Annotated in this window: 94 protein-coding genes, 2 pseudogenes and 1 riboswitch (1 of these 97 cut by a window edge); of the genes and pseudogenes, 60 read left to right on the top strand and 36 right to left on the bottom strand. The window is 56.7% G+C overall.

Annotated elements, in window-relative coordinates; translation table 11 throughout:
* Both mug and NR114_RS12315 read left to right on the top strand, forming a co-directional pair.
* Positions 1-311: the 3' portion of a G/U mismatch-specific DNA glycosylase gene (gene mug / locus NR114_RS12320; RefSeq protein ID WP_116691708.1), read on the top strand. The gene continues 178 nt to the left of window position 1, outside the view; 311 of the gene's 489 nt are visible here — the last part of the coding sequence; its start codon lies off the left edge, out of view; its stop codon occupies positions 309-311.
* 40 nt (positions 312-351) lie between these two features.
* Positions 352-795: an ester cyclase gene (locus NR114_RS12315; protein ID WP_176984468.1), complete on the top strand. Its 444-nt coding sequence runs from the start codon at positions 352-354 to the stop codon at positions 793-795.
* Between the two features lie 49 nt (positions 796-844).
* Here the strand turns inward: NR114_RS12315 and rpoD are convergent, their stop codons facing one another.
* From rpoD to rpsU, 3 genes are all read right to left on the bottom strand, one after another.
* The gene (rpoD, locus tag NR114_RS12310) at positions 845-2,680 is read right to left on the bottom strand and encodes an RNA polymerase sigma factor RpoD (protein WP_020831770.1); all 1,836 of its coding nucleotides are present in this window, start codon (positions 2,678-2,680) and stop codon (positions 845-847) included.
* A 157-nt stretch (positions 2,681-2,837) separates the two neighbouring features.
* Positions 2,838-4,586 (bottom strand): DNA primase, encoded by a 1,749-nt coding sequence (dnaG, locus tag NR114_RS12305; protein WP_256814113.1) that lies wholly within the window; start codon positions 4,584-4,586, stop codon positions 2,838-2,840.
* Between the two features lie 136 nt (positions 4,587-4,722).
* Entirely contained in the window at positions 4,723-4,938 is a 216-nt protein-coding gene (gene rpsU / locus NR114_RS12300; RefSeq protein WP_001144069.1) for a 30S ribosomal protein S21, read from the bottom strand.
* A gap of 327 nt (positions 4,939-5,265) precedes the next feature.
* On the opposite strand from rpsU, the gene tsaD reads away from it, so the two are divergent.
* Entirely contained in the window at positions 5,266-6,279 is a 1,014-nt protein-coding gene (tsaD, locus tag NR114_RS12295) for a tRNA (adenosine(37)-N6)-threonylcarbamoyltransferase complex transferase subunit TsaD (RefSeq protein ID WP_020828723.1), read from the top strand.
* Positions 6,280-6,341: 62 nt separating this feature from the next.
* On the opposite strand, the gene NR114_RS12290 is transcribed toward tsaD, so the two are convergent.
* From NR114_RS12290 to plsY, 4 genes are all read right to left on the bottom strand, one after another.
* Positions 6,342-8,084 (bottom strand): ABC transporter ATP-binding protein, encoded by a 1,743-nt coding sequence (locus NR114_RS12290; protein ID WP_234529769.1) that lies wholly within the window; start codon positions 8,082-8,084, stop codon positions 6,342-6,344.
* A complete protein-coding gene (locus NR114_RS12285; protein ID WP_234529767.1) occupies positions 8,078-9,874 on the bottom strand; it encodes an ABC transporter ATP-binding protein in 1,797 nt (598 codons plus the stop codon). Before NR114_RS12285 ends, NR114_RS12290 begins: the two co-directional genes overlap by 7 nt.
* A gap of 141 nt (positions 9,875-10,015) precedes the next feature.
* A complete protein-coding gene (fhuA, locus tag NR114_RS12280) occupies positions 10,016-12,211 on the bottom strand; it encodes a ferrichrome porin FhuA (RefSeq protein WP_256814111.1) in 2,196 nt (731 codons plus the stop codon).
* 251 nt (positions 12,212-12,462) lie between these two features.
* A complete protein-coding gene (gene plsY / locus NR114_RS12275; RefSeq protein ID WP_234529762.1) occupies positions 12,463-13,101 on the bottom strand; it encodes a glycerol-3-phosphate 1-O-acyltransferase PlsY in 639 nt (212 codons plus the stop codon).
* A 107-nt stretch (positions 13,102-13,208) separates the two neighbouring features.
* Here plsY and folB point away from each other — a divergent pair, with 107 nt between their 5' ends.
* Together folB and bacA are read left to right on the top strand one after the other, a co-directional pair.
* Positions 13,209-13,568: a bifunctional dihydroneopterin aldolase/7,8-dihydroneopterin epimerase gene (gene folB / locus NR114_RS12270; RefSeq protein WP_020828718.1), complete on the top strand. Its 360-nt coding sequence runs from the start codon at positions 13,209-13,211 to the stop codon at positions 13,566-13,568.
* Between the two features lie 131 nt (positions 13,569-13,699).
* Positions 13,700-14,524 (top strand): undecaprenyl-diphosphate phosphatase, encoded by an 825-nt coding sequence (bacA, locus tag NR114_RS12265; RefSeq protein ID WP_020828717.1) that lies wholly within the window; start codon positions 13,700-13,702, stop codon positions 14,522-14,524.
* Between the two features lie 39 nt (positions 14,525-14,563).
* Here bacA and NR114_RS12260 read toward each other — a convergent pair whose 3' ends face one another.
* Both NR114_RS12260 and NR114_RS12255 read right to left on the bottom strand, forming a co-directional pair.
* Entirely contained in the window at positions 14,564-15,808 is a 1,245-nt protein-coding gene (locus NR114_RS12260) for a multifunctional CCA addition/repair protein (RefSeq protein ID WP_256814110.1), read from the bottom strand.
* A gap of 123 nt (positions 15,809-15,931) precedes the next feature.
* Positions 15,932-16,552, bottom strand: coding sequence for a TIGR04211 family SH3 domain-containing protein (locus NR114_RS12255; protein WP_020828715.1), 621 nt, complete (start codon positions 16,550-16,552; stop codon positions 15,932-15,934).
* A gap of 280 nt (positions 16,553-16,832) precedes the next feature.
* Between NR114_RS12255 and NR114_RS12250 the strand changes: the two genes are divergently transcribed.
* The 4 genes from NR114_RS12250 to yjeH all read left to right on the top strand — a co-directional run bounded on the left by NR114_RS12250 (position 16,833) and on the right by yjeH (position 23,912).
* On the top strand, positions 16,833-18,140 hold the full coding sequence (locus tag NR114_RS12250; protein WP_048759828.1) for an inorganic triphosphatase: 1,308 nt from the start codon (positions 16,833-16,835) through the stop codon (positions 18,138-18,140).
* A 45-nt stretch (positions 18,141-18,185) separates the two neighbouring features.
* Positions 18,186-21,023, top strand: coding sequence for a bifunctional [glutamate--ammonia ligase]-adenylyl-L-tyrosine phosphorylase/[glutamate--ammonia-ligase] adenylyltransferase (gene glnE / locus NR114_RS12245; RefSeq protein WP_234529760.1), 2,838 nt, complete (start codon positions 18,186-18,188; stop codon positions 21,021-21,023).
* Positions 21,024-21,116: 93 nt separating this feature from the next.
* Positions 21,117-22,547 (top strand): bifunctional D-glycero-beta-D-manno-heptose-7-phosphate kinase/D-glycero-beta-D-manno-heptose 1-phosphate adenylyltransferase HldE, encoded by a 1,431-nt coding sequence (gene hldE, locus NR114_RS12240; protein ID WP_020828712.1) that lies wholly within the window; start codon positions 21,117-21,119, stop codon positions 22,545-22,547.
* Positions 22,548-22,658: 111 nt separating this feature from the next.
* Positions 22,659-23,912 carry an L-methionine/branched-chain amino acid transporter gene (gene yjeH, locus NR114_RS12235; RefSeq protein ID WP_048759993.1) on the top strand — a complete coding sequence of 418 codons (1,254 nt, stop codon included), beginning with the start codon at positions 22,659-22,661 and terminating at the stop codon, positions 23,910-23,912.
* Positions 23,913-23,940: 28 nt separating this feature from the next.
* On the opposite strand, the gene ubiK is transcribed toward yjeH, so the two are convergent.
* On the bottom strand, positions 23,941-24,222 hold the full coding sequence (gene ubiK / locus NR114_RS12230) for a ubiquinone biosynthesis accessory factor UbiK (protein ID WP_048759826.1): 282 nt from the start codon (positions 24,220-24,222) through the stop codon (positions 23,941-23,943).
* Positions 24,223-24,367: 145 nt separating this feature from the next.
* Positions 24,368-24,529, top strand: a riboswitch (FMN riboswitch).
* Between the two features lie 110 nt (positions 24,530-24,639).
* On the opposite strand from ubiK, the gene ribB reads away from it, so the two are divergent.
* Positions 24,640-25,293 (top strand): 3,4-dihydroxy-2-butanone-4-phosphate synthase, encoded by a 654-nt coding sequence (gene ribB, locus NR114_RS12225; protein ID WP_020828709.1) that lies wholly within the window; start codon positions 24,640-24,642, stop codon positions 25,291-25,293.
* A 66-nt stretch (positions 25,294-25,359) separates the two neighbouring features.
* Here ribB and zupT read toward each other — a convergent pair whose 3' ends face one another.
* On the bottom strand, positions 25,360-26,127 hold the full coding sequence (zupT, locus tag NR114_RS12220) for a zinc transporter ZupT (RefSeq protein WP_046372592.1): 768 nt from the start codon (positions 26,125-26,127) through the stop codon (positions 25,360-25,362).
* 206 nt (positions 26,128-26,333) lie between these two features.
* On the opposite strand from zupT, the gene ygiD reads away from it, so the two are divergent.
* The gene (gene ygiD, locus NR114_RS12215) at positions 26,334-27,116 is read left to right on the top strand and encodes a 4,5-DOPA dioxygenase extradiol (protein ID WP_020828707.1); all 783 of its coding nucleotides are present in this window, start codon (positions 26,334-26,336) and stop codon (positions 27,114-27,116) included.
* 16 nt (positions 27,117-27,132) lie between these two features.
* Here ygiD and NR114_RS12210 read toward each other — a convergent pair whose 3' ends face one another.
* On the bottom strand, positions 27,133-28,158 hold the full coding sequence (locus NR114_RS12210) for a LacI family DNA-binding transcriptional regulator (protein ID WP_234529757.1): 1,026 nt from the start codon (positions 28,156-28,158) through the stop codon (positions 27,133-27,135).
* Between the two features lie 215 nt (positions 28,159-28,373).
* Here NR114_RS12210 and NR114_RS12205 point away from each other — a divergent pair, with 215 nt between their 5' ends.
* Genes NR114_RS12205 through NR114_RS12185 form a run of 5 tightly spaced genes read left to right on the top strand, consistent with a single transcriptional unit; the run spans position 28,374 to position 32,725 of the window.
* Positions 28,374-30,143, top strand: coding sequence for a class I mannose-6-phosphate isomerase (locus NR114_RS12205; protein WP_234529756.1), 1,770 nt, complete (start codon positions 28,374-28,376; stop codon positions 30,141-30,143).
* Between the two features lie 5 nt (positions 30,144-30,148).
* Entirely contained in the window at positions 30,149-30,577 is a 429-nt protein-coding gene (locus NR114_RS12200) for a PTS sugar transporter subunit IIA (RefSeq protein WP_129941651.1), read from the top strand.
* A 9-nt stretch (positions 30,578-30,586) separates the two neighbouring features.
* Positions 30,587-31,081, top strand: coding sequence for a PTS sugar transporter subunit IIB (locus NR114_RS12195; RefSeq protein ID WP_020828703.1), 495 nt, complete (start codon positions 30,587-30,589; stop codon positions 31,079-31,081).
* 22 nt (positions 31,082-31,103) lie between these two features.
* The gene (locus tag NR114_RS12190) at positions 31,104-31,904 is read left to right on the top strand and encodes a PTS sugar transporter subunit IIC (RefSeq protein WP_020828702.1); all 801 of its coding nucleotides are present in this window, start codon (positions 31,104-31,106) and stop codon (positions 31,902-31,904) included.
* Entirely contained in the window at positions 31,904-32,725 is an 822-nt protein-coding gene (locus NR114_RS12185) for a PTS system mannose/fructose/sorbose family transporter subunit IID (protein WP_020828701.1), read from the top strand. The genes NR114_RS12190 and NR114_RS12185 overlap by 1 nt, the downstream gene beginning before the upstream one ends.
* Positions 32,726-32,819: 94 nt before the next feature.
* Here the strand turns inward: NR114_RS12185 and NR114_RS12180 are convergent, their stop codons facing one another.
* The 4 genes from NR114_RS12180 to NR114_RS12165 form a co-directional block, all read right to left on the bottom strand.
* A complete protein-coding gene (locus tag NR114_RS12180; protein ID WP_048759819.1) occupies positions 32,820-33,602 on the bottom strand; it encodes a glucose-6-phosphate isomerase family protein in 783 nt (260 codons plus the stop codon).
* Positions 33,595-34,158: a glucose-6-phosphate isomerase family protein gene (locus NR114_RS12175; RefSeq protein WP_234529754.1), complete on the bottom strand. Its 564-nt coding sequence runs from the start codon at positions 34,156-34,158 to the stop codon at positions 33,595-33,597. Before NR114_RS12175 ends, NR114_RS12180 begins: the two co-directional genes overlap by 8 nt.
* A 123-nt stretch (positions 34,159-34,281) precedes the next feature.
* A complete protein-coding gene (locus NR114_RS12170) occupies positions 34,282-35,442 on the bottom strand; it encodes a glutathionylspermidine synthase family protein (RefSeq protein ID WP_129983995.1) in 1,161 nt (386 codons plus the stop codon).
* Positions 35,443-35,445: 3 nt separating this feature from the next.
* Positions 35,446-36,114, bottom strand: a complete 669-nt coding sequence (locus tag NR114_RS12165; protein ID WP_020828697.1) for a DUF1190 family protein — start codon at positions 36,112-36,114, stop codon at positions 35,446-35,448.
* A 352-nt stretch (positions 36,115-36,466) separates the two neighbouring features.
* Here NR114_RS12165 and NR114_RS12160 point away from each other — a divergent pair, with 352 nt between their 5' ends.
* From NR114_RS12160 to dhaM, 4 genes are read left to right on the top strand one after another with little or no spacing between them, the layout of a single operon-like run.
* Positions 36,467-37,573, top strand: coding sequence for a glycerol dehydrogenase (locus NR114_RS12160; protein WP_234529752.1), 1,107 nt, complete (start codon positions 36,467-36,469; stop codon positions 37,571-37,573).
* A gap of 52 nt (positions 37,574-37,625) precedes the next feature.
* Positions 37,626-38,696, top strand: coding sequence for a dihydroxyacetone kinase subunit DhaK (dhaK, locus tag NR114_RS12155; protein ID WP_041415710.1), 1,071 nt, complete (start codon positions 37,626-37,628; stop codon positions 38,694-38,696).
* A gap of 9 nt (positions 38,697-38,705) precedes the next feature.
* Complete coding sequence (dhaL, locus tag NR114_RS12150) at positions 38,706-39,338, top strand: dihydroxyacetone kinase subunit DhaL (protein ID WP_020828694.1); 633 nt, start codon at positions 38,706-38,708, stop codon at positions 39,336-39,338.
* A gap of 11 nt (positions 39,339-39,349) precedes the next feature.
* Positions 39,350-40,783, top strand: a complete 1,434-nt coding sequence (gene dhaM / locus NR114_RS12145; RefSeq protein WP_116691719.1) for a dihydroxyacetone kinase phosphoryl donor subunit DhaM — start codon at positions 39,350-39,352, stop codon at positions 40,781-40,783.
* Between the two features lie 8 nt (positions 40,784-40,791).
* Here dhaM and dhaR read toward each other — a convergent pair whose 3' ends face one another.
* Positions 40,792-42,738, bottom strand: a complete 1,947-nt coding sequence (dhaR, locus tag NR114_RS12140) for a dihydroxyacetone kinase operon transcriptional regulator DhaR (protein WP_020828692.1) — start codon at positions 42,736-42,738, stop codon at positions 40,792-40,794.
* A gap of 234 nt (positions 42,739-42,972) precedes the next feature.
* On the opposite strand from dhaR, the gene NR114_RS12135 reads away from it, so the two are divergent.
* A complete protein-coding gene (locus NR114_RS12135) occupies positions 42,973-44,034 on the top strand; it encodes a mannonate dehydratase (RefSeq protein WP_234529793.1) in 1,062 nt (353 codons plus the stop codon).
* A gap of 147 nt (positions 44,035-44,181) precedes the next feature.
* Here the strand turns inward: NR114_RS12135 and tolC are convergent, their stop codons facing one another.
* Positions 44,182-45,684, bottom strand: a complete 1,503-nt coding sequence (gene tolC, locus NR114_RS12130; protein WP_046372603.1) for an outer membrane channel protein TolC — start codon at positions 45,682-45,684, stop codon at positions 44,182-44,184.
* Positions 45,685-45,970: 286 nt separating this feature from the next.
* On the opposite strand from tolC, the gene nudF reads away from it, so the two are divergent.
* The 6 genes from nudF to NR114_RS12100 all read left to right on the top strand — a co-directional run bounded on the left by nudF (position 45,971) and on the right by NR114_RS12100 (position 51,387).
* A complete protein-coding gene (nudF, locus tag NR114_RS12125) occupies positions 45,971-46,603 on the top strand; it encodes an ADP-ribose diphosphatase (protein WP_046372604.1) in 633 nt (210 codons plus the stop codon).
* Positions 46,603-47,028 (top strand): DUF1249 family protein, encoded by a 426-nt coding sequence (locus NR114_RS12120; protein ID WP_044553527.1) that lies wholly within the window; start codon positions 46,603-46,605, stop codon positions 47,026-47,028. Before nudF ends, NR114_RS12120 begins: the two co-directional genes overlap by 1 nt.
* 27 nt (positions 47,029-47,055) lie before the next feature.
* Positions 47,056-47,883 carry a 3',5'-cyclic-AMP phosphodiesterase gene (cpdA, locus tag NR114_RS12115; RefSeq protein ID WP_116691721.1) on the top strand — a complete coding sequence of 276 codons (828 nt, stop codon included), beginning with the start codon at positions 47,056-47,058 and terminating at the stop codon, positions 47,881-47,883.
* Positions 47,883-48,467, top strand: a complete 585-nt coding sequence (gene yqiA, locus NR114_RS12110) for an esterase YqiA (protein ID WP_020828686.1) — start codon at positions 47,883-47,885, stop codon at positions 48,465-48,467. Before cpdA ends, yqiA begins: the two co-directional genes overlap by 1 nt.
* A 47-nt stretch (positions 48,468-48,514) precedes the next feature.
* A complete protein-coding gene (gene parE, locus NR114_RS12105; RefSeq protein WP_020828685.1) occupies positions 48,515-50,410 on the top strand; it encodes a DNA topoisomerase IV subunit B in 1,896 nt (631 codons plus the stop codon).
* Between the two features lie 80 nt (positions 50,411-50,490).
* A complete protein-coding gene (locus NR114_RS12100) occupies positions 50,491-51,387 on the top strand; it encodes a LysR substrate-binding domain-containing protein (protein WP_128864549.1) in 897 nt (298 codons plus the stop codon).
* A gap of 27 nt (positions 51,388-51,414) precedes the next feature.
* Here NR114_RS12100 and NR114_RS12095 read toward each other — a convergent pair whose 3' ends face one another.
* Together NR114_RS12095 and NR114_RS12090 are read right to left on the bottom strand one after the other, a co-directional pair.
* Entirely contained in the window at positions 51,415-51,723 is a 309-nt protein-coding gene (locus NR114_RS12095) for a putative quinol monooxygenase (protein ID WP_020828683.1), read from the bottom strand.
* Between the two features lie 159 nt (positions 51,724-51,882).
* Entirely contained in the window at positions 51,883-52,464 is a 582-nt protein-coding gene (locus tag NR114_RS12090) for an NAD(P)H-dependent oxidoreductase (RefSeq protein WP_020828682.1), read from the bottom strand.
* 315 nt (positions 52,465-52,779) lie between these two features.
* Here NR114_RS12090 and parC point away from each other — a divergent pair, with 315 nt between their 5' ends.
* From parC to ftsP, 3 genes are all read left to right on the top strand, one after another.
* On the top strand, positions 52,780-55,053 hold the full coding sequence (gene parC / locus NR114_RS12085) for a DNA topoisomerase IV subunit A (RefSeq protein WP_020828681.1): 2,274 nt from the start codon (positions 52,780-52,782) through the stop codon (positions 55,051-55,053).
* Positions 55,054-55,411: 358 nt separating this feature from the next.
* Entirely contained in the window at positions 55,412-56,146 is a 735-nt protein-coding gene (locus NR114_RS12080) for a 1-acylglycerol-3-phosphate O-acyltransferase (RefSeq protein WP_020828680.1), read from the top strand.
* Positions 56,147-56,278: 132 nt separating this feature from the next.
* Positions 56,279-57,694: a cell division protein FtsP gene (ftsP, locus tag NR114_RS12075; protein WP_234529750.1), complete on the top strand. Its 1,416-nt coding sequence runs from the start codon at positions 56,279-56,281 to the stop codon at positions 57,692-57,694.
* Between the two features lie 17 nt (positions 57,695-57,711).
* Here the strand turns inward: ftsP and NR114_RS12070 are convergent, their stop codons facing one another.
* Positions 57,712-58,608, bottom strand: a complete 897-nt coding sequence (locus NR114_RS12070) for a LysR family transcriptional regulator (protein WP_174574841.1) — start codon at positions 58,606-58,608, stop codon at positions 57,712-57,714.
* 151 nt (positions 58,609-58,759) lie between these two features.
* Between NR114_RS12070 and xapA the strand changes: the two genes are divergently transcribed.
* The gene (gene xapA / locus NR114_RS12065) at positions 58,760-59,581 is read left to right on the top strand and encodes a xanthosine phosphorylase (RefSeq protein ID WP_046372607.1); all 822 of its coding nucleotides are present in this window, start codon (positions 58,760-58,762) and stop codon (positions 59,579-59,581) included.
* Between the two features lie 81 nt (positions 59,582-59,662).
* Positions 59,663-60,922, top strand: coding sequence for a nucleoside permease (locus NR114_RS12060; protein ID WP_256814109.1), 1,260 nt, complete (start codon positions 59,663-59,665; stop codon positions 60,920-60,922).
* 38 nt (positions 60,923-60,960) lie between these two features.
* Here the strand turns inward: NR114_RS12060 and NR114_RS12055 are convergent, their stop codons facing one another.
* A complete protein-coding gene (locus tag NR114_RS12055) occupies positions 60,961-61,848 on the bottom strand; it encodes a PfkB family carbohydrate kinase (protein ID WP_234529746.1) in 888 nt (295 codons plus the stop codon).
* Positions 61,849-62,030: 182 nt separating this feature from the next.
* Here NR114_RS12055 and NR114_RS12050 point away from each other — a divergent pair, with 182 nt between their 5' ends.
* Positions 62,031-64,196: a YgiQ family radical SAM protein gene (locus tag NR114_RS12050; RefSeq protein WP_020828674.1), complete on the top strand. Its 2,166-nt coding sequence runs from the start codon at positions 62,031-62,033 to the stop codon at positions 64,194-64,196.
* A gap of 63 nt (positions 64,197-64,259) precedes the next feature.
* On the opposite strand, the gene NR114_RS12045 is transcribed toward NR114_RS12050, so the two are convergent.
* Together NR114_RS12045 and NR114_RS12040 are read right to left on the bottom strand one after the other, a co-directional pair.
* Entirely contained in the window at positions 64,260-64,865 is a 606-nt protein-coding gene (locus tag NR114_RS12045; protein WP_041414972.1) for a transglycosylase SLT domain-containing protein, read from the bottom strand.
* Positions 64,866-64,903: 38 nt separating this feature from the next.
* Positions 64,904-66,106, bottom strand: a complete 1,203-nt coding sequence (locus tag NR114_RS12040; protein ID WP_020828672.1) for an ROK family protein — start codon at positions 66,104-66,106, stop codon at positions 64,904-64,906.
* Positions 66,107-66,213: 107 nt separating this feature from the next.
* Between NR114_RS12040 and NR114_RS12035 the strand changes: the two genes are divergently transcribed.
* From NR114_RS12035 to NR114_RS11975, 13 genes are all read left to right on the top strand, one after another.
* A complete protein-coding gene (locus NR114_RS12035) occupies positions 66,214-69,504 on the top strand; it encodes a DUF5107 domain-containing protein (protein WP_256814108.1) in 3,291 nt (1,096 codons plus the stop codon).
* Positions 69,505-69,523: 19 nt separating this feature from the next.
* Positions 69,524-70,945, top strand: a complete 1,422-nt coding sequence (locus NR114_RS12030; RefSeq protein WP_256814107.1) for a sugar porter family MFS transporter — start codon at positions 69,524-69,526, stop codon at positions 70,943-70,945.
* A 163-nt stretch (positions 70,946-71,108) separates the two neighbouring features.
* A complete protein-coding gene (locus tag NR114_RS12025) occupies positions 71,109-72,092 on the top strand; it encodes a substrate-binding domain-containing protein (protein WP_174574796.1) in 984 nt (327 codons plus the stop codon).
* Between the two features lie 161 nt (positions 72,093-72,253).
* Entirely contained in the window at positions 72,254-73,777 is a 1,524-nt protein-coding gene (locus NR114_RS12020) for a sugar ABC transporter ATP-binding protein (RefSeq protein ID WP_234529743.1), read from the top strand.
* 35 nt (positions 73,778-73,812) lie between these two features.
* Positions 73,813-74,793 carry an ABC transporter permease gene (locus NR114_RS12015; RefSeq protein WP_048759801.1) on the top strand — a complete coding sequence of 327 codons (981 nt, stop codon included), beginning with the start codon at positions 73,813-73,815 and terminating at the stop codon, positions 74,791-74,793.
* A 48-nt stretch (positions 74,794-74,841) separates the two neighbouring features.
* Positions 74,842-75,900 (top strand): zinc-binding dehydrogenase, encoded by a 1,059-nt coding sequence (locus NR114_RS12010; RefSeq protein ID WP_234529741.1) that lies wholly within the window; start codon positions 74,842-74,844, stop codon positions 75,898-75,900.
* Positions 75,901-75,914: 14 nt separating this feature from the next.
* Positions 75,915-76,802 carry an aldose 1-epimerase gene (locus NR114_RS12005; protein WP_234529739.1) on the top strand — a complete coding sequence of 296 codons (888 nt, stop codon included), beginning with the start codon at positions 75,915-75,917 and terminating at the stop codon, positions 76,800-76,802.
* Positions 76,803-76,947: 145 nt separating this feature from the next.
* Positions 76,948-77,259 (top strand): PTS sugar transporter subunit IIB, encoded by a 312-nt coding sequence (locus NR114_RS12000; RefSeq protein WP_020828663.1) that lies wholly within the window; start codon positions 76,948-76,950, stop codon positions 77,257-77,259.
* An 85-nt stretch (positions 77,260-77,344) separates the two neighbouring features.
* Positions 77,345-78,664, top strand: a complete 1,320-nt coding sequence (locus tag NR114_RS11995) for a PTS sugar transporter subunit IIC (protein WP_020828662.1) — start codon at positions 77,345-77,347, stop codon at positions 78,662-78,664.
* Positions 78,661-78,990 (top strand): PTS lactose/cellobiose transporter subunit IIA, encoded by a 330-nt coding sequence (locus NR114_RS11990; RefSeq protein ID WP_012146921.1) that lies wholly within the window; start codon positions 78,661-78,663, stop codon positions 78,988-78,990. Before NR114_RS11995 ends, NR114_RS11990 begins: the two co-directional genes overlap by 4 nt.
* Positions 78,987-80,390 carry a GH1 family beta-glucosidase gene (locus tag NR114_RS11985; RefSeq protein ID WP_234529738.1) on the top strand — a complete coding sequence of 468 codons (1,404 nt, stop codon included), beginning with the start codon at positions 78,987-78,989 and terminating at the stop codon, positions 80,388-80,390. Before NR114_RS11990 ends, NR114_RS11985 begins: the two co-directional genes overlap by 4 nt.
* A 384-nt stretch (positions 80,391-80,774) precedes the next feature.
* Positions 80,775-81,572 (top strand): alpha/beta fold hydrolase, encoded by a 798-nt coding sequence (locus tag NR114_RS11980; RefSeq protein WP_187961934.1) that lies wholly within the window; start codon positions 80,775-80,777, stop codon positions 81,570-81,572.
* Positions 81,573-81,723: 151 nt separating this feature from the next.
* Positions 81,724-83,172 (top strand): amidohydrolase family protein, encoded by a 1,449-nt coding sequence (locus NR114_RS11975; protein WP_129941663.1) that lies wholly within the window; start codon positions 81,724-81,726, stop codon positions 83,170-83,172.
* 48 nt (positions 83,173-83,220) lie between these two features.
* Here NR114_RS11975 and dkgA read toward each other — a convergent pair whose 3' ends face one another.
* Both dkgA and yqhD read right to left on the bottom strand, forming a co-directional pair.
* On the bottom strand, positions 83,221-84,045 hold the full coding sequence (dkgA, locus tag NR114_RS11970; RefSeq protein WP_020828657.1) for a 2,5-didehydrogluconate reductase DkgA: 825 nt from the start codon (positions 84,043-84,045) through the stop codon (positions 83,221-83,223).
* Between the two features lie 268 nt (positions 84,046-84,313).
* Entirely contained in the window at positions 84,314-85,477 is a 1,164-nt protein-coding gene (yqhD, locus tag NR114_RS11965; protein WP_020828656.1) for an alcohol dehydrogenase, read from the bottom strand.
* Between the two features lie 222 nt (positions 85,478-85,699).
* Here yqhD and NR114_RS11960 point away from each other — a divergent pair, with 222 nt between their 5' ends.
* Complete coding sequence (locus tag NR114_RS11960) at positions 85,700-86,587, top strand: AraC family transcriptional regulator (protein WP_218167687.1); 888 nt, start codon at positions 85,700-85,702, stop codon at positions 86,585-86,587.
* A 20-nt stretch (positions 86,588-86,607) separates the two neighbouring features.
* Here the strand turns inward: NR114_RS11960 and NR114_RS11955 are convergent, their stop codons facing one another.
* Positions 86,608-87,636, bottom strand: a complete 1,029-nt coding sequence (locus tag NR114_RS11955; protein ID WP_020828654.1) for an NAD(P)-dependent alcohol dehydrogenase — start codon at positions 87,634-87,636, stop codon at positions 86,608-86,610.
* Positions 87,637-87,744: 108 nt separating this feature from the next.
* Here NR114_RS11955 and NR114_RS11950 point away from each other — a divergent pair, with 108 nt between their 5' ends.
* Positions 87,745-88,665 carry a LysR family transcriptional regulator gene (locus NR114_RS11950; RefSeq protein WP_256814105.1) on the top strand — a complete coding sequence of 307 codons (921 nt, stop codon included), beginning with the start codon at positions 87,745-87,747 and terminating at the stop codon, positions 88,663-88,665.
* Positions 88,666-88,692: 27 nt separating this feature from the next.
* Here the strand turns inward: NR114_RS11950 and NR114_RS11945 are convergent, their stop codons facing one another.
* Both NR114_RS11945 and metC read right to left on the bottom strand, forming a co-directional pair.
* Positions 88,693-89,355 carry a DedA family protein gene (locus tag NR114_RS11945; RefSeq protein WP_046372619.1) on the bottom strand — a complete coding sequence of 221 codons (663 nt, stop codon included), beginning with the start codon at positions 89,353-89,355 and terminating at the stop codon, positions 88,693-88,695.
* Between the two features lie 154 nt (positions 89,356-89,509).
* Positions 89,510-90,706, bottom strand: coding sequence for a cystathionine beta-lyase (gene metC, locus NR114_RS11940; RefSeq protein ID WP_256814104.1), 1,197 nt, complete (start codon positions 90,704-90,706; stop codon positions 89,510-89,512).
* A gap of 458 nt (positions 90,707-91,164) precedes the next feature.
* On the opposite strand from metC, the gene exbB reads away from it, so the two are divergent.
* The 4 genes and pseudogenes from exbB (at position 91,165) to NR114_RS11920 (ending at position 93,257) form a co-directional block, all read left to right on the top strand.
* The gene (gene exbB / locus NR114_RS11935; protein ID WP_122080240.1) at positions 91,165-92,139 is read left to right on the top strand and encodes a tol-pal system-associated acyl-CoA thioesterase; all 975 of its coding nucleotides are present in this window, start codon (positions 91,165-91,167) and stop codon (positions 92,137-92,139) included.
* A gap of 3 nt (positions 92,140-92,142) precedes the next feature.
* On the top strand, positions 92,143-92,565 hold the full coding sequence (gene exbD, locus NR114_RS11930; RefSeq protein ID WP_020828649.1) for a TonB system transport protein ExbD: 423 nt from the start codon (positions 92,143-92,145) through the stop codon (positions 92,563-92,565).
* 138 nt (positions 92,566-92,703) lie between these two features.
* Positions 92,704-92,964, top strand: a complete 261-nt coding sequence (locus NR114_RS11925; RefSeq protein WP_046372621.1) for a type II toxin-antitoxin system ParD family antitoxin — start codon at positions 92,704-92,706, stop codon at positions 92,962-92,964.
* Positions 92,964-93,257, top strand: a pseudogene (locus tag NR114_RS11920) (type II toxin-antitoxin system RelE/ParE family toxin). Before NR114_RS11925 ends, NR114_RS11920 begins: the two are co-directional and overlap by 1 nt.
* 50 nt (positions 93,258-93,307) lie before the next feature.
* Here NR114_RS11920 and NR114_RS11915 read toward each other — a convergent pair.
* From NR114_RS11915 to NR114_RS11890, 6 genes are all read right to left on the bottom strand, one after another.
* Positions 93,308-94,126, bottom strand: a complete 819-nt coding sequence (locus NR114_RS11915; protein WP_122080238.1) for a shikimate 5-dehydrogenase — start codon at positions 94,124-94,126, stop codon at positions 93,308-93,310.
* Positions 94,127-94,162: 36 nt separating this feature from the next.
* Positions 94,163-95,206 (bottom strand): substrate-binding domain-containing protein, encoded by a 1,044-nt coding sequence (locus tag NR114_RS11910; RefSeq protein WP_046372623.1) that lies wholly within the window; start codon positions 95,204-95,206, stop codon positions 94,163-94,165.
* A gap of 21 nt (positions 95,207-95,227) precedes the next feature.
* Positions 95,228-96,637, bottom strand: a complete 1,410-nt coding sequence (locus NR114_RS11905) for a sucrose-6-phosphate hydrolase (RefSeq protein ID WP_234530838.1) — start codon at positions 96,635-96,637, stop codon at positions 95,228-95,230.
* The gene (locus tag NR114_RS11900; RefSeq protein ID WP_020828643.1) at positions 96,637-98,007 is read right to left on the bottom strand and encodes a sucrose-specific PTS transporter subunit IIBC; all 1,371 of its coding nucleotides are present in this window, start codon (positions 98,005-98,007) and stop codon (positions 96,637-96,639) included. Before NR114_RS11900 ends, NR114_RS11905 begins: the two co-directional genes overlap by 1 nt.
* Positions 98,008-98,072: 65 nt before the next feature.
* A complete protein-coding gene (locus tag NR114_RS11895) occupies positions 98,073-99,482 on the bottom strand; it encodes a carbohydrate porin (RefSeq protein ID WP_129941666.1) in 1,410 nt (469 codons plus the stop codon).
* A gap of 230 nt (positions 99,483-99,712) precedes the next feature.
* Entirely contained in the window at positions 99,713-100,642 is a 930-nt protein-coding gene (locus NR114_RS11890) for an aminoimidazole riboside kinase (protein ID WP_048759785.1), read from the bottom strand.
* A 580-nt stretch (positions 100,643-101,222) separates the two neighbouring features.
* Here NR114_RS11890 and NR114_RS11885 point away from each other — a divergent pair.
* From NR114_RS11885 to NR114_RS11855, 7 genes are all read left to right on the top strand, one after another.
* On the top strand, positions 101,223-102,938 hold the full coding sequence (locus NR114_RS11885; protein WP_116691736.1) for a ShlB/FhaC/HecB family hemolysin secretion/activation protein: 1,716 nt from the start codon (positions 101,223-101,225) through the stop codon (positions 102,936-102,938).
* Between the two features lie 10 nt (positions 102,939-102,948).
* Positions 102,949-103,479 (top strand): toxin-activating lysine-acyltransferase, encoded by a 531-nt coding sequence (locus NR114_RS11880; RefSeq protein WP_020828639.1) that lies wholly within the window; start codon positions 102,949-102,951, stop codon positions 103,477-103,479.
* Positions 103,480-103,489: 10 nt separating this feature from the next.
* The gene (locus NR114_RS11875) at positions 103,490-113,227 is read left to right on the top strand and encodes a hemagglutinin repeat-containing protein (RefSeq protein WP_256824835.1); all 9,738 of its coding nucleotides are present in this window, start codon (positions 103,490-103,492) and stop codon (positions 113,225-113,227) included.
* A gap of 5 nt (positions 113,228-113,232) precedes the next feature.
* Positions 113,233-113,697 (top strand): SMI1/KNR4 family protein, encoded by a 465-nt coding sequence (locus tag NR114_RS11870; protein WP_020828634.1) that lies wholly within the window; start codon positions 113,233-113,235, stop codon positions 113,695-113,697.
* Between the two features lie 141 nt (positions 113,698-113,838).
* Entirely contained in the window at positions 113,839-114,366 is a 528-nt protein-coding gene (locus NR114_RS11865; protein ID WP_125470335.1) for a hypothetical protein, read from the top strand.
* A gap of 17 nt (positions 114,367-114,383) precedes the next feature.
* A complete protein-coding gene (locus NR114_RS11860) occupies positions 114,384-114,680 on the top strand; it encodes a hypothetical protein (protein ID WP_128865732.1) in 297 nt (98 codons plus the stop codon).
* Positions 114,677-115,039, top strand: a complete 363-nt coding sequence (locus tag NR114_RS11855; protein ID WP_128865731.1) for a DUF596 domain-containing protein — start codon at positions 114,677-114,679, stop codon at positions 115,037-115,039. The genes NR114_RS11860 and NR114_RS11855 overlap by 4 nt, the downstream gene beginning before the upstream one ends.
* Before the next feature lie 40 nt (positions 115,040-115,079).
* On the opposite strand, the gene NR114_RS11850 is transcribed toward NR114_RS11855, so the two are convergent.
* Positions 115,080-115,280, bottom strand: a complete 201-nt coding sequence (locus tag NR114_RS11850) for a hypothetical protein (protein ID WP_020828631.1) — start codon at positions 115,278-115,280, stop codon at positions 115,080-115,082.
* Between NR114_RS11850 and NR114_RS24280 the strand changes: the two are divergent.
* Positions 115,237-115,343: pseudogene (locus NR114_RS24280) on the top strand (hemagglutinin); the annotation flags it as partial. The gene NR114_RS11850 and the pseudogene NR114_RS24280 sit on opposite strands and share 44 nt — an antisense overlap.

Genomic DNA, 115,343 nt, shown 5'->3' with positions numbered 1-115,343 from the left:
CCGGCTGCGGCATCACCGCGCTGGTGGCACGGCCAACGGTCGCGGCCAGCGAAGTGACGCGTGACGAATTGCTCAGCGGCGGCGAGGCGCTAAAAGAAAAAATCTTGCGCTACCAGCCGCGCGCATTGGCTGTTTTGGGCAAGCAGGCGTTCAGCAGCGCCTTTGGGGTAAAAAATGTAGCTTGGGGCCGTCAGGAGATGACGATCGGCAAAACTGAGGTTTGGGTATTGCCGAACCCCAGCGGATTGAATCGTGCCACGCTGGAGCAGCTTACAGAGAGTTATCGCGAGCTGTTTCTGGCATTGAAATAATCTGAGAGGGAGTTGCGGGATGAAAGCGATGATTAAAGCGATGATTAAAGCGGCATTAGTCGCTCTGCTGTTGGCGACCGGTGCTGCCCATGCGGGCAGCAGCGTGCAGGAACTGAAGAACAAAAATAACGTGCTGGAGTTTTATCAGCAGGGGCTAAATAACAAGGATTTTGCCGCGGCACGGCCCTTTCTGGGTGATGAGTACAAACAGCACAATCCCAATGCGCAGGATGGGGTGGAAGGGTTCCGCAAGTTTGTCGAGCTGCTCAAAGCGCGTTACCCCGATTCTCACAGCGAAATCAAACAGGCATTTGTCGACGGCAACTATGTGATTTTGCACGTAGAGACTAGCGGACGAGAAAAGGGCAAGACGGCCGCGATTATCGATATTTTCCGGCTTGATAACGAAGGCAAAATCGTGGAGCACTGGGACGTGACCCAACCGGTGCCGGAGAAAACCGCCAGCGGCAACAGCATGTTTTAGGCAATAAAAAACCCCGGCGAGCCGGGGTTTTTTTGCTAACAGCTGAACCTTAGTCGTCCAGGAAGCTGCGCAGCACTTCGGAACGGCTTGGGTGGCGCAGTTTACGCAGTGCTTTGGCTTCGATCTGACGAATACGCTCACGGGTAACGTCGAACTGTTTGCCCACTTCTTCCAGCGTATGGTCAGTGTTCATATCGATGCCGAAACGCATACGCAGCACTTTCGCTTCACGGGCGGTGAGGCCGGCCAATACGTCGTGCGTTGCGGAGCGCAGGCTTTCCGAGGTGGCAGAATCCAGCGGCAGCTCGAGGGTGGTATCCTCGATGAAATCGCCCAGATGTGAATCTTCATCATCACCGATCGGCGTTTCCATGGAGATCGGCTCTTTGGCGATCTTCAGCACTTTGCGGATTTTGTCTTCCGGCATCAGCATGCGTTCAGCCAGCTCTTCCGGCGTCGGTTCGCGGCCCATCTCTTGCAGCATCTGGCGCGAAATACGGTTGAGCTTGTTGATGGTCTCAATCATATGCACCGGAATACGGATGGTACGCGCCTGGTCGGCGATAGAACGGGTGATAGCCTGACGGATCCACCAGGTGGCGTAAGTCGAGAACTTATAACCACGACGGTATTCAAACTTGTCTACCGCTTTCATCAGACCGATGTTGCCTTCCTGGATCAGATCCAGGAACTGCAGGCCGCGGTTGGTGTATTTCTTGGCGATAGAAATAACCAGACGCAAGTTCGCTTCAACCATCTCTTTCTTCGCACGGCGGGCTTTCGCTTCACCGATAGACATGCGGCGGTTGATGTCCTTCACCTGCTCGATGGTCAAGCCGGTCTCTTCTTCGATCTGACGCAGTTTCTGCAGGCTGCGTTGCACGTCTTCGGCGACGTCTTTCAGCTTCTCTGACCATGGCTTGGCCATTGCCAGCGCCGCTTCGAACCAGGTGGTGCTGGTTTCGTTGCCCGCGAACAGAGTGACGAAGTTTTTCTTCGGCATTTTGCACTGTTCAACGCACAGTTTCATGATGATACGTTCTTGAGTACGAACGCGGTCCATCATGGTACGCATGCTGTTGACCAGGAAGTCGAACTGTTTTGGCACCAGGCGGAACTGCTTGAACACTTCAGACAGCTTCAGAATTTCTTCTGCTGCGCTGGCGTGGCTGCGGCCGTTCTTTTTGATGACGACACGAGTCGCTTCGTATTGATCGCGCAGGTCGGCGAATTTCTGACGGGCCAGCTCAGGGTCGATGCTGTTGTCGTCTTCTTCTTCGTCTTCATCTTCTTCTTCATCGTCGTCGTTCTGCTCTTCGGTAGACAGCTCAGAACCCACGTGGGTAGCGGTAGGGGCGATGTCCTCTTCCGCATTAGGATCGACGAAGCCGGTGATCAGATCGGACAGGCGAGCTTCGCCCGCTTCGACGCGATCGTACTGTTCCAGCAAATAGGTAATGGCTTCCGGGTACTCGGCAACCGAGCACTGCACCTGGTTGATGCCGTCTTCAATGCGCTTGGCGATGTCGATTTCGCCTTCGCGCGTCAGCAGTTCAACGGTCCCCATTTCGCGCATGTACATGCGCACCGGGTCGGTGGTACGGCCGATTTCAGACTCAACGCTGGACAACACCTGAGCGGCAGCTTCTTCCGCATCTTCGTCCGTGCTGTTTGAGTTTTCAGCAAGCAATAGGTCGTCGGCGTCCGGTGCTTCTTCCAGAACCTGGATGCCCATGTCGTTAATCATCTGGATGATGTCTTCGATCTGGTCGGAGTCGACGATATCTTCCGGCAGATGGTCATTGACCTCAGCATAGGTCAGATAGCCTTGCTCCTTACCACGGGTGACAAGTAGCTTTAGCTGTGACTGCGGGTTTTGCTCCATAAGACGGTATCCACACTTCAGAGTATTTGGGTTGGTGTCGGTCGGCGAAACCGCCAACAATAGCATTTGGGGCGTTTTTGTTGTTGCCGCGGCCCACTGTGGCGGCATATTGCAGGGCTCTGCCCTCGCATTTATCGGCACTTAAGCCGTTTGGTATTCAGTTTTTCTTCGCCAGCACCTGATTCAAAGAACGGACTTCTTCACGTTCTTCCGGGCTGAGGCCATGGGTTCTGGCCTGTGCGATCAATGTCTCCAGCCGCTGTTCCAGTACCGAGTCGTACAGGCTGGCTAAAGTATCCAAAAAAGTCTGTTCAACCATATCCTCAACGATCATATGGTTCCATGTTGCCAAGGTTTCAAGCTGTTGGCTCAATTTGTTGTCGCGATACTGCTCCAACAGTTGGCCGGTTGTCAGCCCTGGCTGAGCCAGACAGGTCTGCACCAGCTCGACAAACAGCGGCAAACCCGCCTGTTTGGTCTGCTCCAATCCCTCAAGCGAAGGGATAAGTGTAGCCAGTTGCGGATTTTGTACCAGTAACCCTATCAGTATACGCATGGTTGTGCGTTTTAGCTGGGGCGCCTGATAAGTATTCGCATTTTCGGCTTGCTTGGGCATCAGCTTGTCCAACTGGCTGTCGTCCAGCAAACCCAGCTTGCTGCCGAGCTGTTGGCGCAGGTACAAGCGCAACGTTTCGCCCGGCACCTGAGTAATCAGCGGCAGTGCCAGCGTGCTCAGCTTGGCGCGGCCGTCCGGGCTGCTCAGGTCTACCTGCGGCATCAGGGTTTCGAACAGGAAAGTGGAAAGCGGCTGCGCCTGCTCCATTCGCTGTTCGAAGGCCTCTTTGCCTTCTTTGCGTACCAATGTGTCCGGGTCTTCGCCGTCGGGCAAAAACATAAACCGCAGTTGACGCCCGTCATTGAGATAGGGCAACGCGGTTTCCAGTGCACGCCATGCCGCTACGCGACCGGCTCTGTCACCGTCATAGCAACAGACAACGTTGTCGGTGGCGCGGAACAGCAGCTGAATATGTTCGGCCGTTGTCGAGGTGCCAAGCGAGGCGACGGCATAATCGATGCCGCATTGCGCCAGCGCCACCACGTCCATATAGCCTTCCACTACCAGCAATCGCTGCGGGGTAGGGTGGCTCTGTTGCGCTTCATACAGGCCGTACAGCTGACGACCTTTGTGGAAAACTTCGGTTTCCGGTGAGTTCAGGTATTTCGGCATGCCGTCACCCAATACGCGTCCGCCAAAGGCGATCACTCGCCCGCGTTTGTCGCGGATAGGGAACATTACGCGCTCACGGAAACGATCGTACGAGCGTCCTTGATCGTTAGTCACCAGCATGCCTGCATCGTTCAATGCCAGGCGTGACTCGGCGTCACGACCAAAACGCTTTAATGCGTTATCCCAACCGGCAGGTGCAAAACCGATGGCGAAATGACGGATAACGTCGTCACTCAGCCCGCGCTGTTGCAGATAATTGCGCGCCGGCGTGCCGGAGGACTGATGCAGTGACTGTTGATAGAACGCGCTGAGTTGTTCCATCAGTTGATACAGGCTTTGACGCTGATGGCGTTCGATTTGCGTCGGTCCGGAACCCGCCTCGTAAGGCACTTCCAGTCCGTGCATGGTGGCCAGCTCTTCGATGGTTTCGACAAACTCGAGCCTGTCGTAATTCATCAGAAAGTCGACGGCGTTACCGTGCGCACCACAACCAAAGCAGTGGTAAAACTGCTTTTCGCCATTAACCGTAAATGAAGGCGTTTTTTCGTGGTGGAACGGACAGCACGCGTGATAGTTCTTGCCCTGCTTCTTGAGCTTTACCCGGGCATCGATCAGATCGACGATGTCGGTGCGAGCCAGCAAGTCATTGATAAATACGCGCGGAATTCGTCCAGCCATAAGCCCTTACTTTACTAGCCTATAAACGAGAACAAGCCGCGCATTCCTTTCGGAAAGCACGGCCTTCGTATGCAACTACTCGGTCTGCGCGATTTTTAAAATCAGAAATTCACGCGGCGGGGTTGCCCCCGAAGAATTAATACAGACGAGTGCGGCGTGCGTTTTCGCGAGCCAGTTTCTTCGCGTGACGTTTCACAGCAGAAGCTTTAGCGCGCTTACGTTCGGTAGTCGGTTTTTCATAGAACTCACGACGACGAACTTCAGCCAGAACGCCCGCTTTTTCGCAAGAGCGTTTGAAACGACGCAGAGCAACGTCAAATGGCTCGTTTTCACGTACTTTAATTACAGGCATGTGCCTCTCACCTCAATAAAATTCGGTTTGCTGCTGGCCAAGCGCCAGCAATTTCAAAATGGTGCGGAATTTTACTTCAACGGATGCTGCTTTGTAAAGCACCACAGCAAATTGAAACCTGCGGCCACCCTGGTAAAACATGCGCAATTTTGCATCGGGCGCTGATTATAGACTAATCAGAAAAAAATGCTCGTTTTTAATCAAATCGGCATTTGTGGCTGTAATCATCAACATAGCCCAATAATGGTGACAAGCGTGCGCCACGCTGGCGGTAAACAGGCTCGATTGTGCTAAACTGGCGACCGCACGTGAATGATGGGAAATGTAATGCGAGTACTGGGCATAGAAACCTCCTGCGATGAAACCGGAATTGCAGTGTATGACGATCAGGCCGGTTTATTAGCCAACCAATTGTACAGCCAGGTGAAACTGCATGCCGACTACGGCGGCGTGGTGCCGGAGCTGGCCTCCCGCGATCACGTGCGCAAAACCGTGCCGTTGATTCAGGCGGCATTGAAGGAAGCGAACCTGACCGCGGCGGATATCGACGGCGTTGCCTACACCGCCGGGCCGGGCCTGGTGGGGGCGCTGCTGGTCGGAGCCACCATTGGCCGCGCACTGGCGTTTGCCTGGAATGTGCCGGCGGTGCCTGTGCATCATATGGAAGGCCACCTGCTGGCGCCGATGCTGGAAGATAACCCGCCGGCGTTTCCGTTTGTCGCGCTGCTGGTGTCTGGCGGGCATACGCAGCTGATCAGCGTGACCGGTATCGGCGAATATGAACTGCTGGGCGAATCGGTCGACGATGCGGCCGGGGAAGCTTTCGACAAAACCGCCAAGCTGCTTGGGCTGGACTACCCTGGCGGGCCGATGCTGTCGAAGATGGCGCAACAGGGCACGGCGGGGCGTTTCACCTTCCCACGCCCGATGACCGACCGGCCAGGGCTGGATTTCAGCTTCTCCGGGCTGAAGACCTTTGCCGCCAATACCATTCGCTCCAACGGCAATGACGATCAGACGCGTGCTGACATAGCCCGGGCGTTTGAAGATGCAGTGGTGGATACGCTGGCGATCAAATGCAAACGCGCGCTGGAACAAACCGGCTTTAAGCGCCTGGTGATGGCCGGTGGCGTCAGCGCCAACCGTACGCTGCGAACCAAGCTGGCAGAAATGATGCATAAGCGCGGCGGTGAAGTGTTTTACGCCCGACCGGAGTTCTGCACCGATAACGGCGCGATGATCGCTTACGCAGGCATGGTGCGGCTGAAAAGCGGCGCTAATCCGGAGCTGAGCGTTTCGGTACGGCCGCGCTGGCCATTGGCTGAGCTGCCTGCCGTCTAATTGGCCTGGACATTGCCATAGCCAAACAAAAGGCTCCCAGTGGGAGCCTTTTCAGTTTTCAGTCAGGCAATACGCCAACCTTTGGTTCTGTGCCGCTGAGTCAGGAAATGCGCGTAGCGTCCCCCCAGGGCTTCAAGCTGGGCATGGGTGCCGCGTTCAGCAATTTCGCCGTCTTGCAGTACCAGAATTTGATCGGCCATCGCTACCGTCGACAGCTGGTGCGCAATGACAATCAACGTCTTCTTGCCGCGCAGCCGTGCCAGGGTGTCGGCAATGATCGCTTGATTCTCGGGATCCAGTGCCGCAGTCGCTTCATCAACCAGCAGAACAGGGGCGTCTTTAATCAGCGCGCGGGCGATAGAAATACGCTGGCGCTCGCCGCCGGAAAGCCGTGCGCCGCCTTCCCCTACCGGGGTGTCCAGCCCCTGGGGCAGCCGTTCGATGATTTCCGCTGCCCCGGCTTGTTCGATGGCCATCAACACTTCCTCATCGCTGGCCGTCGGCTTACCCAGACGGATGTTTTCGCCAATGCTGCCTTGGAACAGGTAGGTATTTTGGAAAATCTGGCTGATCTGATCCGTCAATTGTTCGTTAGGGATCTGGCGTACGTCGGCTCCGCCAATCATCACTGCCCCGCCGGTGACGTCAAAGAAACGCGCAATCAAACGAACCAGGCTGGTTTTACCCGAGCCGGATGCGCCAACGAGTGCGGTCATGGTGCCGGGTTCAACCTTAAAGCTGACCCCGCGCAGTACGGCAGCCTGTTCTGAAGAATAGCTGAACGAAACATCGCGCAGCTCCAGCGAGCCGTCATGTGGCCGTTGTGCCTGTTGAGGTTCGGGCAAGGGGGTAATGGCTAAAATTTCGCTGACGGCATTTAACTGGCCGCGGGCGTTTCGCAGGGCTTCGCCATAACTGGCAACGTCCAGCAACGGGTCGATAAAGCGGCTAACCAGCATCAGGGCGATCACCGTCCCCACGGCGCTACCGATAGCCGGCAGGTTCCCCTGAGAATGGCTCAGCAGCGTGGCTCCGGTGACCAAGAGGGTGGCAAACACCAGTTGCACTACCCAGGAGTTGAGCACCACAGAGGCCGTGGAGATATAAATAAGCCGTTTGCCTGACTGATACTGCCGATCGATGGCCTGCTCAAGGAAGCGGGTCCCGCCGCCTTCGCCATTGAAGGCGCGCAGTACGGACTGTGCCTGAGCAAACTCCACCATACGTTGGCTGGTGTGGGCGGATGCCTGATGGAAGGCTTCGTCAGCCTGGGTACCGAGCCGCGCTGAGAGCAGGAAAATACCGGCAATCAGGGGGAGGGCCGCCAGCGCCAGCAGCCCCATTTGCCACTGCAGGGTGCAGAGCGCTATCACCAGCACCAGCGGCGTGACGACACCGCTGACGATCGGTGTAAAAAGGTGCGCCGGGAGTTGCGCCACATCCATCATCCCCTGAGAAACCACATGACTGAGTCGCGCCGTATTATCAGGAGTGAACCAGCCGATAGGCAAGGTAGCCACATGGTCGCCAATGCGTTGACGGGCGGTCAGTAACAGCGATGAACCTACGTTCATGCCGGCGAAATCGACGCGCCTGCGCAGCAGCCAGCTCAAAAGTACGCCGGCGAAAAGCGCTATCAGCCAACCGGCCGCCGTGTAGACTTCACCTTGCAGCAGATAGCCGACTATAGGCACCAAGGTGGTGACCGTCAGGCCGCAACACACACTGTAAAGCGCGGCCATGCCGATATAACGACGGAATATGGGAGCATCGTTGCCGAGCAACTGCATAAATGTTTTTAACATGGTTGATCCGCCTGTTTCGTCATGTTTTCGTAACCCCCCGCAGCCCAGAGGCGAGCATAGCGGCCTTGGCCAGCCAACAACTCAGCATGGTTGCCTTGTTCGCGGATCGTGCCGTCCTCAAGCACAACGATATGATCGGCGTGCATGATGGTATCTAACCGATGGGCAATCACCAGTAACGTGCGATTTTTGGCAAAGTTGGAAAGGGCTTCCTGAATCAGGTATTCGTTCTCCGCATCAGCGGCGGCGGTGGCTTCATCCAGTACCAAAATCGGTGGGTTCAACAGCACGGCGCGCGCAATGCTTACGCGCTGCTGTTCACCCCCGGAGAGTTTTGCATCCTCCCCGACTACCGAGTCGTAGCCCCGTGGCAAGCTCAGGATATGATCGTGAATATTGGCTGCCATGGCGGCGGCTTCGATTTCTTGCATGCTGGCATTGGGGCGACCCAACGCAATGTTTTCTCGCAGGCTGGCGTGGATCAGCTTCACTTCCTGCAACACGAAACCAATGTGTTGATAAAGCTGGGTCGAGCTCATTTCGCGCAGATCGACGCCGCCAAGCGTGATGCGCCCCTGCGTCGGATCGAAGAAGCGCAACAGCAAGCGCGCCAGGGTGGATTTGCCCGCGCCTGATGGGCCGACGATGGCGGTTACGCTGCCGGGTTTCAGGCTGAGGTTGATGTCTGCCAGCACGTGACTGTCACTATTGTAGGAATAACCGGTTTGTTCGAAACGGATCTCCGCGTCTTTCAGCATTGGCTGCACTTCCGGCTGCGTGAGGATCGGCGTGTCCAGCAGCGATTGTATGCGTTCCGCCGCCCCTGTGGCATTACGCAGGCCGTGGGTAATAAAGCCCATTAGCAGCAGCGGGGCGGAAATACCCGGTGCGACCAGGGCGAACGGCAAGACGTTAAGCGGTTCAAGCCAGCCCAGTGCCACAAACAAGGTACCGAAAACCAACACCACCCCCAATACGGTCACCGGAGCAACGATGGCATTCGCCAGCGCGATGGTCTTGATCACCGGGCTCATGGTACGGGTGAATACCTGGGTAAAGGAGGCGATCGCTTTACGGTAGCTGCTGTGCGCTTTGCCGCCGCCGCTGAAGGTCTTGATCACCGGGATGCCGTTAACGAATTCGGCTACGGCATTATTGATACGGCCTAACCCCTTAACAAACTCGCCCATATGGGGCGCTCCGGCTTTCTGAGCCCTGCCGAAAATGAAGAAGAACAGGAAGAAAGGAATGATCGAGACGATCGCCATCCGCCAGTCCATGACGAACATGTAGATAACCGAGATCAGCATCGCGCCGATTGTGCGTCCCAGCGTGGTGAAAAAGTGGGCGGTGAGATCGTGCAGAGTGCCAATATCGTCCTGCATCGCCTGTTTCACTTCGCCTGAGGCACGGTCGCTAAACCACCCCAAGGGCACCTGTGCCAGACGCCGGGCCGCCGTAATGCGCAGGCCATGGGTAATGCGGTTATCGGCCAGGTGTGCGAGCACTTCGGCTAGGGTGACAATGATTAAGCCGACAAACAGGCTGACCAGGCAGACGACGACGCTGTCGCCAATCCCACCCGCCGCCAGCAACGGAGTAGCGGCTCCTGTTTGTTCCTGATGACCCAAAACAATGACGGCAATATGGGCAATGCCCGCCAACGGCACCAGCGTGAATATTGTGCCGATAGCTGCCAGTACCCCGGCGACAATAAGGCTCCCACGTATAGGCCGCAGCAGTCGCCCGATAGGACCAGGCTTACCGGCCCCCGTTTGATGACTACTCATAATAACTCCCCTGAGGAATATCAATAAGGATTCTTGGCCAAGATTGGCCAAGAAATAGAGTGGCGAAAATCAAACGCCATAATTAAAGCACGACATGTAACTCAATATAATTTCGAAAGAATAGGGCTGTAATATTTGCTATTACCAATGCAAGGTTAATGTGGTGAGGATTTGCCGTTCCGCACCCCATGAACAGGTATTGTTGGTAAAGCAAGAGGAAACATAGTGCTTATCAAAAAGATTATTTACGTTTAAAGCAATTTCTGCGTTTTCCAGTCCGGGGATATCATCTAGTTGATATTTTATGGCGGTATCAAAAACCGTATAGCTCGGGACTTTGAAATTATTCCCATCGTCACCCGGGGTGCTTGACACATAACGTGCACCACCGCCGAGGCTCAGCCCATTTAGCCAGCCTTGATTAAAGGTGTAATCGGTCCACAAATTAGCCATATGTTTAGGCACCATGGCTGGAGTATGACCATTATTACCGGAGTTATCGCGGAACTCAGCATGGGTATAGGTATAGCTTGCGATTAAATTAAGGTTATAGGTGAGTGCGGCCTTACCTTCAATTTCAATCCCGCGAGAGCGGATTTTGCCTTCCTGCACATTGTAATAAGGGTTAAGGGCATCACGGCGTAAATTATTGTCTTTGGTCAGTTGGAATGCGGCGATAGAGGCAGAAACCGGTGCGTTATCAGGGATGAATTTAATCCCTGCTTCATATTGCTTTCCTCGGGAAGGTTTGAAAGCCTGGCCTGATAAACTGTTGCCGCTATTGGGTTCAAATGACTCGCTATAGCTCACGTAAGGTGCGATGCCGTTATTGAAAATATAGTTAACGCCGCCACGCCAGGTGAATTCATTATCCGTGATGCTGGATGAAGATTCCGCGCCCGTCATATTACTGCTTTCATGGGTTTTTACGACGCTGTGGTCAAAGCGGCCGCCCAGCGTGAATACCCAGTTCTGCCATTCGGCCTGATCCTGCAGATAAGTGCCTAACTGGTGGTTTTTGTTAATCGTATGGGTGTCGCCAAAATAAAGCACATCATGGTTGCCATACTGCGGGTTCACCAGATTGAGCGGCGCGGCAGAGCCCATCTTGTTTTGCAGATCGTTGCGCAGCTGCGAATAGTCGATCCCCATCAACAGGGTGTGGCGCCAACTGCCGGCGTTCAATTTCCCTTCCAGCCGGGTATCCGTGGTTAACCCATTCAATCTCTCGTCGCTGACCATGGTTGCGCGGGACAAGGTGGTGCCGTATTGCTGGGGTGCCACTCCCATGCAGGTCATTGGGTTGCACAGGCCGTTGCCATAGATGCTGCGCCAGTTGACCTTGGTATGCTGATAGCGGACGGCCTGATGGAAGGACCAGGTATCGTTGAAGGCATGATCAAGCTGATAGCCCACCGTGCGCTGCTGGCGTTCGAAACGGTTATAGCTGGGCTCGCCCTCGTTAAACGAAGGAGACAATTTGCCGAATTCGCCGGAAGTCAAAGTTCCTTCGCTCGGCAGCCAGCCGTAATAACCGGTGCGTGGTTCGTTTTGCAAAGACAGCTGAAACAACAGCGAGGTTTTATCCGACGGCTGCCAAAGCAAAGAAGGCGCAATGGCATAGCGTTTTTCGCGCTCCCCTTTTTGCTGGCTGTGCGCTTCGTAATAATTACCGGTTAAGCGGTAAGCCAATGCTTCTTCATCATCAAGAGCGTCGCTGAAATCGAATTGGGTTTTCCATTCGTGATGGTTGCCGGCCTGCAGCTGTAATTCATGCAATGGCTGCTTTTGTGGACGCTTGCTGACGCTCGAAATAACGCCGCCGGGGTTACTTTTGCCATACAGCACCGAGGCAGGACCGCGCAAAACTTCTACCCGGTGTAAAAAATACGGATCCACTTTGCTGTCGGCATACATATCCCCTTGTAATTTCAAACCGTCCAAATAGATATTCTGGCTGACGTTATTGAATCCCCGGATCATGACGCTATCAAATATGCTCGAACTGCCGCTGTTGCCTGTCATTACACCCGGCGTATAGTTGAGCGCATTTTTTATGGTGGCGGGGCGTTTGGTTTGTAATTCTTCTTGCGTAATAACGGAAATAGACTGGGGAGTTTTGATTAATGGGGTGCTGGTTTTTGTTGCCGTAACGCTTTGTTTGGCGGCATAGGTTCCATTGGATCCTATGGCTTTTTCTGCCGTATTTCCCTCGCCGTAAACGGTAATGACACTTTCGTTTTCCCCTGCGGCATAAGCCAATGAACTGGTACATATTCCTGCCAGCAGCATAAAAAGGTTAGGCTGTTTTATTATCAGGCGCCGAATAGTCTTCATAGGCATTTTATTGATGATCCATCTTTAGGGAATGACAATATTTAATTGTCGCTAATGATAATCATTAGCGATGGGGCCATTTGGCAATTCATGCGATTTTGAAAGCGGGATATTATTACTGCAGAGGCGTTACTCTGGCGGGAAAACGCAATATATTCACGACGATAGAGTGATAACTCAAAAAACCGGGCACCGTGGGGAACAGAAACCGGGTTAATTCGGGGCAGGCTGACCTGCCCTGGCGTTATGAGTTACTCTTCTTTTTTGGGTTCCTGCTCAACCGCTTCAGGCTTTTTCTTGCGGAATTTGCCCCAAATTTTTCCCTCCTGCCCACGCCAAAGACGCTGAATGTTGTCGTGGTGCCGCATCAGGATCAGGCATGACAGCATGGCTACTGGGAAGGTGAACTGCGGTTTGAACCACCAAACGTAGAAGGGGGCAATAAGCGCGCTGACAATCGCGCCCAGCGAAGAGTAACCGCTGAGCAACACGGTCAGCAACCAGGTACCGGTCATCAGACCGGTCAGATCCCAGCCTATCGGTGCTATGGCACCAAATGCCGTTGCCACGCCCTTGCCGCCACGGAAATGGAAGAACACCGGATAGATGTGCCCAACGCAGGCGGCAATTGCCGTCAGCCCCAGGTACAGCGGCGGGACATTAAGCTTGTATGCCAGCCAGACGGGCAGCATTCCTTTGAGAATATCGAAAACCAGCACCGCCGCCGCCGCCAGGCGACCGCCGATGCGCAGGACGTTGGTAGCCCCTGGATTCCCTGAGCCATGTTCACGCGGATCGGGCAGCCTGGCGATCCGACAAACCAGGATCGCACTGGAAATTGAGCCACACAGATACGCGAAGATAATCATGCCAAGCGCGGTAGCACTCATAACGCGGTTCCGTTTAATAAGGGTCGTTTTACTCGCAACATAAAGGGATAATACGCATATTCCGCTGGAAGTGGTATCCGGCAAGGCCAAAAACAGAGAATGACGTGATGGATATCGTATTTATAGAAGAACTTACCGTAATCACCACCATTGGCGTTTATGATTGGGAACAAAACATTCGCCAGAAGCTGGTGTTCGATATCGAAATGGGTTGGGACAACCGCCAGGCGGCCGCCAGCGACGACGTGAACGACTGTCTGAGCTATGCCGATATCAGTGAAGCCATCATCCAGCACGTGGAGCCAAATCGCTTTGCGTTGGTAGAGCGTGTGGCAGAGGAAATATCTGAAATATTGCTCCAGCGCTTCAAATCCCCCTGGGTCCGTATTAAGGTCAGCAAACCGGGGGCCGTTGCACATGCCAGCCGGGTTGGGGTGATTATTGAGCGTGGTACCCGTCCGGTGTGATGTTCTGTCATACAGGTGCAACTAAAGACCGTTAGTCTGGTCTGAACCTGAGAATTGTTTTAGCGGCAATGTATTGAGCACTGCCGCTTTTTTATGTTTATAGCCGTAAATTTATGGGGTGATCGAAGCACATGGCGGACATGCATTCACTGTTTATTGCGTTTGTTCTTGGGGTGGTTGAAGGGTTAACTGAATTTTTGCCGGTATCTTCTACCGGGCACATGATCATCGTTGGCGAGTGGCTGGGTTTTACCGGCGATAAGGCCAAAACCTTTGAAGTGATCATTCAGTTGGGGTCGATTCTGGCGGTGGTGGTGATGTTCTGGCGCCGTCTGTTCGGGCTGATCGGCATTCATTTCGGCGGTAAGCCGGTTGAGCACGAAGGCAAAACGGCGGGCCGGTTGAAACTGGGCCATATCCTGCTGGCGATGATCCCCGCGGTGGTGCTGGGGCTGTTGTTCCATGATTTCATCAAATCGCTGTTCGCGCCGAAAAACGTGATGTATGCGTTGGTGGTCGGCGGTTTCCTGTTGCTGGCGGCGGAATGGCTGAAGCCGAAAAAACCGAGCGCTGAAGGGCTGGATGACATCACCTATCGCCAGGCGTTTATGATTGGTTGCTTCCAGTGTCTGGCGCTGTGGCCGGGCTTTTCCCGTTCAGGTTCGACCATTGCCGGCGGTATGCTGGTGGGCGTTAACCGTTATGCGGCCTCCGAGTTCTCCTTCATTCTGGCGGTGCCGATGATGATCGGTGCCAGCGGGCTGGACTTGTACAAGAGCCTGCACTTCCTGACGATGGGCGATTTACCGATGTTCGCCGTCGGTTTTGCTACCGCTTTCGTCGTAGCGCTGATCGCGATAAAAACCTTCCTGTCGCTGATCAAACGCATTTCGTTTGTGCCGTTCGCCATCTATCGTTTTATCGTTGCCGCCGTGGTTTACATGGTCTTCATGTAAGCGACACGTCAATAAAAAACCCCGCGCTGCGGGGTTTTTTTATGCCTGGTCTTTCAGGATATCCTGGGTTTGTTTCCAGTCGGCCAACGCCTGTTGACGACGCCGTTTGAGCTCATCGCGGATCGCCAGCCCTTGCAGGCCGCTGGCCACCACTTCTTTTACCGAGACGGCATTCGCCACCTGAAACGCCTGGCGCAGATAGTCACCCTGCGGGTAGGGATTGTTTTCAAATCCTGTACGTCCGCGAGCATCGGCTTCGCTGGTGAGGATCATCTGCTCCAACCGCTGAGGCTTGCGCCAGACATCGACCGCATCAAACAGTTTCAACAGGGTCTCCGGGCGCAGTTTGTTAACGATGTGGATCAGGTCGTGATACTCGGCCACCAGTTTGGCCAGGTCGCGTACCGGGTTGGGCACGCGCAACCGCTGACACAAGGCGTCTACCAGCACGACACCGGCAGGCCCATGGCCGTGGTGGTGAGGCCAAAGCTCTTTTGGCGTCTGCCCTTTACCCAAATCATGGCACAGCGCCGAAAAGCGTACGTCGACCTCGGGGCTGAGTTGGGCGGCGATAGCCAGCGTCATCAGCGTGTGAATGCCGGTATCGATCTCCGGGTGCCATTTGGCGGGGGCCGGTACGCCGAATAAAGCATCGATCTCCGGGAACAGTACGCTGAGCGCCTCGCAGTCGCGCAGCACCTGGAAATAGACCTGCGGGCTTTGGCTCTGCAGCGCCTTCTCGGTTTCTTTCCAGACCCGTTCCGGGGTCAGCGCCGCCAGTTCGCCGCTGTTCGCCATCTGACGCATCAACTCCGCGGTTTCCGGGGCGACGGTAAAACCCAGATGAGCGAAGCGGGCGGCAAAGCGCGCCACGCGCAGCACGCGCAACGGATCTTCACCAAAAGCTTCAGATACATGGCGTAACACTCGCGCTTGCAGGTCGGCCACGCCGTTGAAAGGGTCGATTAACTCCCCGTCGGCGCTGCGGGCGATGGCGTTGATGGTCAGATCCCGGCGCTGCAGATCCTGCTCCAACGTCACGTCCGGCGCGGCGTAACAGGTAAAACCGGTATAGCCCTGGCCGGATTTCCGCTCGGTGCGCGCCAGCGCATATTCTTCATGGGTCTTGGGATTTAGAAACACCGGGAAGTCTTTACCGACCTGTTGATATCCCAGCGCGATCAGCTCTGACGGTGCGGCGCCCACCACCACCCAGTCGCGGTCGAATACCGGTATCTCAAGCAGGCTGTCGCGGACGGCGCCGCCGACCAGGTAAGTCTTCACTGTTAACTCCTGAATTTATCTTAAGGCTCTGCTGACCAGATTACCTCAATTAGCCGGGCGGTGCCGCAGCCAATAAAAAGGGCGCCCCGCAGGCGCCCGATCTCAAACAGAAGGAGACTGAAATCAGTTCATCCAACGGTTGTTGCTTTTGCGCCGCGGGATCAGGTGTGGCAGCAACAAGCCAAGCAGCAGGCCTACGCCGGCTACGCCACCGCCGTACATGAACCACTGCAGGATAATGGTACGCTGTTTGTCGTCGAGCTGCAGATTAACCGCGTTAACCTTTTTCTGTGCGACCACCAGCTGATTTTTCAGATCCTGGTTTTCCTGCTGCAGACCGCTGATGGTGCTGTCGCTGCCGGCCACTTTCTGCTGCATTTCTGCCGTGCGCTGGTTCCAGCTGTTGTCGATGTTGGCCAGCTTGTCGGTCAGGGTTTTTACCTGTTGCTCGAGCGCCGGCACTTGGGTGCGCAGGCTTGGCGTCTGGCTCAGCTGATTGAGTGGGATCCAGGTCGTGCGGCCTTTCGCATCGCGGATCTGGCCATAGTTGGTGCTGTCATTTACGCTCAACAGGGTGACTTCTTCACCGGCGTTCAGGGTACCGACGATACGGTACTGATTACCCGGGCCGCTATGGACGTAAGTATTCAATTCATCGGAGATATAGCGTTTATCTTCGGCATGGGCGCCCCAAGTGATGCTGAAGCTCAGCACGGCAAGGCAAATTAGGCGTAATTTCTGCATTAGTTCATCGTTTCTGTGTGAATTTATGGGAACGATAGTAGAGCGTTCAGTCTGACGACGCAACGCAAAAACCGGAATGAGAACTATCTTACTGTGGCAGATTCTGTGAGTTGCGCAGTGTTTTATAACGTAACAGGTTTTTTCTGCAGTTAGCAGGGTTAAGGTGCAGGGAATCGCGGTAAGATAACGGCAACTGTGCGTCATCGGGCAGAGCGCGGCAGGCGAGGCCCGCCGCCGTGAAGGCTGACGCGAATGCGTAACTTATTGGTGTAAAAGACTTATGACCGTTGAAATAGAACTGAAATTTATTGCTACCCCGGATGCGGTTGCCGCTTTGCCGCAGCAGTTGGCTGCCTGGCCTCATCAGCATTCCGCGCCGCAAAAACTGACCAATATCTACTTCGAAACCGCCGATAATTTCCTGCGCAGTCAGGATATGGGGCTGCGTATCCGCGGCTTCGACGACAGTTATGAAATGACCATCAAAACCGCCGGTAAGGTGGTGGCGGGTTTGCATCAGCGCCCGGAATATAATGTGGCTATCACTACGCCGGAGCTGGCGTTGGAACGGTTCCCGGCGGATATCTGGCCGCAAGGCTGTGATGTCGACGCGCTGCAGCAGGCGTTGCAGCCCCTGTTCCGCACCGACTTCGTGCGTGAGAAGTGGGTGGTCACTTACGGTAAGAGCGAGATTGAGGTTGGGCTTGACCAGGGCGAGGTCAGCGCTGGTGAGCTGAGTGAAGCGCTGTGCGAGATTGAGCTGGAGCTTAAAACGGGTAATACCGACGATCTGCTGGCGCTGGCCAACGAATTGGCGATGCACGGTGGCCTGCGTCAGGGCAACCTGAGCAAAGCGGCGCGCGGCTATCATCTGGCGCAGGGCAATGCTCCGCGTGAGCGCCGCCCGCTGGCGGTATTGAAGCCTGCGGCCAAATCCAGCGTAGAGCAGGGTATGGTTGCCAGCTTCGAACTGGGCCTGAGCCACTGGCAGTATCACGAAGAGCTGTGGCTGCGCGGTGATACCCAGGCCCGTCGCTCGGTTATGGAGGCGATTGCGCTGATCCGTCAGGCACTGGTGATCTTCGGTGGTCTGGTACCACGCAAAGCCAGCGCCGATCTGCGCGCCCGCCTGACCGCACTGGAGCCGCTGTTGATTGATAAGAGCACTCAACCGCAGGTGTTGTGTTACAGCGCAGAATACCTGCAGTGTAAGTTAGCGCTCACATCATGGTTGGTGACCGGCGCCTGGAAACCCTTTATCGACGCCAAGGCGCAAACCAAGCTCGACGGTTCATTCAAACGTTTCAGTGACATTATGCTGGGGCGCAGCGCGGCCGAGTTGAAAGAGGCCTTCACGCGCACGTTGAACGAGGATGAATACGAGGAACAGTTGCCGCGCCTGACCCGTCAGGTGTCGGCATTTATCCTGCTGTCCGGTGCTTATCCCGATGACGAAACCGGTCCTTATATCGAAAGCTGGCGCGAACTGCAGCAGGCGCTGGCCGAACGTCGTCAAGGCTGGTACGAATCCAGCCGCAAGCAGGCCTTATCGCATGCGCCATTCTGGTTAAACGGCGCGCTCCGCTAATAAAGCTGGCCTGCGAGGCGCAGGCCGCAGAACGGATCCTTCACTATGTTGCCACTCTCGAGCAGGTTACAGGTTCAGGCACAGAGCATCGTGCAGCGTTTTCAGGAAACTCAGGGCGCGGACTGCGTGCTCAGCAGCCAGGAACAGCGGGTTTTGGCGTCGAGCGATTTTGTCTGCGACATGTTGCTCAGTCAGCCGCAATGGCTGGAGACGTTGCGCAAACAGCCACCGGTCGCGGACGAGTGGCAACATTACGCCGCCTGGTTGCAAGACACGCTGGAAGATGTGCGCGACGAAGCGCAACTGATGCGCGCGTTACGTCTGTTCCGCCGCGAGACGCTGGTGAGGATCGCCTGGGCGCAGGCGCAGAATCTGTGCAGCACGCAAGAGACGCTGTTGCAGCTGAGCGGGCTGGCGGAAACGCTGATCGTCAGCGCTCGCGACTGGCTGTATCAAACCTGCTGCCGTGAGTGGGGCACCCCGTGCAACGCCCAGGGCGTACCCCAGCCGTTGCTGATCCTCGGCATGGGGAAACTGGGCGGCGGCGAGCTGAACTTCTCGTCCGATATAGACCTGATTTTTGCCTACCCGGAAAACGGTCAGACCCAGGGAGGACGGCGCGAGTTGGATAACGCGCAGTTCTTTACCCGTCTGGGGCAGCGGCTGATCAAGGCGCTGGATCAGCAAACCATCGACGGCTTTGTTTATCGTGTGGATATGCGGCTGCGGCCCTTCGGCGACAGTGGTCCGCTGGTCATGAGCTTCGCCGCCCTGGAGGACTATTACCAGGAGCAGGGGCGCGACTGGGAACGTTACGCGATGGTGAAAGCGCGGCTGATGGGCGGTTCGGAAGACGCCTACAGTGAAGAGTTGCGCAAAACCCTGCGGCCGTTCGTTTTCCGTCGCTATATCGATTTCAGCGTGATCCAGTCGCTGCGCAATATGAAAGGCATGATTGCCCGCGAAGTGCGGCGGCGTGGGCTGAAAGACAACATCAAGCTGGGTGCCGGCGGCATCCGCGAAATTGAATTTATCACTCAGGTATTCCAATTGATCCGCGGCGGGCGAGAGCCGGCTCTGCAGGGGCGATCGCTGCTGCCCACGCTGCAGGCGGTGGGGGAACTGGGGTTGCTGGAGCCGCAGCAGGTACAGGTGATGAGCGCCAGCTACTTGTTCCTGCGCCGGCTGGAAAACCTGCTGCAGGCCATTGCCGACCAACAAACGCAGACGCTGCCACAAGATGAGCTCGATCAGGCCCGTTTGGCCTGGGGCATGGGGTTCGACGACTGGTCGACGCTGCTCGCGGCGCTGGACGAGCATATGCAGGCGGTCAGAGCGGTATTTAACGACCTGATTGGCGACGATAGCCCCGATGTGGGCGAAGATCCCGATTATCAGCACTACCACAGCCTGTGGCAGGATGCACTGGAAGAACACGAACTGGCGCCGTTGACGCCACATCTGGATGAAGAAGCGCGCAGGCAGATGTTGCGTACCATCGCCGAGTTTCGTCACGACGTCGACAAACGCACTATCGGCCCGCGCGGTCGCGATGTGCTTGATCAATTGATGCCGCGTTTGCTGGCGGAAGTGTGTCCGCGTCAGGATGCGCCGACGGCGCTGCTGCGGTTGACCCAGCTGCTGTTGAGCATCGTAACGCGTACCACCTACCTTGAGCTGCTGGTGGAATACCACGCGGCGCTCAGCCATCTGATTCGCCTGTGCGCCGCTTCGCCGATGGTCGCCAACCAACTGTCGCGCTATCCGCTGTTGCTGGACGAACTGCTGGATCCGGCGACGTTGTATCAGCCGGTAGCCCCGGACGCTTACCGCAGCGAACTGCGCCAGTACCTGTTGCGGGTACCGGAAGATGACGAAGAGCAGAAACTTGAGGCATTGCGTCAATTCAAACAGGCGCAGCAGTTACGCATCGCAGCCGGGGATATTTCCGGCGCGCTGCCGGTGATGAAAGTGAGCGATCACCTCACCTACCTGGCCGAGGCCATTATCGATACGGTGGTGCAGCAAGCATGGAACGACATGGTTGCTCGCTATGGTCAACCGACCCATTTGCAGGAACGGGAAGGGCGCGGTTTTGCCGTGATTGGCTACGGAAAACTGGGCGGTTGGGAGCTAGGCTACAGTTCCGATCTTGATCTGGTGTTTATTCTGGATTGTCCACCGGACGTGATGACCGACGGCGATCGCTGCATCGACGGCCGTCAGTTTTATCTGCGTTTGGCGCAGCGCGTCATGCACCTGTTCAGTACCCGCACCTCCTCCGGCATTTTGTACGAGGTGGACGCTCGCCTGCGGCCTTCGGGCGCAGCAGGCATGTTGGTCAGCACGGTTGAAGCCTTTGCCGATTATCAGCAGAACGAGGCCTGGACCTGGGAGCACCAGGCACTGGTGCGGGCGCGTATCGTCCATGGCGATCCGGCGCTGCATCAGCAGTTTGACGCGATCCGCCGTGAGATCTTGTGCAAACCACGCGACGGCGAAACGCTGCGGCTGGAGGTACGCGAGATGCGCGAGAAAATGCGCAATCACCTCGGTAACAAGCAGCGTGAACTCTTTGATATCAAAGCCGACGAGGGCGGTATCACCGATATCGAATTTATTGCCCAGTATCTGGTCTTAAGCTATGCAAGCACCGAGCCCCGTCTGACGCGTTGGTCTGATAACGTACGCATTTTCGAGTTGATGGCCAATTACGGCATCATGCCGGAAGAAGAGGCGCAGGCGCTCACTCAGGCCTACGTCACCATGCGCGATGAAATTCACCACCTGGCGTTGCAGGAGCATTCCGGCAAGGTCGCCAAGGGGCAATTTGCCGCCGAGCGAGAACAGGTTCGCACCAGTTGGGCGAAGTGGCTGGGTTAGGCATGCCGGTTGCGCAATACGTTTTGCAGCTATTACAGACGTCTGTGGTAATATCTGCGCCACTAAAATTTTGTACTTTTTTGGAGTTATCGGATGAAAGTTACACTGCCTGATTTTCGCCGCGCCGGGGTATTGGTGGTGGGTGACGTCATGTTGGATCGCTATTGGTATGGGCCGACCAGCCGTATTTCACCGGAAGCGCCGGTGCCGGTGGTCAAGGTTGAAACCATTGAAGAGCGTCCCGGCGGTGCAGCAAACGTGGCGATGAATATCGCTTCGCTGGGTGCCAACTCACGCCTGGTGGGCTTGACCGGTATTGATGACGCGGCGCGTGCACTGAGCGCCAAGCTGAACGAAGTGAACGTGCGCTGTGATTTCGTTTCGGTACCGACGCATCCGACCATCACCAAGCTGCGCGTGCTGTCACGCAACCAGCAACTGATCCGTCTCGACTTCGAAGAAGGGTTCTCCAACGTCGATTCGCAACCCATGCTGGAACGCATCCAGCAGGCGCTGCCGCAAATTGGTGCGCTGGTGCTGTCTGACTACGCCAAAGGCGCGCTGAGCCAGGTACAGAGCATGATCCAACTGGCGCGGGCCGCCAAGGTGCCGGTGCTGATCGATCCAAAGGGTTCCGATTTTGAGCGTTATCGCGGCGCGACGCTGCTGACGCCAAACCTGTCTGAATTCGAAGCGGTCGTAGGGCACTGCAAAGACGAAGCCGAGCTGGTCGAACGCGGCATGAAGCTGGTGGCGGACTTTGAGCTCTCCGCGCTGCTGGTCACCCGTTCCGAACACGGCATGACGTTGCTGCAATTGGGCGTTCCGCCACTGCACCTGCCAACCCAGGCGCAGGAAGTGTTTGACGTTACCGGCGCCGGCGATACCGTGATTGGCGTGCTGGCCGCCGCGTTGGCTGCCGGTAACACCTTGGAAGAGTCCTGTTTCCTGGCCAATGCCGCTGCCGGCGTGGTGGTGGGCAAACTGGGGACCTCTACCGTTTCCCCGATCGAGCTGGAAAACGCGGTGCGTGGCCGTGCCGAAACCGGCTTTGGCGTCATGACCGAAGCCCAGCTGAAAACCGCCGTGGCGCAAGCACGTCAGCGCGGTGAAAAAGTGGTGATGACCAACGGCATTTTCGACATTCTGCATGCCGGTCACGTTTCCTATCTGGCGAATGCCCGCAAACTGGGCGACCGCCTGATTGTGGCGGTCAACAGCGACGCTTCCACCAAGCGCCTGAAAGGCGAGACCCGTCCGGTCAACGCGCTGGAAAACCGCATGATCGTATTGGGTGCCTTGGAAGCGGTGGATTGGGTTGTGGCATTCGAAGAAGACACGCCGCAACGCCTGATCGCCGATATCCTGCCGGATCTGCTGGTGAAAGGCGGCGACTACAAACCTGAAGATATTGCCGGCAGCGCCGAGGTTTGGGCCAACGGCGGCGACGTCAAGGTGCTGAACTTTGAAGACGGCCTGTCGACCACCAATATTATCAAGGCAATCAAAGACGGGCGTGGCTAACAGACTCTTTTTAGCCTAAATAATTCGAGTGGTATCAAGGCGGTAATCGGGTGAGTAAAAGCAGCCGACGCGGATACAACTTGAAGTATGGCGGATAAAACGGCGGTGGCAGTGAGTGGACTGAAGCAGGAATTGAGTTTGGCGCAGGGCGTTGGGCTATTGTCCACTTCATTGCTGGGAACGGGGGTGTTCGCCGTTCCTGCGCTGGCGGCTCAGGTGGCGCAGGGCGATAGCCTTTGGGCCTGGCCGGTATTGATTGCGCTGGTGTTCCCGATTGCCATCGCTTTTGCTGCTCTGGGCCGGCATTTCCCCAGCGCCGGTGGTGCTGCGCATTTTGTTGGTCTGGCTTTTGGCCCGCGTATGGCAAAAGTGACCGGCTGGCTGTTTTTGTCGGTGATCCCGGTGGGCCTGCCTGCGGCATTACAGATAGCCGCCGGTTTTTGGCAGGCCGCGTTCGGCTGGAACGCCAATGGCCTGCTGCTGGTGCAAATAGCCACGCTGATGGTGATTTGGCTGCTGGGCACGCGCAGCGCCGGTTCCAGCGCCAATATTCAAACGCTGATCGCCATGCTGGTGGTGGCGCTGGTCGCCGCAATTTGGTGGCGTGGCGGCATCTCTCCTGCTCAAATCCCCTGGCCAGCACTCGACGAAATATCTCCCCCTAATTTGTTCCACGCGTTGGCGGTGATGTTCTGGTGCTTTGTCGGTTTGGAAGCCTTTGCGCATCTGGCAACCGAGTTCCGCAACCCTGAGCGCGATTTCCCGCGTGCCCTGCTGTTTGGCCTGCTGATCGCCGGGGCGGTGTACTGGGGTTGTACCGTGGCGGTGTTGCACTTTCACGCATACAGTGAACATCAGGCGGCGGCCGCGTCGTTGCCGGGTATCGTGGTGCAACTGTTTGGGCAACATGCGTTGTGGGTAGCCTGCGTCATAGGTTATCTGGCTTGCTTTGCCAGCGTGAATATCTATACCCAAAGCTTCGCCCGGCTGGTGTGGTCGCAGGCGCAGGATCGGCCAGCCAGCGCGTTGGCTAAACTGTCCGCCGGACAGGCACCGGTCAATGCATTAAGCGCGGTGGTGGGCTGTTGCCTGCTGTTTACCCTGCTGATTTATACGCTGAAACTGCCGTTGGATATGCTGTTGGTGTATGCCAATGGCATCTTTGTGCTGATCTACCTGCTGTGTATGCTGGCGGGCTGTCGAATTTTGCACGGACGTTCGCGGTTAATGGCGGCGGTAGGGCTGGGGCTGTGTTTGCTGCTGATGGTCATTATCGGCTGGAAAAGCCTGTATGCGCTGGGGATGTTCGCGTTGATTTGGCTGGTGTTGCCACGCAGGCCGAAGGCTGCGCTAAAACGGCAGTAAGGGCGCGATGCCGCGCCCTTAGCGGTAACTATTCTGCGTCTGGCTGTTGTGCGGCGGCTGGTGCTGCGTTCAGCTTGCTTTCCAACTCGTTCATGCGCTGTTCCAGCAACGCCAGCTTTTCACGGGTGCGCAGTAGCACCTGTGTCTGTACGTCGAACTCTTCGCGGTTGACCAAATCCAGACGGGTAAGCTGCGACTGCAGCACCTGACGGATTTTCTTCTCAACGTCTTCCCCGAATTCACGTACGCCTTTAGGCATGGATTCATGCACCTGGCGTGCGATCTGTTCAATTTTTTTCGGGTCAATCATGGCGTATCCCTTTCAGAGTTTAATAGCTGTCGTCTAGTGTAATGCGAGTTGCCCGCCGGATAAACTAATAACCGCATTCCCTGTGATTGGCCGAATTGTGCTTTTGCCAATTGCCCTGATTAATCATTAGCGTTATAGTCGAGAAGCTTATTCTCAGGGCGGGGTGCAAGTCCCCACCGGCGGTAAATCACCTTCTACGGTGAAAGCCCGCGAGCGCTCAGCCAGTCTCTTGCAGTTTGGTTAGAGGTCAGCAGATCCGGTGTAATTCCGGGGCCGACGGTTATAGTCCGGATGGGAGAGAGTAACGGTATCTGCCGGGCTTGCGCCCGCTTGCGTTATTTTTTTAGCTATTGCTAGCTACTCCTCAAGATCGCCCTGGTTCTGGTAATCCATAATTTTTTAATGAGGTTTTTTACCATGAATCAGACCCTACTTTCAGATTTCGGCACGCCGGTAGAACGCGTAGAGCGAGCTATTGAAGCATTGCGCAATGGCCGCGGTGTAATGGTGCTCGATGATGAAAATCGTGAAAACGAAGGTGATATGATCTTCGCCGCAGAAACCATGACCGTTGAGCAGATGGCACTGACCATTCGCCACGGCAGCGGTATTGTGTGTCTGTGTCTCACCGAAGAACGTCGTCAGCAGCTCGAACTGCCGATGATGGTGACCAACAACTCCAGCCAGTTCCAGACGGCCTTCACCGTGACTATCGAAGCGGCGCAGGGCGTGACCACCGGCGTGTCTGCATCCGATCGCCTGACCACTATCCGTGCGGCCGTGGCCGATAACGCCAAGCCAAGCGATCTAAATCGTCCTGGGCACGTTTTCCCGCTGCGCGCGCAGCCAGGTGGTGTGCTGAGCCGTCGTGGTCACACTGAAGCGACTATCGATCTGGTCTCTATGGCCGGTTTCAAACCTGCCGGTGTGCTGTGTGAACTGACTAACGACGATGGCAGCATGGCGCATGCGCCGGAAGTGATCGTGTTTGCCAAACAGCATGATATGACCGTATTGACCATCGAAGATCTGGTGGCTTACCGTCAGGCTCACGAAAAGAAAGCCAGCTGATAACGAACTGACCTTCTGACGATGAAAAAAGCCGCGTAATGCGGCTTTTTTTGTGGCTGAAAACCGTTAACCTATGCCGCCGCTTTGCAACAGCGTCAGGCTGAATCCCATCACCGCCATCCCACACAGCACGCCGTAGCTCGGGTTATTGTGCGGATCGATTTCTTTCGCCAACGGCATCAGTTCATCAACCGACAGCGCCACCATGATGCCGGCAACCGCCGCCATAATCGACGCCATTACCACCGGCGAAATCATCGGGCCAAGCAGCAGGAACGCCAATACGCCGCCGAGAATCTCCGCCATGCCGGAAATACCGGACCACAGCAGGGCTTTGGTCTTGGAGCCGGTTGCGGCATACACCGGGCCGGCCACCGCCAGACCTTCAGGTATATTGTGGATAGCCACGGCCAACGCAATGCCCATGCCCAGTTCCAGGTCGGCGCTGGCGGTGACGAAGGTAGCGATGCCTTCCGGAAAGTTGTGCAGGCTGATGCCCAGCGTCAACAGCACCGCGGTGCGCTTCAGGTTGTGCGGTTTCAGCGGTTGCTGCATCAGGTCCTGCGGGTGCTGGTGCGGCAGTATGCGGTCCAGCGCGAAATACCCCAGCAGCCCAAGCATGAACATGCCGTAACCCATCATCGGCGACATGCCGACGGTGTGCAGCGCCGCGGGCAGCATTTCCATCAGCGATATCAGCAGCATAATCCCGGCGGCAAATCCAAGAGCAAAAGCCAGCATTCGGTTGGAAGGCTTCTGGCCAATAATGCCGAACAGGGCGCCGACAAAGGTGGCGCCGCCGGCCAGCAAGGTCAGGAGCAGCGGTACGGACATGGTCGTCTCCTTATATGCTGAAATTATCGTTTATTTTCTGATACTAACAGAGTAAAGGCATAAATCGAGTGGATTTGGCTGATTGTTTCTATCGTTTTAACCGTTCAAATTTATTGAAGATCATCATCACGGTTATCCGGCTGTGTCGCCGTGGCAAACGGCGTAGTCTAGTCCCCATCATGTTTGCGACTGACCAAGGATCTTGTATGAACAGCTCTCGTATGCCTGCACTTTTTCTCGGCCACGGTAGCCCGATGAACGCGCTGGAAGAAAATCGCTATACCCAGGCCTGGCGTCATCTGGGTGAAACGCTGCCGCGTCCGAAGGCCATCATTGCCGTTTCTGCTCACTGGTACACCCGTGGCACCGCGGTGACCGCGATGGAAAAACCAAGAACCATCCATGACTTTGGCGGTTTCCCGCAGGCGTTGTTCGATACCCGGTATCCGGCGCCAGGATCCCCTGAGCTGGCGGCGCAGATCCAGCAAGTGTTGGCGCCGATTACTGTCACGGCAGACGACAGCGAATGGGGCCTGGACCACGGCACCTGGGGCGTGTTGATCAAAATGTATCCCGAGGCGGATATTCCGATCGTGCAGCTCAGCATCGACGGCACCAAACCGGCGGAATACCATTATGAACTGGGCCGTAAACTGGCGGTGTTGCGTGACCAGGGGGTGATGATTGTCGCCAGCGGCAACGTGGTGCATAACCTGCGGATGGTAAAATGGCAGGGGGACGCCACGCCTTATCCGTGGGCCACTTCGTTTGACCGGTTTGTGCGTGATAACCTGAATTATCAGGGGGATAACCACCCGCTGGTCAATTTTATGCAGCACGAAGGCGCGGCGCTGTCTAACCCGACGCCGGAACACTATCTCCCACTGTTATACGTACTGGGCAGTTGGGACGGCAAAGAGGCGATAACCCTTCCGGTGGAGGGCATCGAGATGAGCGCACTGAGTATGCTGTCGGTGCAGGTTGGCTAAAGGCTCTACGCCGGCCTCAGGCCGGCGTAGATTGATCGGCAAAGCCGCAGGATTGGCGGATCACCAGCGAAGGCGGCAGGATGATGCGTTTTGGTGGCTCATCATTGCCTTGAATGCGGCTATACAGCAGTTCCCCCGCCTTGCGGCCGATCTCGCGGGAGGCCACCGATACGGTGGTCAAACCCGGCTGTACCAGCGACGCTTCGGTAATATCATCAAACCCTATCAGCGCGAAATCACGGCCAATCTGGCGGTCGAGTTTGCGTAATGTCTGCATCACGCCCAACGCGACAATGTCCTGATAGCATAACGCCGCCGTGATTTCCGGATGGGCCATCAACAACTGCTCTGCAGCTTTGGCGCCGGAGCTTTGGCTGGCCTCGCTGTCGACGATCCATTCGCCCTTGACCACAATCCCCCGTTCCAGCAGCTTGCTGGTGTAACCCCCCAACCGCTGCGCGCGGGTGGTGGAGTTGATGGATCCTCCGATGAAAGCGATATTGCGATGGCCAAGATCCAACAGATGCTGGGTTGCCAACTGTGTGCCAAGGAAGTTATCTGTGCCGACAAAGTCAAAGTGCGCATCAGCCACCGGCCTGACCACCATGATGGCCGGGATCTTGCGGCGTTTCAGCGTTTCAAAAAACAGGCTCGGCGTTTGTCGGGCGGCACACAACACCATGCCGCTGGCGCTGTTTTCCAGCAGCGAGTCGACAAATTTTTGTTGCCTGTCGGCCGATTCTTCGCTGTTGGCCAGAAACAGCATCAGTTGATGGCGTTCCATTTCCTGGCTCAGTCCGGCGGTCATCTCGGCGTAAAAAGGGTTGGTGATGTCGTGCAACAGCAGGCCGACCTGATTGCTGCTGCGATTGCGCAGGTTTGCCGCGGTCTGATTGTAAACGTAGCCCAGATGATCGATGGCGCTCAGCACACGCTTGCGTGTTTCATCCGATATGCGGCCACGGTTGCGCAATACCATCGAAACCGTAGCGGTGGAGACTTTTGCGTATGCGGCGACATCCGCCAAGGTTATGGTGCTCATTTCATCTCCTGTCGATACTGGCTTTTACATCAAGGTATATCGATTAACCTTTTTCTGTGTAATTCCGTTAAATAGAGTGTGACGAAGATCGCGATTTATAAGCTTTTTAGCGGGTTATTATCCGTTATATGAGGTTAATCTCGTTAATCAGCCTGTTTGTTATGAGGTTAATCGATTAATCTTTTTCTATCTATTCAGTGCATAGGCAGAAGGATATGACAGAGCAACAGCGCAACGCAACAAGCTATGACAAACACCCGGAAGTGGCGGTTCAGGGCTTTGATCATGCCGCCTGGCAAGGTTGGCCGGCGGTGGTCGAGGCAGTCAGCCGCAAGGTTACCACCCTCGGGTTACGCAAAACCCTGTTGGTGGTGGATTGCTACCCTGGGGTGAATTTGGCAGAACTGAGCGAGAATCTTATCCATCCGCTGAAGCCAGCCAACAGTATCAACGCCGAATTGGCCAAATATGATGAATCGCATATTCACGCGATGATTGAACGCAACTTAACCGATGACCGCGTTTTTGGCGTGCTGTCATGCCATCAACTACCTGAATTTTTTGATGATGAGCGCGTGCAGCAGCTACGCGATCAAATTGCGAGCGTCGAAAGTGGCCTGGTAGTGATTTATGGACCGGGCGCGGCGTTGATCGCCGAGGGCGATGTGCTGGTGTATGCCGACATGGCTCGCTGGGAAATCCAGCAGCGTTTTCGCCGTGGTGAACTGGGCAACTGGGGCGTAACCAATGTGGACGAAGACGTGTTGCGTCGTTACAAGCGGGCCTTTTTTGTGGAATGGCGGGTGTTCGATCGCCATAAAACCCCGTTGTTGCAGCGTGCTGACCTGGTGTTGGACACCAACCAGGCAGGTAAGCCCAAGGCCGTGAGTGGCGAGGCATTCCACGCTGGATTGCAGCAGGTCACCCAACGTCCATTCCGCGTCGTGCCCTTTTTTGACCCCGGTATTTGGGGCGGTCAATGGATGAAACAACAGTTCGATCTCGACCCGATGGCAGCCAACTACGCGTGGTGTTTTGACTGCGTGCCCGAGGAAAACAGCCTGCTAATGCGTTTTGGTGACGTTCGGGTCGAGATCCCCTCACAGGATTTGGTGCTGTTATACCCGAGGCCCCTGCTGGGCGAGCGCGTACACGCCCGTTTCGGCGCCGAATTCCCGATCCGTTTTGACCTGCTGGATACCGTCGGCGGGCAAAACCTCAGCTTCCAGGTGCACCCGCTGACGGAATACATCCAACAGCATTTCGGCATGCATTACACCCAGGATGAAAGTTATTACATTCTGGCGGCAGAGCAAGACGCCGAAGTGTATCTGGGGATGAAAAACGGTACCGATCCGCAGGCGATGATGGCCGATCTGGCGGCCGCCCAAAGAGGTGAAAAGGCGTTCGACGATCGCCGTTTTGTGAACCGCTTCCCGGCGCGTAAACACGATCACTTCCTGATCCCGGCTGGGACGGTGCACTGCTCAGGTGCGGGTACCATGGTGCTGGAGATCAGCGCTACGCCGTACATTTTCACCTTCAAACTGTGGGACTGGGGCCGTGTGGGATTAGATGGCCTGCCGCGTCCGGTGCATTTGCAGCACGGTGAGCAGGTGATCAACTGGCAATGCGACACCAGTTGGGCAACGGAGCATCTGGTCAACCACGTTGAACCGGTTGCTGAAGGGCAAGGCTGGCAGGAAGAGCGAACCGGCCTGCACGAGCGCGAATTTATCGAAACCCGCCGTCACTGGTTCAGTGAACCGGTATTACACCATACCGAAGGGCGAGTGAACGTGCTGAACCTGGTGGAAGGGGAAGAGGCAGTGGTTGAAAGCCCTGAGGGCCATTTTGCTCCCTTTGTGGTGCATTACGCGGAAACCTTCATCGTCCCGGCTGCGGTCGGGGCGTATCGCATCAGCCCACATGGTCGCAGCCTGGGTAAAACCCTGGGCACCATCAAAGCCTGGGTAAGGGGATAAACATTATGTTGAGAGTGATTGTGACTTCTCATGGGCCGCTGGCCGAGGCGTTACTGAGCAGCGCGCGCATGGTTTACGGCGAGTTGCCGGGGACCAGCCATGTCGGTCTGAGTGAAGGCGCCGGCATCGAGGCTTTTAAGCGGGACTTTGCCGACGAACTGCGTCGGGTGAGCGCAGGGGCTGACGGTGTGTTGATACTGTGCGACATGTTGTGCGGTACGCCGTACAACGTGGCCTGTCGTCACGCCTTTGATCCCAATGCGCCAGTGCCGATGGCGGTAGTGACCGGCGTGAATTTCCCGATGTTGCTGATGAGTGCCGAATTGCTGGAAGGAAAGGATGTTCAACTGGCGGCACAGGAGCTGGTGGCGCAGGGCGGTGAGGCGATTGCGCTTGCCCGTCCGGCGGTGACGGCGCAAATGGACGATTTCTGAGGAGAGAGTATGGCTATTTCATTCGTACGTATCGACGACCGGGTCATTCACGGTCAACTGGTAACCCGCTGGGCGAAAGAGCTGCCCTGCGACGGCATCGTGGCGATTGATGATGAGGTCGCGGCAGATCCGCTGTTGTCATCGGTGATGAAAGGGGCAGTGCAGGACACCAAGGTATGGCTGTTCACCGTACAGCAGGCGATAGAAAAACTGCCGAAGGTGATTGCCAGCGACAAGCAGTACTTCGTGATTGGCAAATCGCCGGTCACACTGCGACGGCTGATGGAAGCAGGAATCGACCTCAGCAATCGCAACAAGAAAATCAACGTCGGCCCGATGTCTGCCCGCAAAGACACGGTGACTATCGGCCCGAATCAATCCGTGACGGTAACAGAGTCGGAAGCCTTCGATTTCCTGACCGAACACGGCCATGCCATCGAATTCCGTTTAGTCCCGGATGCCAGCCATTTCAGCTGGCTGGATGCAAAAAAGAAACTCAAATAAGCCTGAACGGCGGGAGTGAACTATGTGGTTTGAAGCGACGCTTATCGGGATACTTTGCTATCTCGGCGCGCTGAGCAGCCCCTGGCTGCTGGGACTGACCGGAGGCTGGTATATTCTCAGCCGTCCGCTGGTCTCCGGCATGCTGGTGGGGGCTATCCTCGGCGATGTACAGACCGGCATCATCATTGGTGTGGCGGTACAGGCGGTTTATATCGCCATGGTTACACCGGGCGGATCGATGCCGGCCGACCTCAATTTTGTAGCATTCCCGGCGATTGCGCTGGGCATTCTTTCCGGTAAAGGGCCCGAGGTGGCCGTCGCCCTGGCAGCGACTATCGGCATCATGGGCACCGTGCTGTTCAATGCCATGATGGTACTCAATTCCTACTGGAACCACCGCGCGGATCTGGCGGTGGAGCGTGGGGACGAACAGGGCATTTACCTCAACAGCGCCATCTGGCCGCAGGTCACCAACTTCCTGCTGCGCTTTGTACCGACGTTTATCGCCGTCTTTTTCGGGGCGCGCTATATCAACGCCTTTATGGACAGCTTGCCGACGCTGGTGCTGACTACCATGAACGTGGTCGGCGGCATTCTGCCTGCGGTCGGTATCGCCATTCTTCTTAAGCAGATTATTAAAAGCTACAGCATGCTGATTTACTTCCTGGTGGGGTTCATCTGCATTGTTTTCCTCAAGCTGAATATGGTGGCGCTGGTGATTGTCGGCGCGCTGCTGGCATTGATTCACTACAACTATAAGCCAGAGCCGCAGGCGGCTGCCGCACAGGCCGCGCCTCAGGCTGACGATGAGGATGAATTCTGATGGATACGCCAACACCAAAATTGAATAAGCAGGACCTGCGTCGTTGCTGGCGCAGTTGGATGATGTACAACCTGTCGTCGATGAGCTTTGAACGTCTGGAATCTTACGGTTTCTGCCTGAGCATGATGCCGGCGCTGAAAAAACTGTATCCGGAAAAACAACAGCGCATTGAGGCCATTCGCCGCCATACTTCGTTCTATAACACCGAGCCGCAGCTGGGCGCGATTGTTAACGGCATGGTGATAGGGCTGGAGGAAAAACGTGCCAACGGTGAGCCGATCGACGGTGAAACCATCAATACGCTCAAGGTCGGCCTGATGGGGCCGGTGGCCGGTATCGGCGACTCCATGGTGCCGGGCATGTTGCTGCCCATTTTGTTGAGCATCGGTATGGCGCTGGCTGCCGGCGGCAGCGTGATTGGCCCGTTATTCTACATTATGGCGTTCAGCCTGATCGTCATTCCCGGGTCTTACTGGCTGTTTATGAAGGGCTACCATATGGGCTCCGGCTCGGTGGAAATGCTGGTCAGCAGCAAGTCCTCACGCCTGCGAGAAGCGCTTTCCCTGCTGGGAGTGTTCGTTATGGGCGGCGTAGCCGCGAGCTACGTCAAACTGGGTACCGGCCTGGAGTTCATCACCAAAGACGGGGTGAATATTCACCTGCAGCAAATGTTGGACGGCATTTTCCCTAACCTGATGCCGCTGATCGTGGTGCTGATGACCTGGTATCTGATGGCCAAGCGGGGATTGTCACCGGTGAAAGCGATGTTGGGGCTGTTGGCCCTGGCAGCGGCAGGGGTGGCCTGCGGCTTGTTCTCCTGATACCCGTCGCCCTTCAAGCTGCAGCCAGGCGCCTAGGCTGCAGCTTGAAACTCATAGGGTAGAAATTTCCTATTATTGAATTAGACAGTAGTCTTTAGGGCTCAAACCGCTGCCATTTTTCCGCTACGCTGCCCGGTTTGGAAATGAACTGGAAGCGCGCCGGATCGGTCTCAAACTGCGAGTAGAGCGGGGCATCACTCAGACCGAATTCATGGTATTGGCGTGGGCCGATGGCGTGCAGCCGGCCGGACTGATAACGTGGGTTCTGTTGCCAGATTATATTGTCGCCCTGCAATAGCGGGTACCACGCCAGTCCTTTGTATTCACGCACGGCATCGTATTCAAAGCCATATTCACGATCGCACCAGGCAGCGAAGGTCAGCGGCTGGTGAGGATCGGCAGAAATCGTGGCGTGAGCCCAACCCGGTGGCACCAGCACCTTCTCGCCGGGTCCGGCGTGGACGGCGAAGCAGCGGCCCGGTTCATATTCCACCCGTTCCTGCATGTAAATGATCGCCTTTCCCTGCCAGATTTCATACAGCTCCGGTGGTGACCAACCGCTGTGCGCGCTGATACGGTGTACGTGTCCCTGGCTACGTATCGGCTCCTGGCCCAATTGCCCTTGAGCATAGGTGACAATGCCGAACAACAGCATGCGTTTCTTCAATTCGGCCAAATGTTGCTGTTTTGCGACGTCCATCGCGATGGCATAAACCTGCTCAGGTCCCTGGCTGTCAGGATCGCGCAGGGAACGGCGGATTTGCTCCAGCGTGCGTATCTCCGGCAAGGGGCCAATCACGTCATTGCCATAGCCAAATCCCATCGGACAGTCGCTAATACGGACATCAAGCCCAAATCGCAGCATTGAGTCACTCATATTGCGCCTCCGCCTTCCAGTCATCGCCATCGGCAAAGACCCGCAGCTTGAAACCCTGAGGCTGCAACGCATCGTAGTTGTGGCCGGCGACCGTTGGCCACACCGCCAGCGCAGAAAGCACGTCATTACCGGTATTGATCAAACGGTGGGCAGTAAAGGAGGGGATATGATGAACGCTACCGGGGGAAACCTGTTCCAGCGTACAAGTGCCGTCCTGGTGTTGCAGCAACAGCAAACCTTGGCCCCGTAGGCCAAAATAGAACTCGGCCTGTTCTGGCCGCTGGTGAAAATGCCCACGGGTCATAAAGAATTCGTCGCCCACCCGGCCAGGTTGCAGATGAGTGGTGCCGACAAACAGCTCGCCTTCCTGCTGCACGGAAGGCAACATTTCAACCTGATAGACGGCAAGCTCCGCCGGTAAGCTTTGCCAAGCCACGGCATCGGCAAAGATCCCCGCCAGGCTGCCCAGCGTCGTGGATTTGCGTTGAACATCAGGTGCGGTAAAGCATCCGTTCGCCAGGTTGACCTGCGGTGGGATCATGGATGTCAGTTTCATATCTGGTTGCTCCGCCCGAGGAGAACAGACGCTTCGAGTATAGAAGGTTAATCGATTAATCACCAGGCGAAATGCATAAAAAAAGCGCGATAAGATCGCGCTTTTTACCCAAGAACTGAGCCGTTAGCCGAGAATGATATGCGGATAGAAACGCGACAGATCCTGGGTGATCAGTTCACGATCTTCGCGCAGGCCGATCCCGCAGGGTTGATCGTCCACCAGCCAACTGCCGATCAGCGTATAGCTGCCTTCGAACTGGGGCAGCGGGTGGAACTGCTGCACGATCATGCCTTCTTCGCCGTAAGGGCCATCGACGCTCGCGACCTGCTGGCCGTTCTGCACGATCTGGATATTGGCGCCTTCGCGTGAGAACAGCGGCTTGGTGACGTAGTGGTCAAGCTGCGGGTGCTCGTCTTCTGCAAAGTAGGCCGCCAACAGATTTGGATGATCCGGGAACATTTCCCACAGCATCGGCAGCAGTGCCTTGTTGGAAATGATGCTTTTCCATGCCGGCTCCAGCCAGCGTACGCCGGCGTCTTCCAGCTTGGTGGAAAACATCTCGCGCAGCATGAACTCCCACGGATAAAGCTTGAACAGGTTACCGATGACCTGGTTCTGCAGGTCGGTAAACTGGCCTTTTTCACCCAGGCCAATCTCTTCCATAAACAGGAATTCGGTCGGCACGCCGGCTTCCAGCGCGCAATCTTGCAGATACTGCACTGTCCCGCGATCTTCTTCGCTGTCCTGGCAACAGGCCATATGCAGCAGGCCAAAACCGTGGTGCGCTTTCAGATCGGCGAAACGCGCGATCAGCTTTTCCTGCAGGCTGTTGTACTGATCGGATTCCGGGCTAAGGTTGCCCGCATTGATCTGATCTTCCAGCCACAGCCATTGGAAAAAGGCTGCTTCATACAGCGAAGTTGGCGTATCGGCGTTGTTCTCCAGCAGCTTGGGCGGGTTAACGCCGTCGTAGGCCAGATCGAGACGCGAATACAGCGAAGGCTGGTTGGTGCGCCATGAGCTGCGCACGAATTCCCAGGTGTGTTTCGGTATGCGGAACTTGGTCATCAGCGCATCGCTGCTGACCACTTTCTCTACCACCTGCAGGCACATCTGGTGCAATTCAGCGGTGGCGTTTTCAATTTCTTCAATCTGCGCCAGCGTGAATTGGTAATAGGCATCCTCACACCAGTAGGGTTCGCCGTACATGGTGTGGAAGCGGAAGCCAAATTCGGTGGCTTTTTCGCGCCAGTCCGGACGCTCGGTAATCGCAACGCGTTTCATGCATTAACCGCCCATGCTGCGTGAGCCGGAATTGGACGTTGCGCTGCTGCGCTGCATGCTGGTTTGCTTGGCCACGGATTCACCGAAGCCACCGCGGGTGACGGTATTGGTCACTGCCGGTTTTGGCGCCATCGCGGTTTTCGGCACCGTCATGGTGCGGCCGCCGGCTGTGGCTGGGCCGTAGCTCTTGCCACTGGCGTCAACAAACTTGCCGTTTGCCGGGCTGGCTGCATTTTTGGAGGTGAACAGCGGTTGCTGAGCAAAACCGGAGCCGCCCATCATGCGGCCCATCATGTAACCGGCCATCAGCGGCATCCAGAAGCTGCCGCTGCTCTGCGACTCTGCGGCCATGCCGGCCTGGGCCGGAGCAGGTGCCTGAGTACATTGAGCTTCGCCGAACTCGGCGACGCAGTCTTCGCGGGTTGCGTATTTCGGCGCCGTTTTCTCGGCTTCTTTCAGGGCGTTGTTATAAGCGGTGGTGCACTGCTCGCTCATGGAAGGGTTGTTGCGCGAACAGTCGTCGGCATTCTGATACATGGAGACAGTTTCATCGCTCTTCTCGCAGCCGGCCAGCATAAAGACTGCGCTGATCGCCAAAGCCACGGGGGCAACACGGTAGTTGCGCCAGGATTTGCGGAACGTCTCTTGGTTGATGTTTTTTGTCCGTTTCATCGTTAGTAATCCCATCAGTCGGGCTGTTTTCGCCCTTTCCCAGTAGTGGCCGTAAGAATAGGGGAAAGATGGTCAAAATTAAAGCTGAAACGCCCACAGAATCCACTCTTTACGCAGTTATACGTTGGGCTGTGCGCCAGCTCGCTTTACTGACTAAAAAAGCGGCGTCAGGGTTTCATTATGGAACGTACAGGGGAAAGTAATGTTCCATAATGAAACGAAAAATCCCGAGATCGCAAAGCAAGCGGCAAGCCCTATAGTCAGTCCATAACAACGCGGCGGCACAAGACCGACGCAGCATCACCTGATATCTGAACGTTACCATCGCCAATTTCCCTACAAGGATCCGGTTATGTTGAGAATCATCCAGTCTCCAGGCAAGTACATTCAGGGCGCCAACGCATTGGCCGCCGTGGGCGAATACGCCAAAAACCTTGCTGACCATTATTTCGTGATTGCCGACGACTTCGTGATGAAGCTGGCGGGCGATACCCTGATGGGCAGCCTGCAGCAGCACGCGGTGAAGCACCATGCCTGCGTGTTCAAAGGCGAATGCTGCCATAAGGAAATCGACCGGCTTGGCCGGGAGCTCAAGGCTCACGGCTGTCGCGGTGTGATTGGCATCGGCGGCGGCAAAACGCTGGATACCGCCAAAGCGATTGCGTATTACCAGCATTTGCCGGTGGTGCTGATCCCGACCATCGCCTCTACCGATGCGCCGACCAGCGCGTTATCGGTGATTTATACCGAACAGGGCGAATTTGCCGAATACCTGATTTACCCACGCAATCCCGACATGGTGGTGATGGACAGTGCAATTATCGCCAAGGCCCCGGTGCGGCTGCTGGTGGCGGGTATGGGCGATGCGCTGTCGACTTATTTTGAGGCGCAGGCGTGTTTCGATGCGCAAGCCACCAGTATGGCGGGTGGCAAATCGACGCTGGCAGCCCTCAGTCTGGCGCGCTTGTGTTATGAGACGCTGTTGGCGGAGGGCGTCAAAGCCAAGCTGGCGGTCGAGGCCGGAGTGGTGACGGAGGCGGTTGAACGCATTATCGAGGCCAATACCTACCTGAGCGGCATCGGCTTTGAAAGCAGCGGGTTGGCGGGAGCGCATGCCATCCACAACGGCTTTACCGTGCTCGAAGAGTGCCATCATCTGTACCACGGCGAGAAAGTGGCTTTTGGCACGCTGTCGCAGCTGGTGCTGCAAAACAGCAGCATGGAGCAGATCGAAACGGTGCTGGATTTCTGTCAGCAGCTCGGTTTGCCGATCACGCTGGCGCAAATGGGGATTAGCGGCGATGCGGCAGAGAAAATCATGGCGGTTGCCGAAGCCAGCTGCGCTGCCGGCGAAACTATCCACAACATGCCGTTCAAGGTCACGCCGGCCAGCGTTCAGGCGGCCATTCTGACGGCAGATCGGCTGGGCAATGCCTGGCTGCAACGACACTCAAGCTGATGCCGCAGGGGCGCAGCAGGCTGCGTCCCGTGGGCCAAACGAGGAAATAACCGTGAAGAAACTGATTAATAAGGTGGAATCGGTACTGGAAGAGCAACTGCTGGGGCTGGCAGAGGCGCACCCGGAGCTGTTGGTGCATCAGGAGCCGGTGTTCGTCACTCGCGCCGACGCGCCGGTCGCGGGCAAAGTGGCGATCCTGTCCGGCGGTGGCAGCGGCCATGAGCCGATGCACTGCGGTTTTGTCGGCGAAGGCATGCTCGACGGCGCCTGCCCGGGCGAAATTTTCACCTCGCCAACGCCGGACAAAATGTACGAGTGCGGCCAGGCGATCGACGGTGGTGCCGGGGTGTTGTTGCTAATAAAAAACTATACCGGCGACGTGCTGAACTTTGAAACCGCTACCGAGCTGCTGCATGACAGCGGCGTCCAGGTGGCGACGGTGCTGGTGGACGATGACGTGGCGGTCAAAGACAGCCTGTTCACCGCCGGACGTCGCGGGGTGGCCAATACCGTGCTGATGGAAAAATTGCTCGGTGCGGCAGCGGCGCGCGGTGACGATCTGGATAGCCTGGTGACGCTGGGCCACAGCATCAACAATCACGGGCATTCGATCGGTATTGCGTTGGGGGCCTGTACCGTACCGGCCGCCGGCAAGCCCTCGTTCGTGCTGGCGGAAAACGAGATGGAGTTTGGCGTCGGCATTCACGGCGAGCCGGGCATTGCGCGACGTCCGTTTACCACCCTCAATGCGGCGGTGGACGACATGTTTCATACCCTGATAGACCATGGCCATTACCAGCGCACCCTCCGCGTTTGGGATCGTCAGCAGGGGGAATGGCGTGATGAAGCGCAAACCAAGCAGCCGCTGACGCGCGGCGATCGCGTGATTGCATTGGTGAATAACCTGGGTGCGACACCTTTGTCCGAGCTGTATGGCGTCTATCACCGTCTGGCGGAGCGTTGTGCCGAAGCAGGCCTGATCGTCGAACGCAGCCTGATCGGTTCTTACTGCACGTCGCTGGACATGCAAGGGGTTTCAATCACGCTGCTGAAGGTGGATGACGAGTTGTTGTCGCTGTGGGATGCGCCGGTGAAAACGCCTGCGCTGCGTTGGGGTTGCTGAGGAGGAATTATGGCGTTAACCAAACAACAAGTGGTCGATTGGCTGATGCGTTGCGGCGAAGTATTTACTCAGCAGCGCGATTTCTTGACCCGGCTGGATACCGAGATCGGCGACGCCGACCACGGGCTTAATATGAACCGCGGCTTCAACAAGGTGGTGGAGAAACTGCCTTCGGTGGCGGACAAAGACATTGGTTTTATCCTGAAAAACACCGGCATGACGCTGCTGTCCAGCGTGGGCGGCGCCAGCGGTCCGCTGTTTGGCACCTTCTTCATTCGTGCGGCGCAGGCGGCGAATGCCAAGCAGAGCCTGGATCTGGCGGAGCTGCATCAACTGATGCAGGAAGGCGTTGACGGCGTAGTGATGCGCGGCAAGGCGGAACCGGGTGATAAAACCATGTGCGATGCCTGGTGGGCGGTGGTGGACAGCCTTGGTCAGTCGGTTGAGCAGCAGCTTGGCGTCGCGGAAGCCCTGCAGCGCGCCAGTGAGCGGGCAGAGCAGGCGGTCGAAAGCACTATCACCATGCAGGCGCGCAAAGGGCGAGCCAGCTATCTGGGTGAGCGCAGCATCGGTCATCAGGACCCGGGCGCGACTTCGGTGATGCTGATGATGAAAACGCTGGCAGAGGTCGCCGGCCAATAGCAGGAGGCGAGATGATCAATATCGTTGTTGTTTCACACAGTGCGCAGTTGGCTCGCGGCGTTGAGGAACTGGCATTGCAGATGATGCGTGGCGACGGCTGCAAACTGGCGCTGGCAGCGGGTGTCGATGATGCGGAGCACCCGATAGGCACCGATGCGATCAAGGTGATGGAGGCGATAGAGTCGGTGGCTGAGGGCGCGGGCATTGTGGTGCTGATGGACCTGGGCAGCGCGCTGTTGAGCGCTGAAACCGCCATCGATCTGCTGGATCCGGCGCTGGCCGCCAAAGTCAGGCTGTGTTCGGCGCCGTTGGTTGAAGGGACGCTGGCCGCCGTGGTTGCCGCAAATGCCGGCGCGGGGTTGGAGCAGGTGCTGGCCGAGGCGCAGGGCGCGCTGCAGGCCAAGCAGGCGCAACTGGGCGAGGGTACTGCGCCCGTGGTCAAAAAGGTTGAATTACCGCTGACGCAGGGGAAAAGCGTCAGTTGGACGGTACAGAACCCACATGGGCTGCACGCCCGCCCGGCGGCCCGGCTGGCGGAAGCGCTGGCGCCGTTCGATGCCGAACTGGTGCTGGAAAAGCAGGGGCAGTGCGCCAATCCTCGCAGCCTTAACCAACTGGCATTGTTGCAGGTGCGTCATGGCGACACCATCCGGCTGATTGCCGACGGTGCGCAGGCCGACCAGGCGCTGGCGGCCTTTAGCGCATTGGCGGAGCAGCACTTTGGTGAAACCGTCTCTGAGCAAAGTTTACCTTCGCTGCACGGTATACCGGTGGCGGAAAGCGTCACCAGCGGCCCGGTTTGGCAGGCGTACAGCTTCTGCCCGGCGATCACAGAACGCCAGATTGGCGCCGATGACGTACTCAACGAACAGCAGCGTCTGCGTGAAGCGCTGCAACAGACGCTAAGCGATTTGAACCGCCTGGCGGAGCGCACAGGCTCGTTGATTGGCAAGCCGCAGGCGGCGATTTTCGGCGCGCACAGCATGTTGCTTGACGATCCGGACCTGCAACAGGCGGCCTATACTCGCATTGCCCGCCAGCAATGCAGTGCCGAGCAGGCCTGGCAGCAGGAGATGGAAGCTATAGCCGAGGAGTATCGCGCGCTGGACGACGAATATATGCGGGCGCGTGAGCTGGATGTGCGCGACATGCTGCGCCGCACCTTGAGCCATTTGCAGCAGCAGCCGTTGCCGTTAATCACGCTGACCACACCGTCGATTCTGGTGATGGACGAACTGATGCCGTCTGACGTGGTGATGTTAGATCGCCGGCTGGTGCTGGGCATCTGTCTGAGCGGTGGCAATGCGCTCTCGCACAGCGCGATCCTCGCTAAGGCGATGGGGATCCCGATGGTGATTGGCATGCACGACTGCATGAGCAAAACCCGCAACGGCCAAAAAGCGATGCTGGATGCGGCACGCGGGGTATTGCAGCTCAGCCACTGACGGCCGCTTCAGGCGCGCAGCTTAAACTGGCGGATATCAATCTGATACTGTTTGATTTTCCGCCACAGCGTAGTGCGGCCAATCCCCAGCAACTGCGCCATTTCATTCAACTGCCCGCGGCTGACGTTGGCCGCGCGAATGATCGCCTGGCGCTCCATTTCCGCCAGTGTTAACAGCGGCATACCTGGCTGCGGATCGCTTTCCAGTAAGGGCTGTTGACCGAGCAGGTGCTCGGGCAGATCGGCCAGCTGCAGGTGGTGGCCGTGGCACATCATCGCCGTGCGCTCCACCACGCCTTTCAGCTCCAGATCGTTGCCGGGCCACAGATAGAGCCCAAGTTGGGTCATCACCTCGTCGTCTACCCGGAAGCGGCACTGGAAATGCTGTTCCAGCGTACGCAGATGATGCTTCACCAACAGTGGAATATCGCTCAGGCGCTGGCGTAACGCCGGGATCTGGATCTCGAACGCCTGCAGGCTGTAAAACAGCTGACGGCGAAAGCGATTTTGCTGCACCAGCAATGGCAGATCGGCGGCGCTGCTGGCGATCACCCGCACGTCGACGGGGATCACCCGGTTAGAGTTGAGCCGCATTACCACGCCGGTTTTCAGCACCTGTAACAGTGCCGACTGCATTTCCATCGGCAAATACTCAATCTGCTCCAGGTACAGCGTCCCGCCGTTGGCCAGTTCAAACTTGCTGAGCTGGCCCGCTTCCTCTTCGTTGGCGTCGCTGCCCAGCAGCTCGCGCAGCCCCTGGGCCTCCGGCAATAGCTGACAGTTGAGGGCGATATAGGGCCCGGCGGCGCGATCGCTGGCATTGTGGATCGCCTGACTGAGTTGTTCCTTGCCGACGCCTTCTTCGCCACACAGCAAAATGGGATGCTGCCCCTTCGCCGCCTGTTGGCCATAGCGGATCAAGCGACGCATCTCCAGCGAGGCGGACGGCATCTGTTCAAAGCTGTGGCTGACGCGCCCCAATTGGCTGCTGACATACTGGCGCAGCCTTTCCAGCGGGTGCAGCAGGGCGATAAAGCTGCAGCGCTCGCCGTCGAAGATCGGCTTCAGGGTTAATAGCGTTGCGATAAACTGCCGCTGGCTCTCAAAGGTGACTTCAACGTGCTGCAGCGCCTGACGCTGGGCGATAGCTCGGTTGAGCAACGCGGGCAGCGTCAGCAGCTGTGTCAGCGGTTTGCCCTGGCTTTGCTGCTCATCCAGTTTCAACAGGGTGGCGGCACGCTGGTTGATGTACTGCAGATAGCCGCGATGGTCCCAGGCCATAACGCCGTCATCCACGCCGTCGAGCAGGCCGTAAAGCTGGTTCAGGTGGCGGTTGGACTCGGCAAGGAGGCCATCGGCATTCAGCGAATTACCGATTTCGCGTGCCAGCGCCAGCGTCAGGGACAGATCGCCGGCGGCGCAGTCGGCCAGCAGACAGCCCAGCGCAATTGATCCGCGTTGACGGCCGCTGTTGTCATAGACCGGGGTGGCGCAGAATGACCAGTCGTGCAGCGCCTGACGCACGTGCTCGCTGCCGCGTACCTGTATCGGATGCCCCTCCGACGCCGCCAGCGACGGTGCATTGGTGCCGATATCACCTTCCGCCCAATAGGCGCCGGGGGTAAACCCCAACAGCTGCAGACGTTCGCGAGTCAGGACATCGCCGCACAGCCACAGCATGCAGCCGCTTTCGTCGAGGATAGCCAACAGGCAGCGGCGCTGTTCCATGTATTCGCAGGCGTCCTCCAACGCTGCCTGGCCGAGCGTCAGCAGATCGTTCTTACGCTGGCAGATTGACGTAAAAGTCGCGCCCAGCGCGCAGTGGGGGGCTTTCCACACCGCAGGCTGCATCAGGCTGCGACAACGTAGCCAGGAAGCATAAATTGCCGGAGCAGGGCGCTGGGCCGGCGGCAGTTCGCCTTCGATCAGGCGTTGCCAGCGTGAAGTGTTCTCCATCGGATCCCATCCAAACGAGATAAAGCGATAGCCGTGATGATATCACCCCCTCTTCTTTTCGACGGTTTGCCGTTGCCATATTGACGATGAAGATCACATCGCAGTGATTTGCCGCTTTTCTGTTATTTTTATTTCTCACAACCTGTCATACAGGTTGATAGCTTGTGCCTGAGGGGCAGGGTACGAATCCGTAATCGGTGATAAATAAAATTTTTTTCTTCAGGAGATAAGGTGATGAAACTGGGTTTCGGTCTGTACAAGCATATGCTGGATGATGAGCACTTTGCCTTTGCTCGCCAGTGCGGTGCGACGCATATCGTGGTGCACATGGTGGATTACTTTCATCGAAACGATCGTTTTTCTCGTTCGAATCAGCCCGTGGGCGATACTCAGGGGTGGGGAACGGCACAGGCGGAGATCTGGAGCACGGAAGAGCTGCTCGATATTCGTGCCCGGATGGAGAAATTCGGCCTGACATTTTTTGCCATCGAAAACTTCGATCCCTGTCATTGGGACGACATTCTGTTTGATGGCCCCAAAAAAAATCAGCAGATAGAAACGGTTAAACAAATTATTCGCAATGTGGGTGCCGCCGGTATTCCCGTTTTTGGCTATAACTTCAGCCTGGCCGGGGTCGCCGGTCGAATAGAGGAAAATAAAGCGCGTGGCGGAGCAAAAACCGTTGGGCTAAACGGAGCCAATGAGCAAACAGAAAGCCCGCTACCGGCCAGCATGGCGTGGAATATGGTGGTGGATGAAGATGCTACAGGGTTGAGAGAGGTGGCGACGAAAGAGCAGCTTTGGCAGCGTCTTGAGTGGTTCCTGGCGCAGATTGTCCCGGTGGCGGAAGAGGCTGGCGTCAGGCTGGCAGCGCATCCGGATGATCCACCGCTCGAGTTTGTACGCGGTCAGCCGCGGTTGGTCAATCAACCGCATTTGTATCAAAAATTGCTGGATTTGCAACCCAGCCACGCGAATGCGCTGGAATTCTGCCTTGGCACTATCGCCGAAATGTCAGAGGGGGATGTTTACCAGGCGGTGGAGCAGTACGCACAACAGGATGCCATTGCTTATATCCACTTTCGCAATGTGAAAGGCAAAGTGCCGTACTACCATGAAACCTTTATCGATGAAGGTGATATAGACATGCCGAAGGTGTTGCGAGTGCTGAAAGAGTGCAAATTTGACGGTGTATTGATCCCCGATCATTCGCCGCAAATGAGCTGTGAGGCGCCATGGCACTCGGGTATGGCCTATGCGATGGGATACATGAAAGCACTTATGCAGGTTATTTGAACCTTTTCTCGATTTTCAGCCAGTTCTTCTGCCCAAACGCCCAGAAGTGAATTCCTGCTATTGGGGCTGAGGATCCAAATCTATAAGCCGAGACAAAAAAAACGGGGCTGGCAAATGCCATACCCCGTTTTCAATGCTGTGCGCGAATCAGTTGCGGAATGGATTACCGCTGTTGCGTACAGGCGGAGTGGTTGTGCTCACCGGCGCAGAGGTCCGGGTAGCGGCAACCGGTGCCGGCGCTGCGCTTTGCTGTGCAGGCGCATTATCCTGATAACCGTCGGCATAAGCGTCTTGCGCCGTGGTCGGTGGCGCTACCACGTCTTGCGAGGTAGAGATTGGTTTGCCCAATGCACCGTTCAACAGCATCAGGTCGTTCTCGTTCAAGGTACCGAGCGCAAACTTGATGTTCAACTGGTTGATCAGATAGGTATAACGCGCGCTGGAGAGCTGTTGCTTGGCGTTATACAGCGTGGTGGTGGCATCCAGCACGTCGACGATGGTGCGGGTACCGACCTGATAACCTGCTTCCATGGCATCCAGTGAACTCTGAGCCGACACCACTGCCTGTTTGTAGGCGTTGATGCTACTGATCGAGGCGTTCACGTTATTGAATGAGGAACGAACAGTCTGCACCACGTTACGGTGTGCACTTTCCAGTTGCTCACTGGCGCCGACGAAGTTGTACTGTGCTTGTTGCACCTGCGAGTTGGTCTGGCCACCGCTGTAAAGCGGCATATTAAAGCTCAGGCCCACTTTGTTCTGACCAATATCGGCGTCTGGCGTTGAATTACGCGAGCCGTTGTTTTTGGTGTTACTGACTGCCGTGGACGCATTGAAGTCAATCGTTGGCATATAGCCGGTTTGCGCAGAGCGGATCTGCTCGCGGGCCAGATCCTGGCTCAGACGGGCGGATAACAGGCTCAGGTTGCGGCTTTCGGCCTCTTTCAGCAGATTATTCACTGCTTCCGGGCGCTGGGTGCTGAAACGGTCGGTATTCAGCGAAGCCAGTTCCGGGTAGAAGGTGCCGGTGACCTGGCGCAGTTTTTCCAACGCGTTATCCAGCGTGTTACGGGCAGTGACTTCCGCCGCCAGCACCGTATCGTAGTTGGAACGGGCGTTCTGCACGTCGGTGATCGCTACCAGACCAACGTTAAAGCGCTGAGTGGTTTGATCCAGGGTGCGATATACCGCCTGTTTCTGCGCTTGGGTATAGGACAGTGAATCGATGGCGCTCAGCACGTTGAAATAGGCGGTGGCGGTATCGAGGATCAGCTGTTGCGACGAAGTCTGAAACGTCACGTCGGAGATGCCGGCAGTTTTTTCCTGCAGCGTCAGCGCGCGCCATTTCGACATGTCGAAGATGGTTTGGGTCAACGCCAGTGAACCACTGGTGGCATCGCTGTTTTGATCGCGACTGTCACGGTAGCCATTGGTGTGGGTATAACCCGCACTTAACCCCAACTGTGGCAGTAAGGGGCTGCGCGCTTCATTGATTTTTTCGAATGCGGCGTCACGGTCAGCGGCGGTTTTGCGCAGATCCGGGTTACTTTCCCTGGCCTGTTTGTAGACCTGCAGCAGGTTCTCTGCCTGGCTCATTGCACTGAAGCCGCCCAGGCTCAGTCCGATAAGAAGGGGGAGCAGTTTCTTCATTTGCATTCCTTGTTGTGCAGCAATATTGCTATGTAGTTAGCGCTGACGATAGACGAAATAGTTGCCGATTCTAACAGAGTCTGTTGTACGCATAAGGTGGCGGAATGTGCCATCTTGCGTAACTTTTACCTTTCAGGCCGCCTGTTTACCTTAGTTCAACTGGCTGCGTACGTCACACCTGATATCATGGCTCACAATCTATCATAAAGCCGCGGAAGATTATCCCGCCGTTTCTGTCATCAAAACTGTTTATTTTATCGGCATACTCACGCAGGAGAATTCGCTTATGAGCCACTCGCAGCCATCGCCCGTTACTCTCGATAAAAATGATGTAGAAATTATTGCACGTGAGACACTTTATCGTGGTTTTTTTTCACTCAATTTATATCGCTTTCGTCACCGTTTATTCAACGGCGATATGAGCCCGGAGATTAAGCGCGAAATTTTCGAGCGTGGGCACGCGGCGGTACTGCTGCCTTATGACCCGGTGCGTGACGAAGTGGTGCTGATTGAACAACTGCGCATCGCTGCGGTCGATACCAGTACCTCGCCCTGGCTACTGGAAATGGTGGCGGGTATGATCGAAACCGGCGAAAGCGTTGAAGACGTATGCCGCCGCGAAGCGCAGGAAGAAGCCGGCGTGACGGTCGGGCGCTGCAAGCCGGTGCTGAGTTATCTGGCGAGCCCAGGCGGCACCAGCGAGCGCTTGTCGATCATGGTCGGCGAGGTGGACGCCACCACGGCGGAAGGTATCCATGGACTGGAAGAAGAGCATGAAGATATCCGTGTCCATGTGGTCAGCCGCGAACAGGCTTACCGCTGGGTTGAAGAGGGCGCGATTGATAACGCGGCATCAGTGATTGCATTGCAGTGGCTGGCGTTGCACCATGAATCGTTGAGAAAAGAGTGGGCCAACTAATGAAACAGCGCTATACCCCTGATTTCCCCGAAATGATGAGATTGTGCGAAACCAACTTCGCGCAATTGCGCCGCTTGTTGCCGCGCAACGATGAAGTGGGCGAAACGGTGACTTATCAGGTGAGTGGCGCCAGTTATCGTCTGACTATTGTTGAATCCACACGCTATACCTCGCTGGTGCAGATTGAGCAGACCGCCCCGGCGGTCAGCTACTGGAGCCTGCCTGCCATGACGGTGCGCCTGTATCATGACGCGATGGTTGCGGAAGTGTGTTCAAGTCAGCAGATCTATCGCTTTAAAGCGCGTTATGATTATCCCAACAAAAAGTTGCATCAACGCGACGAAAAGCATCAAATTAACCAGTTTCTTGCTGATTGGTTGCGCTACTGTTTGGCGCATGGAGCGATGGCGGTTCCGGTTTGTTAGACAGACTGAGATAACAAAGGACACCATTTGGAAAGCCTGTTTAAACCGACCGTGGCAAGTGGGGCCAGGGTCAGGATTCTGCAAATAACAGATACCCACCTTTTTGCCGGCGAAAATGAGACTTTGCTCGGCATCAATACCTATCGCAGCTATCACGCGGTGTTGGACGCCATTTTGGCGCAGCAGCGTGATTTTGATTTGGTCGTCGCCACCGGTGATTTGGCCCAGGATCATTCATTGGCTGCCTACCGGCATTTTGCCGAAGGTATTGCCCGTCTGCCGGCGCCTTGCGTCTGGTTGCCGGGTAACCATGACTTTCAGCCGGCGATGGTCGACGCATTGGCCGACGCCGGTATCGCCCCGTCAAAGCAGGTGCTGGTGGGCGACCACTGGCAGGTGTTGCTGCTGGACAGTCAGGTTTTCGGCGTGCCGCACGGCGAACTGAGCGAGTACCAGCTTGAGTGGATGGAGCGCTGCCTGCAGGCCTATCCCGAGCGCTATACCCTGATGCTGCTGCACCATCATCCGCTGCCTTCCGGCTGCACCTGGCTCGATCAGCACAGCCTGCGCAACCCACACATGCTGGGTGCGGTGCTGCTGCGCTACCCGAAAGTGAACACGCTGCTGTGCGGGCATATTCATCAGGAGCTGGATCTGGAGTGGCAGGGGCGTCGTCTGCTGGCGTCGCCCTCTACCTGCGTGCAATTCAAACCGCACTGCACCAATTTTACCATCGACGATGTTTCGCCCGGCTGGCGCTATCTTGACTTGCTGCCGGACGGCCGTATCGAGACGCAGGTTTTCCGATTGGAAAACGACGACTTCCGCCCCGACATGGATTCGGATGGGTACTGATGCCTTCTACGCTGCTCTATCTGCACGGTTTTAACAGTTCGCCGTACTCGGCCAAAGCGACGTCCTTCAAGGCGTGGCTGGCCGAGCATCATCCGCATATCGAAATGTTGGTGCCACAGCTGCCGGTTTTTCCGGCTGAAGCCGCCGAAATGATCGAGAATCTGGTGATGGAGCGTGCCGGGCAGACGATGGGCCTGGTTGGTTCCTCGCTGGGTGGCTACTACGCGACCTGGCTTTCGCAGTGTTTTTCACTGCCAGCGGTAGTGGTTAACCCTGCCGTGAAGCCGTTTGAGCTGCTGATTGACTACCTTGGCGAAAACGAGAACCCCTACACCGGCCAGCAATATGTGTTAGAGTCACGACACGTTTACGATCTGAAAACGATGCAGATCGATCCCTTGGAGTCACCGGATTTAATCTGGTTGCTGCAACAAACGGGCGATGAAATTCTCGATTATGGGCAAGCGGTGGCCTATTACACTGCGTGCCGTCAGACGGTGGAATCGGGTGGAAACCACGCTTTCGTCGGTTTCGAGCACTACTTCCCCCAGATTGTGGATTTTTTAGGGCTCAACGCTGTCTGAGCAGACGGTTCCGGCACCTTCCTTTAACCACGAAAAAATAATCAACGATGACTCAATCCAGCTATAACGCTGATGCCATTGAAGTACTCAGCGGTCTAGAACCAGTGCGCCGTCGTCCCGGCATGTATACCGACACGACGCGCCCCAATCACCTCGGCCAAGAGGTGATAGATAACAGTGTCGATGAAGCTTTGGCCGGTCACGCCAAGCGCATCGACGTGATTTTGCACGCCGATCAGTCACTGGAAGTGATCGACGACGGCCGCGGCATGCCGGTGGATATCCACCCTGAAGAAGGCGTACCTGCGGTTGAGTTGATCATGTGTCGTCTGCACGCCGGCGGTAAATTCTCCAATAAAAACTACCAGTTCTCCGGCGGTCTGCACGGCGTGGGGATCTCGGTGGTTAACGCCCTGTCGAAACGGGTGGAAGTCAACGTCAAGCGTGACGGTAACGTCTACAGCATTGCCTTCGAAAACGGCGACAAGGTGCAGGAATTGGCGGTGACCGGCAGCTGCGGCAAGCGCAATACCGGCACCAGTATCCACTTCTGGCCTGACGAGCAGTTCTTCGACAGCCCGCGTTTCTCGGTATCGCGCCTCAGCCACCTGCTGAAGGCCAAAGCGGTGCTGTGCCCCGGCGTTGAAATTTACTTCATCGACAAGCTGAACAATACCGAGCAACGTTGGTGCTATCAGGACGGCCTGACCGATTACCTGATGGAAGCTGTCAACGGCTTGATCACCCTGCCGGAAGCGGCCTTTGTCGGTAACTTCTCCGGTGATACCGAAGCGGTGGACTGGGCGTTGCTGTGGCTGCCGGAAGGCGGTGAGCTGCTGACCGAAAGCTACGTCAACCTGATCCCGACCATGCAGGGCGGTACCCACGTCAACGGCCTGCGTCAGGGCCTGCTGGACGCGATGCGTGAGTTCTGCGAATTCCGCAATATTCTGCCGCGCGGCGTTAAGCTGTCCGCCGAAGATATCTGGGACCGCTGCGCCTATGTGCTGTCGGTCAAGATGCAGGATCCGCAGTTCGCCGGCCAGACCAAAGAACGTTTGTCGTCGCGCCAGTGCGCGGCCTTCGTTTCCGGCGTGGTGAAAGACGCCTTCAGCCTGTGGCTGAACCAGAACGTTCAGGCGGCGGAACAGCTGGCCGAGTTGGCGATTTCCAGCGCCCAGCGTCGCTTGCGTGCCGCCAAAAAAGTGGTGCGCAAGAAGCTGACCAGCGGGCCGGCATTGCCGGGCAAACTGGCCGACTGTACGTCGCAGGATCTGAACATGACCGAACTGTTCCTGGTAGAAGGGGACTCGGCGGGCGGTTCAGCCAAGCAGGCGCGCGATCGCGAATATCAGGCGATCATGCCGCTGAAAGGCAAAATCCTCAACACCTGGGAAGTGTCTTCGGACGAAGTGCTGGCCTCGCAGGAAGTGCACGACATTTCCGTGGCGATCGGCATTGACCCGGACAGCGAAGATCTTAGCCAACTGCGTTACGGTAAAATCTGTATCCTGGCGGATGCGGACTCCGACGGTTTGCACATCGCCACGCTGCTGTGCGCGCTGTTCGTGCGTCACTTCCGTTCGCTGGTGAAGGGCGGCCACGTGTATGTGGCGATGCCGCCTCTGTACCGTATCGATCTGGGCAAAGAGGTGTACTACGCGCTGGACGAAGAAGAGAAAGCCGGCGTGCTGGAGCAGTTGAAGCGCAAAAAGGGCAAGCCTAACGTTCAGCGCTTTAAAGGGCTGGGCGAGATGAACCCATTGCAGCTGCGTGAAACCACGCTCGATCCGAATACCCGCCGTCTGGTGCAATTGACGGTGAGTGACGACGATGTGGATCAGACGCTGGCGATGATGGACATGCTGCTGGCCAAGAAGCGTTCAGAAGACCGCCGTAACTGGCTGCAGGACAAAGGCGATATGGCCGAGCTTTCTGTCTGACTGTCAGGCCCGGCTTCTCCGCCGGGCCTTCTTTCCGCAGGGGCGCTGCGTGCGGCACCCGACCACTCTGGGCGGCATGCATGAAAATCACCCTCGAAGAGTTACTTGCCTTTACCACCGTCGTTGACAGCGGCTCCATCACTGCCGCAGCCGAACAGCTCGGCCAGACTACCTCCGGCATCAGCCGCGCACTCAGCCGGTTGGAAAAAAAACTCGATACGACCCTGATGCGCCGCACCACGCGTCGACTGGAGCTGACCGAAGAAGGCCAGAATTTTCTCAGCCACGCGCGTGAGATTATCCATTCGGTGGAAAATGCCGAAGAGCAAATGGCGTTGCGCAGGTTGATCCCTGCCGGGAAACTGCGGGTCAACGCTGCCGCTCCGTTTATGGAACACGTGATCGTGCCGCTGGTGGCCGGCTTCCGGCAAAGCTATCCGCAGATTGAGCTGGAACTGAATACCGATAACCTGATCATCGATCTGCTGGAAAAGCGCACCGACATTGCCATTCGCATTGGCGCGCTGCGGGACTCGACCATTCATGCACGTCTGTTGGGCTCCAGCCGCTTGCGTATTCTCGCCAGCCCGGAATACCTCGCGCGCAATGGTACACCGGGCAGCGTGGAAGCGCTGCGCGAGCACTGCCTGCTCGGGTTCACCCAGCCGGAATCGCTCAACCTGTGGCCGTTGCGCTATCAGCAGGCGCAGCATTTTGCCATCACCCCGACAATTTCGGCTTCCAGCGGTGAAACCCTGCGTCAGTTGGCGTTACGGGGGGAAGGGATAGTGCAATTGGCGGATTTTATGACGCGAGACGATCAGCGTGCGGGGCGACTGATACCCTTGCTGGAACAGGAAACGCTGGATGTGCGCCAACCGATTAATGCGGTGTATTACCGCAATACCCAGTTGGCGGCGCGTATTACCTGTTTTCTGGACTACGTCAGTGCGCATATTGATGCGCAGACGCTGTAGAAAACGGCTGGCTGTTCCCAACCGGTCTTACAGGGCGTTGCCCAGCACGTGAATGGTCACGCCCAGCACGCTGTCTTTGATGGTGTCACGATGACGGTGCATGTGAGCGATATCCAGATGCTTTTCCAGATGCGCCTGACTGGCCCATTTCTCCAGCATAAACACCGAGTCCGGCGACAGCTTCTGCCATGGCGCCTGGGTATGGCTGTCGATCATTGGCGTGTATTCGCTACAGCCATCCTCTGCCAGTACCAGCGGGACCAGCTTCTCAATCGCCTTCAGAACCGTTTCACGGTGGCCCGGCTTGGTTTTGATTTCTGCAATTACGGTGATCATCATTACCTCATTGGTTGACGTGTATTCCCATCATACTTCAAGCCGCCTCTTTGTTGGCTGTCCGTACTTACCCCGGTCACGTACCACTTGTACGCTCCCGCGGATGCGTTTGGTTGCCGCCTTGAAGCAACTTGAATTATCTCGGGAATAACCTATCAGTTAAGCAAAAATTTCGGTCAGATGCGCGCGATAACGTGCGATGTCGCTATCGATATCCGGTTGTTTAATCACATCATTACAGATAAAGGTCGGCAGCGCTTCCATTCCCAGGAACTGATTGGCCTTATGGAAATGCAGATACACGCCGTCGACGCCGACGCCATGGAAGAACTGATCCGGGTCGGTAAAGGCTTCCAGCGGGGCGTTCCAGGTCAGGCTCAGCATGTATTTCTTGCCCTGGATCAGGCCGCCGGAGCCGTACTTCTTGCCGGCGTCTGAGCGGGTACGACCGTCACTGGCGTACAGGCTGCCGTGCCCGGCGGTGAACACTTCATCGATGTATTTTTTCAGGATCCACGGCTCGCCCATCCACCAGCCCGGCATTTGATAAATCACCACGTCAGCCCACAGGTATTTTTGCACCTCGGCTTCGATGTCGTAACCGTCGTCGACGACGGTGACCTGCACCTGGTGCGGTACATCGCGCAGGAAGCTTTCCGCCACGTCGCTCAGGGTTTGATTGAGTTCGCCGTTGGAATGGCCAAACTGCTTTTTAGCATTGATAATCAGGATATTGCTCATTATTCACGGCTCCTGTCAGAATTAGAATGTGTGATGTTCTCCGCGCCGGGGGCGGGAAACATTTCGCTGAGAAGCAGTGTAATCGTTAGCAATACAAGTAAAAATGCGATCCAGCGCACAACAGTGTTGACTGTGAGTCAATAAATGTGCCACCGCATAGCGCTATTTTGCACAAAACTGCCTGATACACCGGCTTCGCCGGATGATTGCTGCGCCATCTGTGACAGCTACCCTGCTGATGGGTTACTATCGCAGGCAGAATCAACCCTTTGTCGTCCAGGGATTGCCAAGCCACGGTCTGAGGATAATTGAGTAATGAGTGATCTGACTCATGACGGTGTAGAGCGTTTACCGCTGCACACATTCACTGAAAACGCCTATCTGAACTATTCCATGTACGTCATCATGGATCGGGCGTTGCCGTACATCGGTGACGGTTTGAAGCCGGTACAACGCCGCATCATCTACGCCATGTCGGAACTGGGGCTGAGCAACAGCGCCAAATTCAAAAAATCCGCCCGTACCGTCGGTGATGTGCTGGGTAAATACCATCCGCACGGCGACAGCGCCTGTTATGAAGCTATGGTATTGATGGCGCAGCCATTCTCTTATCGCTATCCGCTGGTAGACGGCCAGGGGAACTGGGGTGCGCCGGACGATCCGAAATCCTTCGCCGCAATGCGTTATACCGAATCGCGCCTGTCCAAATATGCGGAAGTGTTGCTGGCCGAGCTGGGTCAGGGCACCGTTGACTGGGTGCCGAACTTTGACGGCACTATGCAAGAACCGAAGATGTTGCCGGCACGTCTGCCCAACATTCTGCTGAACGGCACCACCGGCATTGCCGTGGGCATGGCGACCGATATCCCTCCGCACAACGTGCGTGAAGTGGCTGCCGCTGCGGTGGAGCTGCTCGAGCGGCCGGGCGCTTCGCTTGAAGACCTGCTCGAGTTCGTGCAGGGGCCGGACTTCCCGACCGAAGCCGAGATCATCACGCCGCGCGACGAAATTCGCAAAATCTATCAAAATGGCCGCGGTTCAGTGCGTATGCGCGCCGTTTGGAAGAAAGAAGACGGCAGCGCGGTGATTACCGCCTTGCCGCACCAGGTTTCCGGCGCCAAGGTGCTGGAGCAGATTGCCAGCCAGATGCGCGCCAAAAAGCTGCCGATGGTTGAAGATCTGCGTGATGAATCCGATCACGAGAACCCAACGCGGCTGGTGATCGTGCCACGTTCCAACCGTATCGATTTGGAACAGGTGATGAACCACCTGTTTGCGACCACCGATCTGGAACGCAGCTACCGCATCAACATGAACATGATCGGTCTGGACAACCGCCCGCAGGTTAAGGGGCTGGTAGAAATCCTGACCGAGTGGCTGGCGTTCCGTCGTGATACGGTACGCCGTCGCCTGAACTACCGTCTGGAAAAAGTGCTGAAACGCCTGCACATCCTCGAAGGTTTGCTGGTGGCGTTCCTCAATATCGATGAAGTGATCAACATCATCCGTACAGAGGACGAACCCAAGCCGGTGCTGATGGCGCGTTTTGGTATTTCAGACACTCAGGCCGAGGCCATCCTCGAACTGAAACTTCGCCATTTGGCGAAGCTGGAAGAGTTCAAGATCCGCGGTGAGCAGGACGAACTGGCCAAAGAGCGCGATCAACTGCAGGCGCTGCTGGCCTCCGAGCGCAAGCTGAACACTCTGATCAAGAAAGAGATCCAGGCCGATGCATTGGCCTACGGCGACGATCGCCGCTCGCCGATTACCGAGCGTTCTGAAGCCAAGGCGATGAGTGAGCACGACTTCGTGCCTTCAGAGCCAGTGACCATTGTGCTGTCTGAAATGGGCTGGGTGCGCAGCGCCAAGGGCCACGATATCGACCCAAGCGGCCTGAGCTACAAGGCGGGCGACAGCTTCCGCAGCGCGGCGCGCGGCAAAACCAACCAGCCGGTGGTGTTTATCGACTCCACCGGACGCAGCTACGCGCTTGATCCGCTGACGCTGCCTTCGGCACGCGGGCAGGGCGAGCCGCTGACCGGTAAGCTGACGCCACCGCCGGGCGCCACCATTGAGCAGGTGCTGATGGCGGCGGACGACCAAAAACTGCTGATGGCTTCCGACGCCGGCTACGGCTTCGTTTGTACCTTCAACGATTTGGTGGCACGCAACCGTGCCGGCAAGGCGATGATTACTCTGCCGGACAACGCTAAAGCGCTGGCGCCGATGGAGATCCACGGCGACGACGATATGCTGCTGTCGATCACCGCAGCCGGTCGCATGCTGCTGTTCCCGGTTGCCGATCTGCCTCAGTTGTCGAAGGGCAAAGGTAACAAGATTGTCTCTATCCCGTCGGCGCAGGCCGCCTCCGGTGAAGACAAGCTGACATGGCTGTTCGTGTTGCCGCCGCAGACCTCCGTGACGCTGCATGTGGGTAAACGCAAGCTGACGCTGCGTCCGGAAGATTTGCAGAAGTTCCGTGCGGAGCGGGGCCGTAAAGGCACCTCACTGCCACGTGGCCTGCAGCGTATCGATCGCGTAGAGATCGACGCGCCTGCACGAGCGCCGACGGGCGACAGCGAAGAGTAACCCTGAGAGAATAACAAGCGGGCGCAGCATATTGCGCCCGCTTTTTTTCACGCAACCGGCAATTATTTTCAAATAGTTAACATTTCTCTGCATAAAATTATTGTGCGTATCGCCGGCTGGCGGGAAAATAGCAAAAAAATGCAGGGCAGGTTTTCAGCCCCTGCAATCAAAGAATGAGTTTACCCAAAATAATTGGAGTTGCATCAAGGCGGCAAGGCCGTAAATCCCTGGGAGCTTAGTAAACTAAGTGACTGGGGGGCGCGGACGGAGCCAACACAGATGCAGCTTCAAGTATGAAGTGAAAAAGGGACCTGCGCAGCGTTTCAGGCTGTGTCGGCAGTGTGCTAATGAGGTTGTTATGTTATTAATTTTGCGTGCCATTCTTGCCACTCTGTATTGTATTTTGGTGTGCATCTTCGGTTCTATTTACTGTTTGTTCAGCCCGCGCGATCCTCGCCATGTGGCGACCTTCGGTCACCTGTTTGGCCGCCTTTCCGGGTTATTCGGTTTGAAGGTGGAAGTCCGCGTACCGGCCGATGCGGCCAAAAATGGCAACTGCATTTATATCGCCAACCACCAGAATAACTACGATATGGTGACCGCCGCCAAAGCGGTGCAGCCGCGTACCGTGACCGTGGGTAAAAAGAGCCTGCTGTGGGTGCCGTTCTTTGGTCCACTGTATTGGCTGACCGGTAACCTGCTGATTGACCGTGATAACCGCGCCAAAGCGCACGGCACCATTGCACAGGTCGCCGAACAGTTTAAAAAACGCGACATTTCGATCTGGATGTTTCCTGAAGGCACCCGCAGCCGCGGGCGCGGGCTGATGCCGTTTAAAACTGGCGCATTCCATGCGGCAATCGCCGCCGGGGTGCCGATTGTGCCCATCTGCGTTTCCACCACCAGCGGTAAAATTAATCTTAACCGTTGGAATAATGGTCATGCGATCGTCGAAATGTTGGAGCCGGTCGATATCAGCGGCTACGGTAGAGAAAATGTGCGTGAGCTGGCGGCCCATTGCCATGAGCTGATGCTGGCGAAAATCGCCGAGCTGGATGCGGAAGTCGCCCAGCGCAATGCCGCCGGAAAATAATATTCCTACCGGCTTCAAAGAATGAACTTTTAAACGGCGCCAAATGCCGTTAACGCCGGGGCTCCTGCTAATCTGATTAACAGGGGCCCGGTCTTTGCACACGGTTTAGTCATTGCTTTTCATGGAGAAAATATGTCACTCAGTCGACGTCAGTTTATTCAGGCATCGGGCTTGGCGCTGTGCGCGGGAGCCGTGCCGCTGAGGGCTGAGGCGAGCGGAACGCAGACCCCGTTACCTGTTCCCCCGTTGCTGGAGTCCCGCCGTGGGCAACCGCTGTTTTTAACCTTACAGCGTGCCCACTGGGCATTTATGGATAACCGCAAGGCGTCGGTGTGGGGCATCAACGGCATGTACCTCGGGCCGACGGTGCGGGTTTACAACGGTGATGACGTAAAGCTGATTTACAGCAACCGCCTGCCGGAGCCGGTGGCGATGACCATCAGCGGCCTGCAAGTGCCGGGTACGTTGATGGGTGGCGCGCCGCGCATGATGTCTCCCAACGTTGACTGGTCGCCGGTGCTGCCGATCCGCCAGAATGCGGCCACCTGCTGGTATCACGCCAGCACCCCGAACCGCATGGCGCCGCATGTTTACAATGGATTGACCGGGCTGTGGCTGGTCGAAGACGAGGTCAGCAAATCGCTGCCTTTGCCGAATCACTATGGTGTAGATGACTTCCCGCTAATCATTCAGGACAAGCGCCTCGATAACTTCGGCACGCCGGAATACGATCCGCCGTCGCAGGGGGGCTTTGTCGGCGATACGCTGTTGGTTAACGGCGTACAAAATCCTTATATCGAAGTCTCCCGCGGTTGGGTGCGCCTGCGCCTGCTTAATGCTTCCAACTCGCGTCGCTACATGCTGCAACTGAGTGACGGCCGACCACTCAACGTGATCGCCAGCGATCAGGGCTTTTTGCCTGCGCCGGTCGCGGTACAGCAACTTTCGCTGGCACCGGGCGAACGCCGTGAAGTGCTGATCGACATGTCAAAAGGCGATGAGGTGACGATCACCGCCGGCGAAGCGGCAGGCATTATGGATCGCCTGCGCGGCTTGTTTGAACCTTCGAGCATCCTGGTCTCTACCCAGGTGCTGACGCTGAAACCGACCGGGCTGTTGCCGTTGGTGACCGATAACCTGCCGATGCGCTTATTGGCCGATCAACTGTTGGACGGCAGCGTCAGCCGCACCCGCGAGTTCCGTTTGGGCGACAGCCAGGCCGGGATCAACGGAGCGATCTGGGACATGAACCGCATCGATGTGCAAACTCAGCAGGGGAGCTGGGAGCGCTGGAATATCCATGCGGATACCCCGCAGGCGTTCCACATTCAGGGCGTACAGTTCCTGGTCAAGCGCGTTAACGGTGCGCAGCCAATGGCAGAAGATCGCGGTTGGAAAGACACGGTGTGGATCGACGGAGACGTTGAGCTGTTGGTTTACTTCAATCAGTCCACCTCAGAACATTTCCCGTTTCTCTACTACAGCCAGACGCTGGAAATGGCAGATCGCGGCAGCGCCGGTCAGTTTATGGTGCAGCAGGCGCTGTAAATTCGCTGGGTACGGCGCTAAGCTTCCGTACCCAACATCGTCAGAAAGGCCTGCACCACCGGCGTCGCACTGTCGGCATGGTAAATGGCGTACAAATCCGCTGACGGTGCCTGCTGCAGCGGGCAAAAACGCACGCCGGGCCACGGAATGCGGCCGTAGCTGTCCGGCAACAGCGTGATGCCATAGCCTTCGGCCACCAGCGCCATCAGGGTTTGCGGTTCGTTGACCTGATAGGCGATATCCGGTTTGAACCCCTGCTGCAAACACAGGTTGTGCAGATATAGCCCCAGACTGGCCTCATGAGGCGGCAGCACGATGAATTTTTCATGCCGCAGCGCCGCCAGCGGCAGGCTTTCCGCCTGTGCCAGCGGGTGATCGAGCGGTAGCACCAGCGCAATGTTCTCCCGTGCCAGCAGTTGGCATGCCAGCCCCGGTAATATCTGTTCCCTGGCTTCTCGCCACACGCCGATATCAATATGACGTTTTTGCAGCGCCGTTATTTGCTGGCCGGGTGTCAGTTCGTTCAACGCCCAGGTGACGTTGGCCGTTTTTTCGGTAAAGCGCTTCAGCGCCGGTATCAGCCCACCCCACACCGATGTGCCGACCATGCCAATCACCATATGGCCCGCTTCGCCACGCCCCAATTGCTGCACCTGATTGAGTGCATTACCCGCCTGATCCAATAGCATCTCGACGTTGTGAAACAAGGTTCGGCCCGCCAGCGTCAGCGCCATCGAGCGGGTGGTGCGTTTGAACAGCTCTACGCCCAGTTGGCTCTCCAGCTCTTTAATGTGTTTGCTGAGCGGGGGTTGGGAGATGTTCAGCCGTAGTGCGGCTTGGGTGAAGTTCATCTCTTCCGCCACCACGCGAAAATAGTGCAGCAGGCGGAAGTTAATCCGGCTGGGATCCGGCAGTTGCTGTGGCTGCTTTAGGTTGATGATGGCCTCCTGATGCGAGCAATTTATAGGTGAATGGAATAAATCAGCCGCCAATAATGTATTGGTCGCCGGTGCGCATCGCTCTCTACTATGGGGATTATTTCACCCTTCCACAGAAGAGAATACTATGTTTAATCAAGAAGATGCTTTTTCCTGTGCTGAAACTATCCGCGCCCGCCTGCCGGGCTTCCAACCGCGAGCGGCTTTGATTCTGGGCTCCGGCTTGGGGGCGTTGGCGGAGGTGATGACCGACACCCTGACCATCGACTACGCCGAACTGCCGGGTTTCCCGGTCAGCAGCGTGGTGGGGCATGCCGGCCAGTTGGTTGCCGGCTGGCTGGAAGGTGTTCCTGTCGTGTGCATGAAAGGGCGCGGTCATTACTATGAAGGGCGCGGTATGCAGGTGATGACCACTGCCGTACGTACCTTCAAACTGTTGGGCTGCGAATTCCTGCTGGCGACCAACGCCGCCGGTTCGTTGCGCCAGTCGGTGCCGCCGGGCAGCCTGGTGGCCCTCACCGATCACATCAACTTTATGCCCGAGTCGCCGTTGGTTGGCGATAACGATGAGCGTTTTGGTCCGCGCTTTTTCAGCCTGGCCAATGCCTACGATCGCGATTTGCGTGCTCAACTGACGCAGGTGGCCCAGCGCGTGGGTATTCCGCTGGCGGAAGGGGTGTTTGCCGCTTACACCGGGCCCAACTTCGAAACCCCGGCTGAAATTCGCATGATGCAAACGCTGGGGTGCGACGTGGTCGGCATGTCCATCGTGCCGGAAGTGCTCTCTGCGCGCCATTGCGGGCTGAAAGTGCTGGTGGTTTCGGCGATGACCAACTACGCCGAAGGGCTGTCCGATACGCCACTGTCCCACGAGCAAACGCTGAGCTGCGCGGCCCTGGCGGCAGAAGACTTTATGCGCCTGATCCGTGAGTTCTTCAAAACGCTGTAACGCTGCAAATTCCCCCGCGGCGAGGTGCAGGGGCCTGGCCGCGTGAATCATCGTTTTAATCAAAATAATAAGGTGATGGTGATGGCAATAAAAACGCGACTGAAGATAATGGTTTTTCTGCAGTTTTTTATTTGGGGTGCCTGGCTGGTTACGCTGGGGTCTTACATGATTAATACCCTGCATTTCAGCGGATTGCAGGTGGGCATGGTGTACAGCGCCAAAGGCGTCGCGGCGCTGATTATGCCGGGGCTGGCGGGCATTCTTGCCGACCGCTGGATCAGGGCCAATTACCTGTACGCGCTCTGTCATCTGTTCGGTGCTCTTGCGCTGTATTGCGCCGCCCAGGTTGAGCAGCCGATGGTGATGTTCTGGGTCATGCTGTTCAACGCCATGGTGTATATGCCGACCATTTCGCTTTCCAACGCCATTGCCTATTTCTGCCTGGAAAAGCACGGTTACGACACGGTGATAGATTTCCCCCCGGTGCGGGTATACGGCACCCTGGGCTTTATTGTGGCGATGTGGCTAATCGGCTTTAGCCGAATTGAGCTGAGCAATATGCAGCTGTATCTGGCTTCTGCCGTGTCACTGTTGCTGGCCTGCTATTCTCTGACGCTGCCGAATTGCCCGACCAGCAAAGTCGAAAAATCGAAAAGCTGGTTCAGCGTGCTGGGGCTGGACGCGTTGGTGCTGTTTCGCCAGCGGCGTATGGCGCTGTTTTTCCTGTTTGCCATGCTGTTGGGCGCGGCACTGCAGATCACCAACACCTTCGGCAATCCCTTCCTGCATGATTTCGCTAGCAACCCGCTGTATCAGGACAGCATAAGCGTCAGATACCCGGCGGTGCTGTTGTCGTTGTCACAAATCTCCGAGGTGTTCTTTATCCTCACCATTCCGTTCTTCCTGCGTCGATACGGCATCAAACAGGTGATGCTGATCAGCATGGCGGCCTGGACGCTGCGCTTCCTGTTCCTGGCCTATGGGACCCCGGTTGGTTTCGGCTTTGTGCTGTTGCTGCTGTCGATGATCGTTTACGGCTGTGCCTTTGATTTCTTTAATATCTCCGGGGCCATCTTCGTTGAGAAAGAGGCCGATAGCCGCATCCGCGCCAGTGCGCAGGGGTTATTCATGACCATGGTCAACGGTATCGGCGCGTATCTGGGGGCGATAGCCAGCGGCGAAGTGGTGGATTTCTTCACCCACGACGGCGTCAAAGATTGGCAGAGCATCTGGTTGATCTTCGCGCTGTATACGTTGGTGCTGGGGATCATTTTTGCGCTGACCTTCAACTATCAGCACCGGCCGGAAGAATATGTCGGGCCGGTAGAGCGAGCGCATTAGAAAAAGAAGAGGGGCGCGCAAACCGCGCCCATTTGGCATCAAACGTCGGGGAAACGCTGTTGTAGCTGTTGCCAGTCTGGCCCGTCGCTTGCACCTTGGGTTGCTACCACGCAGGCGGCCACGCGGTTAGCCAGATCGACCGCTTGCGGCAATGGCCAACCGGCGGAGAGCCCGGCCAGCAGGCCGGCGCAGTGGGCGTCGCCCGCCCCTAGAGTGTCGACGACGTTCACCGGATAGGCCGCTATCTGGAGCGGCGGGGTGTCGCCACGGCAAATCCAGACGCCATCGCAATCCAACCGACAGATCAGCGTGATATTGTGTGCGGCAGCAAACTGCTGGGCCAGAGTGAGCGCATCGCCTGCGCCGCAGAGCGTGACCACTTCATTTCGGTTCAGCGTCAGCAGGGTGTGGCTGTCGCTGAGCATGGCAAAGAAATCTTCATCCAATTGAGCGATGCCCGGGCCGGGATCAATCAGCCGCCACTGGTCAAACGGCAAGCGTGTTAACCATTCACGTACCGCCTCGCCGCTTTCTCCGGCCAACTGCTCGCCGCTGATGTAAATCAGCGTGTCTTCGCTCAGGGGCAGCGTGCCCAACTGGGCTTTATTCCACTGGGTTTCGCAGCCGGGCTCGATCACCGACAGCGACTCGCCGTTGGGTTGCATCTGTGTCAGACGGCGGCCGTTGTCCATTTGGCCATGGCGCAGCAGTACCTGCAGGCCTAAACTTTCCATCTCGGCTTCAATCGCCGCGCCCCATACCCCATTGCCGACCGGCATACCGTTGAGCACCGGGACCTGCAGGCGCTTCAGCGCCCGCGCAACATTAAACGCGCAGCCACCTATTTTTTGCTCCTGCGTCAGCGTCACCTCAACGATCGCGGTACCCAGGGCCAGAATCGGTTTTACTGCTAAAAACTCACTCATTGATCTCCTCCGCTGTCGGCCGGTGGGCCGAACAGAATGCGCTATGATGACCGCGCAGGCGCGTGGAGTCGAGAGGGAAGCCCGAGATGCTGTGGTGAAGGCGTGAAATAACCATGCTCTTTTTGTCACTAGTGCGTATAATCGCCGCCCGGCGATTAATTAACCTGTGAAAGAGCACCAGAATGAGCACTACCAGCCTGATCCAACCCGATCGTGAATTGTTTTCCTATAAGCCTTATTGGGCCGAATGTTATGGCACCGCGCCATTTTTACCGATGTCGCGCGAAGAGATGGATCAACTGGGCTGGGATAGCTGCGATGTGATCATTATCAGTGGTGACGCCTATGTCGACCACCCGAGTTTTGGTATGGCGATCATCGGCCGCATGTTGGAAGCGCAGGGCTTCCGCGTCGGCATCATTGCGCAGCCGGACTGGAGCAATAAAGAAGATTTCATGCGGTTGGGCAAACCGAACCTGTTCTTCGGCATCACCGCCGGCAACATGGACTCGATGATCAACCGTTATACCGCCGATCGAAAACTGCGTCACGATGATGCCTATACCGCCGGCAACGTGGGCGGCAAACGTCCGGATCGCGCGACGCTGGTTTACAGTCAACGTTGCAAAGAAGCCTATAAAGACGTGCCGATCGTGCTGGGCGGCATCGAAGCCAGCCTGCGTCGTATCGCTCACTACGATTACTGGTCTGATACCGTACGCCGTTCGGTGTTGGTGGACTCCAAAGCTGACATGCTGATTTACGGCAACGGCGAGCGTCCGCTGGTGGAAGTGGCGCACCGCCTGGCTGCGGGCGAGAAAATCAGTGAGATCCACGACATCCGTAACACCGCGGTGATGCGCAAGGGCGCGTTGCCGGGCTGGACCGGGGTGGATTCTACCCGTCTGGACAAGCCGGGCCGCATTGAGCCTATCCCGAACCCTTACGGCGACGATCTGCCGTGCGCCGACGGTGGTAAACCGGAGCCGGAGGCCAAACCGGTTACCGTGCGCGCCGCCAAGCCCAAGCCGTGGGAAAAAACCTACGTGTTGCTGCCGTCATTTGAAAAGGTGAAGGCCGACAAGGTTCTGTATGCGCACACTTCGCGCATTCTGCACCATGAAACCAACCCTGGCTGTGCCCGTGCGCTGATGCAGTCGCACGGCGACCGTTACGTGTGGATCAACCCACCGGCGATCCCGCTGACCACGCCGGAAATGGACAGCGTGTTTGCCCTGCCGTACCAGCGTATTCCGCACCCTTCCTACGGCAAGGAAACCATTCCTGCCTATGACATGATCCGCTTCTCGGTCAACATCATGCGCGGTTGCTATGGCGGCTGTTCATTCTGTTCGATCACCGAGCACGAAGGGCGCATCATCCAGAGCCGTTCGGAAGACTCCATTATTCGCGAGATCGAAGAAATTCGTGACAAAGTACCGGGCTTTACCGGTGTGATCTCCGATTTGGGCGGCCCGACCGCCAACATGTACATGCTGCGCTGTACCAATCCGCGCGCTGAGCAGACCTGCCGCCGCGCCTCGTGCGTGTACCCGGAAATCTGCACCTACATGGACACTAACCACGAACCGACCATCAAGCTGTATCGCCGTGCGCGCTCGCTGGAAGGCATCAAGAAGATCCTGATCGCCTCTGGTGTGCGTTACGATCTGGCGGTGGAAGATCCGCGCTATATCAAAGAGCTGGCTACCCACCACGTTGGCGGCTACCTGAAGATTGCGCCGGAACACACCGAAGAAGGCCCGCTGTCGAAAATGATGAAGCCAGGCATGGGCAGCTACGACCGGTTTAAACAGCTGTTTGACCATTACTCCAAGCTGGCGGGCAAAGAGCAGTATCTGATCCCGTATTTCATCTCCTCGCATCCGGGCACCCGCGATGAGGATATGGTGAATCTGGCGCTGTGGCTGAAGAAAAACCGTTTCCGTCTCGATCAGGTGCAGAACTTCTATCCGTCACCGATGGCGAACTCCACCACCATGTATTACAGCGGCAAGAACCCGTTGAGCAGAGTGGGTTATAAGAGTGAAGATGTGGTGATACCGAAAGGCGATCGTCAGCGTCGCCTGCACAAGGCGCTGTTGCGTTACCACGATCCGGCCAACTGGGCGATGATCCGTACCGCTCTGGAAGAAATGGGCATGAAGCACCTGATCGGCAGCCGTCGCGAGTGTCTGGTGCCGGCTCCGAGCATTGACGAACAGCGCGAAGCCAAGCGCTTGCAGCGTCATACCCGCCCGGCGCTGACCAAGCACACCGACATCACCCGTCAGCGTACGCCGTCCAATAAGCCGCCGCGCAAGCCGATTCGTAACGGCAAGCCATAACGGCTCGGCACTGGCTTAAACGAAAAGGAGAACCCTCGGGTTCTCCTTTTTTGCTTTTGAAAATCAGAGCTGCTCGTAGGCCGCTTCTACCTTCATCAAGTGGCGCGGCGCCTGCGGGGCGGGATGATACTTGCGCACGTGCCAGTTAAAGGCTTCCGGTGACAGATTGTTAATCATCGAAATGGCTTGCTGGCGGTTGCTGGAGAAGGTCCGCAGCAGCGCACCGGTGCCGTTGACGTAGGCGATGATGGTGGCATAACGCAGCGTGACAGGATCGTCGATGCCTTTAAGCTGCTGTTTTTGCAACACGGCCAGATAGGCTGCGCCGAGGTCGATATTGGTATCCGGATCCAGCAGATCGTCGTCGTCCGGACAGCCACGTTTCCCTTTGTAGCGATAGGCGTCACAGCCGGCGGTGTCGGCTTTCAACTGCATCAACCCGATAGCATTGGAGCGGCTGATTGCCGCCGGGTTAAAACCGGACTCGACCTTGATCATCGCAGCGATCAGTTTTTGATCGACATCGTATTTATCCGCAGCATCCTCAATCGCGTCGTCAAAGGCATGAGCATCATAACTGGTACGCGGTTTTTTGCTGGAACAACCAGCCAGGATCAGCATCAGGCATATCACGCCTGCGCGCGACCAGTGTCGTAGGGTGGGTTTCATGGTGCTCCGTATTGTTTTTGCTGGGATAAAAGTCGGCATCATAGCATCTCTGTCAGTGCCTGTTCGACATACAGATAGCCAATCCCCATCACCTGCTGTGCGCGCGTGAGTTGGCCAAAGCCGATATGCGTGGCCTGAGTCTGGATCTGATCGTGACGATCGAAGGGGTTGAACCCGGTCTGGCTGATGATGGTCTCCAGCCAGGCCTGACCAAAGCCACAGCTGCGGCCATAAAGATAAATACGGTTAATATTTAATATGTTAAGGAAGTTATACAGGCTCAGGCCAATCGCTTGGGCGGCGCGTTGCACCAACACCTGCAACGCGGGGTCCCCTTGATGATAACGGGCGATCAGCTCGGCGGTGGTGGGGGTTTTAAGCCTTTCGCCTTCGTGTTGCGCTCTGGGGGTGACTTTTAGCTGAATACGCGCTTTTTTCTTCAGTGCCGACAGTGATGCGATGGTTTCCAGACAGCCGTAACGGCCGCAGGAGCACAGGCCACCATCGGGATCGACGATGGTGTGGCCAATCTGGCCGCTGCCGAACAGGCTGCCCCGGTAAATCTGCTGGTTGATCACGAACGACGAGCCGATGCCGTAATCGACGTTAATCACGCAGAAGTCCTGCGCGTTAGCGTTATTTTGCCACTTTTCTGCCAGCCCCAGCATCACGCAGTCGTTATCCAGCAGGACCTCGGTCTTCAGGCGCTCTTCCAGCAGGTATTTTATCTCCACCGGGCCTTCCCAGGGGGCCTGTGGCATGCGCTGCGACACCCCGGTGAGCGGGTTTACCTGGCCGTGGATCGACAGCGCTATTTTCAGCGGCATCCCCTGTTGTCGGCTGTGCAGGTGATAGATCTGCACCATTTCCTGCAGCATCGCCTGTGGCGTGGTGGCAACGATCGGTTGCGGCGTGAAGGCGCTGCACGGCGTGATCAGGCCATCCACCACGATGCTTTCAATCAGATAGGGCGACACGTTCAGACACAGGATCCGTTGCTCAGAGGCAGCGATGCGGTAACTGCCGCCGCCCAGACCGCGGCGGTGCAAATTCTGCTGGTCGTGCTCAACCCGGCGTTCTTCCTGCAGCTCATCGAGAATTTTGCCGACGGCAGGAATAGACAGCTGTGAAAGCCGCGCCAGCGTCGATTTACTGGCCACCTTTTCCCGATACAGCAACGCGCACAGCACCCGTTTATTAAAATTGCGCACCCGTTGGTTATTCAACCCTTGCAATGCCATTCATTAAACCCCGTTTACTGTATTGCGTGATGGTAGCGCGTAAAGTAGCCGATTCTGTCATTTAGACTGCCTGAAAAGCAACCTTCAGTATTTTTAGCGAGGAAAACATGCACGGGACAGTCAAGGTTTGGCAAGAGCAGGTTGAATTACCCACTTACGGCACGGGCGAGCAGGACTCGCACCCGATGTTCCTGGAAAATCGCGTCTACCAGGGATCGTCCGGTGCGGTTTATCCCTATGGCGTTATTGACACCCTGAGCGGTGAAAAATCCCTGCGTCGCTATCAGGCGGTATATCTGGAAAACGACTACCTGCGCGTGATGCTATTGCCGGAACTGGGCGGGCGTATTCATCGGGCTTACGACAAAGTGCAGCAGCGCGATTTTGTCTATCACAACGAGGTAGTGAAACCGGCGCTGGTGGGGTTATTGGGGCCGTGGATCTCAGGGGGGATCGAGTTCAACTGGCCGCAACACCACCGTCCGACCACCTATATGCCGGTGGACTGCCAGATTCAGCAGCACGATAACGGGGCGAAGACCGTCTGGCTGGGGGAGGTAGAGCCGATGCGCGGGCTGCAGGTGATGGCCGGTTTCACGCTGTATCCTGACCGCGCGCTGATTGAAATCAGCGCCAAGATTTTTAACCCTAACCCGACGCCGCGCCATTTCCTCTGGTGGGCCAACCCGGCGGTGAAAGGTGGAGACGATCACCAGAGCGTATTCCCGCCGGATGTGACCGCCGTTTTTGACCATGGCAAGCGCGATGTCTCTTCGTTCCCTATTGCCACTGGCACCTACTACAAGGTGGATTATTCGGCCGGTGTGGATATTTCGCGCTACAAGAATATCCCGGTACCGACGTCTTACATGGCGCATAAGTCGGACTATGACTTTGTAGGCGCCTACAGCCACGATGAGCAGGGCGGATTGTTGCACATCGCCGATCGCCATGTGTCACCCGGCAAGAAACAGTGGAGCTGGGGCCACGGCGAATTTGGCCAGGCCTGGGATCGCAATCTGACCGACAATAACGGCCCTTACATTGAGCTGATGACCGGGGTTTACACCGATAACCAACCGGATTTCACCTGGCTCGACGCCTACGAAGAAAAATGCTTTGTGCAGAATTTCCTGCCCTACAACACGTTGGGCATGGTGCAGAATGCCAACACCCGTGCCGCGCTAAAACTGGAAAGCGACGGGCGACAACTGGTGTGGGGGTTGTATGCGGTCGCGCCGCTGGCGCAGCACCGGTTGGTGATCCGCAGCGATAGCGACCAGCAGCTGCTGCTCGACCGCCGCGTTGATCTCACCCCCGGTGCGGCGCTGCTGGAGACCATGACCGGCGATTTCTCCGGTCGCCTGACGATTGAATTGCAGGACGCCCAGGGCCGCAGCGTACTCAGCTATCGCCAGCATCAGGCGAGCGAAAGCACCGAGTTGCCGCAGCCCGCCAAAGCGCCACTGGCGGCAGAACAGATCGTCAGCGCCGATGAAGCCTGGTTTATCGGCCAGCATCTGGAGCAGTACCACCATGCCAGCCGTTCGGCGTTCGATTACTACCAGCGGGGCCTGACGCTGGATCCTCTTGATTATCGCTGCAATTTGGCTCTGGCCACGCTCGAATATAACCGTGCCAATTTCCAACGTGCGATTGCCTACGCGGATGACGCGCTGACACGAGCCCATAACCTTAACCGCAACCCACAGTGCGGGTTAGCCAGCCTGATTCGTGCCTGCGCTCAGGAACAATTGGGTAACGACGACGCGGCCTACGAGGATTTCTACCGCGCCATCTGGAGCGGTAACGGTAAACCGGGCGGTTTCTATGGTCTGGCGCGGGTCGCGACGCGGCGCGGGGAGTATCAGCAGGCGCTGGCGTTTTGTGAAAGCAGCCTGAGCGTTAACGCCAGCCATTATCCGCTGATCGCCCTGAAAGCGCTGCTGTTGCAACGCCTGGGGAAAGGGGCACAGAGCCTGGACTATATCGATGACCAGCTTGTCACCCGTCCGCTGCATTACAGCCTGTATTACCTGCGCTATGCGCAAACTCACGCCGAGGCCGATTTACAACGGCTGCGGTCGGTGACCGGTTGCCGTGGGATCAATGCGCTAAACATTGCCGGCCAACTCTGTGAATGGGGAGCCAAAGAGCAGGCGATTGAGTTACTGACGCTGTTGGACAGCCAGGAAACCTTGCCGCGCTATATGTTGGCCAGCCTGCGCAAAGGCGCGGTAAGTGACCGGGAATATCGGCAGCTGTTGGCGCAGGCGCGCGACGGCTTCGGCCACCAGGTGCGCTTCCCCAATACCCTGAATGAAGTGCAGATGCTAAGCCAACTGCAGGAGTGCGTTTTTGCACAGTATCTGTTGGCTTGTTTCCATTACAGCAAGCGCAACTACTCGCAGGCGGTAGCGCTGTGGCAGCAATGCGTGGAGCGGGAGCCGACGTTTGCCGACGCCTGGCGCAATCTGGGGATCTACGCCTTCAATAAACTCCAGCAGCATGACGTGGCGCTGGCGCATCTGCAGCAGGCCTTTGCTCTGCAACCTGATGACGCTCGGCTGCTGTTTGAACTGGATCAACTGAACAAACGCCTCGGTACTGCACCTGCTCAGCGGCTGGCGATGTTGGAGCAACATTTGCCGGTAGTGGCCCGGCGTGACGACCTTACCGCCGAATTGCTGAGCCTTTACAACCAGTGCGATCGGTTGAGTGACGCGCAACGGATCCTGCAGCAGCGTGAGTTTCACCCGTGGGAAGGTGGTGAAGGCAAAGTCACCGGCCAGTATCTGATCAATCTGCAACGGTTGGCATTCCAGGCGCTGCAACAGGGAGCGCCGCAGCAGGCGCAACATTTGCTGCAGTCGGCGTTGCACTATCCGCAAAATCTGGGGGAAGGGCGTCTGGCCGGGCAAAGCGACAACGATATCTACTATTGGCTGGGTATCTGTGCTGCCCGGCAAGGCCAGCTCGAGGCAGCGGCCACCTGCTGGCAACAGGCCTGCGCGGGACACGGCGAACTGGCTGAAAGCCGCTACTACAACGATCAACCGGTGGATTATTTGTTCTATCGCGGCATGGCGCTCAAGCAACTGGGGCAGTCGGCACAGGCCGAACAGCAGTTCACCCAAATGCAGCAGTGGGCAAGCCAGCAGTCTGAGATGTTGCCTGGCGCCGATTTCTTTGCCGTTTCGCTGCCGGATTTGATGGCGTTGGACAATGACCTGCAACAGGCGCATCAACAGCACTGCCTGCTGGTGACGGCTTTGGCGCAACTGGGGTTAGGGCAGTTAGCCGCAGCGCAGCAAACGTTAAGCGAGCTGCTGGCGATAAATCCTGCGCATGACAAAGCGCGTTTATTCACCGTGCTGGCCGAGACTTTAGCCAACTGATGCCCAAAAGGGGACCAATGTGACGAATAAACTGAACATGCCCTATGTCTGGACTATCTGCCTGGTCGCCGCTTGTGGTGGCCTGTTATTCGGCTACGACTGGGTGGTCATAGGCGGGGCCAAGCCTTTCTACGAGGCCTATTTTGGCATCACCGATCCCGCCCAGTCAGGCTGGGCGATGAGTTCGGCGCTGGTGGGCTGTATTTTCGGCGCGGTGATCTCGGGCCTGCTGTCGGATCGTTTTGGCCGCAAGCTACCGTTGGCGATTGCCGCCTTGACCTTCGTGATCTCGGCCTGGGGCACCGCCGTGGCCACCAGTTTTGACGCCTTTATCATTTACCGCATTGTCGGCGGGGTCGGCATTGGCCTGGCTTCGGCGCTGTCGCCGGTGTATATCGCCGAAATCAGCCCGGCGGCACAGCGGGGTCGCTTCGTTGCGGTGAACCAATTGACCATTGTGATCGGGGTATTGGCAGCGCAGTTGATCAACCTGCTGATCGCCGATCCGGTGGCGGCCAATGCCGGTCAGGCGGAGTTGTTGGCCAGCTGGAACGGACAGGTTGGCTGGCGTTATATGTTTGGCGCCGAACTGGTACCGGCGCTGGCCTTCCTGCTGCTGATGCTGGCTGTGCCGGAGTCGCCGCGCTGGCTGGCGAAGGTCGGCCGCCACGAGCAGGCGCAGAAGGTCTTGCGACGCATCGGCAATGAAAGCTATGCGCAGCAAACGCTAAAGGAGATCCGTCAAACGCTGGACAAGGACAGCGGCAAGGTGCCGCTCAGTGCGCTGCTGCGCAGCGATGTACGGCCGGTGTTGGTGATAGGCATTGTGCTGGCGATATTTCAGCAGTGGTGCGGTATCAACGTGATCTTTAACTATGCGCAGGAGATCTTCGCGTCGGCAGGGTTCGATATTAACGATACGTTGAAGTCGATCGTCGCCACCGGGCTGATCAACCTGATCTTCACCTTGCTGGCTTTACCGCTGGTGGATCGCATTGGCCGACGCCGGCTGATGCTGATAGGCGCCTGTGGATTAACGGTGATCTACCTGCTGATGGCGGCGGCTTACACCTATGGTTTGCTGGGGCTGCCGGTGTTGTTACTGGTGTTGGTGGCCATCGCTATCTATGTCGTCACGCTTGCCCCCGTTACCTGGGTACTGCTGTCTGAAATCTTCCCCAATCGCATTCGCGGAGCAGCCATGGCCGCTGGCACCTTTGCGCTGTGGGTGGCCTGTTTTGTCCTGACCTATAGCTTCCCGCTGCTGAATGCCGCATTGGGCGCAGCGGGCAGTTTCCTGTTGTATGGCGTCATTTGCCTGGCCGGTGCGGGGTTCATTTACGCCAGAGTGCCGGAAACCAAAGGCATTACTCTGGAAGCACTGGAAGAACAGCTCAGTGCAGCAGGCACGGATCGCGCCAGGGAGAAAAAGTTTACTTAACCCTGTTTAGTTTAATGCGTGATCCTGTGGCGGTAAGTAATCAGTTTGATCATTTAGTGTAATGAGTCTGTGCTCCGCCTGAGGGCGAACAGCGGTAAAGCCTTCAGGCGGGATAATAAAAATAGGCAGCAAGAGGTTAATGAACATTAACTGGAGAATAACGATGTTGCTAAAAAAAATAAAACACGTGCTGTTAGCCATTACCGGGGGCCTGATTATTTTCAGTGCAGGCGCACAGGCTAAAAATGACAAAACCGCCATCGGCGCTATTTATCTCGATACCCAGGGATATTACGCCGGGGTCCGCTGGGGTGTGCAAGACGGCGCCGCCAAGGACAAAGGGAAAATTGAAATCATAGAAACCAATGCGCAGGGGGATGTTTCTAAAGAAAGTTCGTTTATCGATACCATGATTGCGCGCGACGTGAATGCCATCGTGCTTTCCGCCGTTTCGGTGAATGGCAGCGTGCGGGCTATCAAGCGTGCCAACGAAGCGAGCATTCCGGTGATTTGTTACAACACCTGCATTAATGAGAAAGGCGTAGATAAATATGTTTATGCCTATTTGGTCGGCGATCCCTACGAGTTTGGCAAAAAACTGGGTAATACCGCCGCCGATTACTTCATTGAAAAGAAAATAACCGAGCCTGCAATCGCCGTTATTAATTGCGAAGCCTTCGAAGTTTGCGTGCAACGGCGTAAAGGATTTGAAGAGGCGTTAAAAGCGAAAGTACCGGGCATGAAAATCGTCGCTAATCAGGAAGGCACCGTGCTGGACAAGGCGATATCGGTCGGCGAGAAACTGCTGATTTCCTCCGGGAAAGTCGATGCCATTTTCGGCGAATCCGGCGGCGCTACGCTCGGGGCGGTTAAAGCCGTGCGCAACCAGAACAAGGTCGGCCAAACGGTGGTATTCGGCTCGGACATGACCACCGAAATCGCGCAGGAACTGGTGAACCGTCAGGTACTGCAGGCGGTGGTGGATATCTCGGGCAAGAAAATGGGGGCGTTGGTCTTTACTCAGGCGATGAACGCCATCAACCAGCGGCCGGTCGGCCAAAAGGTGGTGCAGGTGCCGATCGATCTCTACGCCTCGTCGCAGAGCGCTACTGATTGGCTAGTGACTCACAAAGACGGCTTACCTTAGAGCTTATTCCATTAGGCTATTTTATTTGTCAGTTTGGCCCTGGGCAGTGCTCAGAATCCTCACGTACTCTGTGTACGCTCCGGTTCTTCCGCGCTGTCCTTGTCCAAACTGCCTGCAACAATGACGCCTACTGGGATAGGCTCTTAATGTCGGTGGCTTGCATGAGTGACAGAGCCTTAAACGAATTGGCGCAGCAACCGGTCGTGGCCCGCATTCAATCGGGGCATAAACGTTACCCGGGAGTGGTGGCGCTGCAAGATGTGAATTTCACGCTGCGGCGTGGCGAGGTGCGCGCTCTGCTGGGGAAAAACGGCGCGGGCAAGTCCACCTTGATCCGCATGTTGACCGGCAGTGAGCGGCCGGACGCCGGGCAGGTGTTTATCGGCGATCGACTGCTGGAGGGGCCAGATGCGCTGTTGACGCGCCGGGCCGGTGAGCTTGGCGTGCGGGCTGTCTATCAGGAGCTAAGCCTGGTACAGGACATGAGCGTGGCGGAAAACCTGTGTTTGGGGGCCTGGCCGCAGCGCGCCGGCGTGATTGACGCACCAGGCATGCTGGCGCAGGCCCGGCACGCGTTGGCGCTGCTCGGGGTGGACATCGATCCTCAACAATGGGTTCGCGATCTCAGCCCGGCGCAGCAGCAACTGGTGGAAATCGCCCGGGCCTGTCAGGGGGATCCCAAAGTGGTGATCCTCGACGAGCCAACCAGTTCGTTGGCCAACGCCGAGGCCGATCTGGTCGCGGCGGCAGTGATGCGCCTTTCCGCCGCCGGGATTGCAGTGGTGTATGTCAGCCACCGAATGAACGAGATCCGCCGGCTGGCATCGTCCTGCACCATTATGCGCGACGGCCGCGTGGCGGGTGACGTGGCGCTGGACAACACCTCCACCCAGCAAATTGTCGACCTGATGCTGGGCCATCAGGATCACCATACGCAAACCGTCACGGCCCCGAAGGGCGGGGACAAGGTTTTTGAAGTTAAACAATTATCGCTGCCGCCCAAATTGCATCAGGTCAGTTTTGAGCTGCGGCGTGGCGAAGTACTGGGCATTGCCGGGTTGTTGGGCGCAGGCCGCAGTGAATTGCTCAAGGCCATCGTTGGTCTGACGCCGTTCGTCGAAGGCGAGCTGATCCTCGACGGTGAAGCGCTGATCTGCCCAAATTACGCTCAGATGCTTCAGCGCGGTATGGCTTACACGCCGGAAAACCGAAAGGCGGAGGGCATCATGCCGTTGCTGGGCGTGGATGAAAATACCGTGATGACAGACAGCCGCTCCGTCAGCCGCTTTGGCGTGTTGAATTGGCCGAAGATCAAACAGGCAACCTCGGCGATCGTCAGCCGGATGCGGGTGAAAACCGCAGAAACCGGCACGCCGATCATGACGCTTTCCGGCGGTAACCAGCAGAAGGTGGTGATCGGCCGTTGGGTTTACGCCAGAAGCCGGATCCTGTTGCTGGATGAGCCGACGCGCGGCGTGGATGTCGAAGCGAAAAACCAAATTTACCGTATTGCGCGTGAGCTGGCGGCAGAGGGGAAAAGTATCATTTTCGTATCGAGCGAAGTGGAGGAATTACCCCAGGTCTGCGACCGGATCTTGTTGTTGCAGCAAGGCACGATAGTGAAGGAGTTTATCTCGCCCGTGGATGTTGAACAGCTGATGTCTGAAGTGCTGATGATCCAATAATTCTGCCCACATTCGAAGGCACCGGAGGTAATACAATGTCCACATTGGTACCGGAAGTAAAAATAACCCGAACCCGAAAATTATCGAAGCACGCCAATGAACTGGGCCTGCTGGCAATTATTGTCGTGCTTTACCTGGTATTTTCTATTTATGCCACCGGGTTTATTTCGCTGAATAACCAAATGAATATTTTACGCGATGCCGCCACCATCGGCATTGCCGCCTGGGCCATGACGCTGATTATTATTTCCGGGGAAATCGACGTTAGCGTAGGCCCGATGGTGGCGTTTATCTCGGTGATCCTGGCTTATTTGATGCAGTACGCGATCCCGCTGCCGTTCGCGTTGATCCTGGCCTTGTGCCTGGGGGCGGCGTTGGGCTCGGTCGCCGGGGTGTTGCGAGGCTGGTTTAACGTGCCCAGCTTTGTCGCCACATTGGGGCTTTGGAGCGCCCTGCGCGGGATGGGATTGTTTATGACCAACGCCTTGCCGGTGCCGATCGACGAAAATGACGTGCTGGACTGGCTGGGTGGGCAGGTACTGGGGCTGCCGGTTTCGGCGGTGATTATGCTGATCCTGTTCGTGGTTTTTCAGTTTATCAGCAAGAAAACCGCCTTTGGCCGCTCGGTGTACGCCATTGGCGGCAACGCCAGCGCCGCCCAGCTGTGCGGCATTAACGTCAAACGCATTCGTATCCTGCTGTTTACCCTGGCCGGCCTGTTGGCGGCCGTCACCGGTATTCTGCTGGCGGCGCGCCTGGGCTCCGGTAATGCCGGTGCGGCCAGTGGTCTGGAGTTTGACGTGATTGCCGCCGTGGTGGTCGGGGGGACAGCCTTGTCCGGCGGGCGCGGTTCGATGCTCGGCACTCTGCTCGGCGTGCTGGTGATCACCCTGATTGGCAACGGCCTGGTCTTGCTGGGAATTAACTCCTTTTTCCAACAGGTGGTCAGAGGGGTGATTATCGTACTGGCGGTGCTGGCCAATATTATCGTGATGCAGAAGAACAATAAGCAATAGCCTCATATGCCACTAAAAATAACGCATTAAATCTGGAAGGAAAATATTATGGGAAAAATGTTGGCGGCTTATTTACCCGGAAATTCCACGGCAGAGCTGCGCGAGGTGGATATTCCGCAACCGGGTATTGGCCAGGTATTAATTAAAATGAAGTCGTCCGGTATTTGCGGCAGCGATATTCATTATATTTATCATCAGCACCGTGGCACGGCTGCCGCACCGGATCAGCCCTTGTACCGGGGATTTATTAACGGTCACGAACCTTGTGGGCAGATTGTCGCGTTAGGGGCCGGTTGCCGGCACTTTCGCGAGAGTGACCGCGTGCTGGTGTACCACATTTCCGGCTGCGGCTTTTGCAGCAACTGTCGCCGGGGCTATCCGATTTCCTGTACCGGCGTTGGCAAGGCTGCCTATGGCTGGCAACGGGATGGCGGCCACGCCGACTACCTGTTGGCGGAGGAAAAGGATCTGATCCATCTGCCGGATTCGCTCAGCTACGAAGACGGCGCTTTTATTTCCTGCGGCGTCGGCACGGCCTATGAAGGCATTGTGCGCGGCGAGGTGTCCGGCAGCGATCACGTGCTGGTCGTAGGGTTGGGCCCGGTCGGCATGATGGCGATGATGCTGGCGAAGGGGCGGGGGGCGAAAACGGTGATTGGCGTAGATGTCATACCGGAACGTCTGGCGACCGCGAAGCGGTTGGGACTGATGGATCACGGTTTTCTGACCGGCGAGGGGGTGACAGAGCGCATTCGCGAATTGACCGCGGGCGGCGCCAACGTCACCCTCGACTGTTCCGGTAACGCTAAAGGACGGCTGCTGGCGCTGCAGGCCTCCTCGGACTGGGGAAGGGTTATCTACATCGGTGAAACCGGCAAGGTGGAATTTGAAGTCAGTGCAGACCTGATGCATCACCAACGACGAATTATCGGCTCCTGGGTCACCAGCCTGCACCATATGGAAAAATGTTGTACCGACCTGCACGACTGGAAAATGCATCCGCATCACGCGATTACCCACCGCTTTGCCCTTGAACAGGCTGCCGATGCTTATGTGCTGATGGCTTCCGGGCAGTGTGGCAAGGTGGTGATTAACTTCGCCGATTAACGCCAGGGGGCACTATGGCACTGTTTAGTTTGGATAACGGCTGCGTCTCGCTGGTGGTTTCCTCGTTGGGCGGCAGCGTGCTGAAATTCATCGCTTACACACCGGAGGGAGAGCTCCCTCTGCTGCGGCCTGCGGTAGTGAGTGACGCGACGTCGGCGCTGCAATCGGGATGTTTTCCTCTGGTCCCCTTCGGCAACCGGGTCAATCAAAACCGCTTCAGCTTCGAGCAGCAAGACTACCTGCTCAGCGCCAATACCGACTGGGATCGGCATTATCTGCATGGTGACGGCTGGCTGCAGGAATGGCAATGTGTTGAGCAAGGCGACGAAGTCCTTCACTTGCGCTATCAGCATGAGAATGGCCCTTATCGTTATCAGGTAGAACAATACTTTACCCTGCATCAGCACCAACTCAGCATCGAACTGGCGGTAGAGCACACCGGAGAAAGGCCGATGCCCTATGGGCTGGGCTGGCATCCGTACTTTCCGTTAACCGCGCATACCCGGGTACAGGCATCCGCTGCGGCCTATTGGCGTGAAGCCGAAGACTGGCTGGCGGGCGAGCAGGCGGCGCTGAGCGAAGAAATGGATTTCAACCAGCCGGGGCCATTGCCGCGTCATTGGGTGAACAACGGCTTTAGCGGCTGGAACGGCGAGGCGGAGATCCAGTGGCCGGAGCAGGGAGCTCGGTTACGAATGAACACTCAGCCGGCCTGTCCGGTTTATTTCCTGTTCGTCTCGGATCCGGCGTTCGATCCGGGTTATCAATTCGACTTTTTCTGTCTGGAACCCATGTCCCACGCGGCCAACGGGCATAACATGGCTGACCTGGGCGGGCTGCGCCGCCTGGCTAAAGGGCAGCGGTTTAGCCAGACGATGTTGCTCAGTTATTCCGCGCTTTAAGCCCGAAAATTAAAATTCGGATCTCCTTCACAGAACCCATTCAAACTCTGCAACCGGTTACTGAAACCGGTTGCGGTTTTCTCGTTTTTGAAACCATACTCATTCTTCAACTGAATCATTTGTACCTATGCCTCCAGGAGAACGGATGAAAAAAATATTCTTATGCTGCGCCGCAGGAATGTCGACCAGCATGGTGGTGAATAAAATGAAAAAGTCTGCCGAACAGCAGGGGATTGAGGTTGATATTATCGCCGTCGGCCTGGAGGAATTTGAATCCACGTTGGCGAATTACCAATGTTGCCTGCTTGGGCCACAGGTGAAATATAAGTTCGCCGATTTTAAAAAGATTGCCGACAGGGAAAATAAACCTATCGCGGTGATAAACAGCATGGATTACGGCATGATGCGCGGCGATAAAATTCTCGCCGAAGCCTTACAGATGATCGCACAACACTGATCCCACCGGGCCGCCGGCATCAGGCCGTTTCCGCCGGTTTTCCCATCCTGTGACCATTGACTCAGCACCTCCCGAGGGTTGGACCATGAGTATCAGCCAGGCCGCATTCAATTTTATCGAAAACCGCATCAGCCCGATTGCCGGGAGATTATCGACTCAGCGACATATTATGGCGATCCGCGACGGTTTTATTTCCGCGATGCCCTTTATGATCGTCGGTTCATTCTTGCTGGTGTTTGCCTATCCGCCCTTTTCCGCCGACAGCAGTTGGGGCATTGCCCAATGGTGGCTGGGGGCGGCGGAAAAACATCAGGTCGCTATTCTCACCCCGTTTAATATGACGATGGGCATTATGTCCATCTATATCACCGCCGCCATTGCCTACAACCTGGCGCAGAGTTATAAGCTCGATCCCTTTATGGCGGCGATGCTGGCATTGATGTCTTTCTTGCTGGTGGCCGCGCCGCAAAGCGAAAAAATGCTGCCGACCGCCGCACTGGGCGGCGTGGGGATCTTCACCGCCATTTTGGTGGCGATATACACCACCGAACTGATCCGCTTCCTCAAGGCGCACAATATCGGCATCTCACTGCCGGAGCAGGTGCCGGCCAAGATCAAGCAGTCGTTCGATCTGCTGATCCCGATCCTGGCGGTGGTGATCACCCTGTATCCGCTGAGCCTGCTGGTGCAGCATCAGTTCAACCTGCTGTTGCCGCAGGCGATCATGGCGCTGTTCCAACCCTTGATCTCCGCTGCGGATTCGCTGCCGGCGATCTTGCTGGCGGTGCTGATCGGCCATTTGCTGTGGTTTGCGGGTATCCACGGAGCGGTGATCGTTTCCGGTATGCTGCAGGCCTTCTGGCTCACCAACCTGGGGATTAACCAAGACGCGCTGGCCGCCAACCAACCGATGCCGCACATCTTTATGGAGGCCTTCTGGACCTTCTTTATCGTCATCGGCGGATCCGGCGCCACCTTTGGGCTGGTGCTGCTTTATCTGCGCAGCCGTTCGGCGCACCTGCGTTCGATCGGCAAGCTGAGCCTGGTGCCGAGTTGTTTCAACATCAACGAACCGGTGATCTTCGGCACGCCGATCGTGATGAACCCTACCTTCTTTATTCCGTTTATTACCGCGCCGATCGTCAATTCGATCATCGCCTACGCGGCGGTGAAGCTGGATCTGATCGGGCGGGTGATCTCGGTGGTGCCCTGGACCGCTCCGGCGCCGATTGGTGCCGCCTGGGCTACCGGTTGGGATTTCCGCGCCGCGCTGTTGGTGCTGCTGCTGGCGGCGGTTTCGGCGTTGATCTACTACCCGTTCTTCAAAGTCTATGAGCAACAGCTGCTGGATCAGGAAGTGAGCGAAGCGGAGCAGATTGAACAGACACAAGGAGTCACCGAATGATTGACATGGAAACGGCGGTAATGGAGCTGATCATCAACGCCGGAGAGGCGCGCAGCTGTGCCATGCAGGCGCTGTATGCGGCGCGTAAGTACCAGTGGGACCAGGTGGATATTCTGCTGGCGGAATCGCAACTGGCGGCGAAGCGTGCCCACGCCACCCAAACCGAGCTGATCGGTTTTGACGAAGGGGAGGGCAAGCTGCCGGTCAACCTGATTATGGTGCACGCGCAGGACCACATCATGAATGCCATGCTGGCGCGCGATCTGGTGGAAGAACTGGTGAGAATTTACCGATTACTGGAGCAAAACGGGGTGAAAAACCAATGAGCGTATTTCCGAAAGACTTTCTCTGGGGGGCCGCGACCGCGTCTTATCAGGTCGAGGGCGGCTATGATGCCGACGGCAAAGGCCTGTCCAACTGGGACCTGTTCTCTCACCTGCCAGGGACCACCTATCAGGGCACTAACGGCGACGTGGCGGTCGATCACTATCATCGCTTCCGTGAAGATGTGGCGCTGATGGCCGAGCTGGGTATGCAGACCTACCGATTCTCGATCTCCTGGCCACGGCTGCTGCCACAAGGCCGGGGAAAAGTGAACGAGGCCGGGATCCAATTCTACAGCGATCTGATCGACGAACTGCTCAAGCACAATATCAAACCGATGATCACCCTGTACCACTGGGATCTGCCGCAGGCGTTGCAGGACGCGTTTGGTGGTTGGGAATCACGAGAGATCGTCGATGCTTTTGATGAATATGCGCGTCTGTGTTACTCGCGGTTTGGCGACCGGGTCGAACTCTGGTCCACGTTCAATGAAACCATTGTGTTTATCGGCATGGGCTATTTCACCGGGGCGCACCCACCCAAACTGACCGATCCGAAAAAGGGCATTCAGGCGTGTCACCATGTGTTCCTGGCCAACGCCCGAGCGGTAAAAAGCTTCCGTGAAATGAAGATCAACGGCCAGATCGGCTTCGTCAACGTGCTGCAACCGAACGATCCGATCAGCGATTCACCGCAGGATCGCCGCGCCTGCGAAATAGCCGAAGGGATCTTCACCCACTGGCTGTACGATCCGGTGCTGAAGGGCGAATACCCGTCAGAGCTGCTGGCGATGGCGCAGCAGGCCTTTGGCGTGCCGCATTTCGCACCGGGCGATGAGGTATTGCTGAAAGAGAATATCGTCGATTTTATCGGCCTGAATTACTACAAGCGTGAAATGGTCGCGCACAACGATGACGTGGACGGTTATACCATCAACACCAGCGGGCAGAAGGGCAGCGGGCGCGAGCTGGGCTTCAAGGGGTTGTTTAAACAGGTTCGCAATCCGAACGGCGTCTACACCGACTGGGATTGGGAGGTCTATCCGCAGGGGTTGACCGATGCCATTGGCCGTATCGTCAAACGCTACGGCAATATCCCAATCTACATTACCGAGAACGGGCTGGGAGCCAAGGATCCGATCGTCGAAGGTGAGGTGCGCGATCAACCACGTATTGATTATCTACGCGATCATATCCAGGCGATCGGCGCGGCGATCGAGCAGGGCGCGGATGTTCGTGGTTATTACCCGTGGTCGTTTATCGATCTGCTCTCCTGGCTCAACGGCTATCAAAAACAGTACGGCTTTGTGTATGTCGATCACGATAACAATCTGGCACGTAAGAAGAAGCAGAGCTTTGGCTGGTACCAGCGGGTGATCGCCACCAACGGCGAACGGTTGTAACTCGCTAAAGGGGTAAGTCTCAGTATGTCCCAGGCTGATAGGCAACACTTTAGCCTGGGCGGGTACTTACCCTCTTTTTCTGATCTGTCTGTCAATCATACCCTTCTCAAAATCCCCTCTTGCTATTCCATTTCGGCATACCCGTGTTGTGACTATTCATTACTCACCGCCTATAAAAACGCCATATAGTCAAATTATTGCCTTACCGTACCATCACAAACAGGAGGGGGGAGATGAGCGATTTCCCGCTTGAACCGCCACACAATTTTCCTCGCCGGCTGGCAGAGCATAAGCATCTACTACAGTTCTTGTGGGAAACGGCCAAATCTGGCCGGATAGCCATTCCCCCCTGCATCCCACTTTCTGCATGATGAGGGAACAAGCATGAGCATGAAAACGATAACGCTGGGCAGCAATTCATTCGACTACCAGGACAGCGGCAGCGGGGACACCACCCTGCTGTTGCTTTCCGGTTGGTGCCAGGATCACCGGCTTTTTAAACACCTAATACCGCTGCTGGCGCAACACTATCGCGTACTGAATATTGATTGGCGCGGGCACAATGCCGCACGCAGTTATGACGGCGATTTTGGTATGGATGATCTCACGGCCGATCTGGTTCTGTTTCTTGACCGGCTGGATGTTGAGCGCTTGATTCCGCTCTCTACATCCCATGGCGGCTGGGCCAACATCGCTTTAAGCCAGCAACTGGGCCCGTTGCGGGTACCGAAAACCATCGTGGTGGACTGGTTGATGACCGGAGCTTTTACCGATCTGCTGCAGAATTTACAGCAGAGCCAGCGGCCGGAAAGCTGGCAACAGGCGCGAGATGCCCTGTTTGCGGAATGGGTAGCCCATACGGATAACCAGGATGTGATCAACCATGTCCAACAGGAAATGGCCGGATTCGATCAGGAGATGTGGATCCGTTCTTGTCGGGAAATCGAGTTGGCCTATGGGCAATTTGGCTCTCCCCTGCAACGCCTGGAACAGCTCACCCCTGAGCGTCCGGTAATGCACCTCTATTCACAACCGCATAGCGCAGAGTATGACCAGTTACAGCGCGAGTTCGCCCAACGCCACCGCTGGTTCAATCCGGTAAAAATTGCGGGGGCGAGTCATTTCCCCACCCTGGAATCGCCGGACAAAGTGGTGATGGAAATCCGGTCATTTATTGGCTAGGCAACATCCCGTCGTAGCAACAGCGCTCCTAATGATGAGCAGATTCATAAGAATGTGCGTAGCCGTATTTATGTCGTTCGGCCTGTCTGCCGTGATTAAACCACCGACATTGTGCACGCCTGTTTTCCAGTGGGTAATCAGGAGGTAAAACATGAGCATGCAGGTCGATCGTAAGGTCATCACTGGCGGTCATATTATCACCATGGATGCAGAGTATGGGGAACTGCCCCAGGGGGCGCTGCTGATTGAAAATGGCCGGATCGCAGCGCTGGCGGAAAACGCAAAGGCGTTTAGTCATCTGGATGCCGAAGTGATCGATGCGCGTGGTGCGATCGTGTTGCCGGGTATGATCGACAGTCATCGCCACACATGGATGTCGTTGTTTCGGGGGATCTCCGGCGATATGTCGTTGCCGGAATTTCTGGCAAATACGTTTTATGGGCTGGGGGCCTTGGTGACCGCCGAGGATTTGTCCGCTGCCACCCTGGTGGGGGCGCTCGAGGCCATAGACAGCGGGGTCACAACCATCCTCGACTGCTGTGACTGTGTGAATAGCCCGGATCATGCCGTCGCGGCGATCGAATCACTGCAACAATCCGGTATCCGTGGCGTGTATTCCTATGGATTTCAGGTTTATGATTTTCAGCCCGCCGGTTTTTCCAGCCATCAAGAACGCGTCAATTTTGCCGCTGAATTGCGCGAGCGTTATTTTAGCGACGATCAGGGTTTGTTGCGCATGGGGACCTTGCTCAGCGATTTCGGCACCGTGCCCTTTACGCAGACAGCGGCGGAGATCCGCATGGCGCAGCAGCAGGATATCCTGATTGCTTCTCATACCGGCGCACTGCCGAATAGCCGGTTATTGAAAGGGTTACAGGAGCTGGACGATCATCAATTGCTGCAGCCCGGTCACCTGCATATTCACTGTTCCGGTCTGACCGATCCCGAATGGCGGCTGTTGGCTAAAACAGGCGCTAAAGTCAGCATTGCCCCCGAAACTGAAATGCAAATGGGCATGGGCTTTCCTCCCATCAGAGCCTGCCTGGATCACGGGATAGCCCCGGCGATCAGCACTGACATTGTCTGCGTGGGGTCTGGGGATCTGTTTTCGCAGATGCGGCTGGGGCTGCAAACCCAGCGCTGCCTGGATAACCATCAGCACCATATCCGTGGTGAAGTGGTTTCTGAACTTTCTCTCTCGGTGGGGGATGCGTTGCGTTGGGCGACCCACGGCAGCGCGGCTGCGTTGGGAATGGAGACAAGTATTGGTTCGCTGACGCCGGGAAAACAGGCCGATGTGATTATGCTTAAACATCAGCGGGCGATGGTGCCTTCTTCTTTCCCAAGGGCGAGCAGTGTGTTGCAGTCCCATGCCGCCGATGTAGATACGGTGATCATCAACGGCCAGATCCGCAAGCGGCATGGCGAACTGGTGGGACAGGATATGGCCGCCATCCGGCAACGTGCCGCTCAGACGCTGGCGCGTATTCAGCAGGCGGCACTCGGGCGTGCAGAGATCACCGGAGCAGAAGCGGTTGCCTGGCTTAGGGAGGCGGAGCGGAGAGCGTCGGTAAATCTGGCGGAGGCCTATCGCCGATAAGCGTATTTTGGATGATGCTGCGCCCGACCGAAGCCGGGCGCAGGGAGATTACAGTGAGTCCGGATCCGGCCCCAGGCGGTTGCCGATATCCAGTTTGGCAATTTCGCCCAGTTCGTCTTTATCCAGTTTGAAGTCGAAGACTTCGAAGTTTTCACGAATGCGCGCTGGCGTGACCGATTTCGGGATCACGATCAGCCCGCTGTCCAGGTGCCAGCGCACCACGATTTGCGCCGGGGTTTTCTCGTATTTTTCCGCCAGGTTTTTGATCACCGGTTGGTCGAATACCCCTTCGCCACCCTGTGCCAGTGGGCTCCAGGATTCGGTCGCAATATGGTGGGTTGCGTTCCAGGCGCGTAGCTGACGCTGTTGCAGCAACGGGTGCAGCTCGATTTGGTTAATCACCGGTGCGACATTGGTTTCGTCCAGCAGGCGCTGCAGGTGCGGGGTGTGGAAATTGCATACCCCGATGCTTTTGACCAACCCCTGCTCGCGCAGTTTGATCAGCCCGCGCCAGGCGTCGACATATTGGTCCTGCTGCGGCCTTGGCCAGTGGATCAGATACAGATCGACGTAATCCAACTTGAGTTTTTCCAGGCTGGTTTCCAGCGCGCCTTGCGGGTCGCCCTGATCGTCGTTCCACAGTTTGGTGGTGATAAACAGCTCATCGCGTGGTATTGAGGTGGATTGCAGTGCTGCGCCAACCCCTTCCTCATTCTTGTAGATTGCAGCGGTATCGATCGAGCGATAGCCCACCTCCAGTGCTTTAAGCACCGCCTGGGTGGTTTCTGAAATACTCGCCTGCCAAACGCCGAGACCCAACTGCGGCATCAGATTACCATCGTGGAGTTTGATGATGGGTTGTTGCGTTGTCATGCGTATCTCCTTGTCAACGGATTGCCCAGTGCTGCATGCACCGGAAACGGCTATTAATAAATTCTAGTTGGCAAATTGGGGGAGTGCTGAGTTTGCTAACCAAATTCCAGCGCTGTCGGGATAGGGCGGCTACAGGTCATGTTTTCTCCCATGGGTTAATCAGATGAAGATCGGCAGCGCGAATAGCGCATTGAACTGCGCCCGATGAAGCGTCGGGCGCAGGAGAGAAGTTGAAACTAAAGCCTAGCAGGAAATAGGCGGTTTGCGATTAACGCGCCGCGTTATAAATGCGTTGGCTGACTTCGAGGGTGATGTCTTGATGCTCGCCAAGTGCTGTCATGCCGTGCTGATGCAGTTTATCAAGCAACGCCGGGATAGAGCTGCCGTCGAGCTGGTAATCCGCCATGCGGGTCGGTACGCCCATTTGTTCGAAGAAGGCACGAGTGGCGGCAATGGCACCGTCAATGCGGCTGTCTTCACTGCCATCGCGCAGGCCCCAAACGCGGTCGGCGTACTGCAGCAGTTTTTCGCGTTTCTGCGCTTTTTTCTCGATCAGCAGCGCAGGCAGAACAATCGCCAGCGTCTGGGCATGATCCAAACCGTGCATGGCGGTCAATTCGTGGCCCAGCATGTGGGTTGCCCAATCCTGCGGCACACCGGCGCCGATCAGACCGTTCAAGGCCATGGTTGCGCTCCACATCACGTTGGCGCGCACCGCATAGTTTTCCGGCTCGGACAGCGCGCGCGGACCATCTTCCAACAGCGTCAGCAGCAGGCCTTCGGCAAAGCGATCTTGCACCTTGGCGTCGACCGGATAGGTCAGGTACTGCTCGATGGTGTGGACAAAGGCATCGACTACGCCATTGGCGATTTGGCGCGGCGGCAGAGAGTAGGTCACTACCGGATCCAGCACCGCGAACAGCGGTTGCACGTGTGGCGAGAAGAAATGCTGTTTGTCGCCGCTGCTTTTGCGGGTGATCACTGCGCCGCTGTTGGACTCAGAGCCGGTGGCCGGCAGTGTCAGTACGCAGCCCATTGGCACCGCGCCTTTGATTTCACTGCCCACGGTTTTCAGGATGTGCCATGGATCGGCATCCGCCTGATAATGGGCCGCTGCGGCAATAAACTTGGTGCCATCAACCACGGAGCCGCCGCCGACCGCCAGCAGGAAATCGATATTCTCTGCGCGCACCACTTCGACCGCTTTCATCAGCGTTTCGTAGGTTGGGTTAGGCTCAATGCCGGAAAACTCCTGCACGTTGCGGCCCGCCAGTGCGGCATAAACCTGATCCAGCACGCCATTTTTCTTCACGCTGCCGCCACCGTAGGTGATCAGAATGCGTGCGTCGGCAGGGATCTGCTGTGCCAGGCCGGCGATTTGGTCTTGGCCGAACAGGATTTTGGTTGGGGTATGAAGAATAAAGTTTTGCATGGGTAATTTCTCTTCTGCATGTGGCAAGCGCCGCTGGCGAAAAATATCTGAGGTGTATTGTCAGTAACTTGGCTCAGCAGCACAATGCACATTCCTGCCCGAGTCTTGCCTATTCCTACAAAGCGTTGTAGAAAAATAGAGTTTTAAACTATTATTTATGCCGAATTATTCTTAATGTAAGAGGGTGTTTCCGTGAGCGAAATCGATGAACTGCGCGGCCGCATGGCGCGCCAGGCGGCCTGCTTTGCCGAGAGCAACGGTTACACGCCCTCGCCGGTGCCGCTGGTGAAAATTCTTTATGTCGATCGTCATTGCCCGCGCCAGCCGGTGATGTATGAGCCGGGTGTGGTGATCATTTTTCAGGGGCACAAGGTCGGCTACTGCGGTAATCGGGTTTTCCAGTATGACCCGCGCAATTATCTGTTGATGACGGTGCCGTTGCCGTTTGAGTGCGAAACCTTCGCCAGCCCGGAATTGCCGCTGGTGGGGTTGTCGGTGAACATCGACAGTCAAATGCTGCAGGACCTGTTGATCGACATCGGCGATGACGACTACCTGGTGAAGCCGCGCAGAGAAAGCAGCGGGGTGAACTTGGCCGAGCTGTCGGAAGAACTGTTGTGCGCTACCGAACGCCTGCTGGATGTGATGGCCAAACCGCTGGATGCACGCGTACTGGGGCCGCAGATTGTACGTGAAATTCTCTACCACGTACTGCGCGGAGCCTGTGGCGCCTCATTGCAGGAATTGGTTAACCGCCATACCCACTTCAGCCAAATCGCCAAGGCGCTGCGGCGTATTGAGAACCAATATGCGGACAACCTCAACGTTGAGCAGTTGGCGGGGGAGGTGAATATGAGCATCTCGGCGTTTCACCATAACTTCAAGGCGGTGACCAACACCTCGCCGCTGCAATATGTGAAATCCTATCGCTTGCACAAGGCGCGTTTGCTGATGGTACACGACGGTTTGAAAGCCAGTACCGCGGCGATCCGTGTCGGCTACGAAAGCGCTTCGCAGTTCAGCCGCGAGTTCAAACGTTTCTTTGGCGTGACGCCGAGTGACGAAGTTGCCCGACTGCGCGAAAACCCTCCTTTAATGATGGAAGGTTAATCTCGCCGCCGGGCAGTGATTCAGCGCGTCAGCACAATTTTACCGAATGCTCCGCGATCGAGGTGATCGAGCGCCTGCGGCAATTGATCAAAGCGGTAGCGCTGGTCGATCACCGGCTGTAGGGCATTAACGTCCACCGCACGCACCAGATCTTCCAGTGCGCGGCGGTGGCCGACACCAATACCCTGAATGACCGGCGATTTCATCAGCAGCGGCCCTGCGGGAGCCGAAACTTCAAAGCCCTCCAGCGCCCCGATCACCGAGATACGCCCGTGCACCGCAACGGCGCGTACCGAATTACCGAGATTAGGGCCACCCACGGTGTCAATCACGTGGTCGATGCCGCGATCCTGGGTCAACTGATACACCTTTTCTACCCAGTCCGCAGTCAGACGGTTAATGCCATGATCGGCACCCAAGGCTTTGGCTCGCGCCAGTTTTTCGTCGCTGCCGGAGGTAACATAGACCTCGGCACCCAGCATTTTGGCGATTTGCAGTCCGAACAGCGCCACGCCACCAGTGCCCTGTACCAGCACCGATTCTCCGGCGTGCAGCTGGCCCTGTTCCACCAGCGCGAACCAGGCGGTCAGTCCGGCACAGGGCAGGGTACTGGCCTGCGCGTCGTCCAGCGAGGTGGGCGCAGCCGCCAACCAGTCTTCGTGCAGCACCACGTATTCCGCCAGCATGCCCTGATAAAAGCCGCCCAGAGTGCGGTAGGGTGGGATGCGCGCATTACCATAGGGTTTTTGCCGGCCATCGATCCAGCCGGGGCTAAAGGTGGAAATCACCCGTTCGCCGGGCTGAAAACGGGTGACGTCGGGCCCAATGGCGTCGACTTCGCCGGCCATGTCGGAGGCTGGCGTGAAGGGCTGCGGCAGTTCTAGCCCCATGCCGGTTTCAATGACCAGTTTGTCGCGGTAATTGAGCGATACCGCATTCACTTTCACTCTGATCTGGTGCGGTCCCGGTTGCGGTATGACGCTTTCGTTCAGTTGCAGGTGTTGGCGCCCCAGGGCGTCCATTGTCCAGCGTTGCATTGTTTCGGCCATGATTGACTCCAAAGTCAGCGATAAACAGACCTGCTGATAATATCGTTGATAGAAGTTCGCCAGTGGCGATAAGATTTCCTTTGATTGTTTCTTTCAGGGCTACAAATCATGAGCGATCGATTGAACGGCATTTCGGTATTTGTCACCGCGGTGGAGGCAGGCAGTTTTGCGCTGGCGGCCAGCCGGCTACACCTTTCGCGTTCGGCGGTGGGGAAAACCATCGCCCGCCTGGAGCAACGGTTGGCCGTTCGCTTGTTTCATCGCACGACCCGCAGCCTGAGCCTGACCGACGACGGTGCGCTGTTTTACGAACGTTGTCTGCGGGCACTGGAAGAGATACGTACCGCAGAAATGCTGCTGGAGTCGGGGAAGCAGCAGGTCAACGGCAGGCTGAGGGTGTCGATGCCGGTGCTGTTTGGCCGCATGTGCATTGCGCCGCTGTTGACCAGTATGGCGCGTGAGCATCCTGGGCTGGAGCTGGAGCTGTCATTCAACGACCGCGTGGTGGATTTGATTGAGGACGGTTTTGACCTGGCGATCCGCAACGGTACGCTGGTCAGTAGCAGTGGGTTGGTGGCACGGCGCGTTGGCGACCACCGTATGACATTGTGCGCGGCTCCGGAATATCTGTTGCGCAGCGGCGAACCCAAAACCCTCGAGCAGCTGGCACAACATGATGCGGTGACCTACATGCGCGCCGGCGTGGTTCTTAACTGGACGCTTCTGGATGCCTGCGGAAAAGAGCAGGAGGTGATACCGAAGAAAGGGTTACAGATGGATGACCTGCAGGCGATTGCGGATGCCACGGTAGCGGGGTTTGGCATAGCCTGGTTACCTTGCTGGCTGGTGCGCGAATCGTTGTTGAAAGGGGAATTGGTCAGGCTGATGCGCAATCGGTCCGGCATGTCATTCGACGTTCACGCGGTTTGGCCGCAAACGCCGCATTTGCCTTTGAAGGTTCGATTGGCGGTGGATACGCTGGTGAGCAAGCTGCCTCCCAGACTGGCGTTGGTTGAAAAAGCGCTTTAAGGGCGACGATGGCCGCCCGTCTGGGTATCAGGAAGAGGCGGCGCGTTTTTTACGCCAGATAACCAGCATGCCGCCCACCAGGCCAACCAGCAGCAGCACCAACGGCAGGATCATCAGCCCGGTCATCACCTGGCTCTCATAGCGTTTAACCAAAGGGATCTGGCTGAAAGCGTAGCCGAGGCCGACCACTGCACCTACCCAAATCACCGCGCTTAGCCAGTTAAAGAACTGAAAACGGGTGCTGTTCAGGCCAGAAATCCCGGCCATGGTGGGCAGCAGGGTGCGAACAAAACCCAGAAAACGGCCGATGACCAGCGCCGTCAGGCCATGGCGGTTAAACAGGTTGTGTGCACGTTGGTGATACTGAGCGGGCAGTTGCAGCAGCCAGCCTTTGACCAGATTGGTATGGCCCAACCAACGGCCCTGCAGGTAGCTCAGCCAGCAGCCCAGGCTGGCGGCGACGGTCAAAATGATCAGCGTCGGCACAAAGGCCATCACGCCTTTGGCGATCAGCGCGCCGGATAACAGCAGCAGGCTGTCGCCGGGTAAGAAGGAAGCTGGCAGTAGTCCGTTTTCTAAAAATAGAGTGGTGAAAAGCACCGCATAAACCACCCAAATTACGCTGGGATCGGCAAGGGCAATGAAGTCCTGCTGCCAAAGCGCATGAACAATCTCTCGTAATACATCCATTATTTATCCTGTTGCATACCGGTTGCGCCTGGCTTCAGGGTATCCAGGGCACAGTGTTGGCCGTATCTGACAGTTACCCGCCTAGTGTAACGCTAATAGCTTAAGCACACATTAAACAAGGCGAATAAAGTTGCCGATGCAAGCAGGCGTTCTGTTAGCGCGTATTGGCAATTCGGTCGAACCCGGCGGCGAGATCGGCGATCAGATCCTGCACATTTTCCAGGCCGATATGCAGGCGTACCAGAGTGCCGGAGAAGTCTATGCCACCCGCTGGGCGAATGGCTTCCAGTTCTTCCGGTTGGTTAGCAAGGATCAAGGATTCAAAGCCGCCCCAGGAATAGGCCATGCTGAAGTGGCTGAAGTTATCCAGAAACTCGGCTAACTGCACGTCGCTCAGGCGCTGTTTCAGCACGAAAGAAAACAGGCCGTTGCAGCCGTTAAAATCGCGCAGGTAAAACTCGTGACCTTTGCAACCGGGCAGCGCCGGGTGATTGACCACCGCCACTTCTGGTCGCTGGGCCAGCCAATGGGCGACTTCGATGCTGCTCTGCTGGTGCTGCTTCAGGCGTACGCCCAGGGTGCGCAAACCGCGGCTGGCCATATAAGCGGTATCGGCGTCTACCATCTGGCCCATCAAATAAGAGTATTCACGCAGTTGGTCCCAACAGCGCTCGTTAGCCACGGCGGTGCCGAGCATGTAATCGGAATGGCCGATAATATATTTGGTACCAGCCTGAATTGAAATGTCGATATCAAAATCCAGCGCCTTGAACAAGATGCCGGCCGCCCAGGTGTTATCGATCATGATCACCACTTCAGGTGCCACGGCGCGAACAGCCTGCACCATCGCCGGGATATCCTGGATCTCCATAGTGATCGAGCCGGGTGATTCAAGGAACACCACACGGGTATTGGGTTGAATCAGTCCGGCGATATCGGCGCCGATCAGCGGGTCGAAATAGGTGGTTTCCACATTCATGCGGCTCAGAATATGGGTACAAAAGTCCTGCGTCGGCTCATAGACGGAGCCGGTCATCAGCAGATGGTCGCCCGCGCCGACAAAGGACAGAATGGCGTTGGAGACCGCCGCCGCGCCGCAAGGATAGAGCACGCAGCCTGCGCCGCCCTCCAGCTCGACCATCGCATCCTGCAACGCGAAGTGGGTCAGGGTGCCGCGTCGGCCGTAAAACAGCTCGCCATGAGCACGTTTGACGGTGGCCTCTTTTTTGGCCGCCACGGAGTCAAATACCAATGAAGAAGCGCGTTGGGTGACGGGGTTGACGGAGCCCTGGGTATAGCGCTTGCTGCGCCCGGCGCCAATCAGGGTAGTTTCGATGTTTTTAGACGTCATAGGAGCGGGCTCACCTTTGCTTGATCTTCACGGGCCATTTGCAATAGCCCTTACGTTAGCATGACACCTTATAGCCATCCAGACGTTTTAACATCCAAATGTAGAAACGGCTATAATCTTCTGCTCAATCGTGCTCTCGCATGCCATCCTTCTGCCTGACGGCGATAACCAAGCGAGTTTATCGGTGAGACCGGGATGTAACAGTAAAATGCGACAAATCCCCTGTCTTTGTTGCAGTCCTGTGCGGTAAAAGTGACGAAATAGCCCTATAAAGGGTACATATAGGTTCGAACAGGCGGCGAATGGGTTCGCCAGGGAGCCATAAGTGCGCCGCAGGAGTAATTTTCCCGATTATTTGGTAAATAATAATGAGAACTACTATCAATCCCTGATTGGTTTGATATGATCGCACGCTGAATTATTCCTCAATTTTGATCGGTAACGGGTGGAGGCACAGCGTGAAAACGGCTGGCAAGAATTTAAATCAAGGATCGTTCGGTCAGGGCCGGGCGCAATGGGGCCAGGCGTTCGGCCGTGGTCTGTTAGCTTCAATGGTATTGGTGGCAGGTCTGGCCGGCAGTGCTCATGCGGCACCGGCGACTAATCCGGCCGTTACCGAAAGCGTGGCTCCGGCAGCCAGCGCGCCTGCTGCGGCAGCGCCTGAAACCCTCACTCCGGTCAACCCGCAACCGACCATCCAGCCGCCGGAAACCCGCGGTATGGACCTGTCCGTCTGGGGTATGTACCAGCATGCGGACATCGTGGTGAAAATCGTGATGATCGGCCTGGTGCTGGCGTCTATCGTCACCTGGACCATCCTGTTCTCCAAGGGCAGCGAACTGTTCCGCGCCAAGCGCCGTCTGCGCCGCGAACAGCTGGCGTTGGCCAACGTACGCTCGCTGGACGAAGCGTCCGAACTGGCGCAGAGCTTCTCGGAAGAAAGCATCAGCTCCGTGTTGCTGAATGATGCGCAAAACGAACTGGAGCTGTCGGCGGCATCCAACGACAACAACGGCATCAAGGAACGTACTGGTTTCCGTCTGGAGCGTCGCGTTGCGGGCTACAGCCGTAACATGGGACGTGGCAATGGCTTCCTGGCGACCATCGGTGCCATTTCGCCGTTTGTCGGTCTGTTCGGTACCGTTTGGGGCATCATGAACAGCTTTATCGGCATCGCACACTCACAAACCACCAACCTGGCCGTGGTTGCGCCCGGCATCGCAGAAGCGCTGCTGGCTACTGCGCTGGGCCTGGTCGCCGCTATTCCTGCGGTGGTGATTTATAACATCTTTGCCCGTGTGATCAGTGGTCACCGCGCTCAGGTTGGCGACGTAGCGGCACAGGTTCTGCTGTTGCTGGGCCGTGATTTGGATCTGGCCGCCACGGCGGAAGCCAAACGCTCACAGCATTCACACCAACTGCGGGTGGGGTGAGTTATGGCGATGCGCTTAAATGAAGATCTGGACGACAGCGGCGAACTGCATGAAATCAACGTGACGCCGTTTATCGACGTCATGCTGGTGCTGTTGATCATCTTTATGGTGGCCGCGCCGCTGGCAACGGTAGATATCCGTGTCGATCTCCCGGCGTCCTCCGCCAAACCTCAGCCGCGTCCGGAAAAGCCGGTGTTCCTGTCGGTGAAAGCGGACAAACAGCTCTACGTTGGTGAGCAGGCGGTCAGTGCAGATCAACTGACGTCGGTGCTGGATCAACGGACGCAGGCGAACAAAGAGACCACCATCTTCTTCCAGGCGGATAAGAGCGTGGACTACGAAACGCTGATGAGCGTAATGGATACGCTGCGTAAAGCCGGCTACCTGAAAGTGGGGCTGGTGGGGATGGAAGGCACCGCCAAGTAGCGGGCTGGCATCACCCAGGATTAGAAGGGCGCTCAGGCGCCCTTTTTTATTGACTGAATTTCGTACAGGGGCTTGACGCATTGCCGACAAATGAAAATACTAATAGATAGTAATTAACACTACTTTCCGGAGTCGGCCATGCCAACTAGCATTGCTTTAAGCCCTCATTTTGAAAAGTTCGTTCATGAGCAAATTGACAGCGGACGTTACGGCAACGTCAGCGAAGTGATACGGGCAGGGCTGCGTCTGCTTGAAGAACATGAGCGCGCGATGAAAATTGAAGAGTTGCAGGTGGCCATTGTACAGGGAGTTGAAAGTGGTGAGGGAGTCCCGGCGGATGAGGCGTTTGCGCGCTTGCGGGCTAAATACCAACGGATGGTGGATAACGGAAGTGACTGATGAGGCTAACAATATCGCCGGCAGCGATATATGACATTGAAAGTATTGGCGATCATATTGCACAGGATAACCCGGCCCGGGCGCTGAGTTTTATTTCTGAACTGTATAACCAATGCCAGCGAATCGGTGAGTCGCCGGAAACCTACCAATAGCGACCTGAGCTTGGCCGGGACGTCAGGATCAGCGCCTACGGTAAATACCTAATCGTTTTCACAGCGATACAACGTAATGTCAGGATCGAGCGAGTACTTCACGGTGCGAGAAATATTTTGCGTCTGCTGGCTCATCGCTAGGCCATCAAGGCCGCTCAAACGAACCGCGGCCCTGGCGTTGTTTAGCGTTTTTAACCGCGAGCGTGCGCTGCAGCACGGGCGATTTGCTCATCGGTAGGACGTACGCCGGTGTAGAGGACAAACTGTTCCAGCGCCTGCAGTGCAATCACTTCTGCCCCGGTAATCACCTGTTTGCCGTGCTCACGTCCGTAACGGACCAGCGGGGTTTCCGCAGGCAGCGCCACCACGTCGAAGACGATTTTCGCCGCATCGACAGTCGCGGGCGCGAAAGCCAATTGCTCCGCTTCTGCACCGCCGGCCATGCCGATTGGCGTTACGTTGATCACCATATCCACTTTTAGCTCATCGACTTGCGCCTGCCACTGATAGCCGTATGCACTTGCCAGAGCCTGTCCGGCCTGCGGGTTACGGGCGATGATATAGCCATTTTTAAAACCGGCGTCACGCAGTGCCGCGGTCACCGCTTTTGCCATACCGCCGCTGCCGCGCAGGGCAAAGGCGGTTTCTGTCGGGATTTGGTACTGGGCCAGCAATTTGGCGATGGCGATATAATCCGTGTTATAGGCCCGCAAAAAACCAGCGTCATTGACGATGGTATTGACCGATTCAATCGCCGTTGCGGAAGCGTCCAGCTCATCGAGGAAAGGGATGCAGCTCTCTTTGAACGGCATGGAAACCGCGCAACCACGGATGCCCAAAGCCCGTACGCCGCCCACTGCCGCCTGGATATCCTGGGTAGTGAACGCCTTGTAGATAAAGTTCAGATCCAGTTCCTGATACAGATAGTTATGAAAGCGAGTACCGAAGTTGCCTGGGCGACCGGCCAGCGACATGCACAGCTGGGTATCTTTGTTAATCTCACGGCTCATGCTGAGCTCCTTAAGCGGAAAAAGAAAAACCTCAAGTCAGGGCTGGCCGAGCAGCGCCTTCGAACCGGCGTGGCGCCAGTGGATATTGCCCGGCAGGTAAAGCGCGTTCTGTTCCAGGGGCCGCTCGTCAATCAGCGCGCTGACCATGTCGAAGCTGTGTTGCGCCAGGGCACGACAGTCTTGGGCCACGGTGTCGATTTTCAGCGTCAGGCCATCGAACAGGTAGTGATCGTCGAAACTGCACAAATGCAGGTCGCTCTCCATCAACTGGTGCTGATTCAGGTAGCGCAACACCCCTTCCAGCAGACCACAGGCGGCGGTAAATAACGCTTTTGGCGGACGGCCCAACTGTGCGCACAGCTGGGCGAACATCTCGTAGCCGGAGCTGGGGTGATAATTGCCGTTGATGATCCATTCCGGTTTACACGCCACGCCGGCGCGCTCAAGGCCGAGCTGAAAACCGGCCAATCGATCGCGGGTTGGTGAGATGCGCGGTTGCCCGCCAAGGAAATAGAACTCGTCAGGATGCTGGCGCGCGACGTTTTCCACCAGCGTAGCGGTCGAGCTCAGCGAGTCGGTGATCACCAGCGGCAGTTCGGAGCCGGTAATCAAGCGGTCCATCTGCACTACCGGCAGGCTGGCGTTAATCTTTTGGTATTCCGCATCGTTGAGCTGGCTGGAGGCGACAATCAGGCCGTCGACCTGACGCTGCACCAGGCTGTTCACCGCCATCATTTCCTGCGCCGGGTTTTCGTCGGTACAGGCGATCAGCAACTGCAAACCGGCCTCGCGGCACAGGGTTTCCAGCTCGCGTGAAATCACCGCAAAACCGTAGTTGGTCATTTCCGGCACCACCAGCCCCAGAGTATGGCTGCGGGAGGAACGCAGCGAGCGGGCATGGAAGCTGGGCTGGTAATGGTGCTCGCCGGCCAGCGCCAGGATGCGATCGCGGGTATCGTCGGACACCCGATACTCCTTGCTGCGGCCATTAAGCACCAGGCTGGCGGTCGATTTCGACACGCCGGCCAGTGCGGCAATATCACTGATGGTTATGCGTTTATTTTTTTTCACTGACGGCATCTGAATTCATCGAAGGATGCGTCATTCTAGCATGCATGGCGTCAGCGACCAGTGCTCGAGCGCCAGCTGCGCTTTACCGCTCAGGTGCAGCAAGGGTTGTGGGCCGGGGAAGTAGCGCGAACTCATGGTCGCTTCGCCGTGATTGATAAAAATCTCCACGCTCGAACGGTCGAACAGTATCTGCAGCTGAGTCAGCTCACCGCGCCAGTAACGGTGTTCCGGCTGCCCGCTGCGCAGGTTGTTGCGCGTCAGCCGCAGCACGGTGCCATCCCAATTCAGGGCCATCGCCCCGCCAAAGTCGGCGTTGAACGCGCCGTTTGGCGCCAGCAGCAGTTCCGCGCTGTCGACAGGCCAGCAGGGCGCGTCGTCGGCGGTGCCCTGCCATTGGCGGTTTTCGCCCCTCAGCTGTTGCAGTTCACGTGCCGGACGTTGGCAGAGTCTGCCGTTATGCAACGACAGCTCCCGTGGGCAGGTCAGAATATGGATCCAGCCATACTGCAGGGTCGGGTGGCAATCCTCGTCTTGCTCCGGCACGCCCATCCAGCCAACCAGTAGCCGGCGACCGTCTTCGGTCAGGGTGGTCTGCGGCGCGTAGAATTCAAACCCGGCATCCAGTTCGTGGAAATCCTGATGGTCGAAAGTGGCCTGTCGATAGTCCAGCCTGCCGGTGAAATATCCCGCCTGGTAAACATTGAGATAGCGTTCGGCCTCCGCCGCCAGGCCTTGCGGACAGCAGATAAGCACCTCGGCACCGTCCAGCGTAAATAGATCCGGGCATTCCCACATATAGCCGAAGTCACCGATGCCGTTCAGCTGTGAGCCGGCGATTTCACCCAGCAACTGCCAGTTGCGCAGCTCGGCGGAACGCAGCAGTAAAACCTTACCGCGATCCTGCAGGTCACGGGCACCGAGCACCATGTACCAGTTGTCCTGATGGCGCCAGACCTTCGGATCGCGCACGTGGCCGCTATAACCCGGCGGCAGCGGCAATACAGGCCCGAGCTTGTCATAACCGCCGTGAGCATTTTCCTGCGCCAGGCATTGATAGGCGGTGCGCGAGCCGTCGGGATATTTTACGTTGCCGGTGTAGGCCAGCATGATTTTGCTGTCTGCCACTACCGCCGAGCCGGAATAACAGCCATGGCTGTCGTAGCAGGCTCCCGGCACCAGCGCCACCGGCTGGTGCTGCCAGTGGACCAAATCCGTCGACTGCCAGTGACCCCAGCATTTGTTGCGGTGATCGCAGCCCAGCGGGTTCCACTGATAGAACAGGTGGTAAACCCCGTTATGCTGAATAAAGCCGTTGGGATCGTTGAGCAGCCCGACGCTGGGGGCCAGGTGCCACGCCGGTCGGTGCGGATCGCGCAGCGCCTTGGGCATGCCGCTCATCATCGCCTGAACGGCCTGTTTCATCAGGTTTAGTTCTTCCATCATTCACTGTCCGTTTTGTATTTCAGCAACAACGAGAGGGTAAAGGCGCTGCCAAAGGCGATCACCAGACCAATGATATAACTCACCAGCGAACTGGCCTGCACGATTGCCATTCCCGGAATGGCCGTGAGCCCGACGGCGTTCATGCCGACATGATTGGCCACCACCCAGGCTCCACCGAGCGCACCGCCCGCCAGAGCCGCCAAAAACGGTTTCACAAAGCGCAGGTTGATGCCGAAAAGCGCCGCTTCGGTAATGCCAAGCATGGCGGAAAAGGCCGAAGGTACCGCAATGGCTTTGATTTTTGCGTCACGGGTTTTGAAATACACCGCCAGACAGGCGCCACCCTGGGCGATGTTGGCCATTGACCAGATCGGCAGCAGGAAGTTAACGCCGATATTCGGGTTACCGAGCAGTCCGGCCTCGACGGCGTGGAAGCTGTGGTGAATGCCGGTGATCACGATAGCGGAATAGAGGCCGCCGAACAGCAAGCCGGCAAACCAACCGGCGTGGGTAATCAACGTGCTGAGGACAAAGGAGATGCCGTCACCCAGCGCGCGCCCGGCAGGGCCGATAAACAGCATGGCGACGAAGCCGGAGATCACCACCGTCAGGAACGGCGTCAGGATCAAATCCAGCGCGTTGGGGATCACCTTACGCAGCTGTTTTTCCAGCACGCTCATAAACCACACGGTCAGCAGCACCGGAAATACCGTGCCCTGATAGCCGATCATGGCGATCTCCAGCCCGAAGAAATCCATGGTATGGAAACCACCGGCCACGCCCCAGGCGTTGGTCAGCGCCGGATGCGTCAGAATGCCGCCGAGCGTGGCACCCAGATAGGGGTTACCGCCGAACTCGCGCGCCGCGGTGAAACCGATCAGGATCGGTAAAATGATGAATGCCGCCGAACTGAACATGTCCAGCATCACGAACAGGGCGCTGTTGGCATCGGCCCAGCCGTAGGTTTTCACCATGCCGAGCAGGCCCATCAGCAGGCCGGAAGCGACGATGGCCGGAATGATCGGCACGAAGATATTCGACAGCAGGCGGGCGATGCGTTGCAGCGGATTAAGTTTTTTAGCGGCTATATCGGCGGCTTCCGATTTACTGGATTCGCTGACGCCGGCCGCTTTGATAAATTCCGCGTGCACCTTGTTGACCAGCCCGGTACCGAAAATCACCTGGATCTGCCCGGCGTTGCTAAAGCAGCCTTTCACCCCGTCCAGCTTGCCGATCGCCACTTTGTCTACCTTGCTGTCATCCACCAGCACCAGACGCAGGCGCGTGGCGCAGTGGGCGGCACTGGCGATATTTTCTTTACCGCCGAGCAGCGGCAATAGCGCGTTGGCGGTTGCGGTTATGTCCATGTTCACTCCCTTCATAAATAAAAATGCCGCCGCGGTTTTTCGCGGCGGAAATCAGTTCATCCGCGTCAGAAGAAGTACTTGAATCTGGCACGTACGCCATAGCGCTGATCGTTATTGGCGTTGGCTATCTTGTTCTCGGCATTGGCCTCCAGCATCGAAACGTAGGCGCCGAGATACAAATTGAAATTCTTCATATTCATGATGTTAGGTATCTGATACGAAGTATGGATTGTGTGGATGTCATACTTGCCCGGTTCGCTGAGCGGGTTGCTGATATCGGCCGTCATTCCGGCAGTGTTAAACTCTTTGATGTTGTTGTGAGCATAGATATAACCCACTTCAAAGCGGCGCCACAGCACGTTGACCCCGGCGGTAAAGTCCTGCTCGCCGGAGGCGTCAAGATAGGCAGTGCTCAGGTTGGCGACCACGCCGTTGTCCGGATGAGTGGCAGTGTTGTTCCAACTGAGGGTCATGCCATAGCCGTTGCGCTTGGATTGGTCGACGAATTGTCCCTGACTGTCATGGTAGCCATAGGCGTTGTTGACCACGTTGCTTTCCATCGCCACCGCCGCGCTGAGCCGATCTTTTTTCCAGGCGATCACCGGCCGCAGGTAGGCGACATTCTTTTTGTTATCCAGGCTGTTGCCGTGATAGGCGTCGTCCTGGAACAGCGAAGTACCGTCTTCGACCAGCGTATTCAGCTCGAAGTAGAAGTCGCCGGCGTACTTGCTCAGCATCAGGTTACCGCCGCTGCTGCTACGACCGCGGCCTTCTTTCATCATGTAGATATAACCGAAGCCATCAGCATACAAATCGTTGGCGGTATTGCCGGAATACTGGATGAAAGTGTCCTGATTGAGCGGGAACATGTCATAGGCTTCAAAGCGACCAATCTTGGTTTGCCAGTTCTTTTCGTTACCGAAGAAGAAGGCGGCATCGTCGAGGTTCATTTTGCCGGTCATGTCTGCCAGCGGTTGCACACTGAAACCAGAAAAGTTGCCATCCGGGTTGCGGCGATAACCGTCCACGCCGACCAGTATGCGACCGTTGATATCCCACTTTTCTTTGTTACCGGGCTTCCAGTCCTTGTTGTCGCTGCCTTTCAGCGACGTCAGCTGGCCGCTGCGGCTGGCGCCGTCAAGGTTGAATTCGACGTCGCCGTACAGCTTAAGATCGGTTAAGCCGGTGAGCTTCAGGTTGGTGGCCGGTGCGGCGTGGGTTTCCAGCGTCGCGGTACGCTGCGCCACTTGTACGGTTTGCCGCTCGGTGTTGGCGGTACGCTGCTCCAACTGCTGAGCCTTGCGCTCCGCCGCCGTGGCGCGCGTTTCTGCCTGGCTCGCCCGTTGTTCGGCCTGCTGCAACCGCTGTTCCAACGCATTGAGACGCGCTTCGATGCTGTCGTTGGCGCCTGCCGCTGCGGCAGAGGTAGAGATGAGAAGCCCTGTAGTGATGGCCAGATAGCTAAGTTTTTTCATGATTTTCTATCATCCGGGAAGGTTGTTATTATTTTTTGCTAAATTGATAAACCGGTTTTTCAGGATGAAAGATAGTGAGTTGCTGTGCGGCTGGCAATCAAGTTTGCTAACCCGATTCAGCTATTGTGATCGACTCCGCAAATTGTGCCTGAACTGGCAAGGGCGAATGTGGCCCCGATATTGTTTGCTTAATCTCGGGTCTTGTCGGGGCCAGTTTTACTGTGGGCGGCTCAGCGGCGAAGGAAGGCCCGGAGCTCGTCGGCATGCGGCAGCGCGGTCATCGCACCTTTGGCGGTAGTCGCCAATGCGCCGCAGGCCTGAGCCTGAGCGATCACCGCCGGCCATTGTTCCTCCTGCGGCAAAGCGCCGATCTGCGCCAGCGCCGCCAGCAGGCCGGCAACAAAAGCGTCGCCTGCACCGGTAGTATCGACAGGGGTGATTGTGGGGGCACGGAAATGCCGGATCTGCTTGCCGTCGTGTACGCATACGCCGTTGCCGCCCAGCGTCACCAGCAATAAACGCAGCGGGTAGCGTTGCATCATCCAGTCAATGGCACTCTCCAACTCACCGATATTGCTGATAAAACTCAGCTCTTCCAGCGAGATTTTCACCACGTCTGCCAGCAGCAGGGCCTTTTGCAAACAGGTGCGCAGCGCATCCGGTTGACGCCAGACCTCTTCACGAATGTTCGGGTCAAAGCTGACCCAGCCGCCGGCCGCCTTGATGTTCTCCATGGCGGCAAACGTGGTGCTGCGGCTGGGCTCCTGCGACAAGGCAATAGAGCAGACGTGCAGCCATTCATCGGCGTTGAATTCAGGCAGATCTTCAGGCTGCAGGAACAGGTCGGCACTGGGATTGACCATGAAAGTGAAGGAGCGCTCGCCCGACAAATCAAGGTCCACCACCACGGTGGAGGTGTGGTGATCGGGGTCCTGGAACATATGGCCAATATCCACCTGTTCTTCGCTCAGTACCTGTTGCAAGAAGGTGCCGAAACTGTCTTGGCCAACCCGGCCGATAAAGGCGCTGTCGCCGCCCAGGCGGGCAATGCCAACCGCCACATTGGCAGGCGCACCACCGGGACACTTAAGGTAACTGTTTGAGTTTTCAGGCACCAGGTCGACGACTGCATCACCCAGAACCCATACGCGATTAACCATGTTCAACCTCTGTTTTCACCCGTGTCAGATGGCGAGCTAAAATAGAAGAACCGGTTTAGCATTGCAACGAAAGAATCTGTCGCACCAGGCGAAAGGCAGCAGACTGCGAGGTGGCTATGACTTGATGGCGGAATAAGTTATATCGATTGTGAATAAGTAACGCATTGACAAATATAATTAAAAAACAGCATGGCAATTAATCGCGAATTTGATTTCTGGTGGGAACTAATAAAGTGGTTAATCGTATTTGAAATAGGAAATTTCTTAAAGGTTGTAACCTGTTTAGCGTTAATGACTCGGTGATGAATAATTGCATTGTTTAGATGCAATTATTCATGAATATGAATGTCGATTAAAATGGAGATATAAATATAGTGATTAAAAACAATTTGTTAGTTGTTATTTTTGACTTGGCTTAACAGCGCTGGCATTAGCCTTGCAGATCCTTCTTATTAAGCATTTTGTTACCCAGCGCCCATTGCCGAGCAAAATTAAGTTGATCGTGAGCTATTCGTGCGCATAATGTTTGCGTTTATTTACAATTCTTATCTTTTATTTGTCTTTCGACAGGGAAAAAGTAATGCGCCACTCCGCTTACTCTTCGCTCGGCCTTGCTGTGCGCAAGGGCTGTATTCCATTTGGCTCCGTTGTCTTGCCGCTATTTATATTCAGCCAACCGTTGCTGGCGGCAACATCAAACAGCGAACAGCTGATCATACAGCAGCAGCGGCAAAAGGCGCTGGAGCAACAGCTGACCCCTCCGACGCCGGATGTGCGCTTGTCGCCACCTTCATCCAGTTTTGGACGCATTGCTTTCCCGCAGGAAAAACCCTGCTTCCCAATCGATCAGGTCGAATTGAGCGGCCAGGACAAACTCCCGCATTGGCTGCCGTTACAGCGCATCGCTAATCAGGCGCAGGGGCGCTGCCTGGGCGGGCAGGGCATTAACCTGTTGATGAGTACCCTGCAAAACCGGCTGGTGGATCACGGCTACATCACTACGCGCGTGCTGGCGCCGACGCAGGATCTGAAAAGCGGCAAGCTGCGGCTGGTGGTGGTGCCGGGCTACGTGCGGCAGGTGAAACTGACGCCTGACAGCGGCCATTACATTCAGCCTTACAGTAGCTTCCCGGCCCATGCGGGCAACCTGCTGGACCTGCGCGATATCGAACAGGGGCTGGAGAACCTGCAGCGCCTGCCGACGGTGCAGGCCAATATGGAAATCATCCCCGGCGAACAGCCCGGCGAAAGTGACATTGCCCTGAGCTGGAAGCAGGAACGCATGTGGCGTATTGGCGCCTCGCTGGATGATTCCGGCACCAAAAGTACCGGGCGTTATCAGGGCGGTTTAACGCTGTCGCTGGATAACCCGTTTTCGCTCAGCGATCTGTTCTATATCTCCGGCTCTACCGATCTGCAAAACCAGGGCGGCAAGGGATCGAAGAACATCACCGGGCACTATTCGGTCCCGTTCGGTTACTGGATGGCCGGGGTTACCGCCAACAGCTATGACTACCACCAGACCATTGCCGGTCAGAATCAGGATTACCGCTACAGCGGCAAAAGCAAGAATCTGGATTTCCAACTCAGCCGGGTGCTGCACCGCAACGGCAGCCAGAAAACTACGCTGACGTATGACGTGCTGGCGCGCGAGTCCAGTAACTACATCAACGATACCGAAGTGGAAGTGCAGCGCCGACGCACCTCGGGCTGGCGCCTGGGGCTGCAGCACCGCCACTACATTCAACAAGCTACGCTGGACGCGGGTGTCAGCTATCAGCGCGGTACCCGTTGGTTCGGCGCATTGCCTGCGCCGGAAGAGACCTTTGGCGAGGCCACGGCGCTCAGCAAAATTGTGCAGCTTAACGCCCAGCTCGACGTGCCATTCAGTCTGTTCAGCCAGAATTTCCGCTACAACGTGCAATACCAGCGTCAGATCAGCGATACGCCGCTGACGCCGCAGGATCAGTTCGCTATCGGCAACCGTTGGACGGTGCGCGGCTTTGATGGCGAACGCACCCTGAACGCCAATCATGGCTGGTTCGTCCGTAACGATCTGGCCTGGCGCACACCGTTGCAGGGGCAAGAGTTGTACCTCGGCGTCGACTACGGCGAAGTGGGCGGTTACGGTTCCGACTATCTGGCTGGGCAGCACCTGGCCGGTGGCGTGGTGGGGCTGCGCGGCTACGCCTTCAAGGTCGGTTACGATCTGTTCGCCGGCGTGCCGTTCTCCAAACCCGAGGGGTTCAGCACCAGCCCGGTCACCCTGGGCTTTAACCTGAGCTGGAACTACTGAGGGCACGACCATGCGCATAGGCGAATACGATATCAGGGCGCCGTTGATCCTCGGCGGTGAAGACAGTGAGGCGGAAGCCTTTGGTGCGGCGGTATGGCTGTGGATGCATTCACCGATGCACCGCGACGCCCCGTTGCACACCCTGCCGACCCTGCTGCTGCCGATCATCAAGCGACAGCAATATGTGCTGGCGTCGCACCAGAATCAGCCGGTGTTTTTCCTCAGTTGGGCCTGGATGAATCAAGAGGCCGAGGCGCGGTATTTGACGCAACCTGCGGTGAATATGCTGGAAAGTGACTGGAACAGTGGCGATCGTCTGTGGTTCTGCGACTGGATAGCGCCCTTTGGGCACACGCGAGAAATGCGCAATCTGATCGCTCGGGAAATCTTCCCGCACCTGTGCATGCGGGCGCTGTATCACCGCGGAGAGCAGCGCGGAAAGCGCGTGGTGAACTTTAAAGGCGCGCAGGTTAGCCATCAACAGGCGCAGCAATGGTGGGCGAGCCACCCGTTAGCCGTCGAGCCGTCAGAAATCCAATAAGGACATTGCCATGAACAAGAACCTGTATCGTATCGTTTTCAACAAAGCGCGTGGCATGCTGATGGTGGTGGCGGATATCGCCCGCTCCGGCCGTGCCGGGTCAGCCCGTTCGTCTGGTTTGGGGCATACCCTGAGCCAGTGCACAGGCAAGATGAACGCCGTCAGCTTTAGCCTGCTGATGGCGCTGGGGGCTATCCAACCGGTGCAGGCGGCGATTATTGCTGACGGCAATGCGCCGGGCGGCCAGCAGCCGACCATCGTCAACAGCGCTAACGGTACGCCACAGGTCAATATCCAGACGCCAAGCGCCGGTGGGGTTTCTCGCAATACCTACAGCCAGTTTGATGTCGACAAACAGGGTGCGATCCTCAACAACTCCCACAAAATGACTCAAACCCAGCAGGGCGGCTGGGTCGACGGTAACCCGTGGCTAGCGAAAGGCGAAGCCAAGGTGATCCTCAACGAGGTCAACTCCCGCGATCCCAGCCGTTTGAACGGTTATATCGAGGTTGCCGGGCAGCGTGCTCAGGTGGTGATCGCCAACCCGTCAGGCATTACCTGTAACGGTTGCGGTTTTATCAACGCCAACCGCGCCACCCTGACCACCGGGCAGGCGCAGATGAACAACGGTAACCTGACCGGCTTTAACGTCGAACGCGGTGAAGTGGTGGTTGAAGGCGCCGGTATGGACAGTTCGCGCCAGGATTACACCGAAATCATTGCACGTTCGACGAAGATTAATGCCGGACTGTGGGCGAACGATCTCAAAGTCACCACCGGTCGCAACAAGGTGGATGCTGCGCATCAACAGATCGACAAACAAAGCGACGAGCCGGCCACCCGTCCACAACTTGCGGTGGATGTGGCTAAGCTGGGCGGTATGTACGCCGGTAAGATCCGCATGATCGGTACCGAAACCGGCGTTGGGGTACGTAACGCCGGTAACATCGGTGCGCAGGCCGGCAGCGTGATAGTCACTGCCGATGGCCGTATTGAAAACAGCGGCAAAATCAGCAGCGGCGCTGATACGCAACTGGCCTCGAAGGGCGGCGTCAGCAACAGCGGTTCGCTGTTCGCGGCGGGCCATGCCGATGTCAGCAGCGACGGTGAGGTACAAAACAGCGGTTCTATTGCGGCCCGCAATAATGTGCGTATCCAGGCAGCCAGCCTGAACAGCGGCAAAGGCAGTACGCTGGCGGCCGGTGTGCAACAGGATGGTCGGCTTGGCGGCAGCGGCGAGCTGGCGCTAACCACCAGCGGCAAACTGACTGCGCAGGGCCAAAATCTGGCGGCAGGCAACCTGCGTGCCAATGGGCAGGGCGTGGACATCAGCGGCAGCCGTACCGCGGCTACTCAGGTCACATTGGAAGCCGGGGCCGGCGATTTGTCCACGGCCAATGCGCAGGTTGAAGCCGCGCAACAGCTCACCGCCAGCAGCGGCAAGCGGTTCAATAATGACGGTGGCAAGCTGGCGGCGAATAAACTGGCGCTTAACGCACATGACTTATCCAACCGCAAGGGGGAGATCACCCAGCTTGGCGAAGACAACCTCCGGTTGAACCCACAGGGCAAACTGGATAATGCCGGTGGCCGTATTGCCAGCAACGGCAATGACTTGACGTTGGAAGCGGGTCTGATCGACAACCAGGGCGGGCAAATCGTCCATGCCGGTAAAGGTGCGCTGGCGGTGAATACCGGTCGCTTGCAGGGCGATGGTGGCAAGCTGCTGTCCAACGGCCAGCTCAGCATGCAGGGCGGCGACTACGTATTGGACGGCGGCACCACTTCGGCAAAGCAGATCGCGTTGGATGCCGGTAGCCTGTCTAACCGCAGCGGCCAACTGGTGCAGAGCGGCAAGGGTGAGATGCGCCTCACTACCCGCGAGGGGATTGATAACCAGGGCGGCCAACTGGCGGCAAACGGCAACGTCGCGCTTAACGCCGCGCGGTTGAACAACCAAAGCGGCAAAGTGATTGCTGCGCAGGACGGCAGCCTGAAGGCACAGGTCAGCGGCGCTATCGATAACCGACAGGGACAACTGGCGGCCAGCGGCCATACTCAGCTGCGGGCGGACAAGCTGGATAACCGCAAGGGGTTGGTTTCCGCCGCGACGGGCAATGCTGAGGTCACGGCGCGACAGGCGCTGGATAACCGCGGCGGCCGTATTGAGGCCAACCAGGCTCTGCAACTGACCGGTGCCGGGCTGGAGAATCAGGCCGGGCAGGTCGTGGGCGGCGCGCTTTCGCTGGCGCTGGGCAAAGGGGCACTGAACAACCAACAGGGCGTTATCGCCGCCAGCGGAGATCTGGGCCTGAGCAGCGGTGTGTTGAACAATGACGGTGGCCTGCTGCAATCCGCCGGCAATATGAATATCGACACCCAGGGCGCGGCGTTGAGCAACCGCCTGAGCGGTGAAACTGGCGGCATCCTCAGCCAGGGGACGTTGACGATCCACAGCGGCGCGCTGGACAACAGCCAGGGCATGCTGGTGGGCGCCGGGACGACCGATCTGTTCACCGCCCAGCTTGATAACAGCCAGGGCACTCTGGTCGGCAAGCAGAAGCTGAATATCGACAGCATGGCACTGACCAACGACGGTGGACTGTTGCAGGCGGGCGGCGATGCGCGCATCGATACCCACGGTCAGGCGTTGAGCAATCGTGATAGCGGCAAGAATGGCGGTATCAGCAGCCTGGGCAAACTGACGATCGCCAGCGGTGCCGTGGATAACCAGGCCGGTTTTATCGCCAGTTCGGGTGACCTGCAGCTGTATGGCGAGCAACTGGATAATCGCCGCGGCACGCTGGCTTCAGAGAAGCAGCTGTCGGCCACCGCCAGGGTGATCAATAACCAGGGTGGGGCGATCAAGTCCGGTCAGGATATGACGCTGGATGCCAAAGAATTGCTGGATAACAGCAATCTTGGGGTGATTGGCGCAGGCAAAAAACTGCAGCTGGACAGCGCCCATTTGGTGAACAATCAGGGCACGCTGGTCAGCGCCGATGCAGCGAAGATTAACTTCGGCCTGCTGGAGAATCAGGGCGGCCAGTTGGCGGCACAGACGGCGCTGGAGCTGCACGGCAATAGCCTCAATAACAACGACGGTGGCCTGATCCAGAGTGGTGAGGGGTTAGATCTGACCGTTGAGCGGCTGACCAACGCCAACAGCGGCGACAAGGGCGGCATCACCAGCCAGGGTGCGATGAACCTCACTACCGGCGTGTTCGATAACGGCCAGGGCGTGGTGATTGCCGGCAAGGGCTTGCAGCTCGATGCCGAAGCGCTGCTGAACGGTGGCGGCAAACTGGTGGCACAGCAGGCATTGGTGTTGAATACCACCGGCGCAGGTGGCCTGAATAACCAGGGTGGATTGGTGCAGTCGGGCGCGGATATGCATGTCGATACCCACGGCCAGCTGCTGGATAACCAGAACGGTACCCTGCACAGCCTGGGTAAACTGCAGCTCAGCAGTGGCGACGTCAATAATCAGGGCGGAACGCTGGGGGCCAAAGGTGACTTTGCCCTGGCGGCGCTGAAATTGGACAACAGTAACGGCGGGCGGATTGTTGGCGAACAGGCGGTTCAACTCGCCAGCGCCGGTCTGGATAACCGCAATGGACAAATTCAGGCGGTCGGCAACCTGTTGCTGGACAGCGCGCAGGGGGTTATCGACAACGCCCTGGGGCTGATCCGCAGCGGCGCCACCGTGACGCTCAATGCCCTGCAGTTCATCAACGACGACACCAAGGCGGAAAATAAAGGGCTGGAAGGCCAAGCCGTGGCGTTGAACACCGGCTCGTTGAGCAACCGGGGCGGCAGCATTCTGGCTAACCAACAGCTGACTATCACCAACGGCGGTCAGTTGGATAACAGCGCTGGCCAACTGGCCGCCAGCGAAAACCTGCGGTTGCAGGGCGCGGCGCTTAACCTGCTGAACACCGGCGGTATCGTTAAAGCGGGCAAGCTGCTGGACATCAACGCAGCAGCGGTCGGCGGCGACGGGCAATTGCTGTCGCTGGGCGATATGAACCTGGTCAGCGCACAGGGCATCAATAACAGCGGTGAGATGATTGCCAACGGCAATTTCAATTTCACCACGCCGGGCGATGTGACCAACAGCGGCAAACTGCTGGCGGGTGCCAAGCTCGATCTGCGCGCCAATAATCTGTTCAATGCCGCCAGCGGCGAGATAAACGCCGGGCAGGACTGGCTGACGGTCAACGGTACCTTGAACAACTATGGTCTGATTGACGGCAAACATACGTTGATCCAGGCCAATACGCTGACCAACATTGGCACCGGCCGTATTTATGGCGATGCTATTGGCGTGCAAACCGTCACCTTTAACAACCTGGCGGAAAACGGCACCGCTGCCACGCTGGCCGGGCGCGAACGGGTGGATATCGGCACCCAAACGCTGAATAACTACGATCATGGGTTGATCTACAGCGGCGGGGACATGGCGATTGGCGGCCAGCTTGACGCCAACCACCTGGCCACTGGCCAGGCCGGCACCCTCAATAATCACAGTTCGACCCTTGAATCTGCGGGCAACATGGCTATTTCGGCCGGACAGATCAACAACGTCAACGACCGCTTTACTACCGAACTGGTCACCGTTTCCAACGGAAAAATTACCGAGTATCAGCAATCGGGCGACCCGGTACGCTGGATGGCCGGAGAACCGGGCGTTTTCGTTGACCGCAATTCATCAGACTCGCTGTTGAACCTGAATACCCCAGGGAAAACTGGGCATAACAACGACAGATTTACGCAATACGACTACAACCGCACGGTGCAGGAAACCCAGGTCAAGGAAAGCGATCCGGCCAAAATCATCGCGGGTGGCGATATGGCGATCAACGCCGGGCATCTGCTGAACGACAAGAGCCAGGTGATCGCGGGCGGCACGCTGGCGATTAATGCCGGCAGCGTGGATAACGTGGCGGTGCCGGGCCAGCGCCTGACCACCGACGTCGGCGAAGTGACCAGTTACTACCGCATCAAGAAGAAGGGCAAAGATAAGCAGGGGCACAATGCCACGGCCTATACGCCACCGACCACCATTCAGACCATTTCGCTGAAGCCGAGCCAGCTGATTGACCACGGACAGGTGGCAGGTAACCCAATCGCCATTGCCCCACTGACGCAGCAGGGCACCAATGCCACTATCGGCGCTGCCGGTGGGGTCAATGCTGTGGTCAGCGGCAGTGATATTTCCGCCGGCTTGCAGACCATTGGCAGCGGCGCTCTGCCGGTGATCCAGGCCGTAGCGTTGCAGCCGGGCCAGCAGTTCGAAGTCGCCAACAAGGTCAATAACCAGCAGGGCGACGCGGCGGACAGCGTGGTGCGCATTGTCGGGCCAGACACCCGTTTGCCGGACAACAGCCTGTTCAAGACCAATCCGGCGCCGGGCGGCCAGTATCTGGTGGAGACCGATCCGCGCTTCACCAACCAGAAAGCCTGGTTGGGCTCGGATTACATGATGGGTAAAGTGACCAATAATCCGGATAACGTGTTGAAGCGCCTGGGTGACGGTTACTACGAGCAGCGGCTGATCCGCGAACAGGTGATCAACCTGACCGGCCAGCGCTATCTGGACGGTTTCAACAACGACGAAGAGCAGTTTAAGGCGCTGATGGATCAGGGGCTGGCCTTCAGCCAGCAATATAACCTGAAGGTGGGCGTGGCGCTGACGGCTGAGCAGATGGGGTTGTTGACCCAAGATATCGTTTGGCTGGTGAACGCCAAAGTCACCTTGCCGGACGGCAGCCAGCAAAACGTCCTGGTACCGCAAGTGTATGCCCGCGTGCAACCGGGCGATCTGGATGGCTCCGGTGCGCTGATTGCCGGGCGTAACGTCAATCTCAATCTGGGCGAAGGCCTGTTCAACAGCGGCCATATCGCCGGGCGTGAAGTGGTGAAACTGAGCGCCGCCAACATCACCAACGTGGCGGGCCAGATTCAGGGGGCCGACGTTGGCCTGACTGCCCGTACCGACATTAACAATATCGGCGGGGGGATCCAGGGCAACAACTCGCTGCTGGCCAGCGCCGGGCGTGATATCAACGCCATCAGCACTACCCGTACGGTGCAGAGCGTTAACGGTGCCAACAGCTTCGAACGCACCAACATCGACAGCGTGGCAGGCATGTACGTGCAGGGAGCCGACGGCAAGCTGATGCTGCAGGCCGGTCGCGACATCAAGTTGGATGCGGCGCAGGTGGTTAACAGCGGTGAGAATGGCCAAACCCTGCTGAGTGCCGGGCGCGATCTCACCCTGAATACGGTGACCACGGCCAGCCGCGACAACCTGATCTGGAATGGCGACAACAGCCTGAAACAGGGCAACAGCCAGCAGGTCGGCAGCGAAGTGGTGGGCAAAGGGGCCGTGACCCTCAATGCCGGGAACGATATTACTGCCCATGCGGCAACGGTTTCGGCCGGCGATGCGCTGAACCTCAATGCCGGCCATGACATCAATATTCTCAGCGGCGAGAACACTCTCGATCTGGACGAGCGACACAAGGTGACCGGCGGTAACGGCCTGATGTCGAAAACCACGACCACCACCCGCGACACTCTGGATCGCCAGACCGTACAGGGCACTACCCTGAGCGGCGACAGTATTAATGTATTGGCGGGCAATGATTTACGCGTTCAGGGCAGCAGCGTGGCCGGGACTCAGGACGTGAAACTGCTGGCAGGGAACGATCTTAGCATCACCGGCGCGACCGAAAGCAACAGCGAACTGCACCTCAAGCAGGAGAAAAAATCCGGCCTGATGAGCAGCGGGGGTATCGGCATCAGCTACGGCACCGAAAGCCTGAAAACCACGGATACCGCGCAGGGGCTGACCAATCAGGGCAGCACCGTCGGCAGCGTAAACGGCAACGTCACTCTGGGGGCCGGTAATAACCTGGCGGTGACCGGGTCCGAACTGGTGGCCGGCAAGGACATGGCGCTGAGCGGCAAGAATGTGTCGGTGACGCAGGCGCAGGATCAGAACAGCCAGACTCACAAGGTTGAACAGAAGAAATCCGGTCTGACACTGGCACTGTCCGGCACGGTCGGCAGTGCGCTGAACACTGCGGTAGAAACCTCGCAGCAGGCGAAATCCACCGACGACAGTCGCCTGGCGGCATTGCAGGGTACCAAGGCGGCGCTGAGCGGCGTACAGGCGGTGCAGGCGGCGCGTTTGGCGCAGGCGCAGGGCGCCGATCCGGCCAATAACAACATGGTGGGGATCAGCATTTCCTACGGTACCCAGTCTTCCACCTCTACTCAAAACAGCGGGCAGAGCACCGCGCAGGGCAGCAGCCTGACGGCGGGCAATAACCTGAGCATTACCGCCAGCGGCAACGGCGTGAAGGGCCAGGACGGCGACATCCTGGTGCAGGGCAGCCAGTTGCAGGCGGGCAAGGACGTCACCCTGAACGCCAACCGTGACGTGAACCTGCTTTCCGCCAAAAACACCCAGTATCTGGACGGTAAAAACGAGAGCCAGGGCGGCACGCTGGGCGTGGGTATCGGTGTTGGCTCCGGCGGTATTGGGCTGAGCGTTTCCGCCAGCGTCAACAAGGGCAAGGGTAACGAGAAGGGCAACGGCACCAGCCACACCGAAACCACGGTTAACGCCGGTAATCAGGTCAACATTACCAGCGGGCGCGATACCAACCTGATCGGCGCACAGGTCACCGGCGAATCGGTCAAGGCCGACGTTGGCCGCAATCTGCTGCTGGAAAGCCAGCAGGACAGCGATCGTTACGATTCCAAACAGCAGAATGCCAGCGCTGGCGGCAGCTTCACCTTCGGTTCGATGACCGGTTCGGGCAGCATCAGCCTGAGCAAAGACAAGATGCACAGCAATTACGACAGCGTGCAGGAGCAGACGGGCATTTTCGCCGGCAAGGGCGGCTTTGACCTGACGGTGGGCGAACATACCCAGCTTAACGGCGCGGTGATCGGCAGCACCGCCACCGCCGACAAAAACACGCTCGATACCGGCACGCTGGGCTTTAAGGACATTCACAATCAGGCCGATTTCGACGTGGAGCACCAGAGCGTAGGCATCAGCTCCGGCGGCAGCATTGGCAGCCAGTTCGCCGGCAACATGGCCAACGGCCTGCTGGTGGGCGCCAACAACAGCGGACACGACAGCTCAACCACCTTTGCTGCGGTAAGCGACGGCACCATCATCATCCGCGATCAGGACAAACAAACGCAGGACGTCAACGACCTGAGCCGCGACGTGGAGCACGCCAACCAGACGTTAAGCCCGATCTTCGACAAAGAGAAAGAGCAAAAACGGCTACAGCAGGCGCAGCTGATCGGCGAGATCGGCAATCAGGCGATGGACATAGCGCGGACCGAGGGGGCGATCGCCGCAACCAAAGCCGCCAACGAGAAAATGAATAACGTTACCGATGCCGATCGCCAGGCAGCAGCGGATAAGCTGGCGAAAGAGAAACCTGGCAAGGTCATCACCGATAAGGATATCAACGAACAGATTTACCAGACGGCGTATAACCAGGCGTTCAGCGAGTCGGGCTATGGTACGGGCGGTAAGGTTCAACGTGCGATGCAGGCGGCCACGGCAGCCGTTCAAGGATTGTCTGGTGGTGATTTGACGGGCGCACTGGCTAATGGTGCCGCACCTTATATTACTAAAGTCATAGCCGACAGTATCGAAGATCCGGCAGCACGAGTCCTGGCGCACGCAGCGGTTAATGGTGCGTTGGCAGCAGCGCAGGGCAACAATGCCTTGGTTGGCGCGGGTGGCGCTGCGACGGGGGAACTTATCGGCATGATAGCGAGCGATTCCTACGGCAAGCCGGTAAGTGAACTGAATGAAACAGAGAAGCAGACGGTTTCGGCATTGGCGACATTGGCAGCGGGCCTGGCTGGTGGCTTGATTGGTGATAGCAGTGCTGATGCAATCGCGGGTGCGCAGACCGGTAAGACGGTGGTGGAGAACAATGCGATTAGCGATATCGTAGAGAATAAATTCTCTGGAATAACGCAGGAAGAAAAATACCAAAGAGCACAGGATGAGCTTAAAGCGGCAGTAGAGGCCTACCAGCAGAAAACCTGTGCTGGGTTGAGTCCAGATGCTTGTTCGGCCAAGTTGCACGCTAACAGAGATGAAATGCTGAAAGGCGCCGCCGGTTTTGGTATAGACTTTGTACCTGTGGTGGGGGATATCAAGAGCTTTGCGGAAGCGCAGAGCGCACTGGATTACCTGGCCGCGACAGTAGGGTTGGTTCCTGTACTGGGCGATGGTGCCGGTAAGTTCATCAAGGCGGCAGAGAAAGCGCTGGCAAAAGGTGATGTTGCTGACGCATCGAAGTTACTCAATAAGGCCAGTGATGAAGTAAGCAGCGCCAAGTACTTCGGCCAAGAAAGGAAGTATTGGTCTGCTGAACCAATACAATTTAATGGTAACAAGGTCTATCAGCGGAATGATTTGTTTGATCCTAATGCTGTAGATGCCAGGGGGCGAAGCAATATTCAAAGGATGGAAAAAGGGTTGGCACCACTTGATGCAAATGGAAACTCTGTGAATTTACATCATATGTTGCAACGTCAAGATGGCCCTATAGCGGAGGTAACTCAAGCTTTCCATAAAGAGAATCATGGGGTTATCCATATCAATGATAACAGTATTCCTTCTGGCATTAATCGGACTGAGTTTGACAAATGGCGTTCTAATTACTGGAAAGAACGTGCTCAGGCTTTTAAAAGGTAGATGATATGAGCTTGAACGATATGAAAAATGCCATTGATATTATTAATGGTAAGATTGACGAGGCAGACTTTGATGGGCCTAAAGATGATGCGCTCATTAAATCTGCTGAGAAGGTACTTGGCTTAAGCTTTCCTATAACATATCGATTCTTTTTAGAGAATTTAGGATGTGGGGATATCGCGGGTCAAGAGTTTTATGGGCTAATTAAATCTGATTTTTTTAACTCAAGTGTTCCTGATGCTGTTTGGATAACGATCCAAGAACGAAATAACTCTAATTTACCAGATAATTATATAATTGTCAGTGCTACGGGAGATGGGGATTATGTGGTCTTGGATTGTGCTCAATCAGGCTCAGAAGCTCCTGTTAAGCTATGGTCTCCTGGAGTGAATGATCATCAGCTCGCATTTAAGCCATTAGCAAATGATTTTGGCGAGTTTTTTTATAAACAAATGCAAAGTATAAGTTGATCTAATTCCCCCGGCTTTAGCCGGGGTTAGTATTTTTAAGCCTGAAACCCTTTCGCGGTATGCGAAGCGGGTACTCAGGCGAAATGGACTGCAATAGATGCGGGCCAGGATGGCAGCTTTGCTGCGGGAATTGTCGCGGGCGTGCCTGCTTCACTGTACGAAACGGTAGAAGGCATTGTGAAAATGGGCTTAAGCCCAGTGGACACATGGAACTCAATCTCTGCCTTATTCGACGGTGATGGTGTATTAAGTAATGTTAGCGGCGCAGTAAAACAATCTTATATCGACAGAATAGATAAGCTGACTACTGAGTATCAAAAGGCGGGAGCCAGCGGCTCATTCAATGCAGGGGGCGAGGGTGGTAAACTACTGACTGATATTGCATCTTTGGCTGCCGGTGGTGCTGGGCTGGCCAAGGGCGGAGTGGTACTGACGGAGAAGTTTGCAGCTAAGGTTGCGGGTAAGGCTGAGTCGACAGCTATGAATGCTGGAAAATTATCAGCTGAAAAAGAAGCATTAGAAAGAATCGGGCAAAATGCGAAAAATAGTTCTGATTTAAGTGGAAAACCATCTGGGGCGATATTACAGCAGCAAGCAGTGAAAAAAAATTTGATGGCCTTGCCACTCAGTTTAATAATCCGGCAGTACATCCGAAGGACTTCCAGTTAAATATTAATGGGAAAACAATGGTTGCAGCTCCACCGTTAAGTTTAGGTGCTCCTGTATTTAAAGGAGCTACTGACGCTGATGTTATGACTTACTTTAAGCAACTTTCGAGGTCAGAGAATATGCAATCAGCTAAGGTGGTTCCTGGTAAAGGTACGGTATATTCGTTAAAAGTCACAGAAGGACCTTCTGCTGGTAGCACTTTGACATTGAGAGACTTTTCAACGTCAGCACAACAAACTGGTGCTAAATGGACCATAGATTTAATGACTCCATCTATAAATGGTGGAAGAAGGGTGGAGATTAAATTTAAATGATTAAAAATATCAATGAGATATATAAATCTGTTGCCGAAAGTTCTTATGGATTGTCTTTGGGGGCTATATGGCAACATATCAGTGTTGAATGTTCTGAGTTGCCTGATAACTACTCTTTCAGGAAAAAAATATTTTTTGTTGTTTTAGGTAACTTATTGAATAATAAAAAAATTAAACTAGCTACGAATGGCGTGTTTTTGACTGCTCCTGTTGAGCAACAAATAAAAATGTTGGAAGAGGCCTGGCCTGCTTACCCATATGAAGATGATGATTTAGATGAATATGGAATGTGGTTTTTAGTTAAGGCACCTGTTGGGGTCGTTTGGCTAACACCTGATGGTGGAGAGCTATGGACTTGAAATAATCCCGACTACCGAGCCGGGATCCTTTTATCAGCCGTTACCAGCACCATCCGTCACGGCGCTTGAACACCGGCGCATCGCCGATATCGTTCAGCGGGCCCGGAAAATCCTTCAGCCACAGGGCCACCTTCTTGCGGTTGTCGAGAATAACTATCTGAGCAGTAAGCAGGTAGATGCATGATCTGCTGAAATGAAATTCTGTCAGACCAGCGGCGGTAAGCGACGGCACCATCATCATCCGCGATCAGGACAAACAAACGCAGGACGTCAACGACCTGAGCCGCGACGTGGAGCACGCCAA

The sequence above is a fragment of the Serratia sp. Ser99 genome (genome assembly GCF_024519545.1).
Lineage (GTDB): Bacteria > Pseudomonadota > Gammaproteobacteria > Enterobacterales > Enterobacteriaceae > Serratia > Serratia liquefaciens.
This window is presented reverse-complemented; position numbering and strand designations above follow the sequence as displayed.

Coding starts and splice junctions, on each gene's coding strand:
- nudF (WP_046372604.1), top strand. CDS start 45,971: ATGAGCCACTCGCAGCCATCGCCCGTTACTCTCGATAAAAATGATGTA.
- NR114_RS11960 (WP_218167687.1), top strand. CDS start 85,700: ATGGCGCGCCAGGCGGCCTGCTTTGCCGAGAGCAACGGTTACACGCCC.
- dhaL (WP_020828694.1), top strand. CDS start 38,706: ATGGCGTTAACCAAACAACAAGTGGTCGATTGGCTGATGCGTTGCGGC.
- plsY (WP_234529762.1), bottom strand. CDS start 13,101: ATGAGTGCTACCGCGCTTGGCATGATTATCTTCGCGTATCTGTGTGGC.
- NR114_RS11995 (WP_020828662.1), top strand. CDS start 77,345: ATGAGTATCAGCCAGGCCGCATTCAATTTTATCGAAAACCGCATCAGC.
- NR114_RS12025 (WP_174574796.1), top strand. CDS start 71,109: ATGTTGCTAAAAAAAATAAAACACGTGCTGTTAGCCATTACCGGGGGC.
- rpsU (WP_001144069.1), bottom strand. CDS start 4,938: ATGCCTGTAATTAAAGTACGTGAAAACGAGCCATTTGACGTTGCTCTG.
- NR114_RS12080 (WP_020828680.1), top strand. CDS start 55,412: ATGTTATTAATTTTGCGTGCCATTCTTGCCACTCTGTATTGTATTTTG.
- NR114_RS12290 (WP_234529769.1), bottom strand. CDS start 8,084: ATGTTAAAAACATTTATGCAGTTGCTCGGCAACGATGCTCCCATATTC.
- NR114_RS12100 (WP_128864549.1), top strand. CDS start 50,491: ATGAAAATCACCCTCGAAGAGTTACTTGCCTTTACCACCGTCGTTGAC.
- NR114_RS12055 (WP_234529746.1), bottom strand. CDS start 61,848: ATGAGTGAGTTTTTAGCAGTAAAACCGATTCTGGCCCTGGGTACCGCG.
- yqiA (WP_020828686.1), top strand. CDS start 47,883: ATGCCTTCTACGCTGCTCTATCTGCACGGTTTTAACAGTTCGCCGTAC.
- parE (WP_020828685.1), top strand. CDS start 48,515: ATGACTCAATCCAGCTATAACGCTGATGCCATTGAAGTACTCAGCGGT.
- NR114_RS12005 (WP_234529739.1), top strand. CDS start 75,915: ATGGCACTGTTTAGTTTGGATAACGGCTGCGTCTCGCTGGTGGTTTCC.
- tolC (WP_046372603.1), bottom strand. CDS start 45,684: ATGAAGAAACTGCTCCCCCTTCTTATCGGACTGAGCCTGGGCGGCTTC.
- dhaM (WP_116691719.1), top strand. CDS start 39,350: ATGATCAATATCGTTGTTGTTTCACACAGTGCGCAGTTGGCTCGCGGC.
- NR114_RS12120 (WP_044553527.1), top strand. CDS start 46,603: ATGAAACAGCGCTATACCCCTGATTTCCCCGAAATGATGAGATTGTGC.
- NR114_RS11950 (WP_256814105.1), top strand. CDS start 87,745: ATGAGCGATCGATTGAACGGCATTTCGGTATTTGTCACCGCGGTGGAG.
- NR114_RS11885 (WP_116691736.1), top strand. CDS start 101,223: ATGCGCCACTCCGCTTACTCTTCGCTCGGCCTTGCTGTGCGCAAGGGC.
- NR114_RS11870 (WP_020828634.1), top strand. CDS start 113,233: ATGAGCTTGAACGATATGAAAAATGCCATTGATATTATTAATGGTAAG.
- NR114_RS11990 (WP_012146921.1), top strand. CDS start 78,661: ATGATTGACATGGAAACGGCGGTAATGGAGCTGATCATCAACGCCGGA.
- NR114_RS11945 (WP_046372619.1), bottom strand. CDS start 89,355: ATGGATGTATTACGAGAGATTGTTCATGCGCTTTGGCAGCAGGACTTC.
- bacA (WP_020828717.1), top strand. CDS start 13,700: ATGGCGGACATGCATTCACTGTTTATTGCGTTTGTTCTTGGGGTGGTT.
- ygiD (WP_020828707.1), top strand. CDS start 26,334: ATGAACAGCTCTCGTATGCCTGCACTTTTTCTCGGCCACGGTAGCCCG.
- NR114_RS11905 (WP_234530838.1), bottom strand. CDS start 96,637: ATGGAAGAACTAAACCTGATGAAACAGGCCGTTCAGGCGATGATGAGC.
- NR114_RS11900 (WP_020828643.1), bottom strand. CDS start 98,007: ATGGACATAACCGCAACCGCCAACGCGCTATTGCCGCTGCTCGGCGGT.
- NR114_RS11975 (WP_129941663.1), top strand. CDS start 81,724: ATGAGCATGCAGGTCGATCGTAAGGTCATCACTGGCGGTCATATTATC.
- NR114_RS12185 (WP_020828701.1), top strand. CDS start 31,904: ATGGATACGCCAACACCAAAATTGAATAAGCAGGACCTGCGTCGTTGC.
- NR114_RS11855 (WP_128865731.1), top strand. CDS start 114,677: ATGATTAAAAATATCAATGAGATATATAAATCTGTTGCCGAAAGTTCT.
- NR114_RS11880 (WP_020828639.1), top strand. CDS start 102,949: ATGCGCATAGGCGAATACGATATCAGGGCGCCGTTGATCCTCGGCGGT.
- NR114_RS11980 (WP_187961934.1), top strand. CDS start 80,775: ATGAGCATGAAAACGATAACGCTGGGCAGCAATTCATTCGACTACCAG.
- NR114_RS12315 (WP_176984468.1), top strand. CDS start 352: ATGATTAAAGCGGCATTAGTCGCTCTGCTGTTGGCGACCGGTGCTGCC.
- metC (WP_256814104.1), bottom strand. CDS start 90,706: ATGACGTCTAAAAACATCGAAACTACCCTGATTGGCGCCGGGCGCAGC.
- NR114_RS12035 (WP_256814108.1), top strand. CDS start 66,214: ATGCACGGGACAGTCAAGGTTTGGCAAGAGCAGGTTGAATTACCCACT.
- exbD (WP_020828649.1), top strand. CDS start 92,143: ATGGCGATGCGCTTAAATGAAGATCTGGACGACAGCGGCGAACTGCAT.
- NR114_RS12255 (WP_020828715.1), bottom strand. CDS start 16,552: ATGCAGAAATTACGCCTAATTTGCCTTGCCGTGCTGAGCTTCAGCATC.
- xapA (WP_046372607.1), top strand. CDS start 58,760: ATGTTTAATCAAGAAGATGCTTTTTCCTGTGCTGAAACTATCCGCGCC.
- NR114_RS12090 (WP_020828682.1), bottom strand. CDS start 52,464: ATGAGCAATATCCTGATTATCAATGCTAAAAAGCAGTTTGGCCATTCC.
- folB (WP_020828718.1), top strand. CDS start 13,209: ATGGATATCGTATTTATAGAAGAACTTACCGTAATCACCACCATTGGC.
- NR114_RS12060 (WP_256814109.1), top strand. CDS start 59,663: ATGGCAATAAAAACGCGACTGAAGATAATGGTTTTTCTGCAGTTTTTT.
- dkgA (WP_020828657.1), bottom strand. CDS start 84,045: ATGACAACGCAACAACCCATCATCAAACTCCACGATGGTAATCTGATG.
- NR114_RS11890 (WP_048759785.1), bottom strand. CDS start 100,642: ATGGTTAATCGCGTATGGGTTCTGGGTGATGCAGTCGTCGACCTGGTG.
- ftsP (WP_234529750.1), top strand. CDS start 56,279: ATGTCACTCAGTCGACGTCAGTTTATTCAGGCATCGGGCTTGGCGCTG.
- NR114_RS11925 (WP_046372621.1), top strand. CDS start 92,704: ATGCCAACTAGCATTGCTTTAAGCCCTCATTTTGAAAAGTTCGTTCAT.
- NR114_RS11850 (WP_020828631.1), bottom strand. CDS start 115,280: ATGATGATGGTGCCGTCGCTTACCGCCGCTGGTCTGACAGAATTTCAT.
- NR114_RS12160 (WP_234529752.1), top strand. CDS start 36,467: ATGTTGAGAATCATCCAGTCTCCAGGCAAGTACATTCAGGGCGCCAAC.
- rpoD (WP_020831770.1), bottom strand. CDS start 2,680: ATGGAGCAAAACCCGCAGTCACAGCTAAAGCTACTTGTCACCCGTGGT.
- NR114_RS12180 (WP_048759819.1), bottom strand. CDS start 33,602: ATGAGTGACTCAATGCTGCGATTTGGGCTTGATGTCCGTATTAGCGAC.
- NR114_RS12135 (WP_234529793.1), top strand. CDS start 42,973: ATGAAACTGGGTTTCGGTCTGTACAAGCATATGCTGGATGATGAGCAC.
- NR114_RS12205 (WP_234529756.1), top strand. CDS start 28,374: ATGACAGAGCAACAGCGCAACGCAACAAGCTATGACAAACACCCGGAA.
- NR114_RS12175 (WP_234529754.1), bottom strand. CDS start 34,158: ATGAAACTGACATCCATGATCCCACCGCAGGTCAACCTGGCGAACGGA.
- NR114_RS12250 (WP_048759828.1), top strand. CDS start 16,833: ATGACCGTTGAAATAGAACTGAAATTTATTGCTACCCCGGATGCGGTT.
- NR114_RS11895 (WP_129941666.1), bottom strand. CDS start 99,482: ATGAAAAAACTTAGCTATCTGGCCATCACTACAGGGCTTCTCATCTCT.
- NR114_RS12190 (WP_020828702.1), top strand. CDS start 31,104: ATGTGGTTTGAAGCGACGCTTATCGGGATACTTTGCTATCTCGGCGCG.
- NR114_RS12050 (WP_020828674.1), top strand. CDS start 62,031: ATGAGCACTACCAGCCTGATCCAACCCGATCGTGAATTGTTTTCCTAT.
- yqhD (WP_020828656.1), bottom strand. CDS start 85,477: ATGCAAAACTTTATTCTTCATACCCCAACCAAAATCCTGTTCGGCCAA.
- NR114_RS11955 (WP_020828654.1), bottom strand. CDS start 87,636: ATGGCCGAAACAATGCAACGCTGGACAATGGACGCCCTGGGGCGCCAA.
- dhaR (WP_020828692.1), bottom strand. CDS start 42,738: ATGGAGAACACTTCACGCTGGCAACGCCTGATCGAAGGCGAACTGCCG.
- NR114_RS12020 (WP_234529743.1), top strand. CDS start 72,254: ATGAGTGACAGAGCCTTAAACGAATTGGCGCAGCAACCGGTCGTGGCC.
- NR114_RS12045 (WP_041414972.1), bottom strand. CDS start 64,865: ATGAAACCCACCCTACGACACTGGTCGCGCGCAGGCGTGATATGCCTG.
- NR114_RS11860 (WP_128865732.1), top strand. CDS start 114,384: ATGGTTGCAGCTCCACCGTTAAGTTTAGGTGCTCCTGTATTTAAAGGA.
- tsaD (WP_020828723.1), top strand. CDS start 5,266: ATGCGAGTACTGGGCATAGAAACCTCCTGCGATGAAACCGGAATTGCA.
- NR114_RS12285 (WP_234529767.1), bottom strand. CDS start 9,874: ATGAGTAGTCATCAAACGGGGGCCGGTAAGCCTGGTCCTATCGGGCGA.
- NR114_RS11915 (WP_122080238.1), bottom strand. CDS start 94,126: ATGAGCCGTGAGATTAACAAAGATACCCAGCTGTGCATGTCGCTGGCC.
- NR114_RS12010 (WP_234529741.1), top strand. CDS start 74,842: ATGGGAAAAATGTTGGCGGCTTATTTACCCGGAAATTCCACGGCAGAG.
- NR114_RS12200 (WP_129941651.1), top strand. CDS start 30,149: ATGTTGAGAGTGATTGTGACTTCTCATGGGCCGCTGGCCGAGGCGTTA.
- fhuA (WP_256814111.1), bottom strand. CDS start 12,211: ATGAAGACTATTCGGCGCCTGATAATAAAACAGCCTAACCTTTTTATG.
- hldE (WP_020828712.1), top strand. CDS start 21,117: ATGAAAGTTACACTGCCTGATTTTCGCCGCGCCGGGGTATTGGTGGTG.
- parC (WP_020828681.1), top strand. CDS start 52,780: ATGAGTGATCTGACTCATGACGGTGTAGAGCGTTTACCGCTGCACACA.
- NR114_RS12195 (WP_020828703.1), top strand. CDS start 30,587: ATGGCTATTTCATTCGTACGTATCGACGACCGGGTCATTCACGGTCAA.
- NR114_RS12095 (WP_020828683.1), bottom strand. CDS start 51,723: ATGATCACCGTAATTGCAGAAATCAAAACCAAGCCGGGCCACCGTGAA.
- zupT (WP_046372592.1), bottom strand. CDS start 26,127: ATGTCCGTACCGCTGCTCCTGACCTTGCTGGCCGGCGGCGCCACCTTT.
- NR114_RS12000 (WP_020828663.1), top strand. CDS start 76,948: ATGAAAAAAATATTCTTATGCTGCGCCGCAGGAATGTCGACCAGCATG.
- NR114_RS12015 (WP_048759801.1), top strand. CDS start 73,813: ATGTCCACATTGGTACCGGAAGTAAAAATAACCCGAACCCGAAAATTA.
- NR114_RS12165 (WP_020828697.1), bottom strand. CDS start 36,114: ATGAAACGGACAAAAAACATCAACCAAGAGACGTTCCGCAAATCCTGG.
- NR114_RS12210 (WP_234529757.1), bottom strand. CDS start 28,158: ATGAGCACCATAACCTTGGCGGATGTCGCCGCATACGCAAAAGTCTCC.
- NR114_RS11910 (WP_046372623.1), bottom strand. CDS start 95,206: ATGCCGTCAGTGAAAAAAAATAAACGCATAACCATCAGTGATATTGCC.
- NR114_RS11985 (WP_234529738.1), top strand. CDS start 78,987: ATGAGCGTATTTCCGAAAGACTTTCTCTGGGGGGCCGCGACCGCGTCT.
- NR114_RS11875 (WP_256824835.1), top strand. CDS start 103,490: ATGAACAAGAACCTGTATCGTATCGTTTTCAACAAAGCGCGTGGCATG.
- NR114_RS12040 (WP_020828672.1), bottom strand. CDS start 66,106: ATGGCATTGCAAGGGTTGAATAACCAACGGGTGCGCAATTTTAATAAA.
- dnaG (WP_256814113.1), bottom strand. CDS start 4,586: ATGGCTGGACGAATTCCGCGCGTATTTATCAATGACTTGCTGGCTCGC.
- NR114_RS12170 (WP_129983995.1), bottom strand. CDS start 35,442: ATGAAACGCGTTGCGATTACCGAGCGTCCGGACTGGCGCGAAAAAGCC.
- ribB (WP_020828709.1), top strand. CDS start 24,640: ATGAATCAGACCCTACTTTCAGATTTCGGCACGCCGGTAGAACGCGTA.
- glnE (WP_234529760.1), top strand. CDS start 18,186: ATGTTGCCACTCTCGAGCAGGTTACAGGTTCAGGCACAGAGCATCGTG.
- ubiK (WP_048759826.1), bottom strand. CDS start 24,222: ATGATTGACCCGAAAAAAATTGAACAGATCGCACGCCAGGTGCATGAA.